This window comes from Streptomyces sp. NPDC044106, assembly GCF_056433985.1.
This window is the reverse complement of record NZ_JBWKFZ010000005.1, coordinates 173014-288356: the sequence shown is the minus strand read 5'-3', so window position 1 is coordinate 288356 and position 115343 is coordinate 173014. Positions and strand designations below refer to the sequence as shown.

The window sequence follows — 115343 nt, the reverse complement described above, 5'->3', positions numbered from 1 at the left end:
ACCGGAGCCGATGGAGAAGTGCGCGGTGTGGGCGGCGTCGCCGAGCAGGACGGTGTTGCCGTGCGACCAGCGGGCGTTGGTGACGGTGCGGAAGTTGGTCCAGGACGAGTTGTTGCCGCGCAGGGGGCGGCCGCCGAGCGCGTCCGCGAAGATCTTGGCGCAGCGTTCGGTGGACTCCCGCTCGTCGAGGTCCGCGAAGCCGGCGGCCTCCCAGACCTCCTCGCGCATCTCGACGATGACGGTGGACGCGCCGGTGCCGGTGCCGGGGCCCGCGGCGGAGAAGGGGTAGCCGTGCAGTTGCAGCACGCCGTGCTCGGTCTCGGCGATCTCGAACCGGAAGGCGTCGAAGGCGAAGTCGGCGGCGAGCCAGATGTAGCGGCAGCGGTGGGTGGTGAGGCTCGGCCCGAAGACGTCGGCGTGCGCCTCGCGGGTGCGGCTGTGCACGCCGTCCGCCGCGATGACCAGGTCGTACGCCGATGAGAGCGCGGCGGCGGGCGGCGCCTCGGTGCGGAAGCGCAGCTCGACGCCGAGGTCGCGGCAGCGCTCGTGCAGGATCTCCAGGAGCCTGCGCCGGCCGAGCGCCGCGAAGCCGTGGCCGCCGGAGGTGTGGCGCATCTCGCCGCGCACGATGTCGATGTCGTCCCAGCGCACGAACTCCGCCTGGAGGGCGGCGTAGACGGCGGGGTCGGCGTGCTCGATGCCGCCGAGGGTCTCGTCGGAGAGGACGACGCCGAAGCCGAAGGTGTCGTCGGGGGCGTTGCGCTCCCAGACGGTGATCTCGCGGGCGGGGTCGAGGCGCTTGAGCAGGGCCGCGGCGTAGAGGCCGCCGGGGCCGCCGCCGATGACGGCGATGCGGTGGGCGGCGGCGCGCGCCGTGGGCGGGGTCGTGGCCATGGTCACCGCCCCTGCCACTTCGGCGGGCGCTTCTCCGTGAAGGCCGCGTGGAACTCGGCGTAGTCCTCACCGTTCATGAGGAGGGCCTGGGTCGACGCGTCCAGCTCGACGGAGGCGGCGAGCGGCATGTCGAGTTCGGCGGTGAGCAGCGCCTTGGTCTGGGCGTACGCGAGGGCGGGGCCGTCGGCGAGGCGGCGGGCCAGGGCCCGCGCGGCCTCGGCGGCCCTGCCTTCCTCCGTCAACTCGCTGATCAGGCCGATGCGTTCGGCCTCGGGCGCGCGCACCGGTTCGCCGAGCATGAGCAGCCGCGTCGCGTGGCCGAGTCCGACGACGCGCGGCAGCAGGTAGGCCGCTCCCATGTCGCCGCCGGAGAGGCCCACCCGGGTGAAGAGGAAGGAGAACCGGGCGGAGGGGTCGGCGACGCGGAAGTCCGCGGCGAGGGCGAGCACCGCGCCCGCGCCCGCCGCCACCCCGTGCACGGCGGCGACCACCGGGAAGGGGCACTCCCTGATGGCGCGTACCACCTGGCCGGTCATGCGGTTGAAGTCGAGGAGCTGGGCGGTGTCCATGGCGAGCGTGGCGCCGATGATCTCGTCGACGTCGCCACCCGAGCAGAAGCCGCGCCCCTCGCCGCCGAGGACGAGGGCGCGTACGGATTTGTCGCGGGAGAGCTCGGCGAGCAGGTCGCGCAGGTCGGCGTAGGCGCCGAAGGTGAGCGCGTTGAGCTTGTCGGGGCGGGCGAGGGTGACCGTGGCGACCCCGGCGTCGACGGTGAGGCGCAGATGCCGCCAGTCGGGGGTGCGGGTCGCGGAGCCGGTGAAGGGACTCATCAGGTGCGGCCTCCTCGGCCTGGGGCTGGAGTGCGCTGCGGTGGCTACCTCATGAAGTTATCACCGTTCCGTGACCGCCGTCACGAGTGCGCGATACGCGCGCCGCCCCGCTGCCCCGTGACCCCTGCCCGCTCCCCTGCCCGCTCCCCTGCCCGCTCCCCCGCCCGCTCCCCCGCCCCGCGAGGAACGGACGTCCCGATTCGCGCGTCTTGTCCCGTGAGACACCACAGGGCCGGACGTCCCGGAAATGCCCGACCGTCGCCCCTGTCGGGACAGCACTTAAGATTCGTACGGTTGAAAGCAGGACCGCCCGCCTGCTTGCCCTGAACGGACCCGCCTTGCACGAGCCTTCCTCCCCCGCCTCCTGGCGCATCACGCTGCCGCACACCACGGCAGCCGTGCCCGTCGCGCGCGCACTGGTCCGTACGGCGCTGACCGACATCGAGTCGTCCGCCGACACCGACACCGCCGAGTTGCTCACCGCGGAGCTGGTGGCCAACGCTGTCGAGCACACCGGGGGCCAGGAGCCCATAGAGCTGGTGATCGAGCTCCTGCCGACCGGCTGTCAGGTCGAGGTGCACGACTCCAACCCGCTGCCGCCCGGCGATCTCACCGACCCCGACGCGCGCGAGCCGGACCCCTGGCAGGAGCACGGCCGCGGCCTGCTCCTGATCCGCACCCTCAGCTCGTCCTGCGGTCACCGCCCCACCGCGTCCGGCAAGGCCGTCTGGTTCACGCTTCCCGCCGGGCGGGGCCGGCCAGCGTCGCGACCAGGACCGCCTTGATGGTGTGCAGGCGGTTCTCGGCCTCGTCGAAGACCACGGAGTGCGCCGACTCGAAGACCTCGTCGGTGACCTCCAGGGATTCCAGGCCGTACGTCGCGTGGATCTCCCGGGAGACCTGGGTGTCCAGGTCGTGGAAGGCCGGCAGGCAGTGCAGGAACTTCACGTCGGCGTTGCCGGTGGCGCGCAGCACGTCCATCGTCACCGCGTAGGGCGCGAGGGCGGCTATGCGTTCGGCCCACACCTCCTTGGGCTCCCCCATCGAGACCCACACGTCGGTGCCGACGAAGTCGGCGCCCCGTACGCCTTCGGCAACGTCCTCGGTGAGCGTCAGGCGGGCGCCGCTGGCCGCCGCCAGCTCGCGGGCCCGCGCGATGACGTGATCGGCCGGCCAGTAGGTCCTGGGCGCGACGATCCGGACGTCCATGCCGAGCAGGGCGCCGGTGACCAGGTAGGAGTTGCCCATGTTGAAGCGGGCGTCACCGAGGTAGGCGAAGGCGGTCTCATGGAGCGGCTTGGCGGTGTGCTCGGTCATCGTGAGTACGTCGGCGAGCATCTGGGTGGGGTGCCAGGCATTGGTCAGGCCGTTGTAGACCGGCACGCCCGCGTGGGCGGCGAGCGTCTCGACGGTGTCCTGCGCGTCCCCGCGGAACTCGATGGCGTCGAACATCCGGCCGAGCACCCGGGCGGTGTCCTTGGAGGACTCCTTCTTGCCGATGTGCGAGCCGGACGGGTCGATGTAGGTGGTCGACGCGCCCTGGTCGGCGGCGGCCACCTCGAAGGCGCAGCGGGTCCGCGTGGAGCTCTTCTCGAAGATCAGCGCGATGTTCCTGCCGCTCAGCCTGCGCGTCTCGGCCCCGGCCCTCTTGGCCGCCTTCAGCTCCGCCGCCAGGGCGACGAGGCCGCGGAACTCGTCGGCGGTGAAGTCCAGCTCCTTGAGGAAGTGGCGGCCGGTGAGGTCTGTGGCCATGAGGCGCTCCAGGGATACGGGAAGAGGGGTGCGGGGACAGGGGTGCGGACACGGTGGGCTTGAAACTATATACGACAGTCCGCATCTATATACAGACGCGTGCTGCCCGGTGAATGCGGTAGGGCGAACCCCCTACGCCCCGGGCACCGCCTCCCGCTCCACCGGGCAGCTCATGCACCGCGGCCCGCCCCTGCCGCGCCCCAGCTCGCTCCCCCGGATCTCGATCACCTCGATACCCTGCTTGCGCAGGAAGGTGTTGGTCGTGGAGTTCCGCTCGTACGCGACGACGACACCGGGCTCCACGGCGAGGACGTTGCAGCCGTCGTCCCACTGCTCGCGCTCGGCCGCGTGCACGTCCTGCGTGGCCGTGAGCACCCGGATCGAGTCCAGGCCGAGCGCGGCGGCGACGGCCCGGTGCATGTTCTCCGGCGGGTGGTCGGTGACCTTCAGCTCCCGGTCCCCGACGCCCGGTTCGATGGTGTACGAGCGGAGCATGCCGAGGCCCGCGTACTGGGTGAAGGTGTCGCCGTCGACCATCGTCATGACCGTGTCCAGATGCATGAAGGCGCGCCGCTTCGGCATGTCGAGGGCGACGATCGTCTGCGCCGAGCCCGCCGCGAACAGCTTGTGCGCGAGCATCTCGACGGCCTGCGGGGTGGTGCGCTCGCTCATGCCGATGAGTACCGCGCCCTTGCCGATCACCAGGACGTCGCCACCCTCGATGGTCGAGGGGTAGTCCGCCTGGCCCTGCGACCAGACGTTGAAGTCCTCGTCCCGGAACAGCGGATGGTGCCGGTAGATCGCCTCGAAGTGCACGGTCTCGCGCTGCCGGGCCGGCCAGCGCATGGCGTTGATGGAGACGCCGTCGTAGATCCAGGCGGAGGTGTCGCGGGTGAAGAGGTGATTGGGCAGCGGGCCGATCACGAAGTCGTCCAGGTCCATGCAGTGGAAGCGCACCGAGGTCGGCTCGGGGTGGGCCGCGAGGAACTCCCGCTTGGTCATGCCGCCCACCAGCGCCTCGGCGAGCTCCACCGAAGGCATCGTCTCGAAGGCGGCCCGCAGGTGGTCGGTGGCGAGCGGGCCGTACTCCTTCTCGTCGAAGACGCGGTCGAGGACGAGGAGGCGGGCCGCGGGCACGTCGAGGGTCTCGGTCAGCAGGTCGCCGAAGAGGTGGACGGCCACGCCGCGGTCGCGCAGCACGTCGGCGAAGCCGTCGTGCTCCTGGCGGGCCCGGCGCACCCACAGGACGTCGTCGAAGAGGAGGGCGTTCTTGTTGCTCGGAGTCAGCCGCTTGAGCTCCAGATCGGGGCGGTGCAGTATGACGCGGCGCAGCCGCCCGGCCTCGGAGTCGACATGGAATCCCATGGGACCCATCTTTCCCCGGCCGGGCGGCCGACGCCCGTCATTGCGGCCAAAGCCGCCGGACAGGCTCTCAGAGCCGCGGGTCCACCGGCTCCGACTCCAGGGCGAGGACCGCGAACACCGCCTCGTGCACGCGCCACAGCGGCTCGCCCGCCGCGAGCCGGTCGAGCGCCTCAAGGCCGAGCGCGTACTCGCGGACGGCGAGCGAGCGCTTGTGGCCGAGGAAGCGGCCGCGGAGCTTCTCCAGGTTCTCCGGGCGGGTGTACTCGGGGCCGTAGATGATCCGCAGGTACTCGCGGCCCCGGCACTTGATGCCGGGCTGGACGATCCTGCCCTTGGCGTCCCTGACCAGCGCCTCGACCGGCTTGACGACCATGCCCTCGCCGCCGCGGCTGGTCATCTCCAGCCACCAGTCGACGCCCGCCCGCACGGACGCCTCGTCGCCGGTGTCGACGTAGAGGCGGCGGGTGGTCTGCAGCAGGCCGCTGCCGTCGTGCTCCACCATGCGGTCGATCAGGGCCAGTTGCCGGTCGTGCGGGAGCGCGGCGAGGCTGCGGCCCTGGACCGCCAGGAGCTGGAACGGCGCGAGTCGCACGCCCTCAAGACCCTCGGTCGGCCAGCAGTAGCGGCGGTAGGCCTCGGTGAACGCGGCGGCGTCCGCGGCCCGGCCGCGCTGCCTGGGCAGCAGGTCACCGGTGTCGACACCGCGCGCCGCCGCGGCCTCGACGGCGGCGAGGGCGGCGGGGAACACGGCCCCCGAAGCGGCGCCCACGGCCGCGTACTGCGTACGGAGCAGCCCGGACGCCTTCAGCGACCACGGCATCAGCTCCGCGTCGAGCAGCAGCCAGTCCGTCTCCAGCTCGTCCCACAGGCCCGCGTCGGTCACGGCCGCGCGCACCCGGCCGAGCACCTCCTCGGTGGTCGCAGGGTCCTGGAAGAAGGGGCGTCCCGTGCGGGTGCAGAGGGAGCCGGTCGGGCCGCCCTCCACACCGAAGCGCTCCCGGGCCACGTCCGCGTCGCGGCAGACCAGGGCGACCGCGCGCGAGCCCATGTGCTTCTCCTCGCACACGACGCGGGCGACGCCGTCCTGGGCGTACGACGCGAAGGCCTCGGCCGGGTGCTCCAGGTAGCCGTCCCGGTGCGAGGTGGCCGTGGGCGCCATCGTCGGCGGCAGGTACGGCAGGAGCCGCGGGTCGACGGCGAAGCGGCTCATGACCTCCAGGGCCGCGGCCGCGTTCTCCTCGCGCACGGCGACGCGGCCCGCGTGCCCGGTCTCCACCGCGCGGCGGCCGTGCACGTCGTTCAGGTCGAGCGGGCGCCCGTCGTGGCCGCCCGGCGCCTCGGTGCGCAGCGGCTTGACCGGCTCGTACCAGACCCGCTCCGCCGGTACGTCGACGAGTTCCCGCTCCGGCCAGCGCAGCGCGGTCAGGCTGCCGCCGAAGACGGCGCCGGTGTCCAGGCAGATGGTGTTGTTCAGCCAGGTCGCGGCGGGCACCGGGGTGTGGCCGTAGACGACCGCGGCCCGGCCCCGGTACTCCTCCGCCCACGGGTAGCGCACGGGCAGGCCGAACTCGTCGGTCTCGCCGGTCGTGTCGCCGTACAGCGCGTGCGAGCGCACCCGCCCCGACGTACGCCCGTGGTACTTCTCGGGCAGACCGGCGTGGCAGACGACGAGGCTGCCGCCGTCCAGGACGTAGTGCGAGACGAGACCGTCGACGAACTCCCGCACCCGTACCCGGAACTCCTCGCTCTCCCCGGCCAGCTGCTCGACGGTCTCGGCGAGGCCGTGCGTGTGCTGGACGCCACGGCCCTTCAGGTACCGGCCGAGCTTGTTCTCGTGGTTGCCGGGGACGCAGAGCGCGGTGCCGTCGGCGACCATCGACATGACGCGGCGCAGCACGCCCGGGGTGTCCGGGCCACGGTCGACGAGGTCACCGACGAAGACGGCCGTACGACCCTCCGGGTGCGCGCCGTCGACGTAGCCGAGCTTGCCGAGCAGGGTCTCCAGCTCGGCGGAGCAGCCGTGGATGTCGCCGATGATGTCGAAGGGACCGGTGAGGTGGGAGAGGTCGTTGTAGCGCTTCTCGGTGACCACGGTGGCGGCCTCGACCTCGGCCACGCCCCGCAGGACGTGCACCTTGCGGAAGCCCTCGCGCTCCAGGTGGCGCAGGGAGCGGCGCAGTTCGCGCTGGTGGCGCTGGATGACGCGGCGCGGCAGGCCTGCCCGGTCCTCGCGCTTCGCGTTGCGCGCGGCGCAGACCTCCTCGGGCACGTCGAGCACGATGGCGATGGGCAGCACGTCGTGCTGTCTGGCCAGCTCGATCAGCTGCTTGCGGCTGTCGCTCTGCACGCTGGTCGCGTCGACGACGGTGCGCCGCCCGGCGGCCAGCCGCTTGCCCGCGATGTAGTGCAGGACGTCGAACGCGTCGCGGCTCGCGCCCTGGTCGTTCTCGTCGTCGGCGACGAGCCCGCGGCAGAAGTCGCTGGATATGACCTCGGTGGGCTTGAAGTGGCGGCGCGCGAAGGTGGACTTGCCCGACCCGGTGGCGCCGACGAGGACGACGAGGGAGAGGTCGGTGACGGGGAGGACGCGGGGCTCGCGCGGGGTTTCGGTACTGACACCGGTGCCGGTGCTGCTGTCGTTCGTCATGCGGCCCGCACCTCCTTCGTGGCGTTCGCGGTCTTGTCGCTGTGCGTGGTCTTGTGGTCGTGCGTGGTCTTCTCGTCGTGCGGGGTCTTGTCGGCCCGGGTGAACACGGCCAGCTGCGTGGGCGCTCCCACGTCCGGGTCCTCGTCGCCCACCGGGGCGAACTCCACGCCGTACCCGTGTCGTTCGGCCACCTTGCGGGACCACGCCCGGAACTCCTCGCGCGTCCACTCGAAGCGGTGGTCGCCGTGGCGCACATGGCCCGCGGGGAGCGACTCCCAGCGGACGTTGTACTCCACGTTCGGCGTCGTCACGAGGACGGTGCGGGGCCGCGCGGAGCCGAACACCGCGTACTCCAAGGCGGGCAGGCGTTCCACGTCGAGGTGCTCGATGACCTCGCTGAGCACGGCCGCGTCGTACCCCTTGAGCCGCTTGTCGGTGTACGCGAGCGACCCCTGGAAGAGCTTGACGCGCTCGGCGCGGCGCTCGCCCATGCGGTCGAGCTTCAGCCGCCGCGAGGCGACGGTCAGCGCGCGCACGGACACGTCGACCCCGACGATCTCGGTGAACCGCACGTCCTTGAGCAGCTCGTGCACCAGCTGGCCCTGCCCGCAGCCCAGGTCGAGCACGCGGCAGGCCCCGGCGGCGGTCAGCGCGGCGAGGATCGCCTCCCGGCGCCGCACCGCGAGCGGCACCGGCTTCTCCTCGGTGTCGGCCCCCTCGTCGACGGCGTTGTCGATCTCCTCTACGTCCGTGTCGTCCGCGTCGGCGAGCCGCACCAGTTCGAGCCGCTGATCGGCCTCCCGGGTCAGCGACCGGCGCCGCGAGAGGTAGCGGCTGGTGATGACCTGCTGCTCCGGGTGGTCCGCGAGCCAGCCCTCACCGGCCCGCAGCAGCTTGTCGACCTCGTCGGGCGAGACCCAGTAGTGCTTGGCGTCGTCGAGGACGGGCAGCAGGACGTACAGGTGGCGCAGGGCCTCGCCCAGGGTCAACTTCCCGTCGGGCGCCTCCAGTACGAGGTGTACGTACCGCGAGTCGCCCCACTCGGGGAACCGCACGTCCAGCGGGACCGGCGTCGCCGTCACTGTCCAGCCGAGCGGCTCGAAGAGCGCCCGCACCAGCTCCGCGCCGCCGCGCGCGGGCAGGGCGGGCACCTCGACGCGGAGCGGCAGCGGCCGCGCGGCCCGCTCGGGGAGCGCCTTGCACACGCCGCGCATCGCGGTGGAGAAGACCGCGCTCAGCGCCACGGCGAGCAGGGAGGAGGCCGCGTACGGCCGGTCGTTCACGTACTGCGCGAGTGCCGCGTCGGGCGCCCCGCCCCTGCCCTTGCCCTTCCCCTTTCCGCGCCGCACGAGCGCGATGGGGTCGACCTCCAGGAGCAGCGCGGCCGTGCAGCGCTCGGTCGTCGCCTCTGGGTAGAGGACATGCGCGCTGCCGTGCGCGGTGCTGTACACCTGCGCGTTGTCCGGGTGCTTGTGCAGCAGGAAGCCCAGGTCAGTGGCCGGGTTCTGCGCATCGCCTGTAGTCGAGATCGTCAAGAACACACGGCCGAGTATCGCGCCCGGCCGGGGGGAAAGCCACGGAGTTTGTCCCTGTCGGGCCCCACGAACATCGGGGTCGAGTCCTTCGCGCACTCGCACCCTCTAGACTCGAACATGTGAACGATCCGCGGCCGCCGACCCGTCTCGACCTGCTGCGCTTCCTGGAACGCGTACAGCTCGGCGACCTGGCGCGCACGCGCAAGTGGATCGCCGACGAGGAGCGGCGCGAGGCCGAGCGGCGCCGCGGTGAGCAGGCCCGGCCGCCCGTCCCCGACTGGCTGATCGAGCAGGGACTCGGCGGGCGGACGCCTGTGTACGTGCATCTCGGGGGCTGTCACATGGCGGGCAGCCGCGTGCGCGGTGTCGCCCGTGAGGCGGCGCTCCGCGCGCTCGCCGAGAACGTCGATCCCTGTCCGCACTGCCGCCCCGACACCGAGCTCGGCGTGCTCGACTGAGCGGTGCCGGGCTGTCCGGACTGTTCGGGCTGTCCGTGCGCTCGCGCCCGGCCGCCCGCTACTCGCGCGTCAGGAGTCCCGCGCGCAGCTGGGCCAGGGTGCGGGAGAGGAGCCGGGACACGTGCATCTGCGAGATGCCGAGCAGGCGGCCGATGTCGGCCTGGGTCATCTCCTGGCCGAAGCGCAGCTCGATGATGCGGCGCTCGCGTTCGTCCAGTTCCGCCAGGAGCGGGGCCAGCGCGTGGAGGTGTTCGACGACCTCCATCGCGGGGTCGAGGTCGCCCATGACCTCGGAGAGCGAGCGGCCGCTCCCGTGCGCGACGCCGTCGTCGCTCAGGTCGTGCGGGGCGTCCAGGGATCCGGCGGCGTAGCCGTTGGCGGCCACGATGCCCTCCAGCGTCTGCTCCTCGCTCACCCCGAGGTCGGTCGCGAGTTCCTTGACCGTCGGTTCACGGCCGAGCGTGGAGGACAGCTTCTCCTGCGACTTGGCCAGTTCGGTGCGGAGCTCCTGCAGCCTGCGCGGGACGTGCACGGCCCAGCTGGTGTCCCGGAAGTACCGCTTGATCTCACCGAGGACGCAGGGCACGGCGAACGAGACGAACTCGAACCCGCGGTCCGTGTCGAACCGGTCGATCGCCTTGATCAGACCGACCGTTCCCACCTGGACGATGTCCTCCAGCTGGCCGTTGCCGCGGTTGCGGAAGCGGCCCGCCACGTAGTGCACCAGGGAGAGGTTCATCTCGATGAGGGTGTCGCGCGCGTACGTGTACTCGGGCGAACCCTCCTCCAGCGTCCGCAGCCGCTCGAAGAAGAGCTTCGACAGCTCCCGGGCGTCCTTCGGCGCGACCCGGTCCGTGTCCGTGATCCGCGGCAGCCCGGCCGCCGCGCCGCGCCGCGGTCCGAAGAACCCGCCTTGCGGGGGCACCAGGGACTCTCCTCGCGGAAGGCCGGCGGATCCGCTCGGCGCGCCCTCGTCCGGCTCAGTGGCCTCGTCCAGGCCTACTGCCCGAAGAAACATCGTCCTACCCTTCCTGCCTACGCTCGATCTGCACTGTTCGGCTTGCGGCGGCCCTCGCCCGCGACGACCGTGAACGGGATGCCCTCCCGGTCCGCGAGAACGGCCTCCCGCCGGGAGCGTGGCCCCCGCGGTGGTGAGATCACGCGCCCGCCCCACTCCACGGCCAACGCGGCGGCCGCCTCGACGTCGGCCACCCGGAAGCTCGTGTGCCAGCGGTACCGGCCCTCGGAGCCCGGCGCCGTCCCGGTCCTGAGCGCGGCGACCGTGCGCTGTCCGCCGCGTACCGCGATCCGGTCGTCGACGTACTCCACGTCGCAGCAGGCGCCCTCCTCACCGGCCCAGCCGAGTACGCCGCCGTAGAAGAGGGCCGCCGCGAAGATGTCCCGCGTGTGCAGGTCGAGCGCGGCGACCGGGCCTCGGCCCACGGTCCAGCGCGGGTCGGGGGTCTTCTGGCGCAGGCCGAACACCGCGTCCTGCGGTCCCGCCACCACGGCGACCCGGCCCGTGCCGGTGTTCAGCGGCCCGACCGCCACGGTGGCGCCCCGTTCCCGCAGGCGGGCCATGGCGATGTCCATGTCGGGGACGCGGAAGTACGGCATCCAGTTCGCGTAGCCGCCGGGCTCGCAGGCGGACTCGCTGATGGTGCCGACCGGCGCCCCGCCCTTCAGTACGAGGGAGCGCGCGCGGCCCGCCGAGCCGAGCAGCGGCACGTGGCACCAGCCGAGGACGCGGCCGTAGAACTCCTCGGCGGCGCGGAGATCACGCGTGACCAGGCTCAGCCAGCACGGCGCGCCGTACGTCTCCCCCGAAGCGCCGGACGGCGGGCTGTCCCGCGGAACGGCGGCGGGCCCGCGCTCGCCCGGCGGGACGAGGCGCAGCGCCCTGGTCTTCCAGAACGCCCTGACCCCGGTTCGGGCCCGGGGCGCCGCACGGCTCCGTGTCCCCGCGCGCGGGGCCAGAGCCCCCGGGCGGGCCGTCCGCTCCCATTCGTCGCTCACGCTCATGTCCCGTGGCACAGCACAGACCTCTCCTCGAACGATTCCTGGCGTCCGAGGTGGTGGTTCCGCAACTGATACCCGATATACCGGGACTTTTCTCACCTAACCCGGGGGCGAAGGTCCCCGGGGCGCACACGAGGAAGGTCGCTCCTATTCAGGCGCGTCCGGTGCCGCCGCGACCTGGCGCAGGGTGCGGCCGCTGCGCGCGGAGCGGGCCCGGCGCGGGTCGGGGGTGCCCGCGCCCTTCCCGCCCCCGGAGCCGGTCCGCACGAGCAGCCAGGTCGGCTTGGCCGATCCGCCGCTCTTCTCCTCGCGGCCGTGGAACCGGGTGAGCGCGTACCGCCCGCGGAGCTTCTCGCCGTGCAGCTCGAACGTGGCGTGGCCGTTCTCCAGCGCCCGGCCGAACGGCACGGGCCGCTTCTTCTTGTCGTGGCTGGTCGGCCGGTAGGTGCCGCGGTCCCAGACGATGACCGTGCCGCCGCCGTACTCGCCCTCGGGGATCACGCCCTCGAAGTGCCGGTACTCCATGGGGTGGTCCTCGGTGGGGATGGCGAGCCGCTTGTCGTGCGGGTCGGTGGAGGGTCCCTTGGGGACCGACCAGGACTTGAGCACGCCGTCGACCTCCAGGCGGAAGTCGAAGTGCATCGTGCTCGCGTCGTGGATCTGCACCACGAAGACGGGCTCGTCGCCCTGCCGGTCCTGCGCGGCCTCGTCCTGCCGTGTCCCGCCCGCCTCGTCCTGCACCCGCTCCGCGCGCTCGCCGCTCGGTTCGCTCGTGCGCTCGCCGCTCGGTTCGCGCGTCCTGTCGAAGCGCCGCTTCCCGCGGTAGGTCCGCAGCTGGTCCTTCTCGCTCACGACGGGCTCCTCTCCGTCGGGTCGCCGATCCGTGGCCGATCCGTTGGCGCCGGGTACCCCGTGATCGCCGCCGACACGCGCCGTTCGCCCTGAAAGTGACGGTACGGGAGAGCGTGCCGGTCGGCATGGTGTCGCCGACCGGTCGGTAAACGACCTCGTTGATCCGGCGACAATCGTTTGTTGATCGGTCTCGGTCACCCTGTGCCCGTCGCTATTCGGGGGAAGACAGGGAACTTCAGTGTCCGATACACGCATATCGGTGGTCGTGCACGCCACCGACCCCCTCAGCCGGGCCGGAGTGATCAGTCATCTCCGGCACGAACCGACCGTCGAGCTCCTGGACCGCCCCGTGGACGGCGCGCAGCCGCCGGAGCCCGGCCGGGCCGCGGCGCCGTCCGCCCCCGGGCGGGTCGCCGTCATGCTGGTGGACCGGCTCGACGACCCGGCCGGCGCCGAGCTGCGCCGCCTGGCGAGATCCACCGAGCAGCGCGTCGTGCTGATCGCCAGCGAACTGCGCGAGCCCGAGCTCCTCTCGGTCGTCGAGTACGGCGTACGGGCGATCCTGTGGCGGCACCAGGCGACCCCGCAGAAGCTGCTGCGTGCCGTGCACAGCGCGGCGCGCGGCGAGGGGGAACTGCCGCCCGACCTCATCAACCGGCTCATGGCCCAGCTGGGCCGCCTTCGGCTCTCCGCGCTCGACGGCCCGCCGTCCGCCGCCAGCGCCCTGCCCACCCTCGGCATGGCGCCCCGCGAGGTGGACGTCGTGCGGCTGATCGCGGAGGGCCTGGACACCAAGCAGATCTCGGAGAAGCTCGCGTACTCCGAACGCACCGTCAAGAACGTCCTGCACGCGCTCATGACGCGCCTGCAGCTGCAGAACCGCGCGCATGCCGTCGCGTACGCGCTGCGGGAGGGATACATCTGATGCGACCGAACCACCCCTTCCCGCTCGTCCGGGGGGCCCGGCCGTGATCCACGAAGTCGACGAGGCGCTGCGCGCGCTGCTGCGCGGGGCGCTCCCGGAAGGCGCAGGCGAGGTCGTGTTCGAGGCGCCGACCCGCGACTGGGCGGCGCGGCGCAACGCCCCCACGCTCAACTCCTACCTGTACGACATCCGCGAGGACGTGGCCCGGCGCGAACGCGGCGCCTACGCGGAACGCGGCCCTGACGGCACGGTGCTGCGCAGGCGGCAGCCGCCGCGCTGGTTCCGGCTCTCCTACCTGCTCACCGCCTGGACCAACCGCCCCGAGGACGAGCACCGGCTCCTCTCGGCGGCCCTCGGCACCCTGCTCGCCCACGAGCTGCTGCCGCCGGACGACCTGCCCGCCGCGCTCGGTGTCACCCTGCCGCTGAGCGTCGCGGTGCCGCCGCCCGAGTCCCGCTCCATCGCCGACATCTGGTCGGCGCTCGGCGGTGAGCTCAAGCCGTCCCTGGACGTGGTGATCACCGTGCCGTTCCCGGTCTCGCCGACGTACGACGTGGCGCCGCCGGTCACCGAGGGCGCGGTCGTCGCCGTGCGCGACAAGGCCGGCGAGTTGGGCGAGCCCCGGCCCCGGATGCTGCGCAAGCCGCGGGACGCCGGGACGGAGGAGCGGTGAGCGCCGCCGCCGAAGCGCTGCTGACGCGCCTCGCGTCGCTGCGCGGACGCGTCGCCGAGCTGGTCGAACGGCGCGGCGCGGACGACCCGACGGCCGCGGACCCGCTGCGCGGCCTGTACGTGACGCCCGAGACGGCGCACCGGCTGGCCACGGCGCCGCCACCGGCGACGGTGCCGCCGCCGTCCGCCGAAGAGACGGCGGAAGGCGGTGCTCCCGACCCGCTGGACGAGCTGGCGCGGCGGTTCGGGCTCGGTCCGCTCGACCGGGACATCCTCCTCGCCGCCCTCGCCCCCGACGTCGACCGCCGCTTCGAGCCGCTGTACGGCTACCTCAACGACGACGTGGGGCGCCGCAGGGCCACCGTGGCGCTCGCCCTCGACCTCGCGGGCACCGGACCGCACGACCCGCTCGCCCGCGCCCGCTTCCATCCGCTGGCGCCGCTGCGGTCCAGCGGCCTGGTCGTCGTCGAGGACGAGGACAGGCCGCTGCCGGGGCGGGCCCTGCGCGTACCGGAGCGGGTCGTCGCCCAGCTGCTCGGCGACGACGGCCTCGACCCCGAACTCGTCGGGCACGAGGTCGAGCTGCTGACCGGCGAGACCCCTGCCGAGGCCGTGCACCCGCTCGCCGCCCGTGTCGCCGCCCTCGCCGCCGAGGGGCCGCTCCTCGTCCACCTGCGGGAACGCAGGGAAGGCACCGCCGCGGGCCCGGTGGCCGACGCGCTGCGGGCGGCCGGACTGCCCGTCCTGCGACACCGGCCGCCGGGACGCACCGGGGACGGCGCGGCCGCGTCGGCCACTGCCACCGCCACCGCCACGGCGCTCGTGCGTGAGGCCCGCTTGCGGCGGGCCGCGCTCGTCGTGGGGCCGCTGCAGCCCGAACCGGGTCCCCTGGTACGGGACCTGGCGACCGGCGACGTACCCGTGGTGTTCTTCGGCAGCGAACCCTACGACCCCGGCTGGGCGCCGGACGCCGGGCTCCTCGCGCTCGACGCGCCGCAGGACGGCGTCGACGTGTCCGGGGCCTGGCAGAGCGAACTGGCCCGGCACGTCCCCGCGTACGAGCCGGACTTCGACCTCGGCGAGGCCGTCGCCCCCTACCGGCTCAGCGGCGCGCAGATCCGCCGGGCCGCGCGCGGCGCCGCCCGTCTCGCCGCCTTCGACGGCACCCCGCCGACCGCAGCGCACCTGCAGCACAACGCCCGCCTTCAGTCCGCGCCCCTGCTCGACAAGCACGCCCGGCGGATCAGGCCCGAGGTCGGCTTCAAGGATCTCGTCCTGCCGGACGAACCGCTCGGCCTGCTCCACGAGCTGGCGCTGCGCGCCCGGCACCGCGACAAGGTGCTCGGCGAGTGGCGGCTGCGTACCGGCGGCGGGCGCGGGCGCGGCGTGATCGCGCTGTTCGCCGGGGACTCCGGCACCGGCAAGACGTTGTCGGCCGAGGTGGTGGCCGGTGAACTCGGCCTTGACCTCTACGTCGTGGACCTGTCGGCGGTCGTCGACAAGTACGTCGGGGAGACGGAGAAGAACCTGGAGCGGATCTTCGTCGAGGCGGACCGCACGGACGCGGTGCTGCTCTTCGACGAGGCCGACGCCGTCTTCGGCAAGCGCTCGGAGGTCAAGAGCTCGCACGACAGGTACGCGAACCTGGAGAGCGCGTACCTGTTGCAGCGCCTGGAGGCGTTCGACGGCATCGCGGTGCTTACCACCAACCTGCGGGCCAACATCGACGACGCGTTCACGCGCCGCCTCGACCTGGTGGTGGACTTCCCGTTCCCCGACGTCGAGCAGCGCGTCGCCCTGTGGCGGACCGCGCTGGCCGGCACGCCCTGCGAGCCCGGCATGGACGACGAACTGACGCGGTGCGCCAAGGAGTTCGAGCTGTCCGGCGGCGCCATCCGGTCGGCCGCGGTGACCGCCGCCTATCTGGCGGCGGGGCACGGCGGGCCGGTGCGGGGCGAGGACGTAAGGGCCGGGGCGCTGCGGGAGTACCGCAAGATGGGGCGGCTCGTGCCGGGCGGGTCGCTGCCCTGGCAGTGACCCGCGGCTGACGTACGGCCGACGTACGGCTGACGCACGCAGTGAAGCGGTGGCGCGCCCGGGGCGCGCCACCGCTTCTGCCGTTCACCGCTTCTGCGGCCTGCGACCTACGGCCAGTCGGAGATCGTCCAGCCCATGCTCTTGCTGTTGTCGTCGCACTTCCAGGTGACGGCGCTCGTGTCGTTCTGCATGTCGACGAGGCACTCGCCGGAGCCGACGGCGACGATCCGGGTCAGCCCGTCGGGGCGCTGCTCCAGCTTCCACTTCTGGTTGCCCGGCAGCCGGCCGGTCCTGATGTTCTCCGGCGGGGCGTGGAAGATCTGGGCGATGTTGGTGTTGACCTTCTGGTCGAGCACGGTGCCGGGGGCGCTGGCGGGCTCCAGGGCGTAAGTGTCGGACTCGGGGTAGTGGTGCAGGATCCAGTCCTGGTTCTTGCCGAACTCGTCCGTGAGGGCGGGGTTCTGCCCGACGTAGGTGCCGTCGGCCGTCTCGCCCTTCTTGACCTCCAGGTACCAGCCACCGCCCTCGCTGCTGCGGATCGTGTGCGTCTTGGGGCCCTTGGGCTTGTCTTCCTTCTTCTCGCCGCCGCCGCCACCGCCGCCGCCGTCGTCCTTCGGCGCGTCGTCCTTGCCACCGGCCGGCGGAGCGGGCTCCTCCTTCTTCTCCTCCTTGCTGGCGCTCGGCGACGGGCTCGGGGCGGGCTTCATGCCGTCACCCTGCGGGAGCTGCTGCTGGCTGCCCTGCTTCTCCCTGGCCTGGGTCGACATGCTCGGCTTGTGCTGGAACCACATCACGGCGAAGGCGATGCCAAGCGCCACCAGGACCGAGAGCACCGCCATCGCCCAGCGGGGGATGAACGAGGGCTGGACGTAGGTGCCGCGCAGCTCCACCGGCTCGGGCGTCCCGGCCCGCAGCACGGAGACCGTGAACGGGTGCTTGGTGGTGCCGCCGACCCAGCTCACCGTGCCGGGCTTGAGGCGGAGCTCCGCGAACTGGGCCCGGCCGGGGGCGACCTGGACGGAGCCGGGCTCCGCCTCGACCTCGAGCTCCTCGCCGTTCTCCCGCCCCGAGAAGGAGGCCGTCAGCTGCTGGTTGCCGAGGTTGTCGACGGCCACCGACGCCTTGGCGCGCAGCCGTCCGCGCACGATCAACGGCAGCAGCTCGGAACGGAGTTCGGCGAACGGGCCCACCGTGATCTGGCCCTCGGCCACGTCCGCGGCCTGCGGCGTCTCGCGGGGCTGCACCCGGACGCCGAACGGCGTCGGGCCCGCCTGGGCGTCCGGGGTCCGCGGCGGCGCGAAGTGCACCTCGGCGGTCGCCTCGGCGCCCGGGTACACCCGCAGTACGTCGGGCTGTACGCGGGCCCAGCCCGCCGTGGCGCCGACCACCTGGAGGCGGTACTCCTCGACGGTGTCGCCGGTGTTGCGCACGCGCAGCCGCACACTCGCGGTGGAGCCGGGGTCGACGCTGGTCGCGGACGGTTCGAGCGAGGTCCACATGCCGCTCACCGCCCCGCCACGCCGGGCTTGTTGACGCTGCCGCCGACGAGCGCCTGCAAGGTGGCGCTGTCGGCGACGCCGGTCGCCGGAAGGCCGACGGACACCTGGTACTCCTTGATGTGGGCCGCGGTATTGCTGCTGTACCGGGCGGTCGTGGGCGGATGTCCGCCATGCTTGAAGTAGGCGACGCCGTGCTCGGCGTAGGCCCGGTCGCGGTCCAGGTCCCGATCGCTGATGCCGGCCTGCGACGCCCACCAGAACGCCGCCTGCAACTGCACGACCTGCCAGTTGTCGGCGCCGCGCCGGACGTCGGAGGCGCGGATGCCCTGCGCCCAGAGGGAGGTCAGGGTGGCCCGGCCGAGCGTGCCCTGCGGATCGGTCCTGAAGATCTGCGCGGTGTTGTGTCCGGAGCTGCGGCCGGTGCGGACCACGGCTTTCTGGTAACAGATGAGTTTGGCCTCGGTGTTCGTATCGATGACGCCGGGTGTCCAGTCGCCTGTGAGGGTGCACGGGTTGCGGGAGCCGAGGGCCGCGAGGCGGCGCTGGGCGTACTCGACCACGACGTCGGACTTGTAGCCGCGCCGCCAGGGCGGTCCCGAGCGGGGTCTGTGGCCGCTGCCGCCGCCCGCCTTCCGCGCGGGTTCCTTGTCGCCGCCGCCGCCCGCATGGGACGAGCCGCCGCCGGTGGAGCTGCCCTTGTCCCCGCCGCCGCCACCGCCGCCCGAGCCGCCGGTGCCCAGGTCCTCGCCGCCGCCTCCCCCGCCGCCATCGTCACCGCCGCCGCCGTCACCGCCCTCGCCTCCGTCACCGGCCTTGTCCTTGGCCGGCGGCGGGGCGTCCGCGAGCTTGGCCTTCTCGCCGCCCTGCGGGGCCGCGGCGGGCGCGGCACCGGCCCGGTTCTCGCGGGCCGAGCCGTCGAACTTGGGCGCGTAGGAGAACCAGATCACCGCGGAGGCGACGCAGAGCGCCGCGACCACGCTGCCGAGCGCGAGCAGCGCGCGGGGCAGGACCGGACGCTGGTCGAAGCTGCCGGGCAGCTCGTGGGCCCGCTCGTCGCCGGAGCGGCGCACGGCGAGGGTGAAGGGGTGCGCCTGGGCGTCCCCCGTCCACCGCACCCGCTGCGGGCGTACGGTCGCCTTGGCGAACACGGCGCGGCCCGGGGCGACTTGGACGGCGGTGGGTGACACGTCGAAGATCAGCCGGTCGGCGTCGTCGCGGAAGCTGAGGGTCGCGGTCAGCGGGGTGTTGCCGAGGTTGTCCACGGCGACCGAGGCGCGGCCCCGGAAGCGTCCGACGAGTGTGGGCGGCAGCAGTTCGGCCCGTACCTCCGAGAACGGCGCGACCGTGACCTGGCCCTCCACGACGTCGCGCGTCTCGGGCTGCTCACGGGGCTCGACCCGGATGCCGTACGGGGCGGGCCCCGCCGGTGCGTCCGGTGAGCGGGGCGGCGCGAAGGAGATCTCGGCGGTGCCCTCGCTGCCCGGGTAGAGCCGCAGGACCTCGGGCTCGACGCGGGTCCAGCCCGCCGGGGCGCCGACAACTCCCAGCCGGTACTCCTCGACCGTGTCTCCCGTATTGCGTACGCGAAGCCGTACGGTCGCTCGGCCACCGGGGTCCACGGTCACCGCGGCCGGGTCAAGGGAGTTCCACCACGTCATACGGGCACGGTAAGCCGCACCCCCAATCCGCTCCTTGTACAAAAGGGCGACGCCAGGGGCAACCTTCCCTGCCCGAGCGACCGGCACCCCACCACTCATCGCCGAACACCCCGGACCACCCAAGGAACGCACGCGCCGAGCACTCCGGACCACCCAGGGGCACGGGGAACTGCGCGACAAGCCAGAGCGGACCCGCACCCGAAACCCGCCCTCAGCCCCGCACCAACCCCACCGCATCAGGCGCCCACGCCCGCCCCCGCTCCAACAGGCCCGCGATCTCCACCGCCTCCAACGCCCCGCGCCGCTCCATCACCCGGTGCGCGATCCGCAACGCCCCCCTCCCCCGGTCGAGATCGCCGAGGACCAGCAGGGCCCGCCCCCGCGCCGCCATCGCCAGCGCGTGGCAGAACGCGTCACCGAGCTCCCCCTCCACCGCCAGCGCAGCGTCCGCGCACTTCATCGCCTCGACGGGCCTGCCCTGCTCCAGTTCGCAGTAGGCGAGCCGCGCCCAGCACAGCGCCTCCCAGCGCGGATTGCGGGCCCGCCCGTGCAACCGCTGGGCCTCGCGCAGCCGCTCCGCGGCACCGGCCGCCCGGCCGTCCCGCAGGAGCGTGCAGCCCGCCTGGTACAGCACGTGGGCGAGCGTGGACGCGCTGCCCGACTGCCGCGCCTGCCGCTCCGCGGCGACCACCGCGGTGTCCGCCTCGGCGCGCCGCCCCAGGCTGATGTAGGCCCGCGCCATGTGGGACAGGATGCGGATCCGGTCACCGTGCCCGCCGAGCGCCCCGAACCTGGCGTACGCGAGCCGCAGCTGCTCCAGCGCCTCCTCGTGGCGGCCCACGCCGATCAGGACGATGCCCAGTTCGTGGCTGCCCTCGGCACCGACCAACGGATCACCGGCCGACGCGGCGAGCCGCAGGCTCTCGCGCAGCGCCCGCTCGGCGCGGCCGAACGTCTCGGTACCGAAGTGCGGGGCGCCGAGGAGCCGCAGCGCGCGGGCCGCCGACCGTTCGTCGCCGTGGGCGCGCGCGGTCCGCAGGGCCAGTTCGGCGAGCGGCTCCAGGTCGCGGTGGCGGGCGGTGCCGGCCACGAGGTGGGACCAGGCGGTGAGCAGGTCGACGGTGGGACGCAGCCCGGGCGGACCACCCACCGGACCATCGGACGCGCCGCCCGGCACGTCACCCCGTACGCCGTCCGGGGCGTAACCCGGCACATTGTCCGAGGCATGTCCCGGGGCGTAACCAGCCGCCTCGTCCAAGCCGCCCGACACATGCCGCAGCGCGTTCTCCGCCGCGGCGAGCAGCCGCGAGTGCGCGACCACCAGCCAGTCCTGCGCGGCGGCCTCGTCCGGCAGCGCCTTGCCCGCGGAGGCGGGGACGTGCAGCAGCTGGGGCAGCACGCTGTGCGGCTTCGTACGGCGGATCGCGGTGATGACGGTGGCCAGTACGTAGTCGAGGAAGCGGAGCCGGGCAGCGGCGCGCTCCCGGGCGCTCTCCTCACGCTCGCACTGCCGCCGCGCGAAGAGCCGCACCAAGTCGTGGAAGCGGTAGCGGTCCTCACCGTGCAGCTCCATGAGCCCGGCGTCGACAAGCCGCTCCACCGCGCACTCCGCCTCCTCGTCGCTCACGTCGAGGAGCGCGCCCGCGGCGCCCCGGCAGAAGGACGGCATGTAGCAGAGGGAGACCATGCGGAAGGCGCGGGCGAGGCCCGGTTCGAGCGCCTCGTAGCCGAGCCGGAAGCTGGCCTCGACGCCCAGGTCGTCCACCCGCAGCTCGTCCAGCCTGCGGTGCTCGTCGCGCAGCCGCGCCGCGAGATCGGCGACGGAGCGGCCGGGGCGGGCGGCGAGGCGGGCGGCGGCGATCCGGACGGCGAGGGGCAACCCGCCGCAGATGGCGACCAGTTCGCGGGCGGCGGCCGGTTCGGCGGCCACCCGCTCGGCGCCGGTCATGGCGCGGAGCAGGCCGAGCCCCTGGGCCTCGTCCATCGTCTCGACGTCGACGAGGCGCGCCCCGGGCAGGGTGATCGTCCGCGAGCGGCTGGTCACCAGGACCGCGCAGCCCGGGGTGCCGGGCAGCAGCGGCCGTACCTGGGCGGTGTCGCGCGCGTTGTCGAGGAGTACGAGCACGCGGCGCCCGGCGAGGAGCGAGCGGTACAGGGCGGTCTGCTGGTCGAGGCCGTCCGGCACGCCGCTCTCGGGGACGCCGAGCGCGCGCAGGAACCCGGTGAGCGCGGTGCCGCTGTCCACGCCGGGCGCGGGGTCCGCGCCGCGCAGGTCCACGTACAGCTGCCCGTCGGGGAACTCACCTCGTAAGGCGTGGGCGACATGCACCGCGAGCGCGGTCTTGCCGACGCCGCCGAGGCCGGTGAGCGTGGCCACGGCCATCGCACTGCCGGACGCGGCGGCGCGCAACGTCTCGGCAAGCAGCCGCGCCTCGGCCTCACGGCCGGTGAAATCGGGCACGTCGGGAAGGAGTTGGGCGGGCGTGAGGGGCGCGGGGGCCGGGACGCGCCCTTCGACTGCCGAACCCACCCGCTCCGTACCGACCGGCAGGGGCCGGGGACGGGGCCGAGGAAGGTGACGCACCGTACGGTCCGCGTCGGGCCGCGAGGGGAGGGGGGAGGCAGGGAAGAGCGGGGAGACCGGGAAGAGCTGAGAACCCGGGGAGCCCGCGGAAACCGGTGAACCGGGGGAAGTCCGGGAACCCTGAGAAGCCGGAGGGGAGCCCTGGGGGTCCTGGGACTCCGAGGAGCACGGGAAGAGCGGGGTGGCCGGAGCCTGGCGGGGCTGTGGAGACGGCGCGGTCGGTGCGGCGTGCTCCTCGCTCGCGGGCGGGGCGGCGCTCAGACCGCCGTCCGGCCCCGCACGCCCCACACGCGTCGCTCCACCCTCACGCTCCGGGGCGTCGGCCGTCTCGCCCTCCGTGGGCCCGTGGCCCCGCCCTCGCCCGCCGGGTATGCGCCGCCGCTGCTCACCCACCCGCGGCGGCGCCTGCGGCGACGGTGCGTACAGGGAGGGCAGCGGACCCGGCCGCACCTCCGCGGCCTCCGGGAGTGGCGTGCCCTTGAGGAGCCCCTCGTACAGTGCGGTCAGTTCACGGCCCGGGTCGACGCCGAGTTCGGCCGCGAGCGTGCGGCGGGTGGTCTCGTAGACGGCGAGCGCGTCGGCCCGTCGGCCGCCGCGGTGCAGGGCGAGCATCAGCAGGGCCTGCGCGCGCTCGCGCAGCGGATGCTCGGCCGCGAAGACGCTCAGCGGGGCCGTCGTCTCACCGTGGCAGCCCAGTTCGAGCGCGCAGGTGAAGAACTCCTCCTGGGCGGTGACGGACAGTTCGGTGAGCCGGTCGCGCTGGCGCTGGGCGTACGGTCCGGGCAGGCCGGCCAGCGGCGCACCGTCCGACAGGGCGAGCGCCGCGGTCAACTCGGCGTAGGCGTCGGCGTGTTCACCGGCGGTACGCATCGTGCGCGCGGCGGCCACCCGGGCCTCCAGCTCGCACGCGTCGAGGGACCCCGGCGGCAGCCGTAGCGCGTAGCCGTCGCCCGCCGACACCAGGAGCCTGGCGGGTTCGCGCGAGCGCCGGTCGGGTTCGAGGAGGGCGCGCAGCCGGGAGACGTACGTACGCAGCGTGCCGACGGCCCGCATCGGCGGCTCCTCGCCCCACAGCGCGTCCACCAGTTCGGCCGCGGACACCGGGTGCCCGTCGCGCAGCAGCAGCGCCGCGAGGGTCGCGCGCTGCTGCGGTGGGCCGAGGGTCAGGGCCCGGCCGTCCCGCCAGGCCCGTACCGGCCCGAGCACCTGGAACCACAACGCCCCGCCCGTGTCAGCCGCGTCATCCGCGTCGCCCTGCATTGTCAGCCCGCACCCCTTGCCCCGTGACGCACCGCGAAGTGCCCGTTCGTACTGGCCACGGATGGCCATCCGCACCAAACGTTACGTCAGCCCCAAAGGTCACCCCGAACCGTGGGGCCCCCGCACCCCCATGTTGACCAGGTATTGACGCCGCGGAAACCGGGGGCGGGGCATATGCGCCACCGACCGGCCACATCCGGCCGGACCGGCGGGCGGCCCCTGGACCGCGCCCGATCCTCGTGACCGGACGGGCAACCCGCGGCGGCCGAGCGCCGTCCGGCCCCGCCCCGCACCACACGTTCCGGCCGGAAGGTTTCCCCGGACGGCTGAACGGGCACCGTCATCTGCCCTCGTTGACGTCCGTCCGTCTCTACGCACCGAGGCGCGCGTGGGACATCGTCGACACGGTACGAATCCGTGCCGGCTGTGCGCCGGTCCCGCTCGCCCTCGAACCTTGGAGCACAGCAGCATGCCCAACTACCTGTCCCCCGGCGTCTACATCGAGGAAGTCGCCAGCGGTTCGCGCCCCATCGAAGGGGTCGGCACCTCCGTGGCGGCCTTCGTCGGTCTCGCGCCGCGGGGACCGCTCAACGAGCCGACGCTGGTGACCAACTGGTCGCAGTACGTGGCCGCGTTCGGCGAGTTCACGGACGGGTACTACCTGGCGCACTCCGTGTACGGCTTCTTCAACAACGGCGGCTCCGCCGCGTACATCGTGCGCGTCGGCGGCACCGACACCGACGAGCCGCAGCGGCAGGCCCCCGCCGCCCAGGCGCAGGCGCAGGCTCCCAGGGAGCTGACCGCGGGCGAGCCCGTCGCGCTCGGCAGCTTCACGGTGTCCGCGATCACCGCGGGCAGCTCGGACGGCGGCGCGCTGACCGTCGAGGTGCAGGACGGCGAGGGCGAGGGCGCCGCCGACCGCTTCAAGCTGATCGTCAAGGACGGCGACAAGGTCGTCGAGAGCTTCGACGTCAGCACGAAGAAGACCGCGCGCAACTACGTGGTCACCCAGGTCAGGCAGCGCTCCAAGACCATCGTCCTCGAGGAGGCCGCGGCGGGCGGGCAGCTCGCCAAGCCCGACGCGCAGACCGTCACGCTGGCGCCCCCGGCGCCCGCCACCCCGGCCGTGCCCGCCTCGAACGGCGCCGTGTCCCGCGTGGAGAGCGCCCAGTTCATCGGCGACTCCGCGGACCGCACCGGCTTCGGCGGCCTGGAGGCCCTCGACGAGGTCAACATGGTCGCGGTGCCCGACCTGATGGCCGCCTACCAGCAGGGCCTGATCGACATGGAGCAGGTCAAGGCGGTCCAGCTGGGCCTCATCTCGCACTGCGAGCTGATGGGCGACCGGATGGCCATCATCGACCCGCCGCCGTCGCTGAACGCCCGCCAGATCCGCCAGTGGCGGCAGGAGGGCGCGGGCTATGACTCGCGCTACGCGGCGCTGTACTACCCGTGGATCAAGTCCTTCGACCCGGCCTCCGGCCAGTCGGTGATCGTGCCGCCGTCCGGCCACATGGCCGGCGTCTGGGCGCGCAACGACGCCGAGCGCGGTGTCCACAAGGCTCCCGCCAACGAGATCGTGCGCGGCGCCGTGGACCTGGAGCTGCAGATCACCCGCGGTGAGCAGGACCTGCTCAACCCGGTCGGCGTGAACTGCATCCGCGCCTTCCCCGGCCGCGGCATCCGCGTGTGGGGCGCACGGACCATGGCGTCCGACCCGGCGTGGCGCTACCTGAACGTCCGCCGCTACTTCAACTACCTCGAAGAGTCGATCCTCATCGGCACCCAGTGGGTCGTCTTCGAGCCGAACGACCACGCCCTGTGGGCGCGGATCCGCCGCAACGTCTCGGCGTTCCTGGTCAACGAGTGGCGCTCGGGCGCCCTGTTCGGCCAGCGCCCCGAGGACGCCTTCTACGTGAAGTGTGACGCGGAGACGAACCCGCCGGAGTCGGTCGACCTCGGCCGGGTCGTCTGCGAGATCGGCATCGCGCCGGTCAAGCCCGCCGAGTTCGTGGTGTTCCGGCTCGCGCAGTTCTCCGGCGGGGGCGGCGAGCTGGAGGAGTAGACAGCCGCCCTCCCGTCGTACGAACCGCCTTCAGCCACCCACATTCGCAAGAACGCTACAGGAGTGAACCCCCTTGTCCCTTCAGCCCGGTGACGCCCTCACTACCCACAATTTCGGCCTGCAGATCGACGGTGTCATGGTCGAGTACCTGCAGGAGGTCAGCGGCCTCTCCATGGAGCAGGACGTCATCGAGTACCAGCAGGTCTCGGCGGACGGAAAGCCCGTCGTGAAGAAGATGCCCGGCGTGAAGAAGGCCGGCGAGTGCACGGTCACCCGCGGCATGACGCAGAGCCCCGTCTTCAGCGAGTGGATCAACAAGTCCATCGCGGGCGACATGGGCTCGGCGCGCAAGAACGCCACGATCATGATGATGGACTACCAGAACAGCCCGGTGAAGCGGTACAACCTGCGCAACGCCTGGTGCAGCAAGGTGGAGACCAGCGGGGTCAAGGCCGGCGACGCCGCCGCGCTGACCGAGCAGGTCACCATCGTCTTCGAAGAGCTGGTCATCGAATAATGCGGCGCGAAGGCCCGGCGGGGGCGGCTGCGGGGGCGGGAACGGTGCCTGGCGCGGTGACGGGTGTCCGCGAACCACTGCGTACGGAATTCGAGTTCGAGTTGCCGCGCGGTTTCGTGGACGAGTCCGGCACCGTGCACCGCAACGGCGCCATGCGGCTCGCGACGGCACGCGACGAACTGGTGCCGCTGCGGGACGTCCGCGTGCGTGAGAACCCCGCCTACCTGTCCGTGGTGCTGCTGGGCCGGGTCATCACCCGGCTCGGCACGCTCGGCTCCGTCCACGACGGCACGGTGGAGAACATGTTCGCCTCCGACCTGGCCTTCCTGCAGGACTTCTACCGGCAGATCAACGCGGAGGGCCACACCCGCGCGGCCGTGGCCTGCCCGCACTGCTCGGAGTCCTTCGAGGTGGAGCTGGCCGGGAGCCGCCTGGGGGAATCGTGACGTACGCGGCCGACCGCATCGAGGAGGAAGTCGCGTATCTCGCCTACCACTTCCACTGGGGCATGGACGACATCCTCGACCTCGAACACGCGGACCGGCGCGCGTACGTGGCACGGACCGCCACGTTGGTGGAGCAGGCGGAAGCGAGGCAGTGACAGGTCGGTGAGGTGCGCAGTCGGTCGGTGAGTCGAGGTAAGTGATGGGCTTGTTCAGGTGGCGGCGGGGCTCGCGGGACGACGCGGGGGTGCCGGGTACGGCGGCTTCGGGCGCGGACGCGGTGGCTTCGGGCGCGGGTGCGTTGGCTTCGGCGGATGCCGGGGCCGGGGCTCTTGCCGGTGAGGACGCGGGTGACCGTGGCTCCGGTGGTGTCGATGGCTCCGGTGGCGCTACGGGCGCCCGGGGTGATGGCGGGTGGGCCGCCATGCCGCCGGTCCAGCGTGTCCTCGCGGCGCCCCGGACGGTCGCGGAGTACGGCTTCGGCGCACGGCTCGCCACGCACCAGAACCCGTCGTTCGGCGGCGAACTGGGCCACGCGGTGCGGGCTTCCGCGCCGGGCGGCCTGCTCCGCGACGTCCTGACACCCGTCGCGGGCAGGCCGGGCGACCTGGACCTGCCGGTGCTGCGGCTGCCGGTGCGGGGGCGGCCGGAGGCGGCGGAACCGGAGGGGCCTGGGTCCGGAGTTGGGGCTGGGTCCGGCTTCTCTCCTTTCGCCTCTTCGACCTCGCCCGTCCCTTCTGCCTCGTCCGCCCCTTCGCGCCCGGCTTTCCGGGCGACGCCGACGGCTGGTGCGGGGTCGGCTGCGGATGCTGCGGGTTCGGGCGCTGCGCGTGGGGGGTCGGGTGCGGGTGCTGCGTCGGCTGGTTCGGCCTCCCGGGCTGCGTCGGTTGCCCCGGCTGCTGGTACATCCTCATCGGCTGGTTCGGCCTCCCGGGCTGCGTCGGCTACCCCCTCTGCTGGTACGGCCTCCTCGGCTCCGCAGGCTCCCTCGGCTGCGTCGACTGCGTCGGCTTCTTCTGCCTCAGCGAAGCCTCGGGCTGCGTCGGCTGCCCCGTCCGCCTCGGCTGCGTCGGCTGCCCCGGCTCCGTCCGCTTCGGCGTCCCGGTCGGCGTCTGCTGCCGCGTCCCCCGGACCATCCGCCTCGGCCGCCCCCGCTTCCTCCGCTCCTTCGGTGTCCCGGGCGGTATCGCGGGCCGTGTCCGCTGCTCCGGCCGGCTCGACTTCTCCGACTCACCCGGTTCCTCCGGGTCCCTCGGCTCCTCCAGCCCCTTCGGCCTCGGCGTCCCGGACTCCGTCCGCCCCCGCTTCTCCGGCTCTGCCCGCCTCGGCGTCCCGGCCCGCTTCAACTGGCCCGTCCGCCTCGGCCTCCCCGGCCTCCCCGGCTCCCTCGGCCCCGGCGTCCCGGGCTGCATCCGCTGATCCGTCCGCCCCGGCTGTTCCGACCTCTTCCGCTTCAGCGTCTCGGACCACGTCTGCTACGCCGTCCACCTCCGCTTCCCCGGCTCCCTCGAGCCCAGCGTCTCGGGCCGCATCCACTGCTCCGTCCGCCCCGGCGTCCAGGTCGGCGTCAGCTGCCCCGTCCACCCCCGCTTCCCCGACCTCTTCCGCCCCTTCCGCCCCTTCCGCCTCCGCGTCTCGGTCCGCCGCGAACCCTGCCGCCCCGGCGGCCTCCGCGCCCGTCCAGCGAGCGGCCGCACGGCCCACGCGAGACGGCGGAACACGCAAGGGCGCGCCCCGGGCTTCGGCGGAGCCCGCCTCGGAGAAGGGCAACTCGGCCTCCTCCCGGCCCACGGGTGACGCAGCCGGCGACACAGCGACTCGCGACCGCCGTACGGACACGCCCCCCACCAAGCCCTTGAGCAGCGCGGCAACCCCCCTCGTGAGCACCGAGGGTCAGCCGACCGGCACCCCCATCACCGAGGTGGGCGAAGCGGTCCAGCGCCGGGTCCGGTCCGGCGAACAGCCGACGCACACTCGTACGCGTACGTCCCCGATCCCCACCCCCACCCCCACCCCCACCCCCGAAGCGGACGTACCCCACACCACCGCACCCACCGAACGAGCGCCGCACGACGCCGAGACCGCTCCCCGCACGAGCGGCCCAGCCCCGACCCCCACCGCACCGCGCACCGCCGCGCAGCGCACCAGCGCACCCCCCACCGGCTCCCCCGAGCCGAGCACCGCCCGAACCGCGCCGCTCACCGGCGCCCGCACCGTCCCCGCACCCGGCCCGACGGCCTCCCCCACCGAGACCGGAACCCGGCACCAAGCTCCGGGGACGACCCCCTCGGCGCCGACCCGCACCGTGCCCGTGGTGCAGCGTTCGCGGACAGGGCGCTCTCCGCTCGTGGCCGCGGCGCCCGCCGTGGTGCCGCAGCGGCAGTTGTACCCCGTCGGAACCACGCGTACGACACCGTCCGCGACCGCACCGAACGCCACCGCACCATCCGCCCCCGCCCCGAACACTGCTGCTCCGAACAGCGCTGCTCCGAACGGCTCCGCCTCCACCGGCACCCCTTCGATCAGCGCCGCCCCGCACACCCCCGCCACCCCCACGACCTCGACCGCTGCCGCGCCGGACGCCGCCACCCGCGCCCGGCCCACCGATGTCCCCGGGCCGGTGCCCCCCGCCGGCCCGGGGACGCACGCCGCCTCCGCGGCCCCCGACCCCGTCGCTGTGCGGGCGAATTCCCCCGTTCAGCCCGTACAGCGACGGCCTCACGTACGCCGGGTCCGGCGCGCCCAGGACGGCGGCGGCGCCCCGCGCCCGGGCCTTGGCCAGCCCTTGAGCCAGCCCTCTGCCGTGCCCTCCGCGTCCTCCGTACCGGCGCCGCAGGACCGTCCGCGCCGGACCCCGATCGGCGCGCCGATCACTCCCGTCCAGAAGGCACAGCAGACACAGCAGGCACAGCAGGCGCAGAAGACCCAGCAGGCGCAACAGACTCAGCAAGCCCAGAACCCGCAGCAGGCGCAGCAGATGCAGCACACGCCGCAGGCCGCGAACAGCAACGCCCCCGCCCCGGCCACAGGCCCCACCCCGGCACCTGCCCTCGCGCCCACACCCCCCGTCGCACCCACCCCCGCCCCCGCGCCTCACCCCCGACCCCTCCCCGTAGTCCCGGTCAACCGCCGCATCGCACCCGGCAGTTACCGCCCCGCGGACCCCGGCACCAACCGCCCCCGCCCCCTCGCCCCGTCCCGAGGCCTGTCCGTCCAGACCCCGGCGACTGGTACCGCACCGACGCCCCCCTCTCCCGCCCCCGCGGCCCAGGGACCGGCCCAGGGGCGACGTTCGGGAGCCGCCGCCCCGGCCGCCGCGCCCGCCCCCGGAACCGTCCCCGGCCCCGTTCCCCTCCAGCGGTCGTCCGGCGGCGCCGGGCTCGGACCGCGGGGCAGGAGCGGGCACGCCGCCCCGTCCCCCGCACCCGTCGCCCCGGTCGTCGTCCCGCTCGGGAAGCCCGCCGCCCCGGCTCCCCGGCGCACGCACGCCCCCGCCCCGCCCGCCGTACGCCGTTCGCCCCACGCCCCGCAGGCGCAGGCCCCGGCCCCCGCGCAGGCCCCCGTACGCCCGACAGCTCTCCCCGCCGCGCCCGCCGCCCCCGTCCAGCGCACGGCGGCCACCCCCGCGCCCCACCAGCCCACCACCGTCGCCCGCACCGGAACCGGCGCCGCCGCGAGCGGCACCGCGCCCGCGCAGTCCACGCAGCCCGCGCCCGCCGCCGAGTCCGCCGCCGCCCCTGCCGCCGAATCCACCCCCGCCGATCTCGACGACCTCGCCCGGCGCCTCCTCGCTCCCCTCTCGCGACTGCTGCGCGCGGAGCTCCGCAGCGACCGTGAGCGGATCGGGCGGCTCCGCGACCACGGCCGCTGACGCTCCGCCAGCACGCACCCCCGCCCAGAACCGCCTCCGCTGAGAATCCAGGAAGAAATCCCATGCCCTCGCCCCAGGACCCAGGCTCCACCGTCTTCTTCAAGCTCACCATCGACGGCCAGGACCTCGGGCTGTTCAACGGCTGCGACGGGCTGTCCTCCGAGGTGGAGGTGGAGCAGCGGCAGGAGGGCGGCAACAACGGGTTCGTCTGGCAGCTGCCCACCCGCGTGACGTTCTCCACCATCCGGCTCACCCGGCCGCTGACCGCGGACACCTCCCGCGTCGCCTCCTGGATCTCGTCCATCGCGACCGGGATCTCGCGGCCCACCGCACAGATCGCGGCCCTGCGCGCGGACGGTTCGATCGTCGCGCAGTGGGGGCTCGTCGAGGTGCTGCCGGTGCGCTGGCAGGGGCCGAGCCTGAGCCCGGACAGCCCGGCCGTGGCGACGGAGACGCTGGAGATCGCGCACCACGGATTCACCGACGCGGGAGGTGCCTGAGATGGCCGCGCCCACCGGCGGCCGGGCCGGCGCGAGCCTGGTGCGTGCCGCCCTCGCCATCCACCAGCCGCCCACCGATCTCGGCGGGTCGATGGGCGGACGGATCGGCGAGGTGGAGTTCCAGTTCAACCCGACGCAGCTGCAGATGGGTCGCTCGGCCGAGTGGCGTACGCAGCGGGCCGTCGCCTACACGCGCGGCGCCCCGCCCAAGTTCACCGGCTCCGCCCCCGCCACCCTCCAGCTGGAGGTCTTCCTCGACTCCTCGGGCACCCCGAATTCGGGCAAGGTGCAGAAGCAGGTGGAGATGCTGCTCTCCTGCTGCGAGGTGACACCGCAGAGCCTCACCTCCAAGCGGCCGTCGCCGCCCTGGGTGCGGTTCTCGTGGGGGTCGTTCAACACCGTGCAGTTCGTGGCGTACGTGACCAGCGTCAGTGCCACGTACACCCTCTTCAACCCCACCGGTGAGCCGATCCGCGCCACCTGCTCGCTGTCGCTGACCGAGGTGGCGATGCCCACCAAGGGGCAGAACCCGACCTCCGGCGCGCTCTCCGCCCGCCGTGTGCACCGCACCGTCGCCGGTGACTCGCTGGCGTCGCTGGCCTGGCGGGAGTACGGGGACGCCACCCGCTGGCGGCTGATCGCCGAGGCCAACGACATCGACGATCCGATGCGGCTGAGACCCGGCACCGAGCTGCTGCTGCCCGCCGCCGATGAGGCACACCCGATGGCCACGCCCGTGGAGTCCGCATGACCGAGAAGACGTACACCAGCGTCCTGCACGCCGAGATCGGCGGTGCCCCGCTGCCCGACAAGCTTGCGGTACTGCTCGTCGAGGGCTGGGTGGACTCCAGCGTGAACGTGCCGTCCGCCTTCCAGCTGACCTTCGCCGACGCCGGCGGAGACATCCTGGAGAAGTTCCCGCAGATCAAGGTGGGCGCCAAGGCGGTGCTCTCGCCCTTCACCGACGGGCGGCGCGGCAAGCCCATGCTGACCGGTGAGGTCACCGCCATGGAGGTGGACGCCGACGCGGGCGGCAAGTCGCTCGTCGTGCGCGGCTACGACCCTGGGCACCGGCTGCTGCGCAACCGCCGCGTGCAGGGCTACCCGAACATGACCGCCGCCGACATCGTGCGCCGGATCGCCGGCCTGAACAGCCTGAAGATCGGCAAGATCGACTCCACGCCGACGGTCTACGAACTGGCCACCCAGCCCAACATCACCGACTGGGACTTCCTCTCCCGCCTCGCCCAGGAGAACGACACCCACCTCTCCTTCGACGAGAACGGGAAGCTGCGCTTCGCCAAGCTCGACCCCGCCGCGGGCGCGCCGTCCGACACCACTCCGGCCGCGCAGAGCCCGTACGTCCTGGAGTTCGGTCACAACGCCCAGCACAGCCGTGTCGCGGTGACCGCCGCCGGGCAGGTCTCCACGGCCGGGGTGCGCGGCTGGAACATGCGGGCCAAGCGCCCGCTGACCGCGCAGTCCCCCGCCGTCAGCAGCAAGGACATCGTCGCGGACATCACCCCCGCGCAGCTCTCGCAGCCGTTCGGCAAGGCCACGCTGACGGCCACCGAGACGCCGTACACCACGCAGGCCCAGGTGACGCACGCGGCGAAGTCGCTGGCCGACGACGTGGCGGGCTCCTTCGCGGAGGTCGAGGTCGCGGTCACCGGCAACCCCGATCTGCGTCCCGGGCAGCCCGTGGCACTGAAGGGCGCCGGGTTCCCGTTCGAGGGGAAGTACACGGCGACCGGGGTCCGCCACCTCTTCGAGTCGGGGCGGCCTTTCACGACGTGGCTGACCGTCTCGGGACGGCAGTTCCGTTCGCTGTACGGTCTCGCCTCGGGCGGCGCCGACGCCGCGCCGCCGATGCCGGGCGTCGCGAACGCGCTGGTCAGCAATGCCAAGGACCCGCTCAAGCTGAACCGCGTCAAGCTGCGCTTCCCCTGGCTCTCGGACACGTACGAAAGCGACTGGTGCCGTGTCGCGCAGCTGGGCGGGGTGCGGGGCGGCGGCCTGATGCTGCCCGAGGTCGGCGACGAGGTGCTCGTCGCCTTCGACCGGGGCTCGCTGGAGCATCCCTACGTCCTCGCCGGGCTGTACAACGGCATCGACAAGCCGACGCCCAACACGGACGGGCTGCAGCCGATCGACCGGACCAGCGGCCGGGTCAACTGGCGCTCCGTCTCCTCGCGCAGCGGCCACATCATGGAGATGGTGGACGCCAAGTCCCGGATGAAGAGCGGCATCCGGCTGCAGACCGGCAACGGCCGCCTCACCGTCCACATGGACGAGGCGAAGACCAGCGTCACCATCCGCAGCGACGGCTCAGTGTCGATCTCCGGGACCCGCAACGTCAGCATCAGGGCGGGCGGCAATCTGTCGCTGAACGCGGGCGGTTCGCTGACGATGAGCGCCGGCGGGGCCGTCGACATCAAGGCCGGTGCCAAGTTCGGCGTCAACGCGGGCGGCATGGCCGACATCAACGCGGCCGGTGTCGTCAGCCTCAAGTCGGCGGGCGCGGTGGCCGTGAACGCCGTCGGCGCGATCTCCGTCACCGCGGTCGGCGCGGTGGCCGTCAACGCGGGCGCCGCGGCGGCCATCAGCTCGCCGGCCACGGTCGCGCTGAGCGCACCGGCCGTCCTGCGCAACGGCATCCCGTTCTAGTGGAGTGCGGGGAGCCGGGTCACATGTGCCTCAAGGGGGTCGCTGGAGATGAGTGAACAGTTCGTCGGCGCGGGCTGGACGTTCCCGCTGCGTATCGACGCGGGCGGCGGCATCGCGCTGGCCCGGCGCGAGCGCGAGATCGAGGAGTCGATCCGCCTGGTGCTCGCCACCGCGCCGGGCGAGCGCCCGATGCGGCCCGAATTCGGCTGCGCCGTGCACGACATGGTGTTCGCGCCGGTCAACGAGGCGACGGCGGGCCGCATCCGGTACGAGGTGCGCTCCTCGCTCGACCGCTGGGAGCCGCGCATCGAGGTCCTCGACGTCGAGGTCAGCCCGGCCCCCGACGACCCGTCCGTCCTGTTCATCGACGTGAGCTACAGCGTGCGCGGCACCAACAACCCGCGCAGTCTCGTCTTCCCCTTCTACGTGATCCCGTCCACGGAATCAGAGAGCGGAGTCTGAAGTCCGATGGCCCTGCCCGCACCGCACCTCGACGACCGGCGCTTCCAGCAGTTCGTCGACGACGCCAAGCGCTACATCCAGCAGCGCTGCCCGGAGTGGACCGATCACAACGTCTCCGACCCGGGTGTCACCCTCGTCGAGGCGGTCGCGCACATGGCCGACCAGATCGTCTACCGCCTCAACCGCGTACCCGAGAAGAACCACCTGGCCTTCCTCGACCTGCTCGGCGTCACCCTCTTCCCGCCCTCCGCCGCCCGCGCCGACGTCACCTTCTGGCTCTCCGCACCCCAAACCGAACCGGTCGTCCTCCCCGCGGGAACGGAGGTGGCGACCAGCCGCACCGAGACCGAGGAGGCCGTGGCCTTCGCGACGGAGGCGGATCTGACCGTGGTGCCCTGCGAACTGGCGGCCGTACTGCGCCAGGAGGACGGCGGCACGCCGCAGGACTGCGGGCAGGACGTCTTCGGCGGCCGTGACGTGACGGTCTTCGCCGAATCCCCCCGCCCCGGCGACACCCTGCTCTTCGGGCTGAGCGCCGCCGTGCCGCACTGCGCGGCCGTGCTGGAGCTGGACAGCCGGGTCGACGGCGTGGGCGTCGACCCGCGCCAGCCGCCGCTGGTCTGGGAGGCGTGGACCGCCGATGGCTGGACCGAGTGCGAGGTGGACGAGGACTCCACCGGTGGCCTCAACCGGCCCGGCGAGGTCGTCCTGCACATTCCGGGCGGCCACATCGTCTCCCGCGTGGGCCGGCAGGAGGCGGGCTGGGTGCGCTGCCGGGTGACCGAGGCCGCCAAGGGCCAGCCCTTCTACAGCGCCTCGCCGACCGTGCGGTCCGCGTCCGCGTTCACCATCGGCGGCACGACCGTCGTCGCCCACGCGGACGTCGTGAGCGACGAGATGCTCGGCGACTCCACCGGGGTGCCCGGCCAGCGCGTCCGCCTCGCCCAGGCGCCGGTCGTCGCCGACCGGCCGCCGCTGGTCCTGGAGGTTTCCGACGGAGAGGCCTCCGGCTGGCACACGTGGCAGGTCGTGGACAACTTCGCCGCGTCCGGCCCGTACGACCCCCACGTCACCCTCGACGCCGCGACGGGCGAGATCGCCTTCGGCCCGGCGGTACGCGAACCTGACGGCTCCCTGCGGCAGTTCGGCGCGGTGCCCGCCAAGGGCGCGGCGATCCGCGCGACCCGCTACCGCACCGGCGGCGGCCGCGCGGGCAACGTGGCCCGCGGCGCGATCCAGGTCCTTCGCAGCTCCATTCCGTACGTCGCCCGGGTGGAGAACCGCGAGGCGGCACGCGGCGGCGTGGACGGCGAGACCGTGCAGGAGGCCAAGGTCCGCGCGCCGATCGCGCTGCGCGCGCAGGAGCGGGCGGTCACCGCCCGTGACTACGAGGAGCTGGCACGGCGGGCCGCCCCCGAGACGGCCCGCATCCACTGCCTGGCCGCGGAGTCCGCGGAGGTCGGCGAGAACGCGGTACGGGTCCTCGTCGTCCCGCAGGCGGTGGCGGACCTCGGCGGACGGCTCCGCTTCGAGCAACTCGTACCGGGCGAGGAACTCCTCTCCCGCGTCACCGACTTCCTCGACGACCGCCGCCCCCTCGGCACCCGCCTCTCGGTCGGACCGCCCTACTACCAGGGCGTCACCGTCGTCGCCACGCTGCACTCCTTCCGTGCCGCACAGGCCGAACAGGTGCGCGCCGAGGCCCTCGACGCGCTCTACGACTACCTCGACCCGCTGACCGGCGGGGCGCACGGCGAGGGCTGGCCGTTCGGCAGGCCGTTGCGGGCCGGCGAGATCTTCGCCGCGCTCCAGCGGGTCCCGGGCGTGGAACTGGTCGACGAGGTGCTCCTGCACCCCGCCGACCCGCTCACCGGCCGCCGCGGCGACGCCACCGACCGCATCGAACTCGCCCCGTCCGCGCTCCTCTTCTCCTTCGACCACCGCGTCCGCGTCATCGAGGCACGATGACGGCGGCCACCGGAGGTCTCGACCTGCGCAAGACGAGCACACCGTCGGACGGCGCCACGGCCCGCTCGCGCCGCGGAACGCTGCCGGGCCTCGGCTCCGCCCATCCCATCGGGGAGCAGCTGCCCGCCGTCTTCGCCGACGACGACTTCGTGCTGCGCTTCGTCTCCGGCCTCGATGTGGTGCTCGCACCCGTCTTCACCGTCCTGGACTGCCTGGAGGCGTACTTCACGCCCGCCCTGGCACCCGAGGACTTCGTCGGCTGGCTGACGGACTGGGTCGGCACGGAACTCGACGGCACGGAGCCGCTGCCGCTGCGCCGCCACGCCGTGGCCTCCGCCGTCGACCTGCACCGCGTCCGCGGCACCCGGCGCGGCCTGTCCGCCGCCGTCGAACTCGCCTTCGGAGTACGCCCGGAGATCACCGAGAGCGGCGGCGCGACCTGGTCCCCGCGTCCACTTGGCCCCTTCCCCGGCACCCCGCGCCCCGGGCTGCACGTGGCCCTGCGCGTACGCGACCCCGCTTCGGTGGACCCGCACCGCCTGCGGTCCGTCGTCGCGGCGGCCCGACCCGCCCACCTCCCCTTCACGGCCGAGGTGACCGCCACACCTCCTCCTGAAGGGACCTAGGCCCCGTGTCCTTGGAAGTGCCGTCCGCCCCGCGACGCCCGGCACGCGTGCTCGCGGCGGCGCCGGACTCGCCCCGGTACACCCGGTACATCCGGTGCCGGGGCGAGCCCGCACCCTGCGACCGCACACACCGCACGACGCGCGGCCCGCCCCGCTGACGGACGATCCCGACTCCCGACCCAGGCCCCAGCCATGCCCCAGCAGCCCGAGATGGACGACATGCCGAACTCACACGCCAACACGCCCCCGTGCCCCGAGTGCGGCACCCCGGCCCGCCTGCACGGCCAGTCCTTCTGCGACTCCTGCGGCGCCTTCCTCCGCTGGGACACCCCTGCCACGCCGGTCGGCCCCGCCAACTCCCCCGACGCCGCACCCGCCCCCGGCGCGAGCCCCGCCGCCCCGGACTCCGCGCCCGCCACGGGAACCCAGGCCCCGCCGGACCCCCGCACCACCGGCGCCGGCACGGGCTCGCCGAGCGACCCCCGACAACAGCACGGCGCCCCCGCCGATCCGCCCAGCGCACCCGGCGCACCCGGCTCCACCGACACCACCGTGCCGCTCCCGTCGAACGGCCCCGCCGGCCCTGCCCCCTCCCGCCCCTCCCAGGCGCCCACCTCCCCGCCCTCCCCCGCCCCGTCCTCGTCGTCCCCCTCCGACACGGCCATACGCTCCCTGCTCGTGCCGGTGCCCGACGCCTCCGGCCCCGCCGCGCCGCCGGAGAGCCCGGGCGTGCTGCCGGGCAGGCCCGAGGCGGCACGGCCCCGCGTGCGGCAGGCCGCCGTGCCCGCCGAGCCCGAGTCCGGCATGCCGTGCCCGAGCTGCGCGACGCCCAACGCCCCCCGCCGGCACTTCTGCCGCAACTGCGCGAGCCCCCTCAAGGACTTCGGGGGCCCGGCCGCCGAGGGCCCGTACGCCGGTCAGCGCCCCCGCCTGCACCGCGACCGCACCCGCTGGATCGCCCGGGCCGTGGGCATCGCGGTGGTCGCGGGCCTGGTGGTCGGCGGCATCTTCGGCGGACCGCCCGCCGCGCGCGCCATCCAGGACCACTTCGCCAAGCGCGTCCCCGTCCACCCCAACGACTACAGCGCCTCGCACGCCGCCCCGAAGCAGGCCGCCAAGCTCGCCTTCGACGGCTACTCCAACACCTGGTGGGGCACCGGCTACGCGGGCGACTCGGCCGGCCAGTGGCTGCAGGCCGACTTCGACCAGCCCACCGACCTGCTCAACCTCCTGATCACCCCCGGCACCTCACCCCGCAGCGCCCAGGCCGCCGAGCAGGCCAGGCCGATGGAGTTCGACCTGGTGGTCAGCGACTCGGCGGGCAAGGTCCACACGATGCACCGCCGCATCAACGACGGCGGCGCACAGAAGGTCGACGTCCGCGTACGCGACGCGGTGAGCGCACGACTCGTCCTGCGCTCCGCCTACGGCGCCGCCAAGGACCGACAGGTGGCCATCGCCGAGCTGGAGTTCTTCGGCCGGTCGACGGACTAGGACCACCGGGGGCCACGTATGAGGACGGGGGGCGGGGTGGTGGGGCCCCTCCCCCTCCCCCTCCCCCTCCCCCTCTCTCCCTCTCCCTCTTCCCCCCTAAGACAACTGCGACTGCACCTGCGAGGAGATGAGCTCAAGGTGGTCCAAGTCGGTCAGGTCCAGGCACTGCAGGTAGATGCGGCTCGCGCCGATCGCCTGGTACCGGCCGATCTTGTCGACCACCTCGGCGGGCGAGCCCGCCAGGCCGTTCGCCTTGAGCTCGTCCACGTCACGGCCGATGGCCGCGGCGCGCCGGGCGACCTCCGCGTCGTCCTTGCCCACACAGGCCACCAGCGCGCTGGAGTACACCAGGTCACCACCCTTGCGCCCGGCCTGCTCGGCGGCGGCCCGGACCCGGCCGAACTGCCGCTCGCTGTCCTCCAGCGAGGCGAAGGGGATGTTGAACTCGTCCGCGTACTGCGCGGCGAGGCGCGGGGTGCGCGTCGCGCCGTGGCCGCCGATCAGGACCGGCACCTTCGCCTGGGCGGGCTTGGGCAGGGCCGGGGAATCGGTGAGCTGATAGTGCTTGCCGTCGTGGTGGAAGGTCTTGCCGGTCTCCGTCGACCACAGGCCGGTGACGATCTGCAGTTGCTCCTCCAGGCGGGCGAACTTCTCCTTGGGGAAGGGAATGCCGTACGCCCTGTGCTCCTCCTCGAACCAGCCCGCGCCCAGGCCCAGCTCGACCCGGCCGCCCGACATCTGGTCCACCTGCGCCACCTGGATCGCGAGGACACCCGGCAGTCGGAAGGTGCCTGCGGTCATCAGTGTGCCGAGCCTGATCCGCTTGGTCTCACGGGCGAGTCCGGCAAGGGTGATCCACGCGTCCGTGGGCCCCGGCAGACCGTCGCCCGATCCCATGCTGAGGTAGTGGTCCGAGCGGAAGAAGGCGTCAAAGCCCAGGTCCTCGGTGGCTTTGGCGACGGTGAGCAGGGTGTCGTAGGTGGCCCCTTGCTGGGGCTCGGTGAAGATTCGAAGATCCATGCCTCCATCCTGCACGCTGGACCGCCCGTCGACCCCGCCGGTCCCGCCGTACCTCCCCCGCCCCGCCCCGGTCGGGTGAAAACCCGTCAACATGACGGAGGGCGAGGGCCGCGGCGGCCGTCATGTCGCCGAGTCGGGCTGGGGCAGGCCCCCTTCCCGTACCGCCAGCCTGCGCAGCATTTCGAGGACCCGGTCCCTCGACTCGTCCGCGGCGTCGATCGCCTCCATGCACTGCCAGTACACCCCCTCCTCCTCGGCTCCCATGGCGACGCCGACGAGTGCGATGCCCACTTCCCCGAGGAGTCTGCCGAGTCCGATCAGGACCTCGTGCGCGTCGCCCGTCTCCGTCAGCCGCGCGGCCCGTATGTCCTCCGTCCCCAGCCGCGGGGCGTCCAGCACTCCGCAGGCTCTTCCCCCGACCTCGCTCAGGCCCAGCGCCTCACCTCGTAACTCAGGAGGCCCCGCCACCGCGAGCCGGCTGCCGATCGCCTGCGCCAGCGCCTGCGACTGCCAGACCTCCACGACGATGTCCGCAGGCTCCTGACTGTGCGCCAGAGCGCGGCGGTTCGCCTCGATGAGCCGCATCGCGATCATGTCCGGCCCTCCCTCCCGCGCGCATTCGCCGCACGATTATCCGAACTCCCCTGTCCACTACCCAGAGTGATACCCAGCCGGGCGAAAAGCCAGGGGAGGCCGGAAATCTGTGGACAGGCAATCGAGTTTGGCCAAGCCATCCACTCCGGAGAGTGACGAAAGTACCGGAATCAGGGATTCAGGAATATCGGAATCAAGGATTCAGGGGCCCTTCGGGCGCCGGGAACCGCCGCTCGTTCCGCTCGATCTTCGCCGCGAGCGCCGCCAGCGCATCGATTCCGAGGACCTCGCAGAACTGCAGCAGATACGCGAGGACATCCGCCACTTCGTCGGCCACCCGAGGCGCTGTGCCGGGGTCCTCCATCACCCGCGCGGACTCCTCGGGCGTCAACCACTGGAAGATCTCGACGAGTTCGGACGCCTCCACGCTGAGCGCGGCGGCCAGATTCTTCGGGGTGTGGTACTGCTCCCAGTCGCGGGCCGCCGCGAACTCGGCAAGCCTGCGCTGCAGTACCGCCACATCAAGGTGTTCCGTCACGCTCCAGGTCTACCACCGAGACGCCCGAGACGTCTGAGCCGCCCGAGACGTCTGGGCCACCCGAGACACCCGAGATACCCGGGGTGCCCGAGGCGTCGGTGGCCCGGGGCGTGGCCCAGGACGTGGCCCATGCCGCGTTCCCCACCACCCCCACCAGACGGATGTGCCCCCGCGCGCACATGCGCGCCGCCAGTTCGCCGAGTGCGTGTGCCTGCCGGGCGTCCAGGCGCCGGTCCAGGCCGTCGGCGAGGATCGTGAGGCACTGGTACGCCTGCGGCACCTCGACGACCGGGTCGACGGCGAGCACGCCGGGCCCGGTGAGCAGGACCAGCGCCAGGGCCAGGTACCGCAACTCGCCGTCCCCGAGCCGCCCGAGAGGCGTACGCACCCCGCCGCCCCGGTCGATGACGGCCCGAACCGCACCGTTCTCCGTCTCCTCGGCGAACACGTCGGCGACCGGCCCCGCACATCCGGAGCGCACCGCCGAGACGAGCATCCCGTGCCGCACCGCGCACTCCGTCCGGGTGCGCCGCAGGACTTCGGCGAGGTTGTCGCAGCCGCCCAGGAGGTGGCCGGCGCCGACCAGCCCCGCAGGGACCGGGGCGCGCATGCGGCCGGGCCTCGGATCACACGCGAACGCCGAGCGCAGCGCGACCACGACCTGCTCCGCCGCCGCGAGCACCAGGCGCTGCCCGTCCGTCTTCCCCGCCACGCGCAGCGGCACGAGCGCCGTGCCGAGCCGGTCGTCCGGCATCGGGGCACGGGTCACTGGCGCCTGGCCCGCGGTGTGCCAGGCCGCCTGGACGACGCGCCGCCCGGGATCGCGCAGCGCTGTTTCGAGGAGGACGAGTCCCTCCCGGGTCAGCCGCTCGCCGACGACGCGGAGTTCGGGCTCGGCCTGCACGGCGACGTCGAGCCGGACTGCTCCCGCGGGACCGTCGACCGTACAGCCGATACGGAAGCCGCGCCGTCGCTCACGGTCGGCGCGGGCGCGTTCGGGCACGCAGGCGACGGGATCCACGAAGACGTCGGAGAGTTCCGCTCCGGCGCCGAGCCGCGCAAGCGCCTCGTACGCGCCGAGGGCAGTGGACTTGCCGCTGCCGCTCGGCCCGGTGAGCAGGGTCATCGGGCCGAGCGGGAGCACCGTGGCGCGGTGCCCGGCGAAAGCGGACAGGCGCAACTCGGTGACCTGCGGCCTGCCCTGGCCCGCCGGTGACTGAGCGGCCGACACCCGGGAATGCACCGTCATGTCCGGGACGGTAGGCGGCGGCGCACCCGGCGAACCGATACGCCCAACCGACCTTCCTACGATCGAGGGATTACCCCGGAAGTGCCCCCGCGTCGGCCGGGGATATGACACAGGCTCTAAGAGCCTGTCGGGCTCTAAGGCTGCGCCACCGCCTCCACCAGGCCCTGCACCTCCGTGCCGGGCGGCGCGAGGAGGAAGACGTTCTTGTCGACCCGGTGCATGCCGCAGCCGAGGCCCAGGACCACGCCGCTGCTGAAGTCCAGTACGCGCTTGGCGACTTCCGTCTCGGCGCCGGTCAAATCGAGCAGGACCGGGATCTGAGCCATGACGGTCTCGGCGACCTCGCGGGCGTCCGCGAAGACGTTCACCCGCATCACCACGAAACGGCGTCGCGTCTCGGTCTCCGCGTCGGGCAGCGCGCGGTGCCCCGGCCACGAAGGCCATTCGTTGCGGCTGCGCAGCGGTACGACCTGGGCGAGCCCCTCCCACTGTTCATCGGTGACGTCGTGGCGCTGACTGCTGCTCACTTGCCCACCCCGTCCTGGCTCGCACTTGTTCTCTGCACCGGCCAATTCTTAACCCAAGTCACCCGTTCAGCCCAACAGCGACACGGGCGTCGGCTCAGCGGCGGGGCAGCGTGAGGGCCGAGTGGGCAGGTCGGGCGGGCGCGGAGGGAAGGGTGGTGAGGTCGCGCAGCATGGCGTTGCGCCGCGCCAGGGCCCGTGCGGTGGTGGGAAAGAGGGTGGCCGCGCCGTTGTCGGCCAGCGCCTGGTTCATGGTGACGAACTCGCGGAGGCCGCGCTCGTAGGTGGTGAAGGCCACAGTGTGGTCCCGGTGTGCGGCAAGGGCGTTGGCGAGGACGTAGGCACCGGCCAGCGCGAGGCTCGTGCCCTGTCCGGTGAGGAACGAGGGCGCGTACGCGGCGTCGCCGACGAGCGCGACGCGGCCGCTGGACCAGCGGGGCATGCGGATCTGTCCGGCGGTGTCGAAGAACAGGTCGTCCACGCCGCGCATGGCCTCGACCATCGCGGGGACCTCCCACCCCGCTCCCGCGAAAACCTCCGCGAGCAGGTCCCGTTGGGCGGCGGGGTCCCGGAGGACGTCGAACGGCGGCCGCGGCCGGTGGAAGTTGAGGAAGGCGTGCACTTCGGCATCGTCCCCGACCGCGTAGAGGGCCGCGGCTTTCCCCGGGACGTTCCACATCATGAGCTCACGGGAGAGCCCGAAGGTGTTGGGCAGGGTGCAGATGGCGAAGCAGAAGCCGAGGTAGCGGTGGAACTGTGCCTCGGGGCCGAACACGGTTTCCCGCGTACGCGAGTGCATGCCGTCGGCGCCGATCACCAGGTCGAACGTACGCCGTCGTCCGCCGCGGAACGTCACGTCGACCCCTTCTCCCCCCTGGTCGAGCTGGTCGAGGGTGGCGATGGAGTCGTCGAAGAGGAACTCCACGTCGTCACGGACCAGCGCGTGGAGCATCGCGACAAGATCCCCCCGCCGCACCTCCACGTCCTGTCCCTCGGCATCACCGGTGACGACGTGCTGCGGGACCGAGGCCACGGTGCGGCCGTCGGCGTCGAGGAAGGTGCTGCGACGCGAATCGACGTGCGCGTCCCGCAGCCGCGGCAGTATCCCCATCCGCCGCACCACCTCAGTCGCGCTACCGCGGATGTCGATCGGGTAGCCACCGGCGCGCAGGACGCGGGACTTCTCCACCACGGTGACCGCGAATCCGGCACGGTGCAGCCAGTACGCGAGCGCGGGCCCGGCGATACTGGCGCCGGAGATCAGGACTGTGCGGTGCGCGGTGGTACGCACGTTCGTCGTCGACAGACCGGTGGGCTTCATGCCTGAACTCCATTCCTCGTGCTCTGCTTCTGTGTGATGCGGATGATGAGGAGTGACAGCGCGGCGACCAGGGCGGCCAGGAGGAACCCTGTGACGAAGGCCGATTCGGTCGGCTGACCCGTCGTGAGGTCGGTATCGGCGGCGAGGATCGCGCCGCCGAGCTGGGCCCCGAGGGCGACGCCGACCACGCGCGTCACCACGAGCAGACCGGTGGCGATGCCGATGTCCCTCGTCCCGACGGCGGTGGCGGTGCCGGCGAGCAACGCCGTGGTGCCCGCGCCCGCGGCGAACGCGGTCAGCACCTTCGCGAGGACGAGCTGCCATGCCGCGTCGTGCAGCGACGCCAGGGCGGTCATCGTGGCCGCGGTGACGACGGCGCCCGCGATGACCACGGTCCGCGGGCCGAAGCGCCGCGCCGCGACCCCGCCGACCGAATCGCTCAGCGCCCCGGCGACGGCACCGGGCAGCAGGAACAGTCCGATGTCGGTGGTGTCGACGCCGAAGCCGTACCCGTCGGCCGATGTCGCGAACAGCTGAGGGAGCAGGATGATCACCATTCCGGAACCGGTGGTGATGACGAAGGTGAGTACGCAGCCGTGCCACATTGCGGGCTTCGCCAGCATGCGGAGATCGACCATCGGCGAAGGGGTCCGGCGCTCGACGACGACCCACCCGGTCGCCAGGGCCGCGACGACCACCGCGAGCGCGCCGACCGCGAAGGGCGGCAGACCGCCGTTCGTCACCTTGACGAGCCCGAGCATGAACGTGAGCAACGTGGCACTCAGCAGCACCACCCCGGGCCAGTCGATCCCGTGATCCGACACGTCCGACACGTCCGACACGTCCGACACGTCCGACACGTCCGACGCGGCCGACGCGGCCGACGCGGCCGACGGGCCCGGCAGAACCGGCGGATCATGCGGCAGCAGCCGCGTCACGAGCAGCGTCGTCGCACTGATCACGATGGTCGGCAGCGCGAACATCCAGTGCCAGGAGACGTGTTCGGCGACCGGGCCCGCCATCAGCGTCCCGACCATGCCGCCGCCCGTGAACAGCGCGACGACCAGCCCGATCACCGCCTGCGACTCGCCCGTCGGCAGGTGCTTGCGCACCAGGATGAAGGACAGCGGCAGCGCGCCCACCATGACGCCCTGCAACACCTGCCCGACCAGCAGCACCGGCAGGTTCGGTGCCAGGCTTGCCACCAGGCCACCGGCCGAGACCACGACCATCAGCCGGACCAGCACGCGTTTTCCACCGTAACGGTCGCCGAGCTTGCCCGCGACGGGCGTGATGACCGCGCCGGTGATCAGTAACGTGTTGCCGACCAGCGCTCCTTCGGCGGGGCCGACCCCCAACTCGCTCTGCAGCAGCGGGAGCGCGGGCTCCACCACTGACTGCAGGGTGCCGAGGGCGAGCGCCAGGAGGCCGAGCGCGGCTGTCGACAGCCTGCCGATGCGGACCGGCGGGACCACAGCCGGGGAGATCGCGCTTCTGGACATGGGTGTCCCTTACGTTGTCGTGGAATGGGCGGGCGTGAGCGCACGCCAAGGGAAGACCCCGCACCGGCCTGCGGATTCAGGGCCTACGGGCCTACGGGAGAGCTACGGAGGTATGGAGGTACGGGGTCGCCGGGCTACGGCAGGCGGTCTGTGTCTGCGTCGGGCGCGGCCTGGGCCAGGCCCGTCCGGTAGGCGATGACGACGAGTTGGGCCCGGTCGCGGGCCTCCAGCTTCGTCATGGCGCGCTGCACATGGGCGCGTACGGTGAAGGGGCTGAGGAACATCCGCTCGGCGATCTCCTGGTTGGACAGGCCGGTCGCGACCAGGGCGACCATCTCGCGTTCGCGCGGGGTGAGCACGGCGAGCCGTTCGGGGCGGTGCGGCGGGGCGTCGTCCGGTGTGGCCAGGAAACGGGTGACCAGGGAGCGGGTCGCGGCGGGCGACAGCAGCGTGTCGCCGTCGGCGATCGTCCGTACGGCGTCCAGCAGGTCCTCGGCGCCGATGCCCTTGCCGATGAAGCCACCGGCTCCCGCGCGCAGCGCCTGAGCGACGTATTCGTCGGTCTCGTACGTGGTGAGGATCAGGATGCGGCTGGCCCGCAGTTCCGGGTCGGCGCAGATCTCCGCCGTGGCGGTGAGACCGTCCACCTCGGGCATGCGGATGTCCATGACCACCACGTCCGGGCGCAACTCCCTGGTGAGCCGGACCGCCTCCCTGCCGTCACCGGCCTCGCCGACCACGGTGATGTCGTCGGCGGAGTCGAGGAGCATCCGGAAGGCGCCGCGGAGCAGGGCCTGATCATCGGCGAGCAGCACGCGTAGGGTCACGGCGCGTTCCCGGCCTTTCCGTCGCGTGTCAGCCCGTCGTCCATCGACACGTTGCCTGTCGCCTCGTCAGACTCCGTACACAGAGCGCCAGTTGGGCCGCCGACCGCTGTCGGCTCCCCGCCCCTGCCGGGCGGCACCGGCAGCTGCGCCGAGACGACGAAGCCGCCCTCCGGACGCCTGCCCGCGGAGAGCTGTCCGCCCACCGCCGCGGCCCGTTCCCGCATCCCGATCAAGCCGTAGCCGGGCTGCCGGTCGGCCGCCGCGGACGTCGCCGCGCTCGCCACCGTACGGGGTGTACGAGGCGTACCGGGCGTACGGGGACTCCCTCCGTCGTCCGCGACCGTGATCGTCACGCGGTCGCGACCCCAGGTCAGGCGCACCCGGGCGCACCCGGTACCGGCGTGCTTGGTCACGTTGGTCAGGGCCTCCTGGACGATGCGGTACGCGGTGAGGTCCGCGCCCGGCGGCAGCGGCCTGGCCGCGCCCTCCTGGTGCACGGTCACCTCAAGACCCGCGCGGCGGAAGGATTCGAGGAGCGTGGACAGGCGGGACAGACCCGGCGCCGGTTCGGCGGGTGCTGCCGCGTCGCCGGTCCGGCGCAACAGGCCGACCGTGGCCCGCAGTTCGTCGAGCGCGTGGCCGGTGGTCTCGACGAGTTCCGCCAGGCTCTTGCGGGTCTGCTCGGGACGGGTGTCGAAGAGGTGGGCGGCGACCGTGGCCTGCGCGTTGGCCAGGGTGATCTGATGGGCCACGAGATCGTGCAACTCCCGCGCGATGCGCACTCGTTCCTCGTCCACTCTGCGGCGCGCCTCGCTCTCCCGGCTCTCCTCGGCCCGCCGGGCCCGCTCCTCCACGGCCGCCAGGTAGGCCCGCCGGTTCCGCACCGAGTGTCCGAGTACCCCGGCCACCAGCGGGAACGCCGCCACTGCCCCCACCCTGCTCGCGTCCTTCCACGAGAGGGCGCCGAACAACGGGCTGGAGGCGACGAGGAGCGCCGCGGAGATGAGCAACACCGCGCCCACCGCCCGCCGTTCGGACCGAGCGGTGAGCGAGAAGGAGTAGGCGGCGATCACGGCGGGGGCCACGATGAGCGGGCTCAGCAGGAGGCCGAGGACCGGTGCGAGGACGCCGCACGCGGTCGTGACCGCCATGGTGGCCAGGGGCGCACGGCGCCGCACCGGCAGCACGGCGCTGGACACGACGGCGATGAAGTAGGCGGTGAAAGACGGCGGCGACAGTGTGTCGCCGTCTTCCTCGACGACGCCGCCGAGCAGGCAGAGCGCGAACGCCGTCGCCGTGACCACGCCCTCCCGCCACCGCGCGCCGCGGGCGCGCGGTCCACCGCCGCTCCTGTCCGTCATGGCCGCTCAGTCCCGGCCGACGGGGAGCCGCGGCGCCGCCGCGTCCGGCCCGGCCGCGGGGCTTGGGGCTCGCCCGCCCGGTCCTCGCCCGCTCAGTGCCTCACCCTCGATGTCCACGTTCGGCAGCACGCGGTCCAGAATACGGGGCAGCCACCAGGCCCTGCGGCCGAGCAGTGCCATGACCGCGGGCACGATCGCCATCCGGACCACGAAGGCGTCGAAGGCGACGGCGGCGGACAGGCCGACGCCCATCGTCTGGATGGTCGGGTTGCTCATGCCGATGAATCCGGCGAACACGCTGATCATGATGATCGCCGCCGCGGCCACCACCCGCCCGCTGTACCGGAACCCGTCGACGACGGCCTCGCCGGGTGACGCGCCGTGGGCGTAGGCCTCCCGCATGCGGGAGAGGAGGAAGACCTCGTAGTCCATGGCGAGGCCGAACACTATGCCGATGATGAGGATCGGCATCAGCGACATGACAGGGCCGGTCTGCTCGATGCCGATCAGGTCCGCCGCCCAGCCCCACTGGAAGACGGCGACGAGCACGCCGAAGGCGGCGCCGACCGACAGCAGGAAGCCGAGCGCGGCCTTGACCGGTACGAGGACCGAGCGGAAGACGACCGCCAGCAGGAGCACGGCGAGGCCGATGACCACGGTCAGGTAGGGGATGAGTGCGTCGGACATGGCTTCGGAGATGTCGATGTTCATCGCGGTGGTGCCGGTCACCAGGATGCCCGCGCCCGTGCGGGCCTCGACGCCGGAGACCGCGTCCCTGATCGCGTGCACCAGTTCCTTGGTCTCGCCGCTGTTCGGCGCGGTGCGCGGGACGGCGGTGAGGACGGCCGTGTCCTTGGTTCGGTTGAGCACCGGCTCACCGACCGACGCGACGCCGTCCACTCCTCGTACGGTCTCGACGACCCGGTCCGTGGTGGCCCGGGTGCCCCCGGAGGCGGCCGCCGACGAGGTGTCCACGACCACGGTCAGCGGCCCGTTGAAGCCGGGGCCGAAGCCTTCCGACAGCAGGTCGTAGGCGCGGCGCTGGGTGGTCTGGACCGACTTGGACTCGTCTCCGGGCAGCCCGAGTTCGAGGCTCAGCGCCGGTAGGGCGAGGGCGCCGAGACCGAGTCCGGCGACCAGCAGTACGGCCACGGGGCGGCGCAGCACGAACCGCGCCCAGCGGGTGCCGAGCCCGGGGTTGCCGGGCCCGGGGTTGCCGGCCGCGGCCGGTGTCGCGTGCGGGTGTTCGCTTCCCGGCCGGGCGGCGGCCCTGCGGGCGGTGCGGGACAGGACTCGTCGGCCGAAGAAGCCGAACAGCGCGGGGACCAGGGTCAGTGCGACGAGTACGGCGAGGGCGACGGCGCCCGCGCCGCCCATGCCCATCCTGGTGAGTTCGGGGATGCCGACGACCCCGAGGCCGACCAGGGCGATGAAGACGGTGGCGCCTGCGAAGACGACGGCGGATCCGGCCGTGCCCACCGCCCGGCCCGCGGCCTCCTCGGGGTCGATGCCCCGGGCGCGTTCGGCACGGAAGCGGGAGGTGATGAAGAGCGCGTAGTCGATGCCGACCGCGAGTCCCAGCATCAGGACCAGGATGACGACGGTGGACGTCAGGCCCAGGGGTACGGCCAGCGCGGAGACCAGACCGAAGGCGATGGCCACGCCCACGAACGCGGTCAGCAGCGACAGCCCGGCCGCGACCAGCGAGCCGAGGGCGACGACGAGGACCACCGCCGCCACCGCCACGCCGACGATCTCCGTCGTACCGCCGGGCCCCTCCTCCGCGTCCAGGGCGGAGCCGCCGGTCTCCACGGTAAGGCCCGCGTCCCTGACCCGGTCGGCGGCGTCCTCCAGGGCGCTCTTCGTCGCTCCGGACAGGTCGGTTGCGTCCGCGGTGTAGGTGATCGTGGAGTAGGCGATGGTGCCGTCCTCGCTGACCGCGCCGCTCTTGTAGGGGTCGGTGGCCGACGCGACCTGGTCTCCCCCGTCCAGCGATCCCAGCGTGTCCTCGACGGCCGCCCGGTTCTCCCTGGCCGTCACCCGCTGCCCGTCCGGCGCCCGGAACACCAGACGGGCCTCGGCGCCCTGGCTGTTGCTCTGCGGGAAACGCTCGTCCAGCAGGTCGAACGCCTTCTGCGACTCGGTGCCGGGCATGGAGAGGTCCTCCTCCTCGCCGGCCGGCGCCATGGCTGCGGCTGCGACGGCGAACAGCAGGGCCCCCAGCCAGAGGCCGCCCACGAGCCTGCGCCTGCGGAAGGCCCACCGTCCGATCCGGTAAAGGGTTGTCGCCACCTGTTGATCACTCCAGACACCGCTAGGCAAGGGAAAGGCGGGGGAAGTACGCGGGAATTCCGCGCCTCCCACACTTCCCTCCGGCGTCCCGCCGGGCATCGTCCCCAGCCGCCGTCCTGCCCTGGTGCGCCCGGACCAGCCGCGCACGGGTTCTGGTGCGTCGGCACTAGGGGGGCGTGCGCGACTGGACGGCGCGTGCGCGCTACCAGCCCCTACCGGCCCGCTCCTTCCGCCCTCTCCGCCCCTTCCGCCCCGGCCACCGGTCCCGCGGGATGGTCCGGACCCAGGAAGACCACCCTGCCCGGGCCGTCCTGTGCGGGGCGGGTGATCTGGTGCCAGCCCGCCCGCCGGTAGAAGCGCACGGTGTCGGTGGCCCGCGGCGAGGTCAGCAGCCAGCAGCGGCCGTCCGGCGCCTCACCGGTCACCGCCGCGAGCAGCGCACGGCCCACGCCGAGGCCGTGCGCGGCGGGCAGCACCGCGAGTTCGTCGACCTGCAACGCTCCGGCGAGCCACTCCTCGGTGCGCCGGTCACCGAGGGCGGCGGTGACGAGCGGGTAGGAGCGCGTGTCGGGCAGCGGGTACTGCGTCGTCCACGCGGACGCGAAGCCGAGGACGCGCCGCGGCGTGTCCGGCGGGCCGCCGAGCGCGACCGCTCCCGTGAAGCCGGGGCGCCCGATGTCGGCCGCGAGGCGTTCGAGGTAGCGGTCGGCCTCGGCCGGGTCCTCGTTCCAGGGCGGTGCGCCGAACGCCTCGGCGTAGACGGAGCGCACGCCCCGCGCGTACGCGAGGAGTCCGGCGCCGGTCAGCCGGTGGACGTCGTACGAGGCGCCGGTCACGCGGCGACCCGCCCGACCGCTCCCACCACTGCGGCGGTCCCGGCCGGGTTCAGCGAAGCGAACTCCAGCAGTGCCGACGGGTCGATGGAGACGTCCAGGGGCGCGGGCTCCGCGCCCGCCCTCACCAGCAGGTCGCCGACCGCCGCGATCATCGCGCCGTTGTCGGTGCACAGGCGCGGCGGCGGGACCCGCAGCGTGACCCCGGCGGCCCGGCAGCGCTCCTCGGCGAGGGCGCGCACCCGGGAGTTGGCGGCGACGCCGCCGACCACCACCAGCGTGCCGACGCCGTGTTCGCGGCAGGCCGCGACCGCCTTGCGGGTGAGCACGTCGGCCACGGCCTCCTGGAGCGATGCCGCGCCGTCGGCGACCGGCAGGGGCCGCCCGGCATGACCCTCGGCCCAGCGTGCGGCGGCCGTCTTCAGCCCTGAGAAGGAGAAGGCGTAGGGGGTGTCGCGCGGCCCGGTCAGCGGGCGCGGGAAGGACACGGCGGCCGGGTCGCCCTCCCGCGCCGCCCGGTCGATGGCGGGCCCACCCGGGTACGGCAGCCCGAAGACCCGCGCGACCTTGTCGAAGCACTCCCCCGCGGCGTCGTCGAGGGTGTCCCCGAGGTGGACGAGCGGGTCGCGCGCCAGGTCGCGTACGAGAAGGAGCGAGGTGTGGCCGCCGGAGACGATCAGGACCATGCAGGGGTCGGGCAGCGGGCCGTGCTCCAGGGTGTCGGCGGCGACGTGCCCGGCGAGGTGGTGCACGCCGTGCAGTGGGACGTCCAGGGCGTACGCGAGGCTCTTCGCACCGGCGAGTCCGACCTGGAGGGCGCCGGAGAGGCCGGGGCCCGTGGTCACGGCGACGGCGCCGATGTCGGACATCCGCAGGCCCGCATCGTCCAGTGCCCGGCGGATCACCGGGGTGAGCGCGTGGACGTGGGCGCGGGCGGCGATCTCCGGGACGACTCCGCCGTAGCGGGCGTGCTCGTCCATGCTCGACGCGACCGCGTGGCCGAGCAGCCGCCCCTCGCGGACGAGGCCCGCGCCCGTCTCGTCGCAGGACGACTCGATGCCGAGCACCACCGGAGAGCCCATCGCGAAGGTCGCCTTTCTGCCCAGGGAGCCGCGCGGAACGACCGGCCGCACGGCTTATTGCAAGTAGTTCGCAATAAGGGTACGCCGCCGGGTCACCAGTAGAGTGCGCTGCGCAGCTTTCTCCCCGAACCCCGAGGTCAGGTACCAGCGATGACCCCCGCACCCCCCGCAGGCATACCGGACCTCACCGTCGTCGGAATCGGGGCCGACGGCTGGGACGGGCTCCCGGCGGCCTCGCGCGCGGCGCTGTCCGACGCCGAGGTGCTGATCGGCGGCGCGCGCCAGCTGGACCTGCTCCCCGCCGACCGCTGCGCGGGCGAGCGCGTCGCCTGGCCCTCGCCGCTGCGGCCCGCGGTGCCCGCGCTCCTCGCCGCGCACGCCGGGCGCCGCGTCGCCGTCCTCGCCAGCGGCGACCCGATGTTCTACGGCATCGGGCGCGCCCTGACCGAGGAGGTCGGCGCCGCCGCGCTGCGCGTCCTCCCGCACCCGTCCGCCGTCTCCCTCGCGTGCGCGCGCCTCGGCTGGCCGGTGGAGGACACCGAGGTCGTCACGCTCGTCGGCCGCCCGGCCGCGCGGCTCGCCGCCGCGCTGCACGACGGGCGCCGCCTCCTCGTGCTCAGCGCGAACGCGGCCACGCCCGGCGAGGTCGCCGCGCTGCTGAGGGAGCGCGGCTTCGGACCGAGCCGACTGCGCGTACTCGAACAGCTCGGCGGGGCGGGCGAGACGGCGTACGAGGGGGTCGCCGACAGCTGGTCGCACGCGCCCGGTGACGCCCTGAACGTCGTCGCGGTCGAATGCCGCCGCTCCCCCGGCGCGCTGCGCCTCGGCGCCGTGCCGGGGCTGCCCGACGCCGCGTACGACAACGACGGGCAGCTCACCAAGCGTTACGTCCGCGCCGCCACGCTCGCCGCGCTCGCGCCCGCCCCCGGGGAACTGCTCTGGGACGTGGGCGGCGGCTCGGGGTCGATCGCCGTGGAGTGGCTGCGCACGCACCCGTCGTGCCATGCCGTCACCGTCGAGAAGAACCCCGTGCGCGCGCAGCGGATCACCCGCAACGCCGAGCGGCTCGGCGTGCCCGCGCTGCGCGTCGTCACCGGCGCCGCGCCCGCCGCGCTCGCCGGACTGCCCACGCCGGACGCCGTGTTCATCGGCGGCGGCCTCACCGCGCCGGGGCTCCTCGACGCGGGGTGGGACGCGCTGCCGCCCGGCGGGCGGCTCGTCGCCAACACCGTCACGCTGGAGTCCGAGGCGCTGCTCACCCAGTGGTACCGGCGCCACGGCGGCGAGCTGGTGCGGCTCGCGGTCGCGCAGGCCGTGCCCGTGGGCGGCTTCACCGGGTGGCGGCAGGCCATGCCGGTCACCCAATGGTCCGTCACCAAGTCTGGAGAACAAGAACGATGACCGTGTACTTCATCGGCGCGGGTCCCGGCGCCGCCGACCTGATCACGGTCCGCGGCGCGCGGCGGATCGCGGCCTGCCAGGTCTGCCTGTACGCGGGCAGCCTGGTCCCGCGCGAGCTGCTCGCCGAGTGCCCGGACGGGGCACAGCTCGTCGACACCGCCCAGCTCAACCTGGACCAGATCACCGAGAAGCTGGTGCACGCGCACGAGCAGGGGCTCGACGTGGCGCGGCTGCACTCGGGCGACCCGTCCGTGTTCAGCGCGGTGGCCGAGCAGATGCGGCGGCTCGACGCGGCCGGAGTCCCTTACGAAGTGGTGCCGGGTGTGCCCGCGTTCGCCGCGGCGGCGGCCGCGCTGAAGCGGGAGCTGACCGTGCCGACCGTCGGCCAGACCGTCATCCTCACGCGTATCGCCCAGCGTGCGACGGCCATGCCGGAGGGCGAGGACCTGGCCACGCTCGGCCGCAGCGGGGCGCTGCTCGTCCTGCACCTGGCCGCGGGTTACGTCGACCGCGTGGTCGAGGAGCTGCTGCCGCACTACGGCGCCGACTGCCCCGTCGCCGTGGTCGCCCTGGCCAGCCGCCCCGACGAGGTGATCCTGCGGGGCGCCCTCGGCGACATCGCGGAGCAGGTGAAGGCGGCGGGGATCGTGCGGACCGCGGTCATCATGGTGGGGCGGACGCTGGGCGCCTCCCAGTTCCGGGACAGCCACCTGTACTCGGCGGAGCGGGAGCGGCACGTGTGCTGAGCGGGGCGTCCCGCAGGGATGCAGGCGGGGGCTGTTCGTCGGCTGCGGCTCGGCTGCGGCTGGGCGCGCAGTTCCCCGCGCCCCTGGGCCTCCGCGCCCCTTAAGGGGCGCGGACCTCGCTGCGGCCCACCACCGTTCCCGCCCTGTCGATGCAGATGACGTCCACCGCTACGGGGGCGCCCCGCAGTACCGCGAGTGCCTCGTCCCTTGCCGTGAGCGCCACCAGGTCGCCGAGTGGCACCCCGGCCGCCGCGCACAATTGCAGCGCCGCGAGGCCGGTGTTGGCGGTCGCCACCTCGGTGGCGAGGGCGTCGGACGCCCCGCCCGCGCGGGCGAGCTCCGCGAGGAAGGACGTGTCGACCTGGGAGCGGGCCGAGTGCAGGTCGAGGTGGCCCGCCGCGAGTTTCGACAGCTTGGCGAAGCCGCCGCAGATGGTGAGGCGGTCGACGGGGTGACGGCGTACGTACTTCAGGACCGCGCCGGCGAAGTCACCCATGTCCAGGAGCGCGTCCTCCGGCAGTCCGTACTCGGCGACGACGGTCTTCTCCGACGTCGACCCCGTGCACCCGGCGACATGCGTGCGCCCGGCCGCCCGCGCCACGTCCACGCCGCGCCGGATCGAGTCGATCCACGCCGAGCAGGAGTAGGGCACGACGATGCCGGTCGTCCCGAGGATGGAGAGGCCGCCGAGGATGCCGAGGCGCGGGTTCCAGGTGGAGCGGGCGATCTCCTCGCCGTGGTCGACGGAGATCGTGATCTCGACGTCCGGCGTGACCCCGGCGCGCTCCGCGACCAGCGCCACGTGGTCCCGCATCATCTGCCGCGGCACGGGGTTGACCGCGGGCTCCCCGACATCGAGGGGCAGGCCGGGGCGGGTGACGGTGCCCACGCCGGGACCCGCCCTGAAGACGACGCCCGCACCGGCGGGCAGCCGCCGCACCGTGGATCGCACCAGCGCGCCGTGCGTGACGTCCGGGTCGTCGCCCGCGTCCTTGACGATGCCCGCCATCGCGCGCTCGCCGCCGAGCTCCTCGGCGGCGAGCGCGAAGGCCGGTGTCTGGCCCTTGGGCAGCGTGATGGTCACCGGGTCGGGGAAGTCGCCGGTGAGCAGGGCCGTGTACGCGGCCGTCGTGGCGGCGGTCGCGCAGGCGCCGGTCGTCCAGCCGGGCCGCAGACCGGTGTGCTTGAGTTGGGCGCTGCGGCCGCCCGCGGCCCCGCCCGCCCCGCTTGCCTCACTCATGAAGGAAACCGAACTCCGTGCACGTACTGATCCTGGGAGGAACGACCGAGGCCCGCCGTCTGGCGGAGCTCCTCGCGGGCGAGGCGGCGCTGCGGGTGACCAGTTCGCTCGCGGGCCGGGTCGCGGCGCCCCGGCTGCCGCCCGGCGAGGTCCGCGTCGGCGGCTTCGGCGGGCCCGAGGGCCTCGCGGCGTGGCTGACCGCACACCACGTGGACGCGCTCATCGACGCCACCCATCCTTTCGCCGGCTCGATCTCGTTCAACGCGGCGACGGCCGCCGCCACCGCCCATGTTCCCCTGCTCGCCCTGCGCCGGCCCGGCTGGGTCGCGGGTCCGGGCGACGACTGGCACCCGGTCACCTCCCTGGCCCAGGCGGCCCGGGTCCTGCCCGCGCTGGGCGAGCGGGTCTTCCTCACCACGGGCCGGCTGGGCCTCGCCGCGTTCGCGGGCCCCGAGCTGGGCGCCCACTGGTTCCTCGTACGTTCCGTCGACGCGCCCGAGCCGCCGTTCCCGGCGCGCATGGAGGTGCTCCTCGACCGGGGCCCGTTCGCGCTCGCCGGGGAGCGCGAGCTGCTCCGTACACACCGGATCGACGTCCTGGTCACGAAGGACAGCGGGGGCGTGGCGACCGCGCCGAAACTGGCCGCCGCGCGCGAGGCGGGGGTGCCGGTGGTGGTCGTCCGGCGGCCCGCCGGGCCGGAGGGAGTCATCGGCGTCGCCACGCCGGAGGAGGCGGTTGCCTGGGTGCATGGTGAGGTGCGGGCCGATCGTGGCTGGTCACGCAGTTCCCCGCGCCCCTGAAAGCAGGGGCCCGCGGCCCCTTGAGGGGCGCGGGGAACTGCGCGACCAGCCACCACGCACCCGCAGGCGACGCACAAGAAGGTCACCCCTCGGGGTACCGCCGCGGCGTCCAGACGATCTGCTCCGCGCCGCCGCGCCGCCGCGACACCCGCGTCTGCGAAGACCCGACGATCAGCAGCGTACGCATGTCGACCTCCTCCGGATCCAGATCGGCGAGGCGCACGACACGCACGCTCTCCTCGGGCCCGCCGACATCCCGCCCGAGGACCACAGGCGTGTCCGGCGCCCGGTGCTCAAGGAGCAGCTCGCGCGCCTTGCCGACCTGCCAGGTCCGGCTCCGCGAGCCGGGGTTGTAGAGCGCGAGGACGAGATCCGCGGCAGCCGCCGCGGCCAACCGCTCCGCGATGACCTCCCACGGCTTGAGGCGGTCGGACAGGGACAGGGTGGCGTAGTCGTGGCCGAGCGGTGCGCCCGCCAACGCGGCCGCCGCGTTGGCGGCGGTCACCCCGGGGAGCACCCGTACGGGAACATCGTCGTACGCGTCCTGCGAGGCCACCTCCAGGACGGCCGTGGCCATCGCGAAGACGCCGGGGTCTCCGCCCGACACGACGGCCACCCGCCGCCCGCGCCGCGCCAACTCCAGCGCGAACTCGGCGCGTTCGGACTCGACGCGGTTGTCCGAGCCGTGCCGCCGCTGACCGGGTCGGTGCGGCACCCGGTCGACGTACGTGGTGTAGCCGACCAGGTCGTCCGCGGCGGCGAGCGCGCCGCGCGTCTCGGGGGTCAGCCACAGCGGGCCCGCGGGACCCGTGCCGACCACGACGACCTCGCCGGACCGCTCCGTCGACGGCTCCGGCGCGGGGCCGCCCGTCAGGGGCGCCACCCGGCTCGGCAGGACCGCCACGGAGAAGTACGGCACCGACTCCGGGTCCACGTCGGCCAGCCTGCCGGTGCGCTCGCCCGCCATGGTGGCCCGCTCGACGTAGCGGGCCTCGTCGAGGCGGCCCGCGCTCTCCAGGGCGCCGCGCACCTTGCCGAACGTGCGGCCAAGCTTCATGACGACCGCCGAGTCCGTCGCCGCGAGGCGCGCGGCCAGCTCCTCCTCGGGGAGCGTGCCGGGCAGGACGGTGAGGACCTCCTCGGCCTCCACAAGCGGCTCCCCGAGGCGGGCCGCCGCCGCGCTCACCGAGGTGACACCGGGGATCACCTCGGTCGGGTAGCGGTGCGCGAGGCGCTTGTGCATGTGCTGGTACGAGCCGTAGAAGAGCGGGTCGCCCTCGGCGAGGACGGCGACCGTGCGGCCCGCGTCGAGGTGGGCGGCGAGGCGGGCCGCGGCCTCCTCGTAGAAGGCGTCGAGCGCGCCGCGGTAGCCGCCGGGGTGGTCGGTGTGCTCCGTGGTGACGGGGTAGACCAGCGCTTCCTCGATGTGGTCGGCGCGGATGTGCTTCGCCGCGATCGAGCGGGCGATGGAACGGCCGTGCCGGGCCGAGTGGTACGCGACGACGTCGGCCGCCGCGATCACCTCGACGGCGCGCAGGGTCATCAGGGAGGGATCGCCGGGACCGAGGCCGACCCCGTACAGCTGTCCCCCGGTGGCTCCGGCCCCGGCGGTTTCGGCCCCGGCGGTTTCGGCCCCGGCGGTTTCGGTCTCGATGGTTCCGGTCTCGGTGTTCACTCCGCCTCGCTCGCAATCGCGTTGATCGCCGCCGCGGCCATCGCGCTGCCGCCACGACGCCCTCGTACGACGAGGTACTCCAGACCGGAGTGGTGGGCGGCCAGCGCGTCCTTGGACTCGGCGGCGCCGACGAAGCCGACCGGGATGCCGAGGACGGCGGCCGGGCGCGGCGCGCCCTCCTCGATCATCTCCAGGAGGCGGAAGAGCGCGGTGGGCGCGTTGCCGATGGCGACGACGGAGCCTTCGAGGCGGTCGCGCCACAGTTCGAGCGCGGCGGCGCTGCGGGTGGTACCGAGCCGCGCCGCGAGGTCCGGCACGGACGGGTCGGCGAGGGTGCAGATCACGTCGTTGTCGGCGGGCAGCCGCTTGCGCGTGACGCCGCTCGCGACCATGTTCGCGTCGCACAGGATCGGCGCGCCGTCGCGCAGGGCCTTGCGCGCGTCCGCGATCACCCGCGGGCTGTGGGCGAGATCCTTCACGAGGTCGACCATCCCGCAGGCGTGGATCATCCGGACCGCGACCTGGCTGACGTCGGCGGGCAGGCCCTGGAGGTCGGCCTCCGCCCGGATGGTGGCAAAGGACTCGCGGTAGATCGCCGCGCCGTCCTTCTCGTAGTCGAACACTGTGCTCTCGCTCATCTCGTGGCCGTTGGAGTGCTTGCGGAAGGGCTGTTTGCGGAAGGGGTGCTTGTCGAAGTCGTACGTGCTGCGGTGACCGTCCCGGCCAGGGTGTCGCCCGTCACGGGCACCGCCGAGGCGCCGGTGCGCACCGTCACCTCGTAGCGGCCGTCGCCGATGGCGAGGACGTCGACCCAGTCGCCGTGCGGGTGCCCGCACCGCCGCTCGCAGCCGGACCAGTGGACGGGCAGTCCGCCGTGGCCCGGCACGGCGTCCGCGCGGACGTCGGCGAGCGACTTGGCGCAGCCGGGGCGGCCGGTGCAGGCGCCGACGCCGGACCAGGGCGAGCCGGGGGCGGTGACGTAACCGGCCTCGGCCAGTGCGGCGAGGCGCTCACGGGCCGCCGCTCCGTCGGCGAAGCCGGGCAGCACGAAGCCGCGCCACGGGGTGACGCGCAGCTCGTCGGCGGGCAGCGGGAGGAGGGCCCGCCACTGGGCCGCGGTGACACGGCCGAGGGGTGCGTTGACGACCACGGCGTGACCGGTGACGCCGGGGACGGGCGGGGCGGCGACGGGCATTCCCCGGGCAGCGACCGGCATCTCCCGGGCACCAACCGGCACCTCCGGGGCCGTGACCGGCATCTTCGGGGCGGCGCCCGGCGACTCCGGGGCGCCGACAGGCATCCCCGGAACCGCGACCGGCTCCGCCGCGACCCCCGCCCGCGTCAGCGCCCGCGCCACCTCCACCCGCTGCCCGTCGGGAAGCTCCCGTACCCGCCAGGCCCCGTTGCCCGCCTCGCGCGCGGCGTCGAGGAAGGCGCGGGCCGCCGCGAGGGCGGCGCGGGGGGCGTCGGCGCCTGCGACCCGGAAGGCGTGCCTCCCGAGGCGTACGACGGCCGTTCCACCGGAGCGCACCGCCCCACCGGATCGCACCGCGCGACCCGCACCCGCCGTCCCGTCCGCCCCCACCGCCCCGTCCGATTCTGCGATCAAGGTCACATCCGCGCCGAGGCCCGCCACGTCCCCGCGCCCGTCGTCCAGGGCGAACAGGAAGCGGCCGGAGAGCGCCGTCGTCCACTCCTCCGCGCAGAGGAGTCCGTCCAGCTCGCGGGCCCACAACTGCACGTCGGCGTGGCCGAGTCCGTCGGTTCCCGCGAGCGGCGATGCCACCACGTTCCGCACGCGTTCGTGCCGCTCGGAAGGCAGCAGGCCCGCGTCCGCGAGCAGGTGGGAGAGTTCGCCGCCGCACGCCTCGCCGAGGCCGCGCAGCTCGATGTTGCCGCGCGAGGTGACGCTGAGGTTCCCGTCCGCGAGACGCTCCGCCGCGACTCCGAGCACGGTCGCCTGACGGGCCGTCAAAAGGCCGCCGGGCAGGCGGAGTCGGGCGAGCCTGCCGTCGTCGGCGAGGTGCAGGCGAAGGGCTCCGGGGCAGGCGTCGCCCCGGTCGCGTATGAGGGATTCGCCCTGGTCTGGGGAGGGAGCTCGGGTGGGCGGCATGGCGGCGAGCATACCCACGCGGTTCCGGCCGGTCGCCTCCCGAGACGGGCCGTCCCGGCAGGTGGCCGCACCGCTCGCGGCGGGCAGGACTTACTATGCAGGCGGCGGGCTACCAAGTCCGTCGACGCCAGCGACGGCGTGGGTCCACCAGGACCCTGGGGAGGAAGCCCGGTGCGAATCCGGCGCGGTCCCGCCACTGTGAGCCCCACCCGCGTGGGGTGAGCCAGGAACTCCTGCCGTCCATACGACCACCCGGGGCGCGGACACCCCGAGGAAGGCCTGCGCCCGCATGCTTCTGCTGTTGTCGACCTCCGACACCGACCTGCTCAGCGCCCGCGCGGCGGGGGGCCCGGTCGACTACCGGTTCGCCAACCCCTCCCGCCTGGACCTGGACACTCTTCCCGGCCTGCTCGACGGCGTCGACCTCGTCGTCGTACGCCTCCTCGGCGGCGTACGCGCCTGGCAGGACGGCCTGGACCAGCTCATCGCCACCGGCCTCCCGGTCGTCGTGCTCACCGGTGAACAGGCCCCCGACGCCCAGCTGATGGCCTCCTCCACCGTGCCGATCGGCATCGCCGCCGAGGCGCACGCCTACCTCGCGCACGGCGGCCCCGCCAACCTGGAGCAGCTGGCCCGCTTCCTCTCCGACACCGTGCTGCTCACCGGCCACGGTTTCGAGCCGCCCGCGCCCGCGCCGTCCTGGGGCCCGCTGGAGCGCACCGCGCGCCCCGTCGAGGGGCCGACGGTGGCGGTGCTCTACTACCGCGCCCACCACATGAGCGGCAACACCGCGTTCGTCGACGACCTGTGCAGCGCCATCGAGGACGCGGGCGCCCGCCCGATGCCGCTGTACGTGGCTTCGCTGCGCGCCCCCGAGCCGGAGCTGATCGACGAGCTGCGGGCCGCCGACGCCATCGTGACGACGGTCCTCGCGGCGGGCGGCACCAAGCCCGCGCAGGCGTCGGCGGGCGGCGACGACGAGTCGTGGGACGCGGGCGCGCTGACCGGCCTCGACGTGCCGATCCTCCAGGCGCTCTGCCTGACCGGGTCGCGCTCGGCCTGGCAGGACAACGACGAGGGCGTGTCGCCGCTGGACGCCGCGAGCCAGATCGCCGTCCCGGAGTTCGACGGCCGCCTCATCACGGTGCCCTTCTCCTTCAAGGAGATCGACGAGGACGGGCTCCCCGCATACGTGGCGGACGCCGAGCGCGCGGCCCGCGTCGCCGGGATCGCCGTACGGCACGCGCGTCTGAAGCACATCCCGGCCGCCGACAAGCGCCTGGCCCTGGTGCTCTCCGCGTACCCGACCAAGCACTCCCGCATCGGCAACGCGGTCGGCCTCGACACCCCCGCGTCCGCCGTGGCGCTCCTGCGCCGGCTGCGCGCCGAGGGGTACGACTTCGGCCCCGAGGCCGACATCCCCGGCCTGGTCTCCGGTGACGGCGACGAGCTGATCCGCGCGCTCATCGACGCGGGCGGCCACGACCAGGAGTGGCTGACCGAGGAGCAGCTCGCCGCCAACCCGGTCCGCATCCCCGCCGCCGACTACAAGCGGTGGTACGCGACGCTCCCCGCCGAGCTGCGCGAGTCCGTCGAGGGCCACTGGGGTCCGCCGCCCGGGGAGATGTTCCTCGACCGCTCGCGCGTGGGCAACGGCGGCGACCCGGAGGGCGACATCGTGCTCGCCGCCCTGCGCCGCGGGAACCTCCTCATCCTCATCCAGCCGCCGCGCGGCTTCGGCGAGAACCCGATCGCGATCTACCACGACCCCGATCTGCCGCCCTCGCACCACTACCTGGCGGCCTACCGCTGGATCGCCGCGCCCGCCGCCGACGGCGGTTTCGGCGCCGACGCGATGATCCACCTCGGCAAGCACGGCAACCTGGAGTGGCTGCCGGGCAAGAACGCGGGCCTCTCCGCGGCCTGCGGCCCCGACGCCGCGCTCGGCGACCTGCCCCTGATCTACCCCTTCCTGGTCAACGACCCGGGCGAGGGCACCCAGGCCAAGCGCCGCGTGCACGCCACGCTCATCGACCACTTGGTGCCGCCGATGGCGCGCGCCGACTCCTACGGCGACATCGCGCGCCTGGAGCAGCTCCTCGACGAGTACGCCCAGATCAGCTCCATGGACCCGGCGAAGCTGCCCGCGATCCGCGCGCAGATCTGGACGCTCATCCAGGCCGCCAAGCTCGACCACGACCTGGGCCTCGAGGACCGTCCGGACGACGACGGATTCGACGACTTCCTGCTGCACGTCGACGGCTGGCTCTGCGAGATCAAGGACATGCAGATCCGCGACGGTCTGCATGTGCTCGGCAGCGCCCCGGCCGGCGCCGACCGCGTCAACCTCGTCCTCGCGATCCTGCGGGCCCGCCAGATCTGGGGCGGCACGACCGCGCTGCCCGGTCTGCGCGAGGCCCTCGGTCTCGACGAGTCCGCGGCGACCCGGGTGAGCGCCGACGCGGCCGAGGAACGGGCCCGCGCGCTGGTCCAGGCGATGGACGACGCCGACTGGGAACTCGCGGCGATCCCGCGCGACGAGGGCGAGCAGGTCGCCGCCGTGCTGGAGTTCGCGGCCCGCGAGGTGGTCCCGCGCCTCGCGGCCACCACCGCCGAGCTCGACCACTCGGTGCACGCCCTGAACGGCGGCTTCGTCCCGGCGGGCCCCTCGGGCTCCCCGCTGCGCGGCCTGGTCAACGTCCTGCCGACCGGCCGCAACTTCTACTCGGTCGACCCGAAGGCCGTCCCCTCCCGCCTCGCGTGGGAGACGGGTCAGGCGCTGGCCGACTCCCTCATCGAGCGGTACCGCAACGACAACGGCGAGTACCCCACCTCCGTCGGCCTCTCCCTCTGGGGCACCAGCGCGATGCGCACCGCGGGCGACGACGTCGCGGAAGCGATGGCCCTGCTCGGCGTCCGCCCGGTCTGGGACGACGCCTCGCGCCGCGTGACGGGCCTTGAGGCCATCCCCTACGAGGAGTTGGGGCGCCCGCGCATCGACGTGACGCTGCGCATCTCGGGCTTCTTCCGCGACGCGTTCCCGCACACGATCGGCCTCCTCGACGACGCGGTGCGCCTCGCCGCCTCGCTCGACGAGCCCGCCGAGCACAACTACGTACGCGCCCACGCCCAGGCCGACCTGGCCGAGCACGGGGACGAACGCCGGGCCACCACCCGCATCTTCGGCTCCCGCCCCGGCACGTACGGCGCGGGCCTGCTCCAGCTCATCGACTCCCGCGACTGGCGCACCGACGCGGACCTGGCCGAGGTGTACACGGTGTGGGGCGGCTACGCGTACGGCCGCGGTCTCGAAGGCCGCCCGGCGCGCGCCGAGATGGAGACGGCGTACAAGCGCATCGCCGTGGCCGCGAAGAACACGGACACCCGCGAGCACGACATCGCGGACTCCGACGACTACTTCCAGTACCACGGCGGCATGGTGGCGACCGTGCGCGCGCTGCGGGGCACGGCCCCCGAGGCGTACATCGGGGACTCGACCCGCCCCGAGACGGTCCGCACGCGCACGCTGGTGGAGGAGACCTCGCGGGTGTTCCGCGCGCGCGTCGTCAACCCCAAGTGGATCGAGGCGATGCGCCGCCACGGCTACAAGGGCGCCTTCGAGCTCGCCGCGACGGTGGACTACCTGTTCGGGTACGACGCCACCACGGGCGTCGTCGCCGACTGGATGTACGACAAGCTCACGGAGACGTACGTTCTGGATCCGACCAACCGGCAGTTCCTCCAGGAGAACAACCCCTGGGCCCTGCACGGCATCGCCGAACGCCTCCTGGAGGCGGAGTCGCGCGGCATGTGGGCCAAGCCTGACCCGGCGGTGCTCGAAGCGCTGCGGCAGGCGTACCTGGAGACCGAGGGCAATCTGGAGGACGAGGGGAACCCGGCCGACGCGGGCTGACCCCTCCCCCTCCGCGGTGGCCGGCCGTCACGTGCACGTCGTCACGTCGACGCCCGGCCACCGTCCAGCCAGGCGAGCGCGCCCGCGGTCAGGGCCGTCACCCCGGTGGTGATCGTCGGCTCGACCAGCGGCGCGAAGAACGGCGAGTGGTTCGAGGGGATGTCCCGCTCGAAGGTGCCCGCCTGCTGCGCGGCGGCGACCTCGGCCGGGTCGGCGCCGCCGAACAGCCAGTAGCAGAGCGGCACTTCACGCCCGGCCGCGGTGGCGAAGATGCCGACGTCCTCGCTGCCGGTCACCTGACCGGGGTCGACGATCCGCTCCGCGCCGACGACGGCGCCGATCGCGGCCGTCGTCCGCTCGACGGCGTCCGCGTCGTTCGTGAGGATGGGGAAGGTGTCGATCTCCGTGATCTCCGGCTCCCTCTCCGCTCCCGCGGTGACTGCCTCGCCCTTGATGATCCGCTCGACGGCCGCGAGGACCCGGGCGCGCACCTCGGGCGTGTAGCTGCGGATGTTGAGCTGGAGCTCGGCCTCGTCGGGAATGACGTTGTGCTTCGTGCCCGCCCGCATGGAGCCGACGGTGACCACGGCGGTCTCCCCGCCCGCGATCTCCCGGGACACCACCGTCTGGAGCCGCATCACGGTGGAGGCCGCCAGCACGACGGGATCGACGGTCGTCTCCGGACGCGAACCGTGCCCGCCCTTGCCGAACAGCCGCACCCGCAGCGCGTCGGTGGCCGCGAAGGCGGGCCCCGGGTGGGCGCCGATCATGCCCACGGGCAGCGGCGCGACATGCTGCCCGAGCACGACGTCGGGCGTGCCGAACCGTTCGTAGAACCGGTCGCCGATCATCTCCTGCGCGCCCTGCCCGGCCTCCTCGGCGGGCTGGAACACGGCGACGAGCCGCCCCGACCAGTCGCCGCGGGCGTCGGCGAGCAGCTTCGACGCGCCAAGGAGACAGGTGACGTGCATGTCGTGCCCGCAGGCGTGCATCACGCCGTCGGTACGGGACGCGTACGGCAGCCCGGTCCGCTCGGCCACCGGCAGCGCGTCCATGTCGGCGCGCAGCAGGACGGTGGGCCCTGCCCCGTTGTCCAGCACGCCGACGACGCCGGTACGGCCGACTCCGGTGCTCACCTCGTACCCGTACGAGGAGAGGCGCCGGGCGACCTCGGCGGCGGTCCGGTGCTCGGCGAAGGCCAGCTCGGGGTGGGCGTGCAGGTCGCGGTAGAGGTCGGCGAGGTCGTCCTTGATGGTGTCCAGGGGTTGCAGGGCGGCGGGCTTCGGGGCGGGACCGGGTCCGGCGGCGGTCATGGCACGCTCCTCATCATCGGCACTGCCGCCACCTTACGTAGGGGTTCACCGGGCCGTACCCACGCACGCCGCGGCCTCCGCGGCGTCGGAACCGGGAAGGGCGCGGGCACGTCCCTCCAGCCGTCACCGAAGATCGAAACGGGTGAAGAAGGCATCGAGAAGGGGCCGCCCCACCATGACCGCGTCCATCCCCATACCTACAGCCGCCCCCGCACCCGCACCCGCGGCCACGCCGGCGAGCGCGACAGCCACCCGCCACCTCTACGTCACCCGCCACGGCGAGGCCACCCCCGACGAGAGCGGGCTGACGGAGGCGGGCCTGCGCCAGGCGGTCCTGCTCGGCGAGCGGCTGAAGGACGTACCCCTCACCGCGATCCACCACGGCCCCCTCCCCCGCGCCGAACAGACCGCGCACCTCATCGGCGACCGGCTGACCGGCGTCCCCCTGCACCGCTCGGAACCGGCCGGTGACTACCTCCCGTACCTGCCTGGCGAGGACGAACTGCCGCCGGAGTCGGCCGGGGCCACGCTGGACCGCCTGGCGCGCTTCCCCGAGGCGGAACGCGCGGCAGGCCCCGCCCTGGCCCGCGAGGCACTCGCCCGCTTCACCGGCCCCGTCCCCGGCCCCGAACCGCGCCACGAACTGCTCGTCACGCACAACTTCCTGATCGGCTGGCTGGTCCGCGCCGCGCTCGACGCCCCGCCGTGGCGCTGGCTCGGCCTGAACCACTGCAACGCCGCCCTGACGGTCATCCGCTACACCCCGGGACGCCCGTCATCGGTGGTGTTCTACAACGACATGCGCCACCTGCCGGAGGAACTGCGCTGGACGGGCTTCCCGCCCGAACTGCGCGCCTGATCGCCGCGCGGCGGGGAACACGGCGGAGAACAATGCGGCCACCGGGACCCGCCCGTGGTCCGCCGTCCATGGCAGGAGAAGACAGATGCTCGCAATCGCGGCAGCCGCGCTCTTCGTCATCGCCTTCGTCGTCAACGCCACCGAGACGTCGACCGAAGCGGTGTTCAGCCCGACGAGTCTCCTGCTCGTCGGGCTCGCTCTGCTGGCCCTGCACTCGGCCGGTCTGGGCACCGGATGGTCCGCCAGGGGCCGCGGACGTCGGCGCTGAGGCACCGGGCCCCGTCCTGAGGCGGGGCTCCGCCGCGAGAGGGGGCGGGACGGCGTGTGCTCAGGCGTCCCCGCCCGCGACGGACGCCAGGAGCGCCTCCGCCGCTTCCGCGGTCGAGTCCGGAGGCACGACCAGCAGGTCCCACCGCCCCCGGCCGGGGCTGAGCAGGACGACGGTGTGCGGGAGGGGCGCGGTGGGGCTCCGGTGGAGGCGTACGACGCGGTCGGCGACGCGCAGGTGGTCCGGCGGCACGGACCACATGGCGCCGTTGAAGGTGACGCTGCTGACGCCGCCCCACGCCCGGGGCAGCCCGGCGAGCAGCCCGGGAAGTTCGGCGGGGGCGTCGTACGAATGCGGCCACCAGGCACCGTCGATGGCCTGGGGCAGTGCGCCGAGCGGGGCGAGGCGCAGTCGCAGGAGGGGGCGGGAGGGCGGCGGGGTCTCAAGAGCGATGGCCATGGTTGCAGTCAACTGCCTTAGGGGGGATGGTTGGTTGGCGCCCAGGGCGTCGGCGGCGGACAGCGAGCGGCGGCACGGATGCGCGAGGCGGCGCGTAAGGGACGCGAGAGGCATGCGGGGCTCCTCGACTGCGGTGTGTGTGGCGCGGCCGGGGTCACGGGCTGCCCCTGTAACGGGAAGCGAGGGAAAGAGCCGCGGGGACCGGCTCGGCCGGAAGAACCCGACCGGAAGCCCGGTCGGAAACCCGAACCGGCGCGCCGAGGCAGCTCTCGCCACCACCACCGTACTCCTGCGGGCTCCCGCCAACTCCCGCGAATCCCCACACGCTTCGAAGAACTCCGGCGTTTCCCGGCGACCCGCGGCCCACTTCGCCGCACCCCGCCCGCTTCGCGCCGCATCCCGCCCGCTTCGCCGCCCCCCGTCGCTCCCTCTCGCTCCGGAGCGAGATCACTCGGATCGCCCCACCGCTTCGTTGACACAGGCCGCCGCCGGACGTTGACTGGCAGCACGGCGCAGGGCCATGCCCCTCCGGAACGCCCCGGAAAGCATTCCGCCTCGCCGGCCTCGCCGACCCACCAGGAACCGAACCTCACCCACCGGACGACGGCGAGGCGGGCCCCGGTGGCACCCCGGCAGGACGGACCAGTTCTCGGCGGGCCCGCGACGGGCCGCCGAGCACACCGAGAACGCCTACGTGTTCGGAACGGAAGCGGCACCTGATGATGTACGACCAGACACGCGCCCAGCAGCCCGCGGGCCAGCCCCGGGGCCGGACCGAACGCGCCCCGACCGGCCCGGAGCCGCTCCTCCCTTCGGACGAGCGGGACAAGATCTCCCACCGCCTCGGCCACGCCGTCAACACCTTCGCCGACGCCCCGCACGAGGCGCTGGAGGAGGCCGACGCGGCACTCGACGAGACGTCCGCCCAGCTGATGAAGGCCCTGGCGGAGCGGCGTCGGCTGCTGCGCGAGAGCTGGCAGGGGCAGGACCCCGGCACGGAGTCGACGGAACTCCGCCTCGCGCTGCGCCAGTACCGGGAGATCACCCAGCGCCTGCTGCACCTCTGACGGCCGCTGCCCGCCGCCCGCCTCGCGTCACCCGCTACTGTGCCGCCGCCTGCCCGGCCGCCGCTTCGTCGGCGCGGCGGTACTCGGCGTTGATGCGCTGAGCTTCTTCGAGCTGGTCCTCAAGAACGACGATGCGACAGGCGGCCTCGATGGGGGTCCCCTGGTCGACGAGCTCGCGGGCGCGGGCGGCGATGCGCAGCTGATAGCGGGAGTAGCGCCGGTGGCCGCCCGCGGAACGCAGTGGAGTGATGAGGCGGGCTTCGCCGACGGCACGGAGGAAGCCCTGCGTGGTGCCGAGCATCTCGGCGGCCCGGCCCATGGTGTAGGCGGGGTAGTCGTCGTCGTCAAGACGGCCGTATGAGTCATCTGCTGTCATTTGCACCTCTCTGTGGAACGCGTCGAGGGGCCCTGGCGCCGTACTGGCACCAGGGCCCCGAAGGAACTGCTACACCATCCGCCGACTCCTACTGCGAGCCGGCCTTCTGTTTCCGCGTGCCCGGCCTGAACTCTGCCGGGAATACGGGGATCGCGGATGCGTGACCGGAGACCACCTGCCTATCGATGTCCTGCGGTACCCGGACTCATGTCGTACGTCCGGGCGATCCTGATGGCGCTCAACTCCTCCGTTCTCCCTCTGAACCTTCACTTGCCAAAACAACCTGCTTGTACTGCGGGTACTGCTTGTACTGCCGGTACTGCTACTGCGGTACTGCTGGGTGATGCTGTGGCGGCCCCTGACAACTGCGGGCCACCCGGTCCGGCCGTCAGTCCCGTCACCGTCCTGCAACCGCTCTGGCTCCGGAACTCCACCGCCGCACCGTCCTGCACTTGCAACTGCGGGTACTACTGCCCGGCAGTTCGTGTCTGCCGGGCCTTTCTCGATCTCGGCTACGAGAGAAACCATACCCACCCGGCAACCCAATGTCTACTCCAGCCGACACAGATTTTTAGATGCCCGAAGACGAGGTAGTCCGGGTCGACCGACCCATGCATGGTGCGGGGCCGGAGCCTCCCGAGCCGCCCCGCCCTGCCCGGCCGTGCCGCGGCTTGGGCAGCCGAATCGCCGCGAAATATAGTTGCCGCATGTCGAAGCCTGACGAGTTGCTCGTTGACGTCGCCACTCTGGTGGAGTCCGGGCAGAGCAACCAGATGTCCCTGACCGTGGTCGCGGGTGGTGCTGTCATCACCGGCCGACTGGCTCCCGAAGCGGTGTGGAGGCAGCGGGTGTCGGATGTACTGACGGATTCGGACCGCCTGAGCGAGTTCTCCGCCGTCTTCGACGCCCCCACGAAGAGGGACGGCCCGCCCACCCACCTCCACTTCCACGTGGCCCGGATCCTCCAGGGCACGGTCGGCATCCCGGAGACGGGAGGCATGTACCGCGTGGCCATCTCGGACGTCAGCGCCTGGACGGTGGGCGACTTCAGCTACTCCGACCACTGAGCACGCGGCCCCGGAGCGGAGGCCGCACCTAACCGGACGCGGCGCGGTCGGCCACCGACCGCGCCGCACGAGCGCTGAGCCATGACAGGATCTCCTCATGGCTAACCACGTTTTCTTTGACATCACCATTGACGGCGACGCCGCAGGCCGGATCGTCTTCAAGCTCTACGACGACGTCGTCCCCAAGACGGCGCAGAACTTCCGCGAGCTGGCCACCGGCCAGCACGGCTTCGGATACGAGGGCTCGGGCTTCCACCGCGTCATCCCGGACTTCATGCTCCAGGGCGGCGACTTCACCCGGGGCGACGGCACCGGCGGCAAGAGCATCTACGGCGACAAGTTCGCCGACGAGAACTTCAAGCTCAAGCACGACAAGCCCTTCCTGCTGTCCATGGCGAACGCGGGCCCGAACAGCAACGGCTCGCAGTTCTTCATCACCACGGTGCTCACCCCGTGGCTGGACGGCAAGCACGTGGTCTTCGGCGAGGTCGTCGAGGGCCAGGACCTGGTGACGAAGATCGAGTCCCTGGGCTCCCAGTCCGGCGCCACCCGCGCGAAGATCGTGATCGCGTCGTCGGGCACCGTCGGCGAGTGACACCGGCCGGCCGCCGGCAACGGCCCCGCGATCCGAACCGGTCGCGGGGCCGTTGCAACTGCTCAGCGCCCCGTCGCCGAAGCCAACGCCCGCAGCAGGGGCTCGCTGCTCAGAACGCGTATCTGATGCGCAGCCACGGCGCGTGGTCGGTCAGCAGATCCTGCATACGCGCCAGGGCGTTCCGCTTGACCTCAAGGGCGTAGCGCACGTTGAGCGCCCCGTTCTGCGAACGCTTCGTCTCCTGGAAGTCCGGCTGCCACAGCACCTCCTCCGCGCGCGGGTGCCAGCCCAGGTTGACCTCATGGAGTGCCTGATTGTGGGTCAGCATGATGACCTCGGCCGCCGCCTGCTCCTTCACCCGGGCGGGCAGTACGTCGTCGAGGTGGTCGAGCAGGTCGGCCCAGTCCCGCTGCCAGCCGGGGCGCAGTACGACGGGGGAAAGGTTGAAGTGGACCTCGTAGCCGGAGTCGAGGAAGTCGGCAGCCGCGGCGATCCGCTCGGCGATCGGGCTGGTACGGATGTCGAGCAGACGGGCATCGTCGGCGGGCATGAGGGAGAAGCGCACTCGGGTACGCCCTTGGGGGGCGAGCGCGAGCAGATCAGGGTTGACGAACTTGGTCGCGAAGGACGCCTTCGCCGTCGGGAGACCGCGGAACGCGGCGATGAGGTCCGCGGTGTTGTCGCAGACCAGCGCGTCGACGGAGCAGTCGCCGTTCTCGCCGATGTCGTAGACCCATGAGTGGGGGTCGCACTGGTTGGGTTCCGTCTTGGGGCCCTGGGCCCGCACGTGGCGCCGGACGTGGGCGACGATCGCCTCGATGTTGGTGAAGAGCGTGATGGGGTTGGCGTAGCCCTTGCGGCGGGGGACGTAGCAGTAGGCGCAGGCCATCGCGCAGCCGTTGGAGGGACCCGGCGCGATCCAGTCGGCCGATCTGCCGTTGGGGCGTGTGGCGAGCGTGTGCTTGACCCCGAGGACGAGCGTCTCGGTCTTGACGCGGACCCACCGGGAGATGTTGCCGTCGTTGCCGTGCAGGGAGGGAATGCGCCAGTGCCCGGCGACCTCCGTCACCCGTACTCCCGGCAACCGGGCCATGATCTGCTCCCCGCGCGGCGAGTCGAGCGCCGCGGGTTCGGCGTAGACCTCTCGTACGTCGAGCATCCGCCGCGCCCGGGGGGTGTCGCGGAACGCCGGCGCCCTGTGCGCGGAGTCCGACGCGGCGGCTTCCTCCCCCCACCCGAAGAGCGCCTGCTGTTCGGGCACCCCGGGGGCAGCCCCTGCCGGCGGCTGATCCACGTGCCGTCCCTTTCCGTGCCAGGCTTCTCCAGAGCAGAGCGCTGCCGTCGGCCTCACCATCGGGGCTAGCCGTCGGCCTTCTTGTTCCTCTTCTTGCCCTTGGCCACGACGCGCACGCTCCCTCGGTGACGGCCCCCGACGGACGACAGACGATGTTCTTCACTGTCCCGCCCTTCGGGGCCGGGCGCATCCCGACGTGGCATGCAGTGCTCGACTGCACGCAGGGCGCACTTCCGTGTCAGGGGTAACGTGGTCCGGACGAGGGGGAATTGTCATGGGCGCGGGGATATCGGGGGACGGGGCGGATGATCGGTCAGTTGCGTGATGCGTCGCCTCGGCGAATCGGACCGTACGTGACGCTGGCCCGGCTGGGAGCGGGCGGAATGGGCGAGGTCTTCCTGGCACGCCCCGCCGATGCCCCCGCATTCGGGCCCGCGGACCTCGTCGCCGTCAAGGCCATCCGCAACGAACTGGCGACGGACGACATGTTCCGGCGGCGCTTCAGGCGCGAGGCGGAGGTCGCGGCGTCCGTCGACAGCCCCTTCGTGGCGCGGCTGGTGGCGAGCGAGGCCGAAGGGGAAGCGCCGTGGCTGGCCACGGAGTATGTTCCCGGCCCCGACCTCGCCGAGGCCGTGCGCCGGCACGGACCCCTGCCGCCCGGCGCGGTCGCCGCACTCGGCGCGGGCGTGGCGCGGGCGCTGACGGCGGTGCACGCGGCGGGCGCCCTGCACCGCGACCTCAAGCCGGGCAACGTACTGCTCGGCAGGGACGGCCCCAAGCTGATCGATTTCGGCGTGGCACGGGTGCAGACCGCCACGACCATGACCCGCTCCGGCCTGCTCGTCGGCACGCCCGGTTTCATGTCGCCGGAGCACGTGGCGGGCGGCAGGCATGTGGTGGCGGCATCGGACGTGTTCTGCCTGGCCTCGGTGCTCACCTACGCGGTGACGGGAAGGGATCCCTTCGGGGACGGGCCGATGGCCGCCGTGCTGTACCGGGTCTCGCGGGCCGAAGCCGACCTCGGCGCCATGCCGGGCGAGTTGCGGGACATTCTGTCGGCGTGCCTCACGCGGGACCCGGGCGAGCGGCCAGGCGTGGCGGAGGTCGCCGAACGGTTCGTACGGCTGCGGGACGCGGCCACGGACGCCCAGTGGCCCCGGGCGGTGCGGGACGCGGTCGGCGAGACGCTGCGGGACGTGGAGCAGCTGTGCGCGTCGGGGCTGCCGCTGCTGCCGGCCCCGCTCTGGCCTGAACCGGAGGCCGGGCGTCCGGCGACGGCGTTGGGCAGCCCCGCCACCGCGCCGGGGCATCCACCCACCGCACCTGGACCTCCGGTCACCGCACCGGAGCCGCGTGACGCCCTCGGCATGCATCAGCTGCCGACGATGAGCGGCTCACCGCCGCCCGCCCCCGCGGCCCGGCCACGCCGCCGTACCTCGCGCGTACTGCTGGCCACGGTCGCCGCGGCCGTGCTTGCGGGCGCGCTGGGCGGGGCGCTCACCGTATGGGCGCCCTGGCAGTCCGAGTCCGGCGGCGGCGAAAGGACCGCGCCGGGGAAGGCGGGTGCGGGCGCTGCCGACCCGGCCGCCGTGCGGAGACTGATCGCGCAGGCCGGTGTCGACGCGCAAGGCACGGCCGACCGGTCCGGGGCGGTGAAGCAGGTGGCCGCCCAGCGTCCCAAGGGGTGGAAGGCGTGGCGGGGCAGCCTCAGCCACTCCCCCATGAGCTGCGCCGCCGACACCCGCGCCATCGTCTGCCTGCTGACCAACGGCACGTACGAGGCGGTGAGCGCGGTCGACGGAAAGCGGCTGTGGAAGTCCGGCGAGGTCGATCCCGAGGGCGGTGTGGACGAGGCGTACATCGGGCCGAGCGGCGCCTACTTCAGACCGGGTGACGTGGTCGAACCGCAGGTGCGCGGTGGCAGGGCGGTCATCGCCCACGACGGTGTGCTCCAGGTCCGCGACTCCGTGACGGGCGGTGTCATCTGGGACGCGCCGGCCCCGCACGGCGCCGGCGCGTTCACCCTGCAACCGCTCCTGGACGACGACACGCTCCTGGTCACCGCGGAGGGTTCGTACGTGGACGAGGGCTCCATCGCCTCGCTGCACGCCTACGACCTCGACCGCGGGCGCCCGCTGTGGCACGAGAAGCTCGGCACCCCGCTCAGGGCCAAGGCCGACATCAACCGCTACCAGATGCGGGCCCTGCGCGACGGAGTCGTCTACGCCGACCAGAAGGACGCTCTGGTGGCGTACGACGCGAGGACCGGTGATGAACTCGGCCGGACCGGGAGCGAGTGCCGGACGGTGCTCGTCGGCGAGGACGTGCTGTGCACGCCGTTCAGCGGCGCCGACTCCGCGACCGATGCCCACCCGCCACGCGTGACGACCCTGCAACTGAAGGCCCGCACGCTGAAGGAGGCGGACAAGTCGTTCTCCTACCCGAAGACCGACAGGTACGGGCCGGGCACGAGTCCGACGGCCGTGAACCGCGCCGTCGCAGTCGCCGTCGACCCCGACAAGGGCAGCGTGCTCGTCACCGACCGGGGTACCGGAAATGTGCTGCGTTCCGCGAAGCTGCCCGGAGGGAACGTCCCCGCCTCCGCGCCGCTGGTGCTCGGCGGGCGCGCCGTCTACGCGGACAGCGCCGCCCTCTACACGCTGCCGCTCGACGCAGGCGGCGGAAAGGCGGCGCGACACCCCGTGCCCGGCGCTCCCGGTGACCGGCCCGAGCCCCCGCCGAACGTCAACGGCACGGTCATCTCGGAGATGCTGCGCGCACCGACCGTCCTGGCCCTGGGCGGCGTCGCCCACATCATCTACGACGAGGGCAGGATCTCGTCGGTGGCCCTCCCCCCGTCGTAGATGATGTGGGCGACGCCGCCGAGTCGAGGAGATCCATGCTCACCCCTCTGCCACCGGGCCGCACCCGACGCATCGGCCCCTACCGCCTCCTCGCCACGATCGGGGCCGGCGGCATGGGCGAGGTCTACCTCGCCCGGGCGGAGGCGGGGACGTCTCGGCGACTGGTCGCACTCAAAGCCGTACGGCAGGATCTCGACGCAAGCCTCGACGACGCGTTCCGTGTCCGCTTCCGGCGGGAGATGGCGGCGGCCCGCGCGGTCACCGGGCCGTACACCGCGGCCCTGCTCGACGGAGACGCGGACGCCGAACTCCCATGGCTGGCAACGGAGTACGTGCCAGGGCCCTCGCTCGCCGACACGGTGGCCCGCCGGGGGCCGCTGCCCGCGGCGACGGTCCGCGCGCTGGGGGCGGGCCTGGCCCGCGCGCTCGCCGCGGTGCACGCGTGCGAGGTACTGCACCGCGACCTGAAGCCGGGGAACGTGCTGCTCACGCCCGACGGCCCCCGCCTGATCGACTTCGGCATCGCGCGGGCCTTCGAGGCGACGGCCCTGACGGCGACGGGCATGCTCGTGGGCACGCCGGGATTCATGGCTCCGGAGCAGATCGAGGGCTCGCACGCGGTCGTCCCCGCCTCGGACGTCTTCTCGCTCGGAGCACTCCTGTGTCACGCGGCGACGGGCCACGGCCCCTTCGACGACCCGGAGTTCGCCTCGGTCGTCTTCCGCATCTCGCAGGGCGACGCGGACCTCTCCGGTGTGCCGGACGAGCTGCGCGGCATCGTCGCCGAGTGCCTGGACGTCGATCCGGCTCGCCGCCCCACACCTGCCGCACTCGCCGAACGCCTGGGCCGCGGCCCCGCGACGGCTCCCTTCCCCTGGCCGTCCGACGTGCTGTCCCTGTTCGCCGAGTACCGTCTTGCCGCATCCCGGTTCGAGCCGTCCGTGGCGGATGCCCCGGCCCCGCCGGCAGCCCCGCCCGCCCTGGGGTCGTTCGGTCCGGCGCCGGTGCCGCGACGGCGCCGTCGCGTGCCGTGGGCCGTGGCGTCCGCCGCGGCCGCCACGGTGATCGCCGTGGCGGCGGTCGTCCTGCCGGACGCTCTTGCGGAAGATCCGGCGGACGCGCACGTCGCGAGTCCGAGTCCGGACCCGAGTCCGCGGCCGGACACCGGGGGGCGGCCCGACCGTGCGGTCACCGCCTACGGCAACGAGGGCCACTCCGGCGAGTTCGGCACGTCGGCCGTGCGCGCGACCGCACTGCCCGCGGGCTGGCAGCCGTGGTCGCGCAAGAAGCCGAGAGGCGTGGACGGCATGGGCAAGGGCTGCGTCATCGCGCGGTCCACGCTCGTGTGCCGGGACGGACGGGGCGCGGCGACCGCCCTGGACACGGCCACGGGCAAGGACCGCTGGAAGTCTCCCGGCTTCCGGGGGAAGCCGACCGGCGTCCAGGAGATCCCTCCCGGGACGGACGGCGAGCGGGTCTTCGTCCCCAGCGAACTGGGCGTGCGGGGCATCGACCTGGCGACGGGTGACGAGGTCTGGCGGCACGAGGCTCCCGGGGGTGCGGGGGTGATATCCATGACGTACGCGCAAGGGGTGCTGTACACGGCCCAGTTCGACGGCGAGGCCGCGGCCACCCCGTACACGACGGTCCTGCGGGCCCGCCGCGCGAGCACGGGGAGGCAGCTCTGGGAGACACGGATCGACGGCAAACCCCGGGGCTCGCTGCTCGTACAGGGCGACCGGCTGTACGCGGCCCTGGAGTCCGGCGGCGCCATCGCCCTCTCCACCGGGACCGGTGACGAGAAGGCCAAGGTGTCGAAGCCCGGGTGCGGCGACCTCATGGGGTACCACGGTGCGGTGCTGTGCTGGTCAGTGGAGCGCGCGGGCGTGAGTGTGCTCGACGGCGACACTCTTGCCTCCCGCCGCACGATCGGGGGCACGAAGCGGCCCGACGTCGCGCCCGTCGTCGGCGAGAAGGGCGTACTGGTCATCGCGAACACGGACAAGAAGGCGGAACTTCTGGACCGCCTCACGGCGTACGACTACAAGTCCGGCAAGGAGCTCTGGGACCTCCCGGCCCGCGCCAACCCCAGCGCCCTCGGCCTCTCCGGCGACCGGCTCCTGCTCGTCGGCTCCTACGAGATCCGCACCGTGCCCCTCGGCGGCGATGCCGAGAACGCCACTCAGCGGACGGTTCCCACCACCGACACGAAGGCGATCGACGGCCTCCGGCCCACCCTGACGACTCCGCTCTACCTCGGTGGCGCGGTCTTCGCGGAGTCCATCGAGGGGCGCTTCGTCTCCGGGCGCGCCCTCTGATCCGACCGCGCCCCATGACGCGCTACGGGGCCGTCGGTGTGACCGGCTCTCGGGGTGGCCGGTTCCGGCCCGCTGTGGTCGAATGGGACGCGCATAACGCACATAACGCCTACTCGGTGTCCCCGAGCCCAGGAACGGTGTACCGATGACCGAGTACGAACGTTCGCGCACGATGCCCGCACTGCCGGAGCACGTTTTCGACCAGGCCGCCGACGTCGACCAGATGAACACGTGGCTGCCGCAGGAGCTGCACGTGGACGCCGGTGAGCCGCCCGCCGTCACCGTGCACGAGGACCGCACCGACCAGGACGTGTCCGCCCTGCTGCGGGCCCAGCGGGACCAGATGCGGCTCGAGTGGGGCACCCGCGAACAGGGCGGCTACACCGGCTGGCTCCAGGTCGCCGGCATGGACAGCGGCACCAGCGAGGTCACGGTGCATCTGTCGTTCTTCGAGGAGGGGCACGACCCGGGGGAACAGGCCGTGCACACCGCCCTCGACCGCAGCCTCCAGCGGCTGGAGGAACAGGTGCGGCTGCGCGTCGACAACGCGGCCGGCTGAGGGCCGCTCCCTCAGAGCCTGTCCGGGGAGGCGCAAGCGCCGGTTCAGCCCTGACCGTCACGCGGGCTCAACTGCCGCATCCGGCCGTCGAGTTCGCGCTGGTAGAAGTCGATGAAACCGTCCGGGTCGGGGCCCGCGTTCTGCATGACCAGGTTGTCGAAGCCCGCGTCCACGAACTTCTGCGCCACCTCGACGAACCGTGCCGGATCCGTGCCGCAGGCGAACTTCTCCAGGATGTCCTCCTCGCGCACGGTCGTCGTCGCGGCGTCGAAGTTGACCGGGTTGGGCAGCTCGCTCATGACCTTCCAGCCGGTCATGGCCCACCGCGACGTCTCCAGGGCGGCCTTCGCCCCGGCGTGCTCGTCGGGCGCCCACGCCATCGGCACCTCCGCGTACCGCGGCCCGGAACCGCCCGCCTCCCGGTACTGCCGGACGATCTCGGGCTTGTCCTCCGTGGCGAACAGACCGTCCCCCAGCTCCGCGGCGAGGGCCGTCGACGCCTTGCCGCTGGCGGCCACCGCGATCAGCGGGAGCCTCTCGGGGAGGTCGAACACCCGGGCGTCCGACAGCTTCAGGTGCTTCCCCTCGTACGACCGGTATCCACCGCTCCACAGCAGCCGGATGATCTCCAGGGCCTCCCTGAACATCTCGTGCCGGGTGGAGACGGCGTCCGGGAAGCCCACACCCGTGACGTGCTCGTTGAGCCGTTCGCCCGAGCCGAGGCCGAGGACGAACCGGCCCTCCGACAGCAGGGCGAGCGTGGCGGCCGCCTGGGCGATGATCGCCGGGTGGTAGCGCACTGTCGGGCACGTCACGCCGGTCGCCAGTTCGATCCGTTCGGTCTTCGCCGCGATGCTGCCAAGCACCGTCCAGGCGAACGGCGAATGCCCCTGGTTGTCGAGCCAGGGGTGGTAGTGATCGCTGATCTCGACGAAGTCGAAGCCCGCCCGCTCCGCCAGAACCGCCTGCCGCACGAGTTCTGCCGGGCCGAAGGCCTCGGCGGCCAGCTTGTAGCCGATCTTCATGTGCTCTCGTCTCCTCACGCGTCAGCGCCGCTTTTGTCCGCATAGAGGTACCCGCAGACATTCGGGCATAACGCGCACATCCCTCGAGGCCACGCCGACGGCGGCTACGGCTACGGCAACCGCGCGGCGCCGGTAGGGGGACGGTGGGTGGCCGCCGTCAGGCAGGCCGTCACCTCTCTCCCGATGGCGGACCCAGCAGCGGCGTCTCCGTCTCCCTCACCGCCGGCACTCTCCAGGCAATCCGCGAGCGGGTGGGCAAGCGCGGCGTGTCCGCGTACCTGGAGAGGGCCGCCCAACGCCAGATCGAGCGCGACAACCTGGACGAGCTGATCGCCGACTTCGACGACGTCAACGGCCCGGCCGAGCCAGCCGTCGTGGCCGCCAAGCGGGCCAAGCTCACCGGGGCCACTCCCTCTTCCGGCGCCGGGGCATCCGCGTGAGCGGCGCCCTCATCCTCGACAGTGAGGGCTTGGGCAAGGCCGACCAGCGGGACCGCGAGGTTCACGAGTGGCTCACCGCCGCCCGTGAAGCGGACCTCCCCGTCGTCACCTCCGCCGCCGTGCTCGTCGAGGTGATCCACCCGAAGGTCGATGACACGACCTTGAAGTGGACGCTGTCCCGGCTGCGAGTCGAACCCGTCACCCAAGCCCTCGCCCAGTCCGCTGCCGCCCCGCTGCGCGCGGCCGGGCTGCACGGTCACAAGTACGCCATCGACGCCATGCTCTGCGTCACCGTCCTCGCTCACCCGGCCACATCACGATCCTGACCTCGGATGTCGAGGACATCGCCGAGCTCACCGCCGACCACGCGCGGATCGCCCACGAGAAGGTCTAGCGCCGCCGGCGCAAGCGCAAGCGCTCCACACGCCACCAGCGCCGATCCGCCTGGTCGATGAGGTACTGGCGACCACGACCTCGTCGTCGGCGGTCAGTCCGAAGGAGACAACGAAGGCTCCGCGCCGCTCTACGGCAAGTCGGCCCCGCCTGGCTGTCAGCCGGGACACGCATGCCTACTCCTCACTCGTTCGAGTCTGGGTTCCCACAAGCCGCTTCACCTCCACGCCCGGCGGCGTAGCTTCAGGTGGTTGGCTCGGGCCCCGGTCCCTGGTGAGGGCTTTCTCAGCCCATCCATTCGTGCACCTCCCCCTGGATCGAGGGCGTCATGCCCAACCCTCCGCGCACATCACTGCTCGATACCCACAGGCATGGACACAGCGTTGTCGCCACACTGCACGGTGAGATCGACCTGCTGACGGCGCCGGCGCTCAGTGCCCTGTTGGCGCCACTGACCACGTGCGCGCGGCCGGATGTGCTGGTCGACCTGCGGCAGGTCGCCTTCATCGACGGAACGGGCCTCGCGGTCCTCGCGGTTGCCCGCGATGCCGCTTCCGCGCACGACGGGCGCCTTCGTTTGATCTGCACGCACCCCCTCACTCTGCGGATCCTGCACCACCCTGAGCTGGGATTCGACTTCGACGTCCTCGAGGGCCTTCCCGCGAGAGCCTGGTCAGGCAGACGGTGTTCGTGTGCGGACCGGCGGCCCGATGCAGCTGGATCCCGTGATGGGCGATGAGGATCCGGCGGGGCAAGGCGGGACCACGTGGCGGCGTTCACGGTCACATGGGCGTTCTGTGGCCAGCTGTGCGGCAGCATGCGGATCGTCGATGCCCTTGCCTACAGCGGGAGTTGGACCTGGACGAGGTGCGGGCAGGGGCCGAGGGCACGGGGTCAGACCTGCTGTGGGACCGGGCCGGGCTTGTGGTTCGGTCCGGGATCGTGACTCGACTCGGCGAGGGCGGCCGGGTCCGCAGGTGTGGGCGGAGCCGGTGTCGGCACCGCCGTGGCGGCTGCGGACTCCCTGCTGAGGAAGGCGCCCAGTTCGCCGATGGTGCTCATCAGCGGGGCGGGGAAGACGACGGTGGTGTTCTTGTCGACGCCGATCTCCACGAGGCTCTGCAAGTTGCGGAGCTGGAGGGCCAGAGGGTGCGCCATCATGGTGTCCGAGGCGTCTCCGAGTGCCGCGGCGGCGAGCGATTCGCCTTCCGCGTTGATGATCTTCGCCCTCTTCTCCCGCTCCGCCTCGGCCTGGCGGGCCATCGCGCGCTTCATGCCGTCGGGCAGCTGGATGTCCTTGAGTTCGACCAGGGTGACCTCCACACCCCACTCGACGGTGGCGACGTCGAGGATCGCGCGGATGTCGAGGTTGATGCGGTCGGTCTCCGACAGGGTCTCGTCCAGCGTGTGACGGCCGACGACCTTGCGCAGGGTGGTCTGGGCGATCTGGTTGGTCGCGGCGTGGACGTTCTCGATGGCGACGACCGACTTCACGGCGTCCACGACGCGGAAGTACGCGACGGCCGATACGTCGACACTGACGTTGTCGCGGGTGATGATGCCCTGCGACTGGATCGGCATCGTGACGACGCGCAGCGACACCCGGTGCAGGACGTCGACGAACGGAACGATGACGCGCAGTCCGGGAGTTCGCGTTCCGGCCAGGCGTCCGAGCCGGAAGAGGACCCCTTTCTCGTACTGCTTGACGATCTTGAGGGCCATCGCGAGCCCCAGCAGGGCGAGCAGACCAATGACGACGATGAGGATGATCAGGAGCTGCATGTGCGCCTCTCTTCGGCGGGGGCCGTGCAATCGTGCGGTCGACCGCACGTCCCAGGAAGGAAGTGTGCGTCGGGTCAGCGCTGCCCGTGTGCCCGGTGGGTGCGGCGGCGTGGGCGCAGGCGCCCTCGGCCTCCGTCCCGGTGATCGCGGCGCTCGGGAGCGGAGGACGGCCGGGGCAGGCTCGGGAGCGGTCGGGCGGTGCTTACGCGAGCGCCTCGGCCGGTGGGCTGAGAGCGGCTGTAGTGGTGCAGTGCGATCCTGTCGGCGCGCTGGGCGTCGAGCCGCTGGATCACGTACGCCGCCCCCATGACCAGGATCAGCAGGGCCCCGACGGTCCCCCCGACGGTCATAGACGTATCCATGGCGATCACGCCTCTGTTCCCGGACGGACGGCCAGGGTCATGGCGGCCGCGTGGGTCGAGGACGCGCCGCCCTCGTACTCCCACGTCTCTTCGGGGCTCTGCATCCGGCCGGCGGACGAGTCGCCGTGGCGGGCTTCCTCCGCGGCCAGCAGTGCGCTCGCGGTCAGGGCCGCCCCCGTGGGGGAGCTCGCGGCGGCCATCAGCCGGGCGGCGGCGGCAGGGCGGGTCTCAGGTGGGATCACCAGCAGGTCCCAGCGTCCGACACTGTAGGAGAGCAGCAGGACCTTGTGCGGGTCGAGCTCCGTGGTGAACCAGCCGACATTCACCACATGCCCGTGGACGGGCACCTTGCGCGGGATCACGGGCCAGTGGGTGGGATTGACGGCGATGCGGGTGATGCGCCCCCAGCGCGGGTCCAGCACGTCGGTCAGATCGGGCAGTTCACGCAGCAGATCGCGGGAGCGGGGCCACCACGCGCCGTCCAGCAGGCCGCAAGGGGTGCCCGGGGCTTTCAGCGAGAGGCGGACGGCCGTTACGGCGGGGTCCGCGGGCGGCGGTGGAAGAAGGCTGATGGTCGCGGACATGGCGCGAACCCGTCTCCAACCAGCTGCCCGAAAGCAGGTGGCCGGTGTATTTGCTCACCGAGAACGACTAGGGCGCGATGGCCGGTGTACGACATGCTCTCGGTGTCTCCAGCCTACTCCCCGGTCAGGGGCAACGGACCGTGCGAAGCGGCCGGGTTCGCACAGCACGGTCCGGCGGTCCGGCGGTCCGGCGGTCCGGCGGTCCGGCGGTCCGGCGGTCCGGCGGTCCGGCGGTCCGGCGGTCCGGCGGTCCGGCGGTCCGGCGGAAGGAGGACCACCGCGAGGGGCGTACAGGTTCCGGCAATGATCAGGAAGATGTTGGCATGGTCGAGACGTCGCAGAAGAGCCTCGCCGAGCGGCCCCGAAGTGCCGCGGTGGTGAATGGCGATCGTCCCGAACAACAGCCAGGCGGTGACCGAGTACACGACGCAGGCCACGGCCGCCTGCCGGGTTGGAGCCAGGCAGCTGAGCACAGTGCCTGCGATCAGCGCGGCGGGGGCCATCCCGGCATGGAGCCAACCTCGCAGCTTCGGTTTGATCGGTTCGGCCAGGTCGGCCACCCGCTCCGCACCCTGCTGCTCATGTCGCACCAGGCGGAGCACATCGGCTGCTCATGACAACGATCTCCACGAAGCGCACAGACACCTCATAGTGCTGAGCCGTCGATGAGGTGATCAGCCGCGCGGAGCGACTGATCACCTCGGTGGAATTCCTCGACGCGCTCCCCATGCGGCTGTGGTGAGATTCAGGAGCGGGTGACCGGGCACAACGCGCAGGTTTCACGCCACCCGATGGGCTTCGGTTCAGGCGTTCGGTGACGTGCCGAGATCGACATCATTGAGCTCCGCTGCCGAGTTGACCTTCACCGAACTGGGCTTGCTGAGAGTTTTCCCGAAACATACGGACCACGAGTTCGCCCCAACTCCCGATGAGGCGCACTCCCAAAGACCCAGGGGAGTGACAGGGGCGGCGGTATACAAGTCCACGATTGCTCGCGCACTGTAGAGACTGGAGCGGTTGTTGCGCACGATCACTGCCGCCCGGACGCTGCCCCCGCCTGACGACCTGATCGCACAGACCTGCGCGAGCACAGAGGCGGCGACCGTCTTGCTGCCGGCGCACTTCCACGTGTCGGGGCTGGAGGTGATCGGATTCGTGTTGCCGTAAGCACGCCAGGTGCCGACATCCGCAGCCGCGGCGGGGCCGAGATCCGCAGCCGCGGCGGGGCCGAGATCCGCAGCCGCGGCGGGGCCGACGGTTGCCAGACTCAGTCCGAGAACGGCAGTGACGGCGACTATCGAACCTGCGCCCGTTCGCTTAACTCGCATGCCGACCCCGCCGACCGTCCTCGTGCGGCTCTTCGCCTTCGAGGTGTCCTTCAGTCTCACCATGACAATCACTCCCAGGTTCTTCGGGTAACGGGTGCCCGACCACACGTGGTGCGGAGGCAACCGCCTCAGATCGGGCAGTGCATGTTGCTGCCGTCGTTCGGCACCACGACTCAACCACGCGTGGACCTCGCGCCGGAAAGCATTCGAGCCAGTTCGAATCCAGCACACCGTGGTTGAAACTCGCTGCCGCGTCGGGACGGCACCCGGTGTTCGGAGATCCCGGGCCACTCGCCCGCGCGTCACTTGCCCATCCGGACGTTGCACTGCTCGCAGACCTGTTGCCGTACAACGGCGACACGTACACACCTGACCTGCTCACCCCTCAGCCAGGGGCGGACGCGCACCGTCGCGACCTGCTCGACGAGCAGATCGCGCAGATCGCGCAGATCGATTTCTGGCGGGACGCCCTTTCCGAGGGCTGGCCCGAATCGCGCGCGTTCATCGATCAGGACATCGCCCACCGCGCGACCGCCATCGCCACCCATGGCATCGGCCGGGCGCTCGGAGCACTTCACCCCGACATGGAGTGGGCAGGCGACGCGCTCACCCTCGCCAAGTCGTGGGACGGCGAAATGGATGCCGCCGGCCGGGACCTGGTCCTCGCCCCCGGCGTGCTCAACCGGCCCGACGTCATCGTCCAGGTCGACACCCCCGGGCAGTTCGTCCTCCAACTACCCCGCCCGGCGGATCGGAGCCGTCAGGGGTCGCAGGTCCGGAAGGATCGCGCAAGTGGTCGGCAACGCCCGAGCGGCCTTGCTGGCAGACCTCGAAACCGCCCGGTCCACCGGGGAACTCGCCACCCGGACCGGATACACCCCGGGCACCGTCTCCTACCACCTCAGCGCCCTGCACCGCGCACGCCTCGTCACCAAGGTCAGAGACGGGACCAGCGGACCGCACACGCGGCAGGCCTGCTGGAAGAAGCCCGCGGCTGACATGGTGCTGTCCGGCCGAGGGCAACGCCACTGCACTTGAGGACTGATCCTGGGCGAACCGGCAAGTCAGCGGTCAGCGGCCCCTTTCCGCAGGCTCCAAAATCGCCACGCACTCCACATGATGCGTCATCGAAAAGATGTGAATCAAAAGCATGTGAAAGGAAATCGCAGGTCAGCGGCCCATCAGGAGCAAGTCGACCTCGTAGTCAACGTGCGTTGCGTGCGCTACGGGCTCTACGGGCGATCTCTTGACGCACGTTGCCGCCCAGGAGGTCGCCATGTGGCATTAGAAATGCCATACTCGTATCATGGCTGACGACGACAGCGACTTCTTCCCTGGCGATGGCCCCAGCAGCGGCATCTCCGTCTCCCTCACCGCCGGCACCCTGCAGGCCATTCGCGAGCGAGTAGGCAAGCGCGGCGTATCCGCGTACCTAGAGAAGGCCGCCCAACGCCAGATCGAGCGCGACAACCTGGACGAGCTGATCGCCGACTTCGAGAGTGTCAACGGTCCCGCCGATCCGGAGGCCGTGGACGCCAAGCGGGCCCGGCTTACTGGTGCCCCCTCCTCCGGGGCCGGTGCGGCCGCGTGAGCGGTGCCCTCATCCTGGACAGCGAGGGCCTGGCCAAGGCTGTCCAGCGCGACCGCGAGGTTCAGGAGTGGGTCACCGCAGCCCGTGACGCCGACCTGCCCGTCCTCACCTCCGCCGCAGTGCTCGTCGAAGTGATCCACCCGAAGATCAACGACGCTGCGCTGAAATGGACGCTGTCCCGGCTCCGGGTCGAGCCCGTCACTCAAGCCATCGCCCAGTCGGCGGCGACGCTACTGCGCACAGCCGGACTGCACGGCCACAAATACGCCATCGACGCCATGCTCTGCGCCACCGCCCTAGCTCAGCCCGGGCACGTCACGATCCTGACCTCAGATGTCGAAGACATCGCCATGCTCACTGCCGCCCACGCCCGGATCACGACCGAGAAGGTCTGACGCAGCCCGAGCCCGAGCCAACTCCTACCCGCAGTACAACGCCACTGGTAACGGAATGGAGTTGGCCACCGGGCCACGAAGAGTGCTCGCGCGACGCCGCCATGAGGCGCGTCTCTGAACCAGGGTTGACACGCACACCCAGCACCTCGATCCGTAAGCACTCTCGACGGGGAGTGATGTTGCCTTTACCGTAAGTAGAGATAATGTGAGCGTGTGCTGGCCTCGGGGGGCGGGATGCAGCGCAAGGAGCGGTTTCGGAGCATCGTCAGCGAATTCGGTGCGGCTTGTAAGCAGGCGTTGCTGCACGGGCAGAAGGAAGCCGCGATCCGCCGAGCAGTCGAAACCCTTCTGGTCGACGCAGCAGGAGTGTTGGGACTGCAAGCGGTCCTGCACGCCGAGGTAGCCATCGCCGCGCACCGGATACGCCCTGACCTGGCGGTGCGGATTGGAAAGTCACCGCGCAACATCGTCGGCTACGTCGAGCTGAAAAGCCCCGACAAGAGCACGATCCATCCCAGCGGCCTGAACCAGCGCGACCGCCGTCAATGGGAAGGCATGGCGAAACTGCCCAACCTGATCTACACGAACGGCCAGACCTGGATCATGTACCGCTCGGGTCGGCAGTACGGCGACGCCATCCACTTCGAGGGTGATCTACGCAGCGCTGGCTCCCGCCTACGGCTGCCGGTCGCCAGCGAGGCCGCCTTCGAAGCGATGCTTGTCGCATTCTTCGGCTGGCAGCCCTACCCGTTGACGTCAATGCGAGAGGTGGTCTCCCAGGTCGCTCCACTGTGCGCGCTTCTGCGCGATGCTGTTCATGATCGCCTAGATGCCGAAGCGGGCCTTCCACGCCACCAGCGCCCGTTCAGCGACCTGGCCTCCACACTTGAAGTTGATCTCTTCCCGACCACAGATGACCGGGACAAGCGCGCGACCTTTGCTGACCGCTACGCACAGTCCGTCACCTTTGCTCTCCTGCTAGCTGGTTCCGACACCACGGGCGGCAACGACAAGGCACTGGTCGGCATGAGCCTGCACGAGATAGGCCGACGGCTTGGGGCTGAGCACTCCGTCATGGGCCGCGCCCTGCAGATCCTCACCGACCAAGTCGAGGGAGAATTCCGCGACAGCCTCGACATGCTCGTCCGCGTCATTGACGCCATCGACTGGGGAATCGCCCTCGCCGGCGAACCTGGCTTCCATATTCATCTCTACGCGCACTTCCTGCAGGAGTACGACGCCGAGCTACGCAAGGACTCCGGCACCTACTACACCCCGGCCCCGCTGGTGACAGAGATGATCCGGCTGGTTGATGAGGTACTGGCAACCACTCTGGACTGCCCGGATGGCTTCGCCGACCCTGGTGTGTCCATCATCGACCCGTCGATGGGAACCGGCACCTTCCTCACCGGCATAATCGACCTCGTTGCCCGCAAACAGTCCGAAGGTGGAAACGAAGGCTTCCGCGCCGAATCCGTGCAAGAACTCGCAGGCCGAATGATCGGATTCGAAAAGCAGATGGGCGCCTTTTCCGTCGCTCAGATGCGTGTGGGGCAGATGCTCCGGCACCTCAATGCCCGGGTTCGACTACGTGACATGCGCCTGCACTTGGCCGATACTCTCGCCGACCCGTGGCGACCCAGTGAACTCTTCGATCGCTATGGCGCCTTGTGGGGGCCTTTACGCGACGACGCCGAGGCAGCCAGCACCATCCAACGCAACGAACGCATCACCGTCGTCATCGGCAACCCTCCCCACCGCGAACAGGCAGAAGGTCAGGGCGGATGGATCGAGAAGGGCTCACCGGGCCGCGGCGCCCCGCCCCTGGACGACTTCCGACTGCGCGGTGCAGCAGGCGTGTACGAGAACAAGCTGAAAAGCCTGTGCACCTACTTCTGGCGCTGGGCCACCCACAAGGTCTTCGACCAGCATGGCGATCACCGCCACGGCGTCGTCTGCTTCGTCAGCACCGGCGGCTTCATCCGCGGTGCAGGCTTCCAGGGTATGCGTTCCTACCTTCGGCGCACCTGCACAGAGGGTTGGGTCATCGACCTCACACCCGAGACCAAAAGGCCCCCGCTCAACAGCCGGTTCTTCCCAGGCGTACAGCAGGAATTGGCCATCGCCGTCTTTGTCCGTCGGCAAGGCGAGCGGCACGAAACCCTGGCTCCAGTCCACTACGCAGCCGTCCACGGAATCCGCCAGTACAAGGAACAGCAACTGAAGGATCTGCATATCGGCGGCCCCGGTTGGCACACCTCCCGATCTGCCGAGTCCGCCCCGTTCACACCCGGTTCCAGTAGCGGCTGGGATAGCTTCCCCGCGCTCATCGATCTCATGCCCTGGTATAAGCCCGGCATCACGCCCAACCGGAACTGGGTCTTCAGCCCGTCCAGAACGACCTTGCGCCGACGATGGGACCGCCTCATCCAGGAACGCCACCCCGCCGCAAAGCAGGCACTGTTCAAAGAGACCCGCGACCGCACTCTGGGCAAAGAGGCCCGCCACATCCCCGGCCGCCCTCATCCCTCAACCCTCCTTCGCGACGAACGCGGCCCATGCCCAAAACCAGAGCGCATCGCCCGTAGAGCTTTGGATCGCCAGTGGCTGATACCCGACGGACGTGTGATCGACTTCTCACGCCCCGACCTTTGGCATGCGGCCGTCGAGGGGCAGATCTTCGCCATCGAACAACACACTCAGCGCCTGAAAACCGGTCCGGCACTGCTGTTCACGGCTCTCATCCCGGACGTGCATTTCTTCAACGGCAATGGCGGCCGCGCCATACCCCTCCTGCACGCCGACCGCGTCGCCAACATCGCACCGGGCCTGCAAAATCACCTCGCCAACTCTTATGGCCTGCAGGAAATCCTGCCTGAAGACCTCCTGGCCTACATCGCCGCCGTCACCGCCCACCCAGCCTTCACCGAACGCTACGCAGACGACCTCAACTCCCCCGGCGTGCGTATCCCCCTCACAGCCGACGGAGCCCTTTGGCATGACGCCGTCCGCCTGGGACGTCACATCCTGTGGGCCTCCGCTTTCGGCACACGCTGTATCAGCCCTGACAACGGCCGCCCGGCGGGCACAGCAACCAACTGGTGCAGGCACTCCGGGATCAAGTACGCCCGAGAAGTGGCGGCCGACAGGCTCCCCACCACCATCAGCTACGACAGCGAACACGAGCATCTGATCATCGAGGGCGGCATCTTCACCGGTGTCACTCCACGCATGCGCAACTACACCACGGGTGGGCGCAACGTGCTCGACAGCTGGCTCGCCTACCGCAGCGACCGCACCGTCGGCAAAGTAACCAGTGAACTCGACCGTGAGCGGCCCGAGCACTGGGAACCCGACTGGAGTCGGGAACTCGTCGAAGTCCTTGCCGTACTCAGGCATCTCACGGCATTGGAACCTCAGCAAGCCGAGCTCCTCGACCGCATTGTGGGAGCCTCCATGATCGACGTCGCTGAACTCACCCGCCGCCGTATCCTCCCGGCACCTGACCGTGCCCAGCACGCCCACACCGGTCCGGACCATGCATTTCTGCCCGGTATGGACACAGTCGATGGCCAACCTCCAGGCCCTGTCGAGCCGCTGTCTCTCCCGAATGACCCGGCAGGTACCACGCCGCTCAAGTCGCACCCGCCTACACACCCCGCCCCACGCGCTCGGCGGCGTCGCGGTCCGGACTGATTGATGGCGCCTGAATTCTCGCGGGAGCGACGAGCATCGTCTCCGGGGCAGCATGCCCAGGACCACAGGAGAACCACATGCAACAAGCCCTCAATGAACGGCAGCAGGCCGTGCTCGACTGGGTAGGCCAGGGGTGTCCCGACAGAGTCTGGCCAGACAGTACGTACAAGGTCAGCGCTCAGGCCCTGCAAAGCCGAGGACTCGTCAAAATCACCAAACACCGAGGTCATTGGAGTGCCCACCTCACCGAGAGAGGGCGGCAGCAGCTCACCGAACGTGGCATCTGTCCTGTCGAGCAGAGTGCTGAACTGCCTGCGCGGCCCGGCCGAAGAACGGCACCATCACGGCCTAAGACAGCGCCGAAGGTCCGTACGAACTACGCAGACCAGCTCCTCGAAGAACTGGTCGCGAACGATGGCTGCCTCATCAAGCGCATCGAATCCGGCCCACACACCGTGAACTGGGCATCACTGTCAGCGCCGCCCGCAAGTCCGGCAAGATCCCCCACACACAGGAGCTCTATGTATACCGCACCCACCGCGGCTACGAAATCAAGCTGGTCGACATCCCCGCCTGGCGCCTCGCCGAACTCACCCCGCTCCCCGTTCCGGCCAGACTCACCAAACCCCACTCCATCGTGGCCGCCCTTCAAAAGCTGCCGCAGCCCATGGGTCTGACCAAACCCGTCCAAGGCCGAGCCCTGCGCATCATCCAGGCCCTCATCACCGCCACCGAAGCACAAGGCTACAAGGCAGCACTCGGAACCACACAAGGCTCCCCCACCCCATCGGCGCCGAAAAGCACCACCGCACTTCACCGTCACCGCCCAAGGCGAAAGCGTCGGATTCCTCGTCCTCCAAGAACAGGACCGCAGCGAACATGTCCCCACCGACAAGGAACTCGCCGACGCCAAGAAGTACTCATGGAAGCGCATCGACCGCTACGACTACACCCCCTCCAATCGCCTGCGCTTCATGCTCCGAGGCGGAAACTCGCACCGCGCCAGCGAATGGGCCGATCTCCCCGACCGGTCACTGGAAGACCAACTCGCCGAGATCGCGCAAGAAGTGGGCCTCCGTGGCGAAGCCGCGGAACGCAAACGCCGCGCGGATCAGCTAGCCCGCGAGGCGGAGCAACGGCGCTGGGAAGCCGCCATGCAGGAAGCCCGCGCCGCGTACGCCCACAGCTATCGCGTCAAACACCTCGGCGAACAGACAGACGCCTGGCACGAGACCAAACGGCTGACCGAATACGTCACAGAAGTGCGCGACCACGCCACATCACTGCCACCTGGGCAGGAAAAGACCGAGATCGAGGCGTGGCTCGCCTTCGCGAACGCCCGCCTCCAACACCTCACCGAGTCCGCCGCAGCGCCGAAGCTGCCCACCCCACCGAAGCCCAGCGGCGACGACCTCAAGCCTTTCCTCAGCCACTGGAGCCCCTACGGGCCCCGCTCCTACTGAGCCGTGACGCTGTCCACGGCCCACGGATTTTCACCAAGAGGAGGCAAAGCCGGACCCTCGACAGGCCCCGCCTGACCCACCGTCACCTGCAAGAACAGGCGCCTGACTCCCCATCAGAACGAGCGGCATTTGAGCGTTACGAGCGTCATTTCAGCGTCAAGGTATCGCCTGTAACGCCCACAACGCGCATAATGCACACTGGACAAAGCGCAGGTCAGGAGCCCTTTGCCGCCGGTTCAAGGATCGCCACGCACTCCACATGATGCGTCATAGGAAACAGATCGAACGCCCGCAACGTCCGCACCCGATACCCGCCCTCCCGGAAGTACCCCAGATCCCGCGCCAGCGCCGCCGGGTCGCAGGCCACGTAGGCGATTCGTCGCGCGCCCAGGCCTGCCAGGTGCTTCACCGTCTGCTTGCCTGCGCCCGCGCGCGGCGGGTCCAGGACGATCAGGTCGACCTCGGTGATGCCGGTGCGCGGGAGGACCGATTCGACCTTGCCCTGTTCGATGCGGACGCGGTCGAAGGACGCGAGGTTGTGGCGGGCGTCCTCCACCGCTCGCTTGGTGGACTCGATACCGAGCACCGCGCCCTTCTCGCCGACGCGGTCGGCCAGCGCGCCGGCGAAGAGGCCGACGCCGCAGTAGAGGTCGAGGGCCGTGTCGCCCTTGCGCGGGGTCAGGCCCTGCATGACGGCGAGCATCAGCGTGTCGGCCGCCTTGGGATGGACCTGCCAGAAGCCGCCGTTGCCGACGCGGTAGGTGCGGCCGTCGGCGCGTTCGCGGACGAAGGGGCGGCCGTGGACGCGGTGGATGCCGCCGTCCTGCTCGGCGACGCGCAGGACCGAGACCGGCTTGTTGAGTTCGACGATGGGGAGGCGGGCCCCGGGCTTGGGGGCCAGGACCACCTGGCGGTCCTGTGAGCCCGTCGCCGCGATCGCCTCGATCGACGCCATGCCGGACCAGTCGCGCTCCTCGATGCCGAGTTCGGAGACGCCCTCGGCGGCGATCATGCAGTGCTCGATCGGCTCGACCTCGTGCGAGCGGTGCCGGCGCAGGCCCGCGTTGCCGTCGGCGTCCACCGCGTACTGGACGCGGGTGCGCCAGGAGGGGACCTCGCCGGGCGGCAGCTTGTCGCCCTCCGCCGGCATGACCGTGCCGTCCCAGCCCGCTTCCTCGGGGGTGAGGCCGGCCAGGCGCTGGAGCTGTTCGGCGATGACCTCGCCCTTGAGGCGGCGCTGTGCGCCCGGCTTCGCGTGCTGCCAGTCGCAGCCGCCGCAGCGGCCGGGGCCCGCGTAGGGGCAGGGTGCCTCGACCCGGTCCTTGGAGGGGTCGAGGACCGTGACCGCGTCGGCCCGGAGGAAGCGTGCGCCCTCCTCGCCCTCGGTCACGCGTGCGACGACCTTCTCGCCGGGCAGCGCGTGCCGTACGAAGAGGACCTGGCCCTCGTCCGTACGGGCGATGCAGTGGCCGCCGTGTGCGACGGGGCCGATCTCGACCTCGTACTCCTGGCCGACCAGCGAGTTCCCCGCCTGCGGATTCTTCGGTTCTGCCTGCATGGCGGGGTGACTCCACAACGTAAAAGAGGAACGGCCGGACAACAGCCCACCAGTCTACGTGGGTGTCGTCCGGCCGCTTACCACAGAGCCGGGGCGGAGCCGCGTGGCGCTACGCCTTCCTGCTCGGCTCCTTCTTGTTCGGCTCCTTCTTGCCGTTCTGGTCCTTGGGGCGCTTCGCCCGCTCCACCGGGCCGCGCCGCACCGCGCCCGGCGCGTTCCACTCCGACCGCCTGCGGGCCCGCTTCTTCGCCGCCTCGGAGGAGTCCAGCTGGTACGGGACGGAGGTCACCATCACGCCCGGCGTGAAGAGGAGGCGGCCCTTGAGGCGCAGGGCGCTCTGGTTGTGGAGCAGGTGCTCGTACCAGTGGCCCACCACGTACTCGGGGATGATCACGCTGACCACGTCGCGCGGGCTCTCCCTGCGCAGGTTCTTGACGTACTCGATGATCGGGCGGGTGATCTCGCGGTACGGCGAGTCGAGGACCTTCAGGGGGACCGTGATGCCGCGGCGCTCCCACTCCTCCTTGAGGGCCTTGGTCTCCGCCGGGTCGACGTTGATGCTGAGCGCCTCCAGGTCGTGCGAGCGCATCAGCTTCGCGTACGAAAGGGCGCGCAGCGTCGGGCGGTGGATCTTGGAGACCAGGACGATCGAGTGGACGCGGGAGGGGCGCACGCTCTCCTCGCCCGGGGCGTCGGGGGCGGCGATCTCCTCGGCCACGCGGTCGTAGTGGCGGCGGATCGCCGTCATCGTCACGTAGAAGATGCACATGCCGAGCAGTGCGACCCAGGCACCGTGCGTGAACTTGGTGACGAGGACGACGACCAGCACGAGGCCCGTGAAGAAGGCGCCGAAGGTGTTGATCGCGCGGGAGCGGATCATGTGGCGGCGCTTGTTCTGGTCCTTCTCCTTGGCCAGGTGGCGGTTCCAGTGCCGGACCATGCCGATCTGGCTGAGCGTGAAGGAGACGAAGACGCCGACGATGTAGAGCTGGATGAGGCGGGTCGAGTCCGCGCCGTAGATGACGACGAGGAGCGCCGCCGCGCCGGCGAGCAGCACGATGCCGTTGGAGAACGCGAGGCGGTCGCCGCGGGTGTGCAGCTGGCGCGGCAGGTAGCGGTCCTGCGCGAGGATCGAGCCGAGCAGCGGGAAGCCGTTGTACGCGGTGTTGGCCGCGAGGAAGAGGACCAGCGCGGTGGCCGCGGCGAGGATCATGAAGGGGAAGCTGCCGTGGCCGAAGACCGCCTCGGCGACCTGCGAGATGACGGGGTTCTGGACGTAGTCCGAGCCGACCGGGACGCCGTTGTGGAGCAGGTCCTTCGTCGGCGCCTCCGACATCCGGACCTTGGTCACCATGGCGAGCGCGATGATGCCGCAGAACATGGTGACGGCGAGGCCGCCCATGAGCGCGAGCGTCGTCGCGGCGTTCTTGGACTTCGGCTTGCGGAAGGCCGGGACGCCGTTGCTGATCGCCTCGACGCCGGTGAGCGCCGCACAGCCCGAGGAGAAGGCCCTCAGGAGGAGGAAGACGAGCGCGAAACCGGCGAGGCCCTGGTGCTCGGGCTTGATCTCGTAGTCGGCGGTGGGTGCCTTCATGGTGTCGTCGAGGACGATGCCGCGGAAGGCGCCCCACGCGATCATGATGAAGACGCCGGCCACGAAGACGTACGTCGGGATGGCGAAGAGCTTCCCGGACTCCTTCACGCCGCGCAGGTTCATCACCGTGAGGAGCACGATGACGACCACCGCGCACAGGACCTTGTGCTCGACCACGAAGGGGACCGCGGAGCCGAGGTTCTCGATGCCCGAGGTGATCGACACGGCGACGGTCAGGACGTAGTCGACGAGCAGGGCGCTGGCGACGGTGAGTCCGGCCTTGGGGCCGAGGTTGGTGGTGGCGACCTCGTAGTCGCCACCACCGCTCGGGTAGGCGTGCACGTTCTGTCTGTACGACGCGACGACGGTGAACATCAGCACCACGACCGCGACGGCGATCCACGGGCTGAAGTGGTACGCCGAGACACCCGCGATGGAGAGGACGAGAAGTACCTCGCCGGGCGCGTACGCCACGGAGGAGAGCGGGTCGGACGCGAAGACGGGGAGTGCGATGCGCTTCGGCAGGAGCGTTTCTCCGAGCCGGTCACTGCGCAGTGCGCGCCCGATGAGGATCCGTTTGGGCACGTCGGTCAGTTTGGACACGCAGAGGATCGTAAGCGTTCGAATGGGGGCGCGCCCACCCACCACCCCCAACTTCACCGGTTATCGGCCTTGTGCGATCCTGCGCTGCTCCTCTTGCCAGGCCGAATGCTCCGGAGAGGGGCCCGGAACGTGGGCCGAAGTGTGTCCCGAGGCGTGAGCCGGGGCATGGGCCGAGGCGTGAGCCGGGGCGTGGGCCGGAGCCTCGTACCGCTGCGCGAGCCGGGCCTCGGCGCGGCGGATCGCGCCGGAGGGCCACCAGGTGGCGCGTCCGAGGAGGAGCAGTGCCGCGGGCAGGATCATGACGCGGATCACGAAGGCGTCGAGCAGGACGGCGGCCGCGAGGACGAAGCCCATCTGCTTCATCTCCAGGATGTGCAGCATGACGAAGCTCGCGAAGACGCTGACCATGACGAGCGCGGCGCTGGTGACGACCTTGGCGGAGGACGCGATGCCGTCGAGGACCGCCTGCCGCGTGGGCACGCCGTTCAGGGCGGCCTCGCGGATCCGGCTGACCACGAAGACCTGGTAGTCCATCGAGAGCCCGAAGAGGATCACGAAGAGGAAGAGCGGGACGCGCGAGGAGATGCCGTCGAGCGAGTCGAAGGAGAGCAGCCCCTCCGCCCAGTCGCCCTGGAAGACGAGGACGAGCAGCCCGAGCGCGGAGCCCGCGGAGAGCAGGTTGAGGGCGGCGCCGAGCAGTCCGAGCACGACGGAGCGGAACGCGAACACCGTCATGACGAAGGTCATCAGGAGCAGGAAGCCGAGGACCAGCGGCAGCTTCTGGTTCTGGTGTGCCACGTAGTCGACGCCGCGCGGGACCTCACCGGTGACGGCCGTCTCGACGCCGGGCAGCTTGCCGACGGTCGCGGGGATGTAGTCGTCGCGGAGGTGCTCCAGCGAGTCTTCGGCGTTCTTCGAGTACGTGGGGTGCGGGGCGTTCAATTCGAGCACGGTGGTCCTCCGGTCCTCCGAGGAGCGGAGGAGCGGCGCACGGGAGGAGTTCGGCGCACCGGAGGAGTTCGGATGCGAGAGGTGCGAGAAGAGCGGGTCGGCCCCCGCGGCGCGGTCCAGCTCCGTCAGGGCCTCGCGCACCTCACCGGCCTGTGAGGCGTCGCCCCGCACCACGACGAGGTGCCGGACGCGCAGCTCCGGGAAGGCGTCGAGCAGTCGGTCGTACCCCTTCATGGCCGGGATCTCCCGCGAGAAGCTGTCCCGCGCCGGGTTCTTGAGGTTCATGTTCAGTGCGGGTAGCGCGAGGCCCAGCATGACGAGGACGGAGAGGCCCAGGGTGAGCGCGGGGTGCTTGCGGGCCGGGGTGAGCAGGGCGGTCCAGACGCGGCCGGGGCCGCCCGACCCCTTCTCGCCGTACGTCCGGACGGGCTTGCCCTTGGCCAGGCGCCGGGCCGCGCGGCGCTCCGTGCGCCGGCCGAGCGTGACCAGCAGGGCGGGCAGCACGGTCACCGAGCTGATGACGGCGACGGCGACGACCAGGATGGTGCCGGTGGCCAGCGAGTCGAAGATGACGTCGCGGGCCAGGAAGAGCGCGGTGGTGGAGACGATCACGGCGATTCCGGAGACCACGATGGCGCGGCCCGCCGTCGCGGCGGCGGCCTCGACCAGGGCCTCGGAGGTGAGGCGGCCGCCCGCCCTGGCCCGCTCCTCGCGTTCGCGCTTGAGGTAGAAGAGCGTGTAGTCGACGCCGACGGCCATGCCGATGAGCAGGATCATGCTCATCCCGACGCCGGTGTCCGGCAACAGGTGCGAGGCCAGCATCGCCAGGCCCATCGTCGCCATGATCGAGGTGACGGCGAGCAGCACCGGCACGCCGGCCATGAGGACCGAGCCGAAGACCACGGCGAGCGTGATCAGCGTGATGGGCAGCGTGATCGCCTCGGAGAACTGCAGGTCCTCGTCGCGCTGGTCGTCGACGCCCTTGCTGACGGAGGCGTCGCCGGTCTCCTCGATGACCAGGCCCGGGTGGGCCTTCGCCGCCTTCTCGGTCTCGGCCTGGAGCGGCGGGACGTTCTTCTGGTCGTCCTGCTCGGAGCCGTTCAGCTCCACCTGGACCCGTAGGACGCGGCCGTCGGCGGAGCGCGCCGGGGGCGCCACCGCGGCGACCTCGGGCAGGGCCCTCATCCGGGCGGTGATGTCCTTGACGGCGGCGTCGGCCGCCGCCTTGTCGAGCCGGCCCGAGGCGGCCCGGATCAGTACGTGCTCCGTGGACCGCGGCGGGATGCCGCCCTCGGTCGCCAGGGCCTCGGCGCGGCCCGCCTCGCCGACCCGGAAGTCCTCTGAGGTCGCGCTGTTCATGCCTGCCGCTATTCCGCCCCCGAGGCAGAGCGCCACGAAGACCAGCCAGCCGATGATCGCCCGGCTCGGGTGCAGCGCGCTCCAACGGGCCACGCGCACCGTGACCGATCTTTTCCGCTTCCTCATGTCCGTCATTTCGGTTCCCCCTGCTCCGACTTTCCCGGCTGTTGCCACGCCCGCTCCCCCGTCCGCCTCAGCACGTCTCGCGCTTCAGGCTCGCTCTTCGTGTTCGTGCTTCATGTTCGTGCTTCATGTGTCAGCTGAGACTGACAGGTGAAGGATTGGGCCGTCAACTGTCATTCACGACTGCTTCGGTGCGCGTTGACAGCGGAACCCGTCATGCGTAAGCCTTGACTGACAGGTTTCGGGACCAGCACGAAGGCGGGCCATGGACAGCGAGGAGCTACTGGCCTTTCTCGCGGCGGTGGGCCACGCGCAGCGCCTGCGGATCATCGGCGAGCTCTCCGCGGGACAGCTGTACGTCAGCGAGCTGGCCCGGCGGCTCGGGGTCTCGCGCCCCCTGCTCTACATGCATCTCGAACGCATGGAGAAGGCCGGCCTCGTCGTCGGCCGCCTGGAGCTGTCCGACGACGGCAAGGCGCTCAAGTACTTCGAACTGGCCCCGTTCGACGTGCGGTTGAACGTCGATACGATCGTCGCCGCTCTCCGGCAGAATCCGCCGGACGAGGAAGAGCAGCACTCACCAAGGGGGACGTCCTAGTGGAAGACGTGATCATTCCGGTCGCCTTTTTCCTGATACTCGCCGGCGCGGTCGTCGCGGTCGCGTACTTCCAGACGCAGCGCAACAAGGAGCGCGACCGTCAGTACGCCGAGGCCATGCAGGGCTACCGCGAGGCCGTGGAGCGCGCCAGGTCCGAGCAGGAGGCGACCCGCCTGCAGCTCGTCGAACTCGGCCACCGGCTGCAGAACGTCGAGGGTCTGCTCCGCAGCGTGGACTGACCGGCCCGCGTCAGCGTGGACCGACCGGCCCGCGCGGGCATCCCGCGCCGGGCCTCTCGCGTCCACGCGGGTGAGTGCGTGGACCCGGTTGCGGCTTAAGCTCGTCTCTTGGCAACGCCGCACGCTGTTGCCCCGTGGTTGCCAGCAGAGTGAGAGAGAAGAGTGAGCACGATGTTTTCGCAGGTCAGCGGGTTGACCAGGAGTGCGGGGTAAAGAACAGGTGCACATCGTCATCATGGGCTGCGGGAGAGTCGGGTCCGCTCTCGCGCAGAATCTCGAACAACAGGGGCACACGGTCGCCGTGGTCGACCAGGACCCGACCGCCTTCCGCCGCCTCGGCTCCGGTTTCGGCGGCCGCCGCGTGACCGGCGTCGGCTTCGACCAGGACACCCTGCGCGAGGCCGGCATCGAGGAGGCGGGCGCCTTCGCGGCCGTCTCAAGCGGCGACAACTCCAACATCATCGCCGCCCGCGTGGCCCGCGAGATGTTCGGCATCGAGAACGTCGCGGCCCGCATCTACGACCCGCGCCGCGCCGAGGTCTACCAGCGCCTGGGCATCCCGACGGTCGCCACGGTCCGCTGGACCGCCGACCAGATGCTGCGCCGGCTGCTCCCGTCCGGCGCCGAGCCGCTGTGGCGCGATCCCACCGGTGGCGTGCAGCTCGCCGAGGTGCACGCGTCCGCGGCCTGGATCGGACACAAGATCAGCCAGCTCCAGGAGGAGACCGGCGTGCGCGTGGCCTTCCTCACCCGGCTGGGCGAGGCGGTCCTGCCGACCTCGCAGACGGTTCTGCAGGAGGGCGATCTCGTGCACGTCATGATGCGCACCGACCAGGTCGACAAGGTCGAGGCGGCGTTCGCCGAAGGCCCCGAGGAGGGCGGTCACTGATGAGGGTCGCCATTGCCGGAGCCGGCGCGGTGGGCCGCTCCATCGCCGGTGAGCTCCTGGAGAACGGCCACGAGGTCCTTCTCATCGACAAGGCGCCGACCGCCATCTCGGTCGAGCGCGTCCCGCAGGCCGAGTGGCTGCTCGCCGACGCCTGCGAGATCACGTCCCTGGACGAGGCGGCGCTGCAGCGCTGCAACGTGGTCATCGCGGCCACCGGCGACGACAAGGTCAACCTCGTCGTCTCGCTGCTCGCGAAGACCGAGTACGGCGTGCCGCGCGTCGTCGCCCGCGTCAACAACCCCAAGAACGAGTGGCTCTTCAACGAGTCCTGGGGTGTCGACGTCGCGGTCTCCACGCCGCGCCTGATGTCCGCGCTCGTCGAGGAGGCGGTGAGCGTCGGCGATCTGGTGCGGCTGCTCCGCTTCAGCCACGGCGACGCGAACCTCGTCGAGCTGACGCTGCCGCCGGAGTCGGCCCTCGCGGGTACGCAGGTCGGCGACGTCCAGTGGCCCGAGGACACCTCGCTGGTCACGATCATCCGCGGTACGCGCGTTCTCGCGCCCACCGCGGACGACTCGCTCGAGGCGGGTGACGAGCTGCTCTTCGTGGCGGCGCAGGCTCGGGAGGAGCAGTTGGAGGATCTGCTTTCGGTGCGGCGTGAGGTGACGGGGGGCTGAGGCCGCCCCGGCCGGCTGTACGTCGATGGGGGCGCCCGGTGATTTCCGGGCGCCCCCATCGGCTTTGCGTGCGTTGCGTGCTTTCTGCGGGTGCGTCGTGGCTGGTCGCGCAGTTCCCCGCGCCCCCGAAGACCCGCCTCGCTCAGGCGTCCCGGCGTTCCCGGGTCCGCTCTGCCTCGCGCTGCTTCTCCGCCTCTTCCTGCGCTTCCATTTCCGCGAAGACGTCGATCGGGGGCGGGGCCTTCGCGAGGAAGACCCAGGTGAGGTAGACGGCGAGCAGGAAGGGGGGGATCTTGAGGGCCACCAGGACCCAGCCGAACTGCGTCGTGTCCGCCCACCAGTACAGCGGGAAGAGGATCGCGCACTTGGCGAGCAGGATCAGACCCCAGGCCCAGCTGGCCTTCGCGTAGGCCTTCTTGCGGCCGGGGTTGCGGGTGCGCCAGGAGAGGTTCTCCTTGAAGACCGGGCCGAGGATGAGGCCGATCAGGGGCACGCCCGCGAGGGTCGTGATCATGTAGGCCAGGGCGAGGCCCAGGGTGTAGAGCATGCCCGGCAGGTAGAAGTCCTTGGCGTTGCCGGTCATCATCGCGAAGACCACACCGAAGACGACACCGAAGACGCCGCTGAAGGCGTGCTTGACGGTGTCCTTCATGACCAGGCGGACCGCGACGAGCACCAGGGACACCGCGACGGCCGCGATGGCCGACATGTGCAGGTCCTTGTTGATCGTGAAGATGGTCACGAAGAGCAGGCCGGGTACGACCGTCTCCACCATGCCCCGCACGCCGCCGAAGGCTTCGAAGAGCGCTGCCTCGGTCACGGCCCTGGAATCGGCGTCCTGATCCGCGGTCCCTTGGTCCGTCGGCTTGTCGAGGGACGTCACCGGCTACTCCCGTCCGAGGGGTCTGAGTTCGTACTTGGGGTTGAAGAGCACCCGGCGGCCCCGGCTCATCGAGATCCGGCCCGACGCGATCAGCTTGCGCCCCGGTTCTATCCCCACGATGGAGCGCCTGCCGAGCCACACCACGTCCAGCGCCGCCGAACCGTCGAACAGCTCGGCCTCCAGGGCGGGAACCCCGGCGCGCGGACGCAGGGTGACCGTGCGCAAGGTACCAGTAACGGTGACGATCTGGCGGTCTTGGCAGTCGCCGATGCGGACGCAGCCCGCTGTCTCGGCGTCCTCGCGCAGCTCCTCCGACTCCAGATCCTCCTGGGAGGAGGAGAGCCGGTCGAGCATGCGCCGGAAGCGGCCCGCCGGCCTTTCGGAACCAGGAACAGCACTCATACAAGAAGCGTACCGGGGTACGCCGACACTGCGGAAAGCGGTGCGCTCATCTGTGCTTATGTCCGCTCAGTACCCGCTGTGACGCCCCCTGAAGCAAGTAATCCGGTCACTTCTCGAACCGGTACCCCATGCCGGGTTCCGTGATGAAGTGCCGCGGGTGCGCGGGGTCCGTCTCCAGCTTGCGGCGCAGCTGCGCCATGTAGACGCGGAGGTAGTTCGTCTCCGTGCCGTACGAGGGCCCCCACACCTCCTGGAGCAGTTGCTTCTGGCTGACCAGCCGGCCGGTGTTGCGCACCAGGACCTCCAGGAGGTGCCACTCGGTCGGGGTGAGGCGGACGTCGCGGCCGCCCCGGTTGACCTTCTTGGCGGCGAGGTCGACGGAGAAGTCCCCGGTGTCGACCAGCACGTCCCCCTCGCCGGGCCCGGTGGGCTCCGCCCTGCGAACGGCGGCGCGCAGCCGGGCGAGGAGCTCGTCCATGCCGAAGGGCTTGGTCACGTAGTCGTCGGCGCCCGCGTCCAGCGCCTCGACCTTCTCGTCCGAGCTGTGCCGGGCGGAGAGGACCAGGATCGGGACGCGCGTCCAGCCGCGCAGGCCCCTGATGACCTCCACACCGTCCATGTCGGGCAGACCGAGGTCGAGCACGATCACGTCGGGGTGGCGGGCGGCCGCCACCTGCAGCGCGGTCGCGCCGTCGGGGGCCGAGTCCACCTCGTACTTGCGCGCCTTCAGGTTGATCACGAGGGCGCGTACGATCTGCGGCTCGTCGTCGACCACGAGCACCCGGGTCATGCTTGCCTGCCTTTCTGGCTTCTGGTTCGCGGTCACGAGGTGACCTGGGCCGAGAGCTCGGAGCGGGTCTGCGGCCGTCCGGCCGCCGCCCGCAGGGTGAGGACCATGGTGAGGCCGCCGCCCGGGGTGTCCTCGGCGGCGAGGGTGCCGCCCATGGACTCGGCGAAGCCGCGGGCGACGGCGAGGCCGAGGCCCACCCCGGCACCGCGCGGAGCGTCACCGTAGCGCTGGAAGGGCGCGAAGATGCGGTCCTTGGCGCTGTCGGGGACGCCGGGGCCGCGGTCCACCACGCGGATCTCGACGCGCTCGCCGAGCGCACTGGCGGAGACCTTGACGGGCTCCCCGTCGGGCGCGTACTTCACCGCGTTCTCGACGACGTTGGCGACCGCGCGCTCCAGGAGGCCCTTGTCGACGGCGACCATCGGCAGCGTCTCGGGTATGTCAAGCTCCGCGCTGCCGTCGGGTACGCCGCCGAGCGCCATCGGGACGACCTCGTCGAGGTCGATCTCGCGGATCAACGGGGTGACGGTGCCGGTCTGGAGCCGGGACATGTCGAGCAGGTTGCCGACCAGGTGCTCCAGCCGGTCGGCGCCGTCCTCGATGCCCTCCAGGAGCTCGGCCTCGTCCTCCTCCGACCACTCCACGTCGTCGGAGCGCAGCGAGGAGACGGCCGCCTTGATGCCCGCAAGCGGCGTGCGCAGGTCGTGGCTGACGGCGGCGAGCAGGGCGGTGCGGATGCGGTTGCCCTCGGCCAGGGTGCGGGCCCGGTCCGCCTCGGACTGCAGGCGCTGGCGATCCAGGACGACAGCGGCCTGCGCGGCGAACGCGGCCAGTACGCGGCGGTCCGCGGCGGGCAGCACCCGGCCGGAGAGGGCGAGCGCCATGTGGTCGCCGACGGGCACGTCGACGTCGGCGTTCTCGGGGCGTTCCAGCGGGCGGCCGTCGCCCGCGCTGCCCGCGCAGGTCCAGGGTTCGGTGTCGCTCGCGCGCTCCAGGAGGGCCACGGACTCCATGGCGAAGGTCTCGCGCACCCGTTCGAGCAGGGCCTCCAGGCTGGTCTCGCCGCGCAGCACGCTGCCGGCGAGGAAGGAGAGTATCTCCGCCTCGGCCCGGAGCCTGGCCGCCTGCGCGGTGCGCCGGGCCGCGAGGTCGACGACGGAGGCCACCGACACCGCTACGCCCACGAACACGGCGATCGCGACGATGTTCTTGTTGTTGGAGACCGTCCACAGGTGCAGCGGCGGCGTGAAGTAGTAGTTGAGCAGCAGCGAGCCGACGGCCGCCGACGCGAGCGCCGGGAGGAGCCCGCCCACCAGCGCGGCGGCGATGGTGAGCGTCAGGAAGAGCAGCATGTCGTTGGCGAGGCCGAGGTCGGTGTCGGCATGGGTGAGCAGCAGCGTCAGGAGCGCGGGCCCCGCGACGCCGACCAGCCAGCCCCAGATGACCCGGGAGCGGCCCAGGCGGGCCCCGCGCGCGACGGGCAGCCCGCGCCCCTTGGCGACCTCGCCGTGCGTGACGATGTGCACGTCCAGGTCGGGTCCCGAGTCGCGGGCGACGGTCGCGCCGACGCCGGGCCCGAAGACGTACTGCCAGGTCTTGCGGCGCGAGGAGCCGAGGACGATCTGGGTGGCGTTGACACCGCGCGCGAAGTCGAGGAGCGCGGCCGGTATGTCGTCGCCTATGACGTGGTGGAAAGTGCCGCCGAGATCCTCGACGAGGGTGCGCTGGACGGCGAGTTCCTTGGGGGACGCGCCGGTCAGACCGTCGCTGCGGGCGATGTAGACGGCGAGGATCTCGCTGCCGGAGCCCTTGGCTGCCATCCGGGAGGCGCGCCTGATCAGCGTGCGCCCCTCCGGGCCGCCGGTCAGTCCGACGACGATGCGCTCGCGGGCCTGCCAGGTGGAGCGGATGTTGTGCTCGCCCCGGTACTGCTGGAGGTATTCGTCGACGCGGTCGGCGACCCAGAGCAGCGCGAGCTCGCGCAGCGCCGTGAGGTTGCCGGGCCGGAAGTAGTTGGAGAGGGACGCGTCGATGCGGTCGGGCTGGTAGATGTTGCCGTGCGCCATGCGGCGGCGCAGCGCCTCGGGCGACATGTCGACCAGCTCGATCTGGTCGGCGCGGCGCACCACCTCGTCCGGCACGGTCTCGCGCTGGCGTACGCCGGTGATCGACTCGACGACGTCGCCCAGGGACTCCAGGTGCTGGATGTTCACGGTCGAGACGACGTCGATGCCGGCCGCGAGGAGTTCCTCGACGTCCTGCCAGCGCTTGGCGTTGCGGGAGCCGGGGACGTTGGTGTGGGCGAGCTCGTCGACCAGGGCGACGGCGGGGGCGCGCTCCAGGACCGCGTCGACGTCCATCTCGGTGAAGGCCGTGCCGCGGTACTCGAGCTCCTTGCGGGCGACCTCGGTGAGGCCGCGCAGCATCACCTCGGTGCGCGGCCTGCCGTGGTGCTCCACGAAGGCGACCACGCAGTCGGTGCCGCGCTCGGTGCGGCGGTGCGCCTCGGAGAGCATGGCGTACGTCTTGCCGACGCCCGGTGCCGCGCCGAGGTAGATCCGAAGCTTGCCGCGTGCCATGGCCCCATTGTCTTTCGGAAACTGCTGTGTACGCAGCGTCGACCTTACGGCCAACAATTCCGGCATTGCGGACGAGGGGGTACGGTGGGGCGCTCCTTGACAGAACCCTGATGCGCGACTGCCCCACCCGTGGGCGGTCCGCGGGCGGTCTTCGGGCCGCTCGGATCAGTGTTCGACGATCTCGCCGTCGCGCAGTTCGAGGACCCGGTCGGCCAGGTCGAGCAGTGTCGCGTCGTGGGTGGCGACCAGGGCGGTGACGCCCTCGCTGCGGACGACCGCGCGCAGCAGCTCCATCACGGCGAGCCCGGTCTCCGCGTCGAGCTGCCCGGTGGGCTCGTCGGCGATCAGCAGGGCGGGCTTGTTGGCGAGGGCGCGGGCGATGGCCACGCGCTGCTGCTGGCCGCCGGAGAGCTCGCCGGGCCGCTGCCCCGCGTGGTCGGCGAGGCCCACGAGGGCGAGGAGGAGGGCGACGCGCTCCTCCCGCGCGCGGGGGTCGGTCTTCCGCAGCCGCAGGGGCACGCCGACGTTCTCGGCGGCGGTGAGGATGGGGATGAGGCCGAAGGATTGGAAGATGAAGCCGAGCCGGTCCCTGCGCAGCTCCAGCAGGCCGCTCTCGCCGAGCCCCGCGAGCTCGACCCCGTCGACGGCGATCTTCCCGTGGTCCGGGGAGTCGAGGCCGCCGACGAGGTTGAGCAGCGTCGTCTTGCCGGATCCGGAGCGGCCCTTCAGCGCGACGAGCTCGCCGCGCGGGACGGAGAAGGAGACGCCGCGCAGGGCGTGCACGGCCGCGGCTCCGCTGCCGTACGTCCGGTGGAGGCCCTCGACGACGACCATGTCCCGCGCGCTCACTGTCACCGGTCGCTCCTTCGTACGCCCCTGGGTCCATCCGGCCACACCCCCACATGCCCCGGCTCCGCCGTGAGCCGCACCCGCCCCCGCAACCCGTACCGCTCGACGTACTCCCCCGGCACCTGCAACCGCCCCGCCCTGTCCAGAACCGTGAACTCCTCGCCTGCGCCGCCCCGTTCCCTGAGCGTCTCCGTCGACGTCCTGCCGTCACGGATGCGCACCGTGCGCCGGACCTGATCGGCGACCAAGGGGTCGTGGGTGACGACGAAGACGGTCGTGCCGAGCTCTTCGTTCGCGCGGCGCAGCGCCGCGAAGACATCCTCGCCACTGGCCGTGTCCAGCTCGCCGGTCGGCTCGTCGGCGAGCAGTACGCGCGGGGAGTTGGCGGTGGCGACCGCGACGGCCACCCGTTGCTGTTCGCCGCCGGAGAGCTCGGCGGGCCGCCGGTCGCGGCAGTGCGCGACGCCGAGCACGCCCAGCAGTCCGGCGGCCCTCTCCTGACGCGAACGGCGCGGCACGCGCGCGTACTTCATCGGCAGCGCCACGTTCTCCAGTGCGGTCAGGTAGGGCAGGAGATTGCGTCCGGTCTGCTGCCAGACGAAGCCGACGGTGTGCCTGCGGTAGCCGAGGCGCTCGCGGCGCCCCATGGCGAGCAGGTCGTGGCCCGCGACCTTCGCGCGGCCTGCGGTGGGCAGGTCGAGCCCGGAGAGGATCGACAGGAGCGTGGACTTGCCGGACCCCGATGCGCCGACCAGGGCCACGCACTCGCCGGCCGCGACGACCAGGTCGAGGCCCTGGAGCGCCTGCACCTCGACCTCCTCGGTGCGGTAGACCCGGACGAGGTTGTCGCAGACGACGAGGCCCTCGTCGGCCGCGGGACGCCCCGCGGCGCGGGCCCGCGCCTCCAGTGCGGCCAGCTCGGTCATCGCTCCCGCCCGTTCAGTCATCGGATCTCCCGAGTCGCAGGACGGCGCCGAGCCCCCGGCGCCGGCCGAGCCAGATCTCCACGCCCACCGCCGCGGCGACCAGGACACAGAGTCCCGCGCCCAGCGCCGCCGTGAACAGCACGTCGACATGCCGGTCGGGCGCGGCGGGCCCGCCGGTGAACTCCCGCAGGTCAAGGGCGGGACCGAGCAGCCAGGGCAGGGTCAGGCCGAGCGTGACGCCGCCTGCGACGGCCGCGAGCACCAGGGGCAGGAGTTGCAGCAGTTGCAGCGCGGAGGCGGCGCGACCGCCGAGACCCAGGGTGCGCAGGAAGGCGGTCGTGCGCCCGCGCGCGGGCGCGGACAGGAGCAGGTCGAGGACGAGGGCAAGGAGCGCGAGGAGCACGGCGAGTGCGGTGCAGGCGGTGTGCGCCACGGTCACGGCGGCGACGAGCCGGTCGTCGTCGGCCGCCGCCTGCTCCTCGGCGCTGATGCGGAGCTCCCCGCCGGTCGTCCCGGGGGCGGCACGCGGTACGAGGGCACGCAGCGCCTCGGCGTCCACCCGCTCCCCGTACAGCAGGAGCGCGGACTCCTCGAACTCGGCGGCGGTGAAGGCGCGCAGGTCGCGGTTGTCGGTGAGGAGCAGGTGCTGCCGGGTTCCGGTCAGGCCGCGCACGGGCCCGAGGGCGGCATCGCGCCGCACCTCCTCGGGCAGCGTGCCGACGATCCGCAGCCGCGTCTCCTTGCCGTGCCGGGTGAAGGTGAGCAGGTCCCCGGCGTGCCCTTCGGAGGCCAGCACCCGGATCTCCCGGCCGTCCCCGCTCTTCGTGAGGCCCGCGTCGGCCAGGGCGCGCGCGGCGGCCGAACCGTCCACCGCCGCCCGCAGCGTGGCGCCGTCCACCCCGACCAGGCTGGAGCGCCCGTACCGCCCCCCGTCCCTGCCGCTCACCGGGTCGACCCGCAGCTGCCGTACCGCCACCGCTTCCCGTACGCCACGCGCGCGTGCCAGGCGTGCCGCCATGCCGGGGTCGCGTCCGGCGTCCAGGAAGGAGGCGTCGGCGCCCACCTGCCAGGCCGCCGCGGCGCGCCGCCCGTCGGCCAGCGTCCCCGAGATGAGTCCTCCGAAGACGGCGCCGGAGAGCGTCACCACGAGGACGAGCAACGCGAGGCCGCGCGCGGGAGCCTCCTTGGCGGCCCGGGACAGCGCGACGAGCGCCACGGCGCCGCGCCCCCGGGCCGACCACCGCGCCACCACGCGCAGCGGCCGGGGACAGCACCGCACCAGCACGGCGACCGTCGCGAGCCCAAGGAGCACCGGCACCGCGGCGAGCAGCGGATCCGGCCCCGCCGCCCCTCGCGTGCCCCGCGCCCGCAGCGCCAGGACGCCGCCCGCGGCGAGCAGCAGCACCAGCGCCTCGGCCACCTGCCGACGCCCCGCGCCCCGCGGCTCCCGGTGGCCCAGCACGGCCCGGTCCCGCACCGCGGCCCAGGTGAGGAGCGGCAGCGGCAGCCAGCAGAGCAGGGCCACGGCCAGCCCTTGCCCGTACGCGGGTGAGCTCCCCGGCACCGCCGACGCCGCCGCGCCGCCGAGACAGAACCCGAGCACCGCGGCGGGCGCGTTCTCCGCCGCGCGCCCGAGTGCGAGCCCGGTGGCGGAGGCTCCGCGCGCCCTCAGCAGCCGGTCCGCGGCGAGCCGTCGGCGCACCACAAGGAGCGACGTCACTACGACGGCGGCGAGCCCCACGCCGAGCAGCGTGGCCGGCGCGAACGACATCACGACGCGCGCCTGCCGCCACTGGCGCCCGAACTCCTCGAAGGTGTCGCTCAGTTCGGTGTCGGTCTCCAGTTCGCTCGCGGGGTGGGTACCGAGGACGCACCACTTGCCTCCGTACGTCGGGGTGTCGCAGAAGGCGTTCTTCGCGGCGGGTGGGTAACGGGCCATGAGCCGCCGGAACGCGCGCTCCCCCCGCTCCCCCACGAACCGCTCGGCGGCCGACTCCCCAAGACCAAGCCGCATGTTCCACTCGACGGTGAGTTCGGCGTCCGACTGGGTCTGCAGGATCTCGGCGCCGCGGGGGGCGACCAGCGCGCCGACGGCCGTTGCCGCGCCGGTCCGTCCGGGCAACGGCCGCACGAGGAGCGGCTGTTCGGCCCATAGCCGCTCGCCCCCCGCGGTCCGGAAGACCCCGACGACCACCCCGACCGCGTCGGCGTTCTCCATGGCGCCACCGCGCAGCGCGATACGCCGGCCGACACCGAGCCCGAGCGTGTCGCGCGTCCGTGCGGAGACGGCGATCTCCACGCTCTCGCCGCGCGCGCGGGGTGGGCGGCCTGCGAGGTAGGCGCTGGGGGGCGGGGCGTCGGAGGCGTAGGTGAGGGAGAGGGACAGGGGGATGGGGTTCGCCCCACCAGCCGCCGCGTCCCCGCCCACCGTGGGCAGTCGGATACGCGTCGAGTCGTGTACGAGGGTCCCGCGGAGCGCGGCCGGGGCCGCGTTCTCGATGGCCGTCGCGTAGCGCGCGAGGTCCGCGCCGAGATCGCTTCTCTCGCCGGGGCGCGGCTGCTCCGGGTCGATCCGGGCGCTGTGCACCACACCGGGCGCCGTCCGCTGCACCTGATCGAACCGCGCCGCCAGCGCGCCCCCGCCCAGCCGTTCGAGGAGGCCGGGAGCCGCACCGGCGACGCCGACCAGAACGGCGACGAGCAGCCCGAGCCCGATCGTCAGGGGCGCACGCCGCCACCATCCGCGCTTCACGGCAGCCCCCTCACACGTCATCCCCCGCCCGCAGCACCCACGCCGGATCGACCCGCCCCAGGAGCCGCGCCGCCACCGTCACCACCCCGCAGATCACCGCGGTGGCCGCCCCGGCCGTCACCCCCACCCGCACCCACGGCACCGCCGCCACCAGCCCCGGGAAGACCGGCTTCCCCACCGCGTCGACCGTCACCACCGGGATGATCAGCTCGGCGAGGGCCGCCCCCAGTACCGTGCCGAGCAGCGCCGCCACCCCGGCGAGCGCCAGCTGCTCCGTCCACAGGTACGCCGCCAGTTGCCCGCGCCGCATCCCGAGCGCCCGCAGCAGTCCGAACTCCCGCTCCCTCGCCCGTGCGGAGAGGGCCGTGTGCAGGGCGAACGCGATGACGGCGAAGGCGGGCGCGAGCACCAGACAGAGCACGAGGGCCCCACGCGCCCCGCGCCGCAGCGGATCGTCGGCCAATTCCTCCCGCACCGACGGGACGTCCACCGCGTGCCCGAGCCGCGGATCGGCGCGCACCGCCGCCACGGCCGCCGACGCGTCCGCCCCGCGGACCCCCACCCACCACGCGCTCTCCGCCTGGGGCAACGCCCCGCTCAGGACCCACTGGGCGGCCATCGCACGGGCGTCGGCGAGCAGCCGGGGCCGGTCGCGCGGCAGCCCGGGCAGCGCCGCGATCCGCCCGACGATCTCGACCCGCGCGCTCCCGCCTCCCCCACGCCGCACCGTCACCGTGTCCCCGACCCGCACCGCCCCGGAGTCGAGGAGCGCGTCGTCGGCGAGGGCGGGTGCGGCGGGGCGGCCCGTGGCGCGGTCCGTGCCGAGCCGTACGTTCCACGTGGGGTACCGCAACCGGCTGTCGGGCCCCCGCAGCACCGCGTCGATGAGCTTTCCGGCGGCGGGCCGGTCGGCGCACAGGACGGGCCCGGGCGCCTCCCCGGAAGGCGGGCGCCTCCCGTCGCGTCCCCGCTCCCGCGCCGCCCCCGGGCAGCCCGCCGCATGCCGGTCGGGCGGATCGGCCCGCAGATCACGCCACCGCGCGTGCCCCGCGAGCCCCGGCACCTGATCGATGGTCAGGCGGTAGGTGCGGCGCACCCGTTCCCCGGTCATGCTCAGGTCGATCTGCAGGATGCGTACGCCCTCGCCGCGCGCCGGCACCTTCAGCGGCACGCTCCGGGCGCCGCCCTCCTCGATCACCACGGAACTCGCATGGCTCAGCCCGTCGCCGTCCTCGAAGAAGACGGTGAGCCGGACGGGCACGACGGTCCCGCCCCCGTCGGCCGACAACCGCGCCCGCAGCGGCAGTTCCTTCGCCGGTCCCCGGCCGTCATCCCGCCCGGCCCCCGGCGCGGTCCCCCGCAGCGGAAGCCCGTGCTCGGGCACCCTCTCCCCCAGTGGCGCCACGAGGTCCCGCAGGGGCCGCTCCGCGAGGTCCCCGCGCAGCGAGGGCACCGGGCCCCGCACGGTGTCGACCGCGGTCACGGCCACCGCGTCCTGACCGGCGTACCCCTCCGAGGTGATCACGGGCGTGACGGGCCCGGCGCCCGGCAACGCCCCGTAGACGGCGCGCCGTTCACCGGGAGGCACCCCCTCGCCCGGTTCGATGCGCAGGTCGGCGCCGACCTGGAACGCGGCCTGGTCCCGGTCGCCGCGGTCCAGGACGGCCAGTGCCGTGCTGCTGAACGCGGCGACGGCGAGCGCGAGGGTCACCACCAGGGCCGGTCCGGCGTGCCGGGCCGCGCGCCGGCCGAGCTGCCAGCCGCCGAGCGGCAGGACGAGCCCGCGTGCGCGCCGCGCGAGCGGGTCGACGACGCGGGCGAGCAGCGGCAGGAACCGCAGGACGAGCAGCGCGGCGGCCACGGTCATCGCGACGGGCGCGAGCACGAGAACCGGGTCCAGGCCGCTGCCGCCGGTCACCGGCGAGCGGTACTGCCGCAGTTGCAGCCAGCCGAGCACGGCGACCGCGGCGAGCGCCAGGTCCGCCCCGATCCGCTGGACCCCGGCGAACCGCGCGCCCCGCAGCCGCAGCCGGGCCACCGCCCGCCGGTCCCGTACGACCCGCACGGTCGGCACGAGTACCGCGAGGCCGTGCACGACGAGGGCGGCCAGGGCGGCCGCCCACCCCACGCCGGTCACCACCGACGCGGGCACCTCGCCCCCGATGAGCCCGGCTCCTTCGAGTACGTGGAGCAGGGGTCCCGCGAGGAAGGGCGCGGCGAGCCCCGCGGGCACGGCGACGCAGGCCCATTGCCCGGCCGTGGACAGGGCGATCCGCCGGGTGCCTGCGCCGCGCGCGGCCAGTAACGCCAGCTCGGGGCGGCGGTGTTCGGCGAGTTGCCGCGCGGTGAGCACGAGGGCGGCAACGGCGAGCGCGGCGAGGAGGGTCGCGGGGACGTAGAGCCCGGCGCGGGCGACGGCGATCGGGGTGGTGAGCCGGTCGAGTGCCCGGCGCAGCCCGCCCGACAAGGTCAACTCCCCGGCGCCACCGCGGTTTACGCCCCGTCCGTCCGCCTCACTTCGCTCCCCCGGCCTGCCCTGCTCCCCGCGCAGCACCGACCGCGACGCATCGCTGCCCGCGAATCTCCTGGTCCGTTCCCGCAGCGCCCCGATGTCACCCAGCCGCGGGCCGCCCGTCCGCGGCACCCCGAGCCACAGCGCGGTGGCGTCCGCGGTCAGTGGCTCGCTGCGGGCGAAGGCGGCGCGGGGTATGACGGCGATCGAGTCGGGCGTCCCGAACGTACTGCTCAGCGAGGCCCACACCGCGGGCGTGCGCTTCCCGGCGGCGTACACCCCGACGATCCGCAGCGTCACCGGGCGTTCGTCCGCGCCCCGAACGGTGATCTCGTCGCCGGTCCGCACGGCGAGCTCGGCGGCGGCCGGCTCGGTCAGCGCGGCCTCGGCCGGTGCCGCCGCGCCCGGCCCCCCGTCGGCTCGCGGCCACCGCCCGGCCACCAGCCGGGCGTGCCGCGTGGCGCCCTCCAGGGCGACGACGGAGACGGTGGCGTCCTCGCGCGGGTGGCCCGCGGCCTCGGTGACGGCGAGTTCGTCGTTGCGGGCCGCGGGAGCGCGCAGCGCGGCCCAGGTGCGGTGGGGGACGCCACCGTACGTACGGTCGAGTGCGGCTCGTACGTCCCGGTCCAACTCCCGTGCGCCGTCGGGCCTGTGGGGTCCCGCGACCTCGACGACGGCGTCGCGGTCGGCGGCGAGCCGCCGCTGGATGGCGCCCTCGACGGCCTTCTCGGACAGTCCCGCAAGGGCCGCGAGCACGGTGGCGGCGAGCAGCACGGCGAGCCCGGCCGCTCCCAGCACGAGCCCGTGGTGCAGGCTCCCCCGCACCGCAGCGGGCAGCCGTCGTCCCCTCACCGCACCGGTCTCCCCCCGAGTGACCGGCACAGTATGGGCGGACGCGAAAGCGGCCCGCAATGGATCCGGACGAACCGGAACCACCACGGGCCACAAGGCCGGTCGGGGGCCGCGGGGCGAACCCCGAGTGAAGTGCCGGCGGCTAGCGCACCTCGGTGATCTCGGGGCCGCGCTGGAGCTGCCCCATGCCGCCCGAGAAGCGCGAGCCCTCCTGCTGCTCCTGCTGGACGTTCTCCGCGACCATCTGGGCGTCGTCCGGCAGCTTCAGGACGATCGGGTCGCGCGGCGCCATCGGGCCCTCGCCGCGCACGACGACCGTGTCCCGGAAGATCTGCTCGAGGAGACCTGCGGCCTGCGGCTGCACGGCGCCCTGCCCGGAGATCACTCCGCGCAGGAACCAGCGCGGCCCGTCGACGCCGACGAAGCGCACGACCTGCACCCCGCCCGTGCCGTCCGGCAGCTGCACCGGCACCTGGGCGCGCAGCTCCCAGCCGAGGGGGCCCTCGACCTCGTCGATGACACCGCCCTGCTGGGTGATGCCCGAGGCGATCTCCTCGCGGACCTCGCCCCAGATGCCCTCCTTCTTGGGGGCGGCGAAGCCCTGCAGCTGGATGGCGCTGTCCTGGAGCACGACGGTGGCCGCGACGATCGCGTCGCCCGCGACCTCCACCCGCAGCTCCATGCCCTCGACGCCGGGCACGAAGAGCCCGCCGAGGTCCACGCGGCCCTCACCCGGCTCACGGACCTCGGAGAGGTCCCAGGGGCCGTCGGGACGGGGCTCGGGCTCGAGCCTCACGCGCGAGCGCGCGGCGCCGGCGCCAGCGGAGTCGGCGGACTCGTCGCTGTTCATGCCGTCGACGACCTGCTCGTCCGCGCCCGCCGCGTCCTCGGCGGCACTGTCCTTCTTGCGACGTCCGAACACGTCACTGTCCTTCCCGGTCGGATACGACCGATGCGTATCGATTCCCACCCGTTTGTTCGCCCGGGCTCACGCCCGGACCGACGCCCACGGCGGCATGGCCGCCGGTGGACCCGAAGCCCCCCTCGGCCCGCGCCGATGCGGGAAGTTCCGCCACCTCCTGGAAGCGAACCTTCTCGACCTGCTGGACGACCAGTTGGGCAATCCGGTCGAAGCGCTCGAATCGCACGGAGTCGCGCGGATCGAGATTCACCACGATCACCTTGATCTCCCCACGGTACCCGGCATCCACCGTCCCCGGAGCATTCACCAGAGCGACACCGCAGCGTGCGGCGAGCCCCGAACGGGGGTGCACGAAGGCCGCGTACCCCTCGGGAAGCGCGATCGACACCCCGGTCGGCAGAACCGCCCGCTCGCCGGGCGCGAGTTCGCGGGCCTCCGTCGTCCGCAGATCGGCGCCGGCGTCGCCGGGCTGCGCGTACGCGGGCAGCGGTACGTCGGGGTCTACGCGCCTGATCAGTACGTTCAGCTCACTGGGGGACGTCACGGGTTCACCTCGAAAGCACGGGCACGCCGCACCTGGTCCGGGTTGTTCATGGCCGCCTGGATCTCCTCCGGGCGGCCGTTGTCGATGAAGTGGTCGACCTTCACCTCGATGAAGAGGGCGTCGGCACGCACGGCCACCGGCCCCTCGGGGCCGCCGATCCGCCCGGTGGCGGTCGAGTAGATCTTCCGTCCCGCGACGGCGGTGACCTCGGCCTCCAGGAACAGCACGGTGCCCAGCGGCACGGGCCGCACGAAGTCCGTCTCAAGACGGCCGGTCACGGCGATCACGCGCAGCAGCCAGTTCAGCGAGCCCAGCGTCTCGTCGAGCGCGGTGGCGAGGACGCCGCCGTGGGCGAGGCCCGGGGCGCCCTGGTGCGCCTCGCGCACGGTGAACTCGGCGGTGATGGCCACGCCCTCGCCGGCCCGCGCCGCGAGGTGCAGTCCGTGCGCCTGTCCCTCGCCACAGCCGAAACAGTGCTCGTAGTGGGCGCCGATGAGCTCGCCGGGGGCGGGCGCGTCGGGGTGGCGGACGGGCGCTATCGCGTCGGCCGGGGGCGTCAGAGCTGCAGATGTACCACTCACAGGCGCAGACCTTACCTCCGCGTCAGCGCGGCGACCGCACCGTGCCAAGCTTGGTTCCATGCAGCCTTATGAAGAACGCCTGACCGCGCCCCGTTCGTGGTGGTTCGCCTCGGTCCTGGTGGGTGTGGCGATGGCCCTGATCATGCTGCCGTTCGGCACGCTGCCGCTCCTCGGCGGCCTGGTCGGCGGCACGGCTGTGGCGGCGGTCGTCACCAGCGCGTACGGCGCCGTACGGATCCGGGTGGTGGCGGGCTCACTGGTCGCGGGCGAGGCGAAGATCCCGGTGTCCGCCCTCGGCGACGCGGAGATCCTGACCGGCGAGGAGACCCGCGCCTGGCGCACCTACAAGGCCGACCCGCGCGCCTACATGCTGCTGCGCGCCTACATCCCCACGGCCCTGCGCGTGAACATCACGGACCCCGACGACCCCACCCCGTACGTGTACGTCTCGACGAGGCACCCGGAGGAACTGGCGGCGGCACTGGACGCGGTACGCCAGAGCGCCCGGTAACCCGGCAAGGGGGTTGTAAGGGGCGCGGGGAACTCCGCAAGGGGCGCGGGGAACTGCGCGACCGGCCAGAGGCGGCCCGCAGACAGAATCGGACTCGGCCGCGGCGGCACGCCGGCCGGGCTCAGGACCCCAGCTCCCGGGGGCCTTCCCCCATCCGCAGAGGATCGCCCGGCTTCTCCAACGGCGGCAGCTCCGCCAGCGCATCCCACGGCACCTGCGCCTTGCGCAGATCCTGCCGGATCCGTCCGGCCAGCTTCTTGGTGTCCCGGCGGTTCATGACCGCCCCGACCGCCGCGCCCACCATGAACGGCATGAGGTTCGGCAGGTTCCGGACCATCCGCTTCATGATCTGCTGGCGCAGCTCCCGCTTCATCTGGCCGCCCAGCGCGGTGTTGAAGGTCGCCGGCTTGGCGACGTCGATTCCGCGCTCCTCGGACCAGGAGTTCAAATAGGCCATGCTGCGCTGCTTGAGGTTGCCCTCGGGCCGTCGGCCGTAAACCTCGTGCAGTTCGGCGATCAGCTTCAGCTCTATGGCGGCGACGCCGGTGATCTCCGCCGCGAGTTCGGCGGGCATCGCGGGCGGCACCGGCAGCATCGCGGCGGCCCCCACCCCCGCGCCCACGGTGGACGTGGCGTTGGCGGCGCCCGCGACGAGTTTGTCGGCGAGCTCTTCGGGGCCGAGGCCCGGGAACTGCTTGCGGAGGGTCGCGAGATCGCGGACCGGGATCCGCGGGGCGTTCTCGATCAGCCGGTCGGCGAGATGTCCGATACCGGCCCTGGCGCCGCGCCCGCCCTTGCGCACGCCTTCCTTCACGACGCCCGTGACGGCGGCAACGCGGCTGCCCCTGGACCCGGCCTCAGCGGCCTTGTGAGTGGTCCCTGGCGCCTTGCCGGCCGCCGCCTCCTCCAGCGCCGCCCCCTGGGCGGTCGCCGGTTCGAGCGAGGCTGCTCCAGGATCGGAAGAGCCTCGCCCGTCATCACGCACACCGGCGTCCGGGACGCCGGTCTGGTCCGCTCCGCGCTTGCGGAAGCGGCGCTTCCAGGACGGGGTCGAGCCAGTCACGGCCGACCCCGCCTCAGTCGCAGTCGCGGCAGATCGGCTGGCCGTTCTTCTCGCGGGCCAGCTGACTGCGGTGGTGCACCAGGAAGCAGCTCATGCAGGTGAACTCGTCCTGCTGCTTCGGGAGCACGCGGACGGCGAGCTCCTCGTTGGAAAGGTCGGCGCCGGGCAGCTCAAGGCCCTCGGCGGCCTCGAACTCGTCGACGTCGACCGCTGAGGTCGACTTGTCGTTCCGCCGTGCCTTGAGTTCCTCGATGCTGTCCTCGTTGACGTCATCGTCGGTCTTACGTGGGGTGTCGTAGTCCGTTGCCATGTCGCTCTCCCCCTCTGGGTGTCTGCGGTGTCTCAAGCGCTCGTAACGCTTGAGAGGCCGGACTTGTGCCCGACCTGAAGCGGAGATTTTGCCTCACATCAAGGTCTGTTACTCAATCGACACCCAACCGCACCCCTCAAGGGGTGATCGGTTTGGATGGCGATCGGGACCGTACACGGTCCGAATTTCGCACTTCACAGGCGCCACCCCGTGTACTTCCCGTGATCAAGACCCCCGAAAACCCGGATTTTCCCGGCTTTCCGATGACTTTCACGATCACGGAGAGTAGATGACCGGCTATGTGCCGCTGTGATCGATCACACACGGAATTTCCTGGAAGAGGTCCTGAAAATTCCGCGTAAAGCGAACATCGTGGCGTGTCGGCGGCAGCATCTCAGAGAGGAAGGGTGACTCGCATCACGAGCCCACCCCCCTCGCGCGGCTCCGCGATGATACGGCCCCCGTGGGCCCGCGCCACCGACCGGGCGATCGACAGGCCGAGTCCGACCCCCTTGTCGCTGCCCGTCCGCTCGGTCCGCAGCCGCCGGAACGGCTCGAAGAGGTTGTCGATCTCGTACGCGGGCACCACCGGGCCCGTGTTCGACACCACCAGGACCGCCTGGCCGTGCTGTGCCTCCGTGGTGACCTCGACCCAGCCCTGGTCCGCGACGTTGTACCTGACGGCGTTCTGGACGAGGTTCAGGGCGATGCGCTCCAGGAGGACGCCGTTGCCCTGTACGACGGCCACACCGCGCTCACCGCGTATCTCCACGCCCTTGGCCTCGGCCTCGGTCCGCACCTGGTCGACGGCCCGGTCGGCGACCTCGGCGAGGTCGACCGGTTTGCGCTCCACGATCTGGTTGTCGCTGCGGGCGAGCAGCAGCAGGCCCTCCACGAGCTGCTCACTGCGCTCGTTGGTGGCGAGCAGCGTCTTGCCCAGCTGATGGAGCTCGGGCGGCGCTCCGGGGTCGGAGAGGTGCACCTCCAGGAGCGTGCGGTTGATCGCCAGGGGCGTGCGCAGCTCGTGCGAGGCGTTGCCGACGAACCGCTGCTGGGCGGTGAAGGCCCGCTCCAGGCGGTCCAGCATCTCGTCGAAGGTGTCCGAAAGCTCCTTCAACTCGTCGTCGGGACCGTCCAGTTCGATGCGCCGGGACAGGTCCGTACCGGCCACCCTGCGGGCGGTGCGCGTGATGCGGCCGAGCGGCGAGAGCACCCGGCCCGCCATCGCGTACCCGAAGGCGAAGGCGATCACGGCGAGGCCGAGGAGCGCCAGCAGCGAGCGGCTGAGGAGATTGTCGAGGGCGTGCTGACGCACCTGGTTGACGCATTCGTTGAGCGCGGCGTTGAGCTGCGTCTCGGTGGTGTGCTCGGGCAGGCCCTGGAAGCTGGCGCAGGTCCCGCTGCTCACCCTGCTGTTGCCCGTCACCCTGAACGGCAGCTCGCTGCCGACGTTCAGTGCCTGCGCGGCGAGCAGGTAGATGATCGAGAGCAGCAGGATGCCCGCGATCAGGAACATGCCGCCGTAGAGCAGCGTGAGGCGTATACGG

General features: G+C 72.3%; 95 protein-coding genes, 2 pseudogenes and 1 riboswitch (2 of these 98 only partly in view). Of the genes and pseudogenes, 42 read left to right on the top strand and 55 right to left on the bottom strand.

Going from position 1 to position 115343, the window contains the following annotated elements; all coding sequences use genetic code 11:
- Both AC07DI_RS10900 and AC07DI_RS10895 read right to left on the bottom strand, forming a co-directional pair.
- Positions 1-894, bottom strand: the 5' end (the start) of a protein-coding gene (locus AC07DI_RS10900) for a bifunctional salicylyl-CoA 5-hydroxylase/oxidoreductase (RefSeq protein WP_478903747.1). It extends 1449 nt beyond the left edge of the window; 894 of the gene's 2343 nt are visible here — the first part of the coding sequence; the start codon lies at positions 892-894; its stop codon lies off the left edge, out of view.
- Between the two features lie 2 nt (positions 895-896).
- Positions 897-1724, bottom strand: a complete 828-nt coding sequence (locus tag AC07DI_RS10895; protein WP_478903745.1) for an enoyl-CoA hydratase family protein — start codon at positions 1722-1724, stop codon at positions 897-899.
- A gap of 323 nt (positions 1725-2047) precedes the next feature.
- Here AC07DI_RS10895 and AC07DI_RS10890 point away from each other — a divergent pair, with 323 nt between their 5' ends.
- Complete coding sequence (locus AC07DI_RS10890) at positions 2048-2509, top strand: ATP-binding protein (RefSeq protein ID WP_478903978.1); 462 nt, start codon at positions 2048-2050, stop codon at positions 2507-2509.
- Here AC07DI_RS10890 and argF read toward each other — a convergent pair.
- The 4 genes from argF to AC07DI_RS10870 form a co-directional block, all read right to left on the bottom strand.
- A complete protein-coding gene (gene argF / locus AC07DI_RS10885) occupies positions 2457-3476 on the bottom strand; it encodes an ornithine carbamoyltransferase (protein WP_384257896.1) in 1020 nt (339 codons plus the stop codon). The genes AC07DI_RS10890 and argF overlap by 53 nt on opposite strands.
- Before the next feature lie 132 nt (positions 3477-3608).
- Complete coding sequence (locus AC07DI_RS10880) at positions 3609-4841, bottom strand: arginine deiminase (RefSeq protein WP_478903743.1); 1233 nt, start codon at positions 4839-4841, stop codon at positions 3609-3611.
- A gap of 67 nt (positions 4842-4908) precedes the next feature.
- Positions 4909-7488, bottom strand: coding sequence for a polynucleotide kinase-phosphatase (locus AC07DI_RS10875; protein ID WP_478903741.1), 2580 nt, complete (start codon positions 7486-7488; stop codon positions 4909-4911).
- On the bottom strand, positions 7485-9029 hold the full coding sequence (locus AC07DI_RS10870; protein ID WP_478903739.1) for a 3' terminal RNA ribose 2'-O-methyltransferase Hen1: 1545 nt from the start codon (positions 9027-9029) through the stop codon (positions 7485-7487). Before AC07DI_RS10870 ends, AC07DI_RS10875 begins: the two co-directional genes overlap by 4 nt.
- Before the next feature lie 113 nt (positions 9030-9142).
- On the opposite strand from AC07DI_RS10870, the gene AC07DI_RS10865 reads away from it, so the two are divergent.
- Complete coding sequence (locus AC07DI_RS10865) at positions 9143-9481, top strand: DUF6233 domain-containing protein (RefSeq protein ID WP_384257905.1); 339 nt, start codon at positions 9143-9145, stop codon at positions 9479-9481.
- A 58-nt stretch (positions 9482-9539) separates the two neighbouring features.
- On the opposite strand, the gene AC07DI_RS10860 is transcribed toward AC07DI_RS10865, so the two are convergent.
- The 3 genes from AC07DI_RS10860 to AC07DI_RS10850 form a co-directional block, all read right to left on the bottom strand.
- On the bottom strand, positions 9540-10406 hold the full coding sequence (locus AC07DI_RS10860; RefSeq protein WP_478903736.1) for a SigB/SigF/SigG family RNA polymerase sigma factor: 867 nt from the start codon (positions 10404-10406) through the stop codon (positions 9540-9542).
- A 110-nt stretch (positions 10407-10516) separates the two neighbouring features.
- Positions 10517-11497, bottom strand: a complete 981-nt coding sequence (locus AC07DI_RS10855; protein ID WP_478903734.1) for a VOC family protein — start codon at positions 11495-11497, stop codon at positions 10517-10519.
- 150 nt (positions 11498-11647) lie between these two features.
- Positions 11648-12352: a DNA polymerase ligase N-terminal domain-containing protein gene (locus tag AC07DI_RS10850; protein ID WP_478903732.1), complete on the bottom strand. Its 705-nt coding sequence runs from the start codon at positions 12350-12352 to the stop codon at positions 11648-11650.
- 238 nt (positions 12353-12590) lie between these two features.
- On the opposite strand from AC07DI_RS10850, the gene AC07DI_RS10845 reads away from it, so the two are divergent.
- Genes AC07DI_RS10845 through AC07DI_RS10835 form a run of 3 tightly spaced genes read left to right on the top strand, consistent with a single transcriptional unit; the run spans position 12591 to position 15986 of the window.
- Entirely contained in the window at positions 12591-13277 is a 687-nt protein-coding gene (locus tag AC07DI_RS10845; RefSeq protein ID WP_478903730.1) for a response regulator transcription factor, read from the top strand.
- A gap of 43 nt (positions 13278-13320) precedes the next feature.
- Entirely contained in the window at positions 13321-13950 is a 630-nt protein-coding gene (locus tag AC07DI_RS10840) for a Pvc16 family protein (protein WP_478903728.1), read from the top strand.
- Positions 13947-15986 carry an ATP-binding protein gene (locus AC07DI_RS10835; RefSeq protein WP_478903726.1) on the top strand — a complete coding sequence of 680 codons (2040 nt, stop codon included), beginning with the start codon at positions 13947-13949 and terminating at the stop codon, positions 15984-15986. Before AC07DI_RS10840 ends, AC07DI_RS10835 begins: the two co-directional genes overlap by 4 nt.
- A gap of 107 nt (positions 15987-16093) precedes the next feature.
- Here the strand turns inward: AC07DI_RS10835 and AC07DI_RS10830 are convergent, their stop codons facing one another.
- From AC07DI_RS10830 to AC07DI_RS10820, 3 genes are all read right to left on the bottom strand, one after another.
- Positions 16094-17485, bottom strand: a complete 1392-nt coding sequence (locus AC07DI_RS10830) for a hypothetical protein (RefSeq protein ID WP_478903724.1) — start codon at positions 17483-17485, stop codon at positions 16094-16096.
- Positions 17486-17490: 5 nt separating this feature from the next.
- Positions 17491-19143, bottom strand: coding sequence for a peptidoglycan-binding protein (locus tag AC07DI_RS10825; RefSeq protein ID WP_478903722.1), 1653 nt, complete (start codon positions 19141-19143; stop codon positions 17491-17493).
- A gap of 211 nt (positions 19144-19354) precedes the next feature.
- Positions 19355-22987 (bottom strand): AfsR/SARP family transcriptional regulator, encoded by a 3633-nt coding sequence (locus AC07DI_RS10820; RefSeq protein WP_478903720.1) that lies wholly within the window; start codon positions 22985-22987, stop codon positions 19355-19357.
- Between the two features lie 469 nt (positions 22988-23456).
- Here AC07DI_RS10820 and AC07DI_RS10815 point away from each other — a divergent pair, with 469 nt between their 5' ends.
- The 12 genes from AC07DI_RS10815 to AC07DI_RS10760 all read left to right on the top strand — a co-directional run bounded on the left by AC07DI_RS10815 (position 23457) and on the right by AC07DI_RS10760 (position 37600).
- The gene (locus AC07DI_RS10815; protein ID WP_478903718.1) at positions 23457-25052 is read left to right on the top strand and encodes a phage tail sheath subtilisin-like domain-containing protein; all 1596 of its coding nucleotides are present in this window, start codon (positions 23457-23459) and stop codon (positions 25050-25052) included.
- Positions 25053-25125: 73 nt separating this feature from the next.
- On the top strand, positions 25126-25569 hold the full coding sequence (locus tag AC07DI_RS10810) for a phage tail protein (protein WP_205040150.1): 444 nt from the start codon (positions 25126-25128) through the stop codon (positions 25567-25569).
- Complete coding sequence (locus tag AC07DI_RS10805) at positions 25569-26015, top strand: hypothetical protein (RefSeq protein ID WP_150186699.1); 447 nt, start codon at positions 25569-25571, stop codon at positions 26013-26015. The genes AC07DI_RS10810 and AC07DI_RS10805 overlap by 1 nt, the downstream gene beginning before the upstream one ends.
- On the top strand, positions 26012-26170 hold the full coding sequence (locus tag AC07DI_RS10800) for a DUF6760 family protein (protein WP_362342012.1): 159 nt from the start codon (positions 26012-26014) through the stop codon (positions 26168-26170). Before AC07DI_RS10805 ends, AC07DI_RS10800 begins: the two co-directional genes overlap by 4 nt.
- 1721 nt (positions 26171-27891) lie before the next feature.
- On the top strand, positions 27892-29883 hold the full coding sequence (locus AC07DI_RS10795; protein WP_478903715.1) for a hypothetical protein: 1992 nt from the start codon (positions 27892-27894) through the stop codon (positions 29881-29883).
- Between the two features lie 62 nt (positions 29884-29945).
- Complete coding sequence (locus AC07DI_RS10790) at positions 29946-30383, top strand: phage tail protein (RefSeq protein ID WP_384261091.1); 438 nt, start codon at positions 29946-29948, stop codon at positions 30381-30383.
- Position 30384: 1 nt separating this feature from the next.
- On the top strand, positions 30385-31134 hold the full coding sequence (locus tag AC07DI_RS10785; RefSeq protein WP_384261093.1) for a CIS tube protein: 750 nt from the start codon (positions 30385-30387) through the stop codon (positions 31132-31134).
- Positions 31131-33050: a VgrG-related protein gene (locus AC07DI_RS10780; RefSeq protein ID WP_478903712.1), complete on the top strand. Its 1920-nt coding sequence runs from the start codon at positions 31131-31133 to the stop codon at positions 33048-33050. Before AC07DI_RS10785 ends, AC07DI_RS10780 begins: the two co-directional genes overlap by 4 nt.
- A 48-nt stretch (positions 33051-33098) precedes the next feature.
- Positions 33099-33512, top strand: coding sequence for a GPW/gp25 family protein (locus tag AC07DI_RS10775; protein ID WP_361733957.1), 414 nt, complete (start codon positions 33099-33101; stop codon positions 33510-33512).
- A gap of 6 nt (positions 33513-33518) precedes the next feature.
- The gene (locus AC07DI_RS10770) at positions 33519-35480 is read left to right on the top strand and encodes a putative baseplate assembly protein (protein ID WP_478903710.1); all 1962 of its coding nucleotides are present in this window, start codon (positions 33519-33521) and stop codon (positions 35478-35480) included.
- Positions 35477-36106: a phage tail protein gene (locus tag AC07DI_RS10765; RefSeq protein ID WP_384261101.1), complete on the top strand. Its 630-nt coding sequence runs from the start codon at positions 35477-35479 to the stop codon at positions 36104-36106. The genes AC07DI_RS10770 and AC07DI_RS10765 overlap by 4 nt, the downstream gene beginning before the upstream one ends.
- Before the next feature lie 192 nt (positions 36107-36298).
- Positions 36299-37600: a discoidin domain-containing protein gene (locus tag AC07DI_RS10760; RefSeq protein WP_478903707.1), complete on the top strand. Its 1302-nt coding sequence runs from the start codon at positions 36299-36301 to the stop codon at positions 37598-37600.
- A 96-nt stretch (positions 37601-37696) separates the two neighbouring features.
- Here AC07DI_RS10760 and AC07DI_RS10755 read toward each other — a convergent pair whose 3' ends face one another.
- From AC07DI_RS10755 to tsaD, 12 genes are all read right to left on the bottom strand, one after another.
- A complete protein-coding gene (locus AC07DI_RS10755; protein WP_384261106.1) occupies positions 37697-38620 on the bottom strand; it encodes an LLM class F420-dependent oxidoreductase in 924 nt (307 codons plus the stop codon).
- Positions 38621-38740: 120 nt separating this feature from the next.
- Entirely contained in the window at positions 38741-39214 is a 474-nt protein-coding gene (locus tag AC07DI_RS10750) for a DUF6099 family protein (RefSeq protein ID WP_478903705.1), read from the bottom strand.
- A 193-nt stretch (positions 39215-39407) separates the two neighbouring features.
- On the bottom strand, positions 39408-39752 hold the full coding sequence (locus AC07DI_RS10745; RefSeq protein WP_384261111.1) for a nucleotide pyrophosphohydrolase: 345 nt from the start codon (positions 39750-39752) through the stop codon (positions 39408-39410).
- Positions 39736-41001 carry an ATP-binding protein gene (locus AC07DI_RS10740; protein ID WP_478903703.1) on the bottom strand — a complete coding sequence of 422 codons (1266 nt, stop codon included), beginning with the start codon at positions 40999-41001 and terminating at the stop codon, positions 39736-39738. The genes AC07DI_RS10745 and AC07DI_RS10740 overlap by 17 nt, the downstream gene beginning before the upstream one ends.
- A gap of 134 nt (positions 41002-41135) precedes the next feature.
- The gene (locus tag AC07DI_RS10735) at positions 41136-41528 is read right to left on the bottom strand and encodes a cell division protein SepF (protein WP_055700564.1); all 393 of its coding nucleotides are present in this window, start codon (positions 41526-41528) and stop codon (positions 41136-41138) included.
- A gap of 94 nt (positions 41529-41622) precedes the next feature.
- Positions 41623-42846: an FAD-dependent monooxygenase gene (locus AC07DI_RS10730; protein ID WP_478903700.1), complete on the bottom strand. Its 1224-nt coding sequence runs from the start codon at positions 42844-42846 to the stop codon at positions 41623-41625.
- Positions 42843-44348 (bottom strand): MFS transporter, encoded by a 1506-nt coding sequence (locus AC07DI_RS10725; protein ID WP_478903698.1) that lies wholly within the window; start codon positions 44346-44348, stop codon positions 42843-42845. Before AC07DI_RS10725 ends, AC07DI_RS10730 begins: the two co-directional genes overlap by 4 nt.
- 134 nt (positions 44349-44482) lie before the next feature.
- Positions 44483-45175 (bottom strand): response regulator transcription factor, encoded by a 693-nt coding sequence (locus AC07DI_RS10720; RefSeq protein WP_478903696.1) that lies wholly within the window; start codon positions 45173-45175, stop codon positions 44483-44485.
- Positions 45172-46536 carry a sensor histidine kinase gene (locus tag AC07DI_RS10715; protein WP_478903694.1) on the bottom strand — a complete coding sequence of 455 codons (1365 nt, stop codon included), beginning with the start codon at positions 46534-46536 and terminating at the stop codon, positions 45172-45174. Before AC07DI_RS10715 ends, AC07DI_RS10720 begins: the two co-directional genes overlap by 4 nt.
- A gap of 6 nt (positions 46537-46542) precedes the next feature.
- Positions 46543-48828, bottom strand: a complete 2286-nt coding sequence (locus AC07DI_RS10710) for an MMPL family transporter (RefSeq protein WP_478903692.1) — start codon at positions 48826-48828, stop codon at positions 46543-46545.
- A gap of 212 nt (positions 48829-49040) precedes the next feature.
- Positions 49041-49664 (bottom strand): GNAT family N-acetyltransferase, encoded by a 624-nt coding sequence (locus AC07DI_RS10705; RefSeq protein WP_478903690.1) that lies wholly within the window; start codon positions 49662-49664, stop codon positions 49041-49043.
- Positions 49661-50743, bottom strand: coding sequence for a tRNA (adenosine(37)-N6)-threonylcarbamoyltransferase complex transferase subunit TsaD (tsaD, locus tag AC07DI_RS10700; protein WP_478903688.1), 1083 nt, complete (start codon positions 50741-50743; stop codon positions 49661-49663). Before tsaD ends, AC07DI_RS10705 begins: the two co-directional genes overlap by 4 nt.
- A gap of 150 nt (positions 50744-50893) precedes the next feature.
- On the opposite strand from tsaD, the gene cbiE reads away from it, so the two are divergent.
- Both cbiE and cobM read left to right on the top strand, forming a co-directional pair.
- A complete protein-coding gene (cbiE, locus tag AC07DI_RS10695; protein WP_478903686.1) occupies positions 50894-52144 on the top strand; it encodes a precorrin-6y C5,15-methyltransferase (decarboxylating) subunit CbiE in 1251 nt (416 codons plus the stop codon).
- Positions 52141-52890, top strand: coding sequence for a precorrin-4 C(11)-methyltransferase (gene cobM, locus AC07DI_RS10690; protein WP_478903684.1), 750 nt, complete (start codon positions 52141-52143; stop codon positions 52888-52890). The genes cbiE and cobM overlap by 4 nt, the downstream gene beginning before the upstream one ends.
- Positions 52891-52990: 100 nt before the next feature.
- Here cobM and AC07DI_RS10685 read toward each other — a convergent pair whose 3' ends face one another.
- Positions 52991-54130, bottom strand: coding sequence for a cobalt-precorrin-5B (C(1))-methyltransferase (locus AC07DI_RS10685; RefSeq protein ID WP_478903682.1), 1140 nt, complete (start codon positions 54128-54130; stop codon positions 52991-52993).
- Positions 54131-54147: 17 nt separating this feature from the next.
- Here AC07DI_RS10685 and AC07DI_RS10680 point away from each other — a divergent pair, with 17 nt between their 5' ends.
- Positions 54148-54930 carry a cobalt-precorrin-6A reductase gene (locus AC07DI_RS10680; protein WP_478903680.1) on the top strand — a complete coding sequence of 261 codons (783 nt, stop codon included), beginning with the start codon at positions 54148-54150 and terminating at the stop codon, positions 54928-54930.
- Positions 54931-55012: 82 nt separating this feature from the next.
- Here the strand turns inward: AC07DI_RS10680 and cobJ are convergent, their stop codons facing one another.
- The 3 genes from cobJ to AC07DI_RS10665 all read right to left on the bottom strand — a co-directional run bounded on the left by cobJ (position 55013) and on the right by AC07DI_RS10665 (position 58718).
- The gene (gene cobJ, locus AC07DI_RS10675; protein WP_478903976.1) at positions 55013-56473 is read right to left on the bottom strand and encodes a precorrin-3B C(17)-methyltransferase; all 1461 of its coding nucleotides are present in this window, start codon (positions 56471-56473) and stop codon (positions 55013-55015) included.
- 128 nt (positions 56474-56601) lie between these two features.
- Positions 56602-57243: a precorrin-8X methylmutase gene (locus tag AC07DI_RS10670; protein WP_384261146.1), complete on the bottom strand. Its 642-nt coding sequence runs from the start codon at positions 57241-57243 to the stop codon at positions 56602-56604.
- Positions 57240-58718, bottom strand: a complete 1479-nt coding sequence (locus tag AC07DI_RS10665) for a cobalamin biosynthesis protein CobG (protein ID WP_478903678.1) — start codon at positions 58716-58718, stop codon at positions 57240-57242. Before AC07DI_RS10665 ends, AC07DI_RS10670 begins: the two co-directional genes overlap by 4 nt.
- 120 nt (positions 58719-58838) lie before the next feature.
- Positions 58839-58970: riboswitch (cobalamin riboswitch) on the top strand.
- A gap of 37 nt (positions 58971-59007) precedes the next feature.
- Between AC07DI_RS10665 and cobN the strand changes: the two genes are divergently transcribed.
- Positions 59008-62631, top strand: coding sequence for a cobaltochelatase subunit CobN (cobN, locus tag AC07DI_RS10660; protein WP_478903676.1), 3624 nt, complete (start codon positions 59008-59010; stop codon positions 62629-62631).
- Between the two features lie 41 nt (positions 62632-62672).
- Here cobN and AC07DI_RS10655 read toward each other — a convergent pair whose 3' ends face one another.
- Positions 62673-63944: an amidohydrolase gene (locus tag AC07DI_RS10655; RefSeq protein ID WP_478903674.1), complete on the bottom strand. Its 1272-nt coding sequence runs from the start codon at positions 63942-63944 to the stop codon at positions 62673-62675.
- A 175-nt stretch (positions 63945-64119) separates the two neighbouring features.
- On the opposite strand from AC07DI_RS10655, the gene AC07DI_RS10650 reads away from it, so the two are divergent.
- Together AC07DI_RS10650 and AC07DI_RS10645 are read left to right on the top strand one after the other, a co-directional pair.
- Positions 64120-64803, top strand: coding sequence for a histidine phosphatase family protein (locus tag AC07DI_RS10650; RefSeq protein WP_478903672.1), 684 nt, complete (start codon positions 64120-64122; stop codon positions 64801-64803).
- A gap of 85 nt (positions 64804-64888) precedes the next feature.
- Complete coding sequence (locus tag AC07DI_RS10645) at positions 64889-65071, top strand: hypothetical protein (RefSeq protein ID WP_384261157.1); 183 nt, start codon at positions 64889-64891, stop codon at positions 65069-65071.
- A 60-nt stretch (positions 65072-65131) separates the two neighbouring features.
- Here the strand turns inward: AC07DI_RS10645 and AC07DI_RS10640 are convergent, their stop codons facing one another.
- Positions 65132-65530: a DUF5994 family protein gene (locus tag AC07DI_RS10640; protein ID WP_384261159.1), complete on the bottom strand. Its 399-nt coding sequence runs from the start codon at positions 65528-65530 to the stop codon at positions 65132-65134.
- A 719-nt stretch (positions 65531-66249) separates the two neighbouring features.
- Between AC07DI_RS10640 and AC07DI_RS10635 the strand changes: the two genes are divergently transcribed.
- Positions 66250-66597, top strand: coding sequence for a hypothetical protein (locus AC07DI_RS10635; protein WP_384261161.1), 348 nt, complete (start codon positions 66250-66252; stop codon positions 66595-66597).
- Positions 66598-66631: 34 nt separating this feature from the next.
- On the opposite strand, the gene AC07DI_RS10630 is transcribed toward AC07DI_RS10635, so the two are convergent.
- Positions 66632-66973 carry a MerR family transcriptional regulator gene (locus AC07DI_RS10630; protein ID WP_478903669.1) on the bottom strand — a complete coding sequence of 114 codons (342 nt, stop codon included), beginning with the start codon at positions 66971-66973 and terminating at the stop codon, positions 66632-66634.
- Positions 66974-67680: 707 nt separating this feature from the next.
- On the opposite strand from AC07DI_RS10630, the gene AC07DI_RS10625 reads away from it, so the two are divergent.
- Both AC07DI_RS10625 and AC07DI_RS10620 read left to right on the top strand, forming a co-directional pair.
- Positions 67681-68040, top strand: coding sequence for a hypothetical protein (locus AC07DI_RS10625; RefSeq protein WP_478903667.1), 360 nt, complete (start codon positions 67681-67683; stop codon positions 68038-68040).
- Positions 68041-68137: 97 nt separating this feature from the next.
- The gene (locus AC07DI_RS10620; protein WP_384261168.1) at positions 68138-68635 is read left to right on the top strand and encodes a peptidylprolyl isomerase; all 498 of its coding nucleotides are present in this window, start codon (positions 68138-68140) and stop codon (positions 68633-68635) included.
- Between the two features lie 109 nt (positions 68636-68744).
- On the opposite strand, the gene AC07DI_RS10615 is transcribed toward AC07DI_RS10620, so the two are convergent.
- The gene (locus AC07DI_RS10615) at positions 68745-69929 is read right to left on the bottom strand and encodes a spore photoproduct lyase family protein (protein ID WP_478903665.1); all 1185 of its coding nucleotides are present in this window, start codon (positions 69927-69929) and stop codon (positions 68745-68747) included.
- 353 nt (positions 69930-70282) lie between these two features.
- Here AC07DI_RS10615 and AC07DI_RS10610 point away from each other — a divergent pair, with 353 nt between their 5' ends.
- The 3 genes from AC07DI_RS10610 to AC07DI_RS10600 all read left to right on the top strand — a co-directional run bounded on the left by AC07DI_RS10610 (position 70283) and on the right by AC07DI_RS10600 (position 75670).
- The gene (locus AC07DI_RS10610; RefSeq protein WP_478903663.1) at positions 70283-72793 is read left to right on the top strand and encodes a protein kinase domain-containing protein; all 2511 of its coding nucleotides are present in this window, start codon (positions 70283-70285) and stop codon (positions 72791-72793) included.
- Between the two features lie 35 nt (positions 72794-72828).
- Complete coding sequence (locus tag AC07DI_RS10605) at positions 72829-75111, top strand: protein kinase domain-containing protein (protein WP_478903661.1); 2283 nt, start codon at positions 72829-72831, stop codon at positions 75109-75111.
- Positions 75112-75256: 145 nt separating this feature from the next.
- On the top strand, positions 75257-75670 hold the full coding sequence (locus AC07DI_RS10600; RefSeq protein ID WP_384263855.1) for an SRPBCC family protein: 414 nt from the start codon (positions 75257-75259) through the stop codon (positions 75668-75670).
- A 44-nt stretch (positions 75671-75714) separates the two neighbouring features.
- On the opposite strand, the gene AC07DI_RS10595 is transcribed toward AC07DI_RS10600, so the two are convergent.
- Positions 75715-76695, bottom strand: a complete 981-nt coding sequence (locus tag AC07DI_RS10595) for a TIGR03557 family F420-dependent LLM class oxidoreductase (protein ID WP_478903659.1) — start codon at positions 76693-76695, stop codon at positions 75715-75717.
- 143 nt (positions 76696-76838) lie between these two features.
- On the opposite strand from AC07DI_RS10595, the gene AC07DI_RS10590 reads away from it, so the two are divergent.
- The 3 genes and pseudogenes from AC07DI_RS10590 (at position 76839) to AC07DI_RS10580 (ending at position 78267) form a co-directional block, all read left to right on the top strand.
- A complete protein-coding gene (locus AC07DI_RS10590; RefSeq protein WP_478903657.1) occupies positions 76839-77135 on the top strand; it encodes a hypothetical protein in 297 nt (98 codons plus the stop codon).
- A pseudogene (locus AC07DI_RS10585) lies at positions 77132-77529 on the top strand (DNA-binding protein). Before AC07DI_RS10590 ends, AC07DI_RS10585 begins: the two are co-directional and overlap by 4 nt.
- Before the next feature lie 327 nt (positions 77530-77856).
- Entirely contained in the window at positions 77857-78267 is a 411-nt protein-coding gene (locus tag AC07DI_RS10580) for an STAS domain-containing protein (protein WP_384260041.1), read from the top strand.
- A gap of 155 nt (positions 78268-78422) precedes the next feature.
- On the opposite strand, the gene AC07DI_RS10575 is transcribed toward AC07DI_RS10580, so the two are convergent.
- From AC07DI_RS10575 to AC07DI_RS10555, 5 genes and pseudogenes are all read right to left on the bottom strand, one after another.
- The gene (locus AC07DI_RS10575) at positions 78423-79310 is read right to left on the bottom strand and encodes a slipin family protein (RefSeq protein ID WP_384260044.1); all 888 of its coding nucleotides are present in this window, start codon (positions 79308-79310) and stop codon (positions 78423-78425) included.
- Between the two features lie 367 nt (positions 79311-79677).
- Entirely contained in the window at positions 79678-80256 is a 579-nt protein-coding gene (locus AC07DI_RS10570; protein WP_478903654.1) for a DUF5994 family protein, read from the bottom strand.
- A gap of 251 nt (positions 80257-80507) precedes the next feature.
- Positions 80508-80858 (bottom strand): annotated as a pseudogene (locus AC07DI_RS10565) (hemolysin III family protein); the annotation flags it as partial.
- Between the two features lie 201 nt (positions 80859-81059).
- Positions 81060-81647 (bottom strand): hypothetical protein, encoded by a 588-nt coding sequence (locus AC07DI_RS10560; RefSeq protein WP_478903652.1) that lies wholly within the window; start codon positions 81645-81647, stop codon positions 81060-81062.
- A 239-nt stretch (positions 81648-81886) separates the two neighbouring features.
- Positions 81887-82318 carry a hypothetical protein gene (locus tag AC07DI_RS10555; protein ID WP_478903650.1) on the bottom strand — a complete coding sequence of 144 codons (432 nt, stop codon included), beginning with the start codon at positions 82316-82318 and terminating at the stop codon, positions 81887-81889.
- A gap of 58 nt (positions 82319-82376) precedes the next feature.
- Here AC07DI_RS10555 and AC07DI_RS10550 point away from each other — a divergent pair, with 58 nt between their 5' ends.
- The 5 genes from AC07DI_RS10550 to AC07DI_RS10530 all read left to right on the top strand — a co-directional run bounded on the left by AC07DI_RS10550 (position 82377) and on the right by AC07DI_RS10530 (position 88729).
- Complete coding sequence (locus AC07DI_RS10550) at positions 82377-82622, top strand: helix-turn-helix domain-containing protein (RefSeq protein ID WP_478903648.1); 246 nt, start codon at positions 82377-82379, stop codon at positions 82620-82622.
- A 268-nt stretch (positions 82623-82890) separates the two neighbouring features.
- On the top strand, positions 82891-83175 hold the full coding sequence (locus AC07DI_RS10545; RefSeq protein WP_362375780.1) for a hypothetical protein: 285 nt from the start codon (positions 82891-82893) through the stop codon (positions 83173-83175).
- Positions 83172-83570 carry a DNA-binding protein gene (locus AC07DI_RS10540; RefSeq protein ID WP_478903646.1) on the top strand — a complete coding sequence of 133 codons (399 nt, stop codon included), beginning with the start codon at positions 83172-83174 and terminating at the stop codon, positions 83568-83570. The genes AC07DI_RS10545 and AC07DI_RS10540 overlap by 4 nt, the downstream gene beginning before the upstream one ends.
- Before the next feature lie 234 nt (positions 83571-83804).
- Positions 83805-87266: a type ISP restriction/modification enzyme gene (locus AC07DI_RS10535; RefSeq protein WP_478903644.1), complete on the top strand. Its 3462-nt coding sequence runs from the start codon at positions 83805-83807 to the stop codon at positions 87264-87266.
- 974 nt (positions 87267-88240) lie between these two features.
- Positions 88241-88729 carry a hypothetical protein gene (locus tag AC07DI_RS10530; RefSeq protein WP_478903642.1) on the top strand — a complete coding sequence of 163 codons (489 nt, stop codon included), beginning with the start codon at positions 88241-88243 and terminating at the stop codon, positions 88727-88729.
- A gap of 214 nt (positions 88730-88943) precedes the next feature.
- Here AC07DI_RS10530 and AC07DI_RS10525 read toward each other — a convergent pair whose 3' ends face one another.
- From AC07DI_RS10525 to AC07DI_RS10515, 3 genes are all read right to left on the bottom strand, one after another.
- On the bottom strand, positions 88944-90287 hold the full coding sequence (locus AC07DI_RS10525) for a class I SAM-dependent RNA methyltransferase (RefSeq protein ID WP_478903640.1): 1344 nt from the start codon (positions 90285-90287) through the stop codon (positions 88944-88946).
- A 109-nt stretch (positions 90288-90396) separates the two neighbouring features.
- Positions 90397-92484, bottom strand: coding sequence for an APC family permease (locus AC07DI_RS10520; protein WP_384260064.1), 2088 nt, complete (start codon positions 92482-92484; stop codon positions 90397-90399).
- 60 nt (positions 92485-92544) lie between these two features.
- Complete coding sequence (locus AC07DI_RS10515) at positions 92545-94929, bottom strand: MMPL family transporter (protein WP_478903638.1); 2385 nt, start codon at positions 94927-94929, stop codon at positions 92545-92547.
- 253 nt (positions 94930-95182) lie between these two features.
- Between AC07DI_RS10515 and AC07DI_RS10510 the strand changes: the two genes are divergently transcribed.
- The 4 genes from AC07DI_RS10510 (at position 95183) to AC07DI_RS10495 (ending at position 97320) form a co-directional block, all read left to right on the top strand.
- Positions 95183-95515, top strand: coding sequence for an ArsR/SmtB family transcription factor (locus AC07DI_RS10510; protein WP_478903636.1), 333 nt, complete (start codon positions 95183-95185; stop codon positions 95513-95515).
- Positions 95515-95754 (top strand): hypothetical protein, encoded by a 240-nt coding sequence (locus AC07DI_RS10505; protein WP_384260071.1) that lies wholly within the window; start codon positions 95515-95517, stop codon positions 95752-95754. Before AC07DI_RS10510 ends, AC07DI_RS10505 begins: the two co-directional genes overlap by 1 nt.
- 220 nt (positions 95755-95974) lie before the next feature.
- Entirely contained in the window at positions 95975-96643 is a 669-nt protein-coding gene (locus AC07DI_RS10500) for a potassium channel family protein (protein ID WP_356249822.1), read from the top strand.
- A complete protein-coding gene (locus tag AC07DI_RS10495; protein WP_384260073.1) occupies positions 96643-97320 on the top strand; it encodes a potassium channel family protein in 678 nt (225 codons plus the stop codon). The genes AC07DI_RS10500 and AC07DI_RS10495 overlap by 1 nt, the downstream gene beginning before the upstream one ends.
- A 142-nt stretch (positions 97321-97462) precedes the next feature.
- Here AC07DI_RS10495 and AC07DI_RS10490 read toward each other — a convergent pair whose 3' ends face one another.
- The 11 genes from AC07DI_RS10490 to AC07DI_RS10440 form a co-directional block, all read right to left on the bottom strand.
- The gene (locus AC07DI_RS10490) at positions 97463-98203 is read right to left on the bottom strand and encodes a DUF3159 domain-containing protein (protein ID WP_384260076.1); all 741 of its coding nucleotides are present in this window, start codon (positions 98201-98203) and stop codon (positions 97463-97465) included.
- 3 nt (positions 98204-98206) lie between these two features.
- On the bottom strand, positions 98207-98605 hold the full coding sequence (locus AC07DI_RS10485; RefSeq protein WP_478903633.1) for an OB-fold nucleic acid binding domain-containing protein: 399 nt from the start codon (positions 98603-98605) through the stop codon (positions 98207-98209).
- Positions 98606-98711: 106 nt separating this feature from the next.
- Complete coding sequence (locus tag AC07DI_RS10480) at positions 98712-99395, bottom strand: response regulator (RefSeq protein ID WP_384260081.1); 684 nt, start codon at positions 99393-99395, stop codon at positions 98712-98714.
- A gap of 32 nt (positions 99396-99427) precedes the next feature.
- On the bottom strand, positions 99428-101974 hold the full coding sequence (locus AC07DI_RS10475) for a sensor histidine kinase (RefSeq protein WP_478903631.1): 2547 nt from the start codon (positions 101972-101974) through the stop codon (positions 99428-99430).
- 165 nt (positions 101975-102139) lie between these two features.
- A complete protein-coding gene (locus tag AC07DI_RS10470) occupies positions 102140-102808 on the bottom strand; it encodes an ABC transporter ATP-binding protein (protein ID WP_478903974.1) in 669 nt (222 codons plus the stop codon).
- A 17-nt stretch (positions 102809-102825) separates the two neighbouring features.
- A complete protein-coding gene (locus AC07DI_RS10465) occupies positions 102826-103770 on the bottom strand; it encodes an ABC transporter ATP-binding protein (RefSeq protein WP_478903629.1) in 945 nt (314 codons plus the stop codon).
- Positions 103763-106501, bottom strand: coding sequence for a hypothetical protein (locus AC07DI_RS10460; protein ID WP_478903627.1), 2739 nt, complete (start codon positions 106499-106501; stop codon positions 103763-103765). Before AC07DI_RS10460 ends, AC07DI_RS10465 begins: the two co-directional genes overlap by 8 nt.
- 10 nt (positions 106502-106511) lie before the next feature.
- The gene (locus tag AC07DI_RS10455) at positions 106512-109865 is read right to left on the bottom strand and encodes an FtsX-like permease family protein (protein WP_478903625.1); all 3354 of its coding nucleotides are present in this window, start codon (positions 109863-109865) and stop codon (positions 106512-106514) included.
- A 142-nt stretch (positions 109866-110007) separates the two neighbouring features.
- A complete protein-coding gene (locus AC07DI_RS10450) occupies positions 110008-110787 on the bottom strand; it encodes a DUF3710 domain-containing protein (RefSeq protein ID WP_384260092.1) in 780 nt (259 codons plus the stop codon).
- A 1-nt stretch (position 110788) separates the two neighbouring features.
- Entirely contained in the window at positions 110789-111331 is a 543-nt protein-coding gene (gene dut, locus AC07DI_RS10445; protein ID WP_384260094.1) for a dUTP diphosphatase, read from the bottom strand.
- Positions 111328-111912: a PaaI family thioesterase gene (locus tag AC07DI_RS10440; protein WP_384260097.1), complete on the bottom strand. Its 585-nt coding sequence runs from the start codon at positions 111910-111912 to the stop codon at positions 111328-111330. Before AC07DI_RS10440 ends, dut begins: the two co-directional genes overlap by 4 nt.
- A gap of 58 nt (positions 111913-111970) precedes the next feature.
- On the opposite strand from AC07DI_RS10440, the gene AC07DI_RS10435 reads away from it, so the two are divergent.
- Entirely contained in the window at positions 111971-112423 is a 453-nt protein-coding gene (locus AC07DI_RS10435; RefSeq protein WP_478903622.1) for a DUF3093 domain-containing protein, read from the top strand.
- 121 nt (positions 112424-112544) lie between these two features.
- Here the strand turns inward: AC07DI_RS10435 and AC07DI_RS10430 are convergent, their stop codons facing one another.
- From AC07DI_RS10430 to AC07DI_RS10420, 3 genes are all read right to left on the bottom strand, one after another.
- Positions 112545-113486 (bottom strand): hypothetical protein, encoded by a 942-nt coding sequence (locus AC07DI_RS10430; protein ID WP_478903620.1) that lies wholly within the window; start codon positions 113484-113486, stop codon positions 112545-112547.
- Positions 113487-113499: 13 nt separating this feature from the next.
- Positions 113500-113796: a DUF4193 domain-containing protein gene (locus AC07DI_RS10425; RefSeq protein ID WP_055544889.1), complete on the bottom strand. Its 297-nt coding sequence runs from the start codon at positions 113794-113796 to the stop codon at positions 113500-113502.
- 394 nt (positions 113797-114190) lie between these two features.
- Positions 114191-115343: the 3' portion of a sensor histidine kinase gene (locus AC07DI_RS10420; RefSeq protein ID WP_478903617.1), read on the bottom strand. It continues 95 nt past the right edge of the window; 1153 of the gene's 1248 nt are visible here — the last part of the coding sequence; its start codon lies beyond the right edge, outside the window — the gene reads right to left on this strand; its stop codon occupies positions 114191-114193.

Excerpts from the sequence above, each read along its gene's own strand:
- AC07DI_RS10895 (WP_478903745.1), bottom strand. The coding sequence starts at position 1,724 with ATGAGTCCCTTCACCGGCTCCGCGACCCGCACCCCCGACTGGCGGCAT.
- argF (WP_384257896.1), bottom strand. The coding sequence starts at position 3,476 with ATGGCCACAGACCTCACCGGCCGCCACTTCCTCAAGGAGCTGGACTTC.
- AC07DI_RS10880 (WP_478903743.1), bottom strand. The coding sequence starts at position 4,841 with ATGGGATTCCATGTCGACTCCGAGGCCGGGCGGCTGCGCCGCGTCATA.
- AC07DI_RS10875 (WP_478903741.1), bottom strand. The coding sequence starts at position 7,488 with ATGACGAACGACAGCAGCACCGGCACCGGTGTCAGTACCGAAACCCCG.
- AC07DI_RS10830 (WP_478903724.1), bottom strand. The coding sequence starts at position 17,485 with ATGTGGACCTCGCTCGAACCGTCCGCGACCAGCGTCGACCCCGGCTCC.
- AC07DI_RS10825 (WP_478903722.1), bottom strand. The coding sequence starts at position 19,143 with ATGACGTGGTGGAACTCCCTTGACCCGGCCGCGGTGACCGTGGACCCC.
- AC07DI_RS10820 (WP_478903720.1), bottom strand. The coding sequence starts at position 22,987 with ATGCAGGGCGACGCGGATGACGCGGCTGACACGGGCGGGGCGTTGTGG.
- AC07DI_RS10815 (WP_478903718.1), top strand. The coding sequence starts at position 23,457 with ATGCCCAACTACCTGTCCCCCGGCGTCTACATCGAGGAAGTCGCCAGC.
- AC07DI_RS10805 (WP_150186699.1), top strand. The coding sequence starts at position 25,569 with ATGCGGCGCGAAGGCCCGGCGGGGGCGGCTGCGGGGGCGGGAACGGTG.
- AC07DI_RS10790 (WP_384261091.1), top strand. The coding sequence starts at position 29,946 with ATGCCCTCGCCCCAGGACCCAGGCTCCACCGTCTTCTTCAAGCTCACC.
- AC07DI_RS10785 (WP_384261093.1), top strand. The coding sequence starts at position 30,385 with ATGGCCGCGCCCACCGGCGGCCGGGCCGGCGCGAGCCTGGTGCGTGCC.
- AC07DI_RS10780 (WP_478903712.1), top strand. The coding sequence starts at position 31,131 with ATGACCGAGAAGACGTACACCAGCGTCCTGCACGCCGAGATCGGCGGT.
- AC07DI_RS10775 (WP_361733957.1), top strand. The coding sequence starts at position 33,099 with ATGAGTGAACAGTTCGTCGGCGCGGGCTGGACGTTCCCGCTGCGTATC.
- AC07DI_RS10770 (WP_478903710.1), top strand. The coding sequence starts at position 33,519 with ATGGCCCTGCCCGCACCGCACCTCGACGACCGGCGCTTCCAGCAGTTC.
- AC07DI_RS10765 (WP_384261101.1), top strand. The coding sequence starts at position 35,477 with ATGACGGCGGCCACCGGAGGTCTCGACCTGCGCAAGACGAGCACACCG.
- AC07DI_RS10760 (WP_478903707.1), top strand. The coding sequence starts at position 36,299 with ATGCCCCAGCAGCCCGAGATGGACGACATGCCGAACTCACACGCCAAC.
- AC07DI_RS10755 (WP_384261106.1), bottom strand. The coding sequence starts at position 38,620 with ATGGATCTTCGAATCTTCACCGAGCCCCAGCAAGGGGCCACCTACGAC.
- AC07DI_RS10750 (WP_478903705.1), bottom strand. The coding sequence starts at position 39,214 with ATGATCGCGATGCGGCTCATCGAGGCGAACCGCCGCGCTCTGGCGCAC.
- AC07DI_RS10740 (WP_478903703.1), bottom strand. The coding sequence starts at position 41,001 with ATGACGGTGCATTCCCGGGTGTCGGCCGCTCAGTCACCGGCGGGCCAG.
- AC07DI_RS10730 (WP_478903700.1), bottom strand. The coding sequence starts at position 42,846 with ATGAAGCCCACCGGTCTGTCGACGACGAACGTGCGTACCACCGCGCAC.
- AC07DI_RS10725 (WP_478903698.1), bottom strand. The coding sequence starts at position 44,348 with ATGTCCAGAAGCGCGATCTCCCCGGCTGTGGTCCCGCCGGTCCGCATC.
- AC07DI_RS10715 (WP_478903694.1), bottom strand. The coding sequence starts at position 46,536 with ATGACGGACAGGAGCGGCGGTGGACCGCGCGCCCGCGGCGCGCGGTGG.
- tsaD (WP_478903688.1), bottom strand. The coding sequence starts at position 50,743 with ATGGGCTCTCCGGTGGTGCTCGGCATCGAGTCGTCCTGCGACGAGACG.
- cbiE (WP_478903686.1), top strand. The coding sequence starts at position 50,894 with ATGACCCCCGCACCCCCCGCAGGCATACCGGACCTCACCGTCGTCGGA.
- cobM (WP_478903684.1), top strand. The coding sequence starts at position 52,141 with ATGACCGTGTACTTCATCGGCGCGGGTCCCGGCGCCGCCGACCTGATC.
- AC07DI_RS10685 (WP_478903682.1), bottom strand. The coding sequence starts at position 54,130 with ATGAGTGAGGCAAGCGGGGCGGGCGGGGCCGCGGGCGGCCGCAGCGCC.
- cobJ (WP_478903976.1), bottom strand. The coding sequence starts at position 56,473 with ATGACCCTGCGCGCCGTCGAGGTGATCGCGGCGGCCGACGTCGTCGCG.
- AC07DI_RS10670 (WP_384261146.1), bottom strand. The coding sequence starts at position 57,243 with ATGAGCGAGAGCACAGTGTTCGACTACGAGAAGGACGGCGCGGCGATC.
- AC07DI_RS10665 (WP_478903678.1), bottom strand. The coding sequence starts at position 58,718 with ATGCCGCCCACCCGAGCTCCCTCCCCAGACCAGGGCGAATCCCTCATA.
- cobN (WP_478903676.1), top strand. The coding sequence starts at position 59,008 with ATGCTTCTGCTGTTGTCGACCTCCGACACCGACCTGCTCAGCGCCCGC.
- AC07DI_RS10655 (WP_478903674.1), bottom strand. The coding sequence starts at position 63,944 with ATGACCGCCGCCGGACCCGGTCCCGCCCCGAAGCCCGCCGCCCTGCAA.
- AC07DI_RS10650 (WP_478903672.1), top strand. The coding sequence starts at position 64,120 with ATGACCGCGTCCATCCCCATACCTACAGCCGCCCCCGCACCCGCACCC.
- AC07DI_RS10645 (WP_384261157.1), top strand. The coding sequence starts at position 64,889 with ATGCTCGCAATCGCGGCAGCCGCGCTCTTCGTCATCGCCTTCGTCGTC.
- AC07DI_RS10640 (WP_384261159.1), bottom strand. The coding sequence starts at position 65,530 with ATGGCCATCGCTCTTGAGACCCCGCCGCCCTCCCGCCCCCTCCTGCGA.
- AC07DI_RS10635 (WP_384261161.1), top strand. The coding sequence starts at position 66,250 with ATGATGTACGACCAGACACGCGCCCAGCAGCCCGCGGGCCAGCCCCGG.
- AC07DI_RS10630 (WP_478903669.1), bottom strand. The coding sequence starts at position 66,973 with ATGACAGCAGATGACTCATACGGCCGTCTTGACGACGACGACTACCCC.
- AC07DI_RS10625 (WP_478903667.1), top strand. The coding sequence starts at position 67,681 with ATGTCGAAGCCTGACGAGTTGCTCGTTGACGTCGCCACTCTGGTGGAG.
- AC07DI_RS10620 (WP_384261168.1), top strand. The coding sequence starts at position 68,138 with ATGGCTAACCACGTTTTCTTTGACATCACCATTGACGGCGACGCCGCA.
- AC07DI_RS10605 (WP_478903661.1), top strand. The coding sequence starts at position 72,829 with ATGCTCACCCCTCTGCCACCGGGCCGCACCCGACGCATCGGCCCCTAC.
- AC07DI_RS10600 (WP_384263855.1), top strand. The coding sequence starts at position 75,257 with ATGACCGAGTACGAACGTTCGCGCACGATGCCCGCACTGCCGGAGCAC.
- AC07DI_RS10595 (WP_478903659.1), bottom strand. The coding sequence starts at position 76,695 with ATGAAGATCGGCTACAAGCTGGCCGCCGAGGCCTTCGGCCCGGCAGAA.
- AC07DI_RS10580 (WP_384260041.1), top strand. The coding sequence starts at position 77,857 with ATGCCCAACCCTCCGCGCACATCACTGCTCGATACCCACAGGCATGGA.
- AC07DI_RS10575 (WP_384260044.1), bottom strand. The coding sequence starts at position 79,310 with ATGCAGCTCCTGATCATCCTCATCGTCGTCATTGGTCTGCTCGCCCTG.
- AC07DI_RS10570 (WP_478903654.1), bottom strand. The coding sequence starts at position 80,256 with ATGTCCGCGACCATCAGCCTTCTTCCACCGCCGCCCGCGGACCCCGCC.
- AC07DI_RS10560 (WP_478903652.1), bottom strand. The coding sequence starts at position 81,647 with ATGGTGAGACTGAAGGACACCTCGAAGGCGAAGAGCCGCACGAGGACG.
- AC07DI_RS10545 (WP_362375780.1), top strand. The coding sequence starts at position 82,891 with ATGGCTGACGACGACAGCGACTTCTTCCCTGGCGATGGCCCCAGCAGC.
- AC07DI_RS10535 (WP_478903644.1), top strand. The coding sequence starts at position 83,805 with ATGCAGCGCAAGGAGCGGTTTCGGAGCATCGTCAGCGAATTCGGTGCG.
- AC07DI_RS10530 (WP_478903642.1), top strand. The coding sequence starts at position 88,241 with ATGCTCCGAGGCGGAAACTCGCACCGCGCCAGCGAATGGGCCGATCTC.
- AC07DI_RS10525 (WP_478903640.1), bottom strand. The coding sequence starts at position 90,287 with ATGCAGGCAGAACCGAAGAATCCGCAGGCGGGGAACTCGCTGGTCGGC.
- AC07DI_RS10515 (WP_478903638.1), bottom strand. The coding sequence starts at position 94,929 with ATGACGGACATGAGGAAGCGGAAAAGATCGGTCACGGTGCGCGTGGCC.
- AC07DI_RS10510 (WP_478903636.1), top strand. The coding sequence starts at position 95,183 with ATGGACAGCGAGGAGCTACTGGCCTTTCTCGCGGCGGTGGGCCACGCG.
- AC07DI_RS10495 (WP_384260073.1), top strand. The coding sequence starts at position 96,643 with ATGAGGGTCGCCATTGCCGGAGCCGGCGCGGTGGGCCGCTCCATCGCC.
- AC07DI_RS10485 (WP_478903633.1), bottom strand. The coding sequence starts at position 98,605 with ATGAGTGCTGTTCCTGGTTCCGAAAGGCCGGCGGGCCGCTTCCGGCGC.
- AC07DI_RS10480 (WP_384260081.1), bottom strand. The coding sequence starts at position 99,395 with ATGACCCGGGTGCTCGTGGTCGACGACGAGCCGCAGATCGTACGCGCC.
- AC07DI_RS10475 (WP_478903631.1), bottom strand. The coding sequence starts at position 101,974 with ATGGCACGCGGCAAGCTTCGGATCTACCTCGGCGCGGCACCGGGCGTC.
- AC07DI_RS10470 (WP_478903974.1), bottom strand. The coding sequence starts at position 102,808 with ATGGTCGTCGTCGAGGGCCTCCACCGGACGTACGGCAGCGGAGCCGCG.
- AC07DI_RS10465 (WP_478903629.1), bottom strand. The coding sequence starts at position 103,770 with ATGACTGAACGGGCGGGAGCGATGACCGAGCTGGCCGCACTGGAGGCG.
- AC07DI_RS10435 (WP_478903622.1), top strand. The coding sequence starts at position 111,971 with ATGCAGCCTTATGAAGAACGCCTGACCGCGCCCCGTTCGTGGTGGTTC.
- AC07DI_RS10425 (WP_055544889.1), bottom strand. The coding sequence starts at position 113,796 with ATGGCAACGGACTACGACACCCCACGTAAGACCGACGATGACGTCAAC.